Here is an 82,236-nt window from a genome sequence, read left to right on the forward strand (position 1 = left end):
CGCCGTGGGAGGGCCAGCGGAGGCGGGGCGGGTAGGGGGAGGGGGGGCGAAAAAAGAGAAAAAAAGGGGAGCGGGCTACCCCCCCCAGCGCCACCCACCCCCCACCTCTTTCCGGCCCGTGTCAGGCGCTCCGCGTCAGCGCGCGTATCCGGCCCAGCAGCGCCTGTACGGAGCTGTCGGCGACCGCCGCGACCTCGTCGTAGCCGAACCAGCGCAGATCCAGCGACTCGTCGCTGATCGCCTCGACGGCGCCCTCGGGGGCGACGACCGCGTACTGCACGTCCAGATGCCACGCGCAGGGCGTACGGTGCCGGTCCAGAGCCACCGGCTCGGGCCGCAGCAGGCCGAGACCGGCGATCCCGGACTCCTCCGCGCTCTCCCGCAGCGCCGCCCCGGCCAGGGTGGTGTCCTGCGGCTCGCAGTGGCCGCCGGTCTGGAGCCACATGCGCAGCTTGGCGTGCAGCGTCAGCAGGGCGCGCTCGCGCGGCGGGTCGACCACCAGCGCGCTCGCCGTGATGTGCCCGTCGGCGCACGCCTTCCACATGCCGTCGGGATACGCCGCCAGGTGTGCCAGATACTCCTCGCGCAGCCGCTCCTGCCCCTCGTCGGGCGCACTCCACCGCTCCAGGACGCCGACCGCGTCCGCGTGCAGAAGGCTCACTTGCCGGAGTCGCCGTCCTCGTCGGGGTTCTCGCCCTTGTCGGCCGCGTCGCCGGGCGCCTCGGGCTTGCGGTCGCCGCCGCTCGCGGCCTCGCCGAGCATCTTGTCCAGCTCGGAGAAGTCGACGCCCTCGCTGTGTACGAAGCCGTCCGGGTCGTCCAGGTCGGCGGCGGTCGGCAGCATGTCGGGGTGCGCCCACAGGCCGTCGCGGCCGTCGACACCGCGGGCGTCGGTCAGCGAGGCCCACAGCCGGGAGGCGTCCCGCAGCCTGCGGGGCCGCAGCTCAAGACCGATCAGGGTGGCGAAGGTCTGCTCGGCGGGACCGCCGGTGGCGCGGCGGCGGCGCAGCGTCTCGCGCAGCGCGCCCGCGGACGGCAGGTGCGGGGCGGCGGCCTCGTGCACGACCGCGTCCACCCAGCCCTCGACGAGCGCGAGGGCCGTCTCCAGGCGGGCCAGCGCCGCCTTCTGCGCCGGGGTGTCCTCGGGCTGGAACATGCCCTGCTGAAGCGCTTCCTGAAGCTGCTCGGGCTGCGAGGGGTCGAGCTGCCCCACCGCCTCCTCCAGCCGCGCGGTGTCGACCTTGATCCCGCGCGCGTAACCCTCCACGGCGCCGAACAGATGCGCGCGCAGCCACGGCACGTGCGCGAAGAGCCGCTGGTGGGCGCTCTCGCGCAGCGCCAGGTAGAGCCGCACCTCCTCCTGCGGGACGCCCAGGCCCTCGCCGAAGGCGGTCACATTCGCGGGGAGCAGCGCGGCCTTGCCCGCCGGGCCCAGGGGAAGGCCGACATCGGTGGAGCCGACGACCTCACCGGCCAGGGTGCCGAGCGCCTGCCCGATCTGGGAGCCGAACATCGCGCCGCCCATCGAGCGCATCATCCCGATCAGCGGGCCGGACATGGCCTGCATCTCCTCGGGCAGCACATCGCCCATCGCCCCGGCGACGCGCTCGGCGACCGGGTCGACCAGTTCCTTCCACACCGGAAGCGTCGCCTCGACCCACTCCGCGCGGCTCCAGGCCACCGCGGAGCCGGACCCGGACGGCAGCGAGGTGGCGCTGTCCAGCCACAGATCCGCCAGCCGTACGGCCTCCTCGACCCACGAGCGGTCGGCGCGGCCGACGGTCGCGTCCTTGACGCCGTCCTGGGTGCCCTGGGCGACCGTCTGGCGGGCGATGTCCTTGGCCATGTCCCAGTTCACCGGGCCGCCGTCGTAGGACAGCATCTGGCCGAGCTGCTGGAAGGCGGCCCCCAGGTCGTTGGGGTTGAGCGAGCCGAACATCGCCGCGAACGGGTTGTCGCCGGCGGCGCCGCCGCCGACGCCACCGAAGCCGAACGGGTTCGGCGCTCCGCCCTGGCCCCCTTCGCCCTTGTTCTTCCGGCCGTCGTCCCCGTCCTCGGGCTCCTCGGGAGGGACGCCGAATCCGAATGGGTTGTCACTCACGGGATTCCTCGGCTCTGTGTTGTGATGGGCTGGGGTTGTGTCGGGCTCGGTGTACGGGCAGTACCTCCAGCCTAGACACGTGTCAGGCAGGATGGCTGCGTACCGACGTCACGCCGATGGCGTGCGCCAGCCGCACCCGTACTTGAAACAACCGTGGGAGACACCCGGTGAGTTCCCCAGAAGGACACGTTCGCCCAGAGCGGAGCGCGGGCAGGGCCGCGTCGGGACCGGTGGTCGCGATCACCGGCGCCGCGTCCGGCGTGGGCCGCCAGCTGGCGCTCAGGCTCGTGGAATCCGACCAGGTCAAGAAGGTCGTGGCGATCGACGAACGGCGCGGTGACGTGCCCGGTGCGACCTGGCGGGTGCTCGACGTGCGGGACCCGGTCATCGCCGACAAATTGCGCGGCGCGGACGTCGTCGTCCACCTCGCGCTCGACCTGGACCTGGAATCCGACGCCAAGGCGCGGTCCGCGTTCAATGTGCGCGGTACGCAGACCGTACTGACCGCCGCCGCTGCCGCGGGCGTGCACCGTGTGGTGCTGTGCACCTCGGCGATGGTCTACGGCGCCCAGGCCGACAACGACGTGCCGCTCGCCGAGGACGCCCCGCTGCGGGCCACCTCGGAGGCCAGCTTCGTGGACGACCTGCTGGAGATCGAACGGCTCGGCCGCCGCGCCCCGCGCGCCCACCCCGGCCTCAATGTGACGGTTCTGCGCCCGGCCGTCCTGGTCGGCGGCACGGACACCGCGCTGACCCGCTACTTCGAGTCGCCGCGGCTGCTGGTGGTGGCGGGCAGCAGGCCGTGCTGGCAGTTCTGCCACGTCGAGGACCTGGTGTCGGCGCTGGAGTACGCCGTCCTGGAGAAGGTCGACGGCGAGATGGCGGTGGGCTGCGACGGCTGGCTGGAGCAGGAGGAGATCGAGGAGCTGACCGGGATCCGGCGCATGGAACTGCCCGCGGCCATCGCCTTCGGCGCCGCCGCCCGGCTGCACCGCCTCGGCCTGACCCCGTCGCCCGCGGGGGACCTCGCGTACACGATGCACCCGTGGGTGGTCAGCGGCAGCCGCCTGCACGAGGCGGGCTGGCGCCCGCAGTGGTCCAACGAGGAGGTGCTGGCCGAGCTGCTCGCCGAGGTCGAGGGCCGCAATTCGCTCGCGGGCCGCAGGCTCGGCCGCAAGGACGCCACGACGCTGGGCGCGGCGGGCGCCACGGTCGCGCTGGTCGGTACGGCGGCGCTGGTGCGCAGGGCCCGCAAGCGGCGCGGCCTCTAGATCCGAAGGCGCGTCCGTCGCCCCGCGGCGGTGGAAGCCGCTTTCCGTATCGCGGGCATATGAGGCAGCATGTGCCGCATGGCATCCACGCACGACGAACACGCCGCCCCCGCCGACCGCGCCCGGGCCGCCGACGGTCCGATCCGGCTGCTCGCGATCCGCGACACCCCGCTGTCGCTGGACGAGGTCTTCGCCTCGGTCGGCGACGACGCGGCCGGCGGCACGGCGCTGTTCGTCGGGACGGTACGCGACCACGACGGCGGTTCGGCCGCCGAGGTCACCGGTCTGGCGTACTCGGCGCACCCCAGCGCGGAGGCCGAACTGCGCGGGATCGCCGAGAAGATCGCCGCCGACTACCCGGTACGCGCGCTGGCCGCCGTCCACCGGGTGGGTGAACTGCGGGTCGGCGACATCGCGGTGATCGTCGCCGTCTCCTGCCCGCACCGCGGCGAGGCGTTCGAGGCCAGCCGCCGCTTCATCGACGACCTCAAGAGCGAGGTCCCGATCTGGAAGCACCAGACATTCACCGACGGCACCGAGGAATGGGTCGGCGTCTAGGGCCTGTCCGGCGGATCGTGAGCGACGCGCGGGGGCGTAACCCCGTACCCCACCGGGCCGTTGGTGCACAGAGCGGTTAATCTGCTCATACGTCCGTTTTGGTGTACATGGGGTCGGGAGTTCGACGTGGCAGCACTCGCTTGGTTGCTCATTCCGTTGGTCGCCGCGGTGTTCGCCGCGGTCTGGGCACGCTGGGCGTCGCACACCCGCACCACCGGGGACGGCGCGTCGCTCGCCGGGTACGAGCGGTTCCGGCAGGCCATGCAGGCCGAGTCGGCGGAGAAGCCGGACACCGAGACGGTCTGAGGACCGGGCACCGGGACGGCAGAACAGGCGCCGCACGGCCGCGTACCCGTCCGGACTCACCCCGCGGGCCGGTTGTCCGGCGGTTCCCGTAGGGTCGTGCCATGCCACGCCGCACCGCGACGCTGCTCGCCTCGACACTGACGCTGATAGCGCTGCTGTGCATCGCGCTGCTGGCTCCCGCACCGTACTCGGAGATGTCGCCGGGACCGACGGTGAACACGCTCGGGAGCTACGACGGCGAAATGGTCATCCAGATCGGCGGCCACAAGACGTACGCGACCTCGGGTCACCTCAACATGACCACCGTGCGGGTCACCGGCGCCGACTACTCCATGAACCTGGTGGAGTCGCTGCTCGGCTGGGCGCGGCGGGACGACAAGGTCGTGGAGCACGACACGCTGTACCCGAAGGGGCAGACGGCCCAGGAGGCCGACCAGCAGAACGCCGAGGAGTTCAGCCAGTCACAGGACAGCGCCAAGTACGCGGCGCTGACCTCGCTGAAGATCCCCGTTCCCTCGCGGGTGATCGTGGCGGCCGTCGTCAGCGGCGGGGCGTCCGAAGGCGAACTGCACGCGGGCGATGTGATCAAGGCCGTCGACGGCACCGCGATCACCAAGGCCGACCAGGTCGCGGGCCTGGTCACCAAGCACAAGCCGGGCGAGAAGGTGGTCTTCACGATCATCCCGGCCGCCGACGCGAAGAAGAAGCTGGACACCACGCAGAAGGTGACCATCACCACCCGCGCCTCGGACGACGGCGGCCCGTCGCGCGCCGTGGTCGGCATCCAGGCGGGCGTCGAGCACCTGTACCCGTTCACCATCGACATCAAGCTCGCCGACGTCGGCGGACCCAGCGCGGGCATGATGTTCGCGCTCGGCATCATCGACAAGCTGACGCCCGACGACCTGACCGGCGGCAAATTCGTCGCGGGCACCGGCACCATCGACGACAACGGCAAGGTCGGACCGATCGGCGGCATCAGCCTGAAGACGATCGGCGCGCGCGACAAGGGCGCGCAGTTCTTCCTCACCCCGGCCGACAACTGCGAAGAGGCCGCCAAGAGCATCCCCTCGGGCCTCACCCTGGTGAAGGTGAAGACCCTCGACGACGCCTTGGCGGCGCTGAAGGACATCAAGTCGGGCAACGACGCGGCGCTGCCGAGCTGCAAGAGCTGAGACCGGCGCAGTCCCGGTCCGCTCAGTCCCGGTCAGCTCAGGTCGGTTCAGCCCGGCGGCGCCACACCGGGCGCTCAGACCTCGAAGGTCGCCGACAGCGCCTCCGCCAGACCCGGCACCAGATCGGAACCGGTCAGCACCTCGGTCGGCGTGTCCTTGGCCCGCAGCCGTACGGCCGACTCCCGCGCGCCGTCCCGCAGCACCGCGACCGTCATCCGCACCTCCTGGCGCTGCGGGTGCGCCGCCACCCACGTGGCCAGCGAGGCGTCGTCCAGGCCCTCGGGGATGGCCGCCTCGGCGGCGGGCGGCAGCATCAGCCGCTCCACGGTCAGCGCGCAGCCCGCGATCACCTCGGGCCACGCGATCGTCGCCAGGAACTCGTCGAGCGCCGTGCCGGACGGCAGCTCGTCCTGCTCGATCGGGGTCAGCGACCCCGTCTCGTTCGTCTCGGTCAGGCCGAGTTGATCGGCGAGGCCGGGTTCCTGCGTACGGAGCTGCGCGGTGTCGACAAGGGCGAACAGCCGTGCGGGCCGGTCCCAGCCGAGGCCGGACGCGTACTCGTCGATTTCCAGTACGGCACGGGTCAGCGGGCTCGCCGCGAGCGGTGCACCATCGGTCGCATTGTTGGACATGGTCAGTATCCTGCCTCTTCCCTTGCCGGAATCGGGAACCGGCCAAAGCGTAGGTAAGTTGCACCAGTGGGAGTCCGACCCGGGACACCCCAGAAATACGGACAATTCGAGGTGCGCACCTTGGTATTCGAGATGCCGGACCGCGGCGGAGGATCGTCGGGGCCACGGATCAGAGTCGGCCGCCCATCCCGGCGGACCCGGACGTTGCTCATCACGATCGGCGTGCTCGCCGGTCTGATGATCGCGTTCGTGATCTTCGCGGGATTCTGGACCGACTGGCTCTGGTACCGATCGGTTCACTACTCGTCGGTCTTCACCACCACGCTCTGGACCAAGGTCGGTCTGTTCTTCGTCTTCGGCCTGCTGATGGCCGGAGCGGTCGGCGTGAACATCTATCTGGCACACCGGCTCCGCCCGCCGCTCAGCGCGATGTCGCTGGAGCAGCAGAGCCTCGACCGCTACCGGATGGGTCTCGCGCCGTACAAGAAGTGGGTGCTCCTCGGGGTCTGCGCGGTGGTCGGGCTCATCGCCGGCGGATCGGCCTCGGGGCAGTGGCGGCTGTGGCTGCTGTGGACGAACGCCACGAAGTTCAACGTCAAGGACCCGCAGTTCCACAAGGACGTGTCCTTCTACGCCTTCGACCTGCCCTGGTACCGCTTCCTGCTGAGCTTCGGCTTCGCGGCCGTGGTGCTCTCGCTGGTCGCCGCCGCCCTGGTGCACTACCTGTACGGCGGGCTGCGGATCACCTCGCCCGGCGGCCGGGCCACGGCCGCCGCCACCGGGCATCTGTCGGTCCTGCTGGGCATCTTCATCTCGCTCAAGGCGGTCGCCTACTGGCTGGACCGCTACGGCCTCGCGGTGAAGTCCAGCGGCTTCAAGGCCACCGACAACTGGACCGGTCTGCGGTACGTGGACGCGAACGCGTATCTGCCCGCCAAAACGATCCTGTTCTGCATCGCGGTGATCTGCGCGCTGCTGTTCTTCGCGACGCTCTGGCGCCGCACCTGGTCGCTGCCGATGATCGGCTTCGGCCTGATGGTGCTCTCGGCGATCCTGATCGGCGGCCTCTACCCGGCCATCGTGCAGAAGTTCCAGGTGCAGCCGAACGAGGCGGCCAAGGAAGCGCCGTACATCCAGAAGAACATCGATGCCACGCGGGCCGCGTACGGCATCAAGGACAGCCAGGTGAAGCCGTACAGCGGCACCAGCGAGTCCAGTACGGAAAAGCTGCGGGCCGACGCGGACACCACGGCGAGCGTGCGCGTGCTGGACCCGAACGTGGTCTCGCCCACGTACCAGCAGTTGCAGCAGACGCGCGGCTACTACGCCTTCCCCTCCACGCTCGACGTCGACCGCTACAGCGACGCCAAGGGCAAGGAGCAGGACACGGTCGTCGGCCTGCGCGAGCTGAACATCAACGGCATCCCCGAGAACAACTGGATCAACGACCACTTCAAGTACACCCACGGCTACGGCATCGTCGCCGCCAAGGGCACCGATGTGTCCAGTGACGGCTCACCGGCCTTCACCGAGAAGGACCTGCCGACCACCGGCCAGCTCGGCACGTACGAGCAGCGGGTCTACTACGGCGAGCGGACGACGCAGTACTCGATCGTCGGCGGTCCGACCCAGGAGATCGACTACACCGACGCGGGCGGCGAGAAGCCGTTCACGTACACCGGCAAGAGCGGCGTGGACCTGTCCAACCCGCTGACGCGGGCGGCGTACGCGGTGCAGTTCGGCGAGCCGCAGATCCTGTACTCGGGGGCGATCGGCAAGGGCTCGAAGATCCTCTACAACCGCACTCCCAAGGAGCGGGTGGAGTCGGTCGCGCCCTGGCTGACCATCGACGGCGACCCGTACCCGGCCGTGGTCAACGGCCAGGTGGAGTGGATCGTCGACGCCTACACCACCACCAACGGCTATCCGTACGCGTCGCGCACCACGCTCGGCGACACCACGACCGACTCGCTCACCGACGACCAGCGGTCCGTCATCGCGCAGCAGAATCAGGTCAACTACATCCGCAACTCGGTCAAGGCGACCGTGAACGCGTACACCGGTGAGGTCACGCTCTACCAGTGGGACACCCAGGACCCGGTGCTCAAGACGTGGATGAAGGCGTTCCCGCACACGGTGCAGCCGAAGGACAAGATCAGCGCCGAGCTGATGGACCACCTGCGCTACCCGCAGGACCTGTTCAAGGTGCAGCGGCAACTGCTCACCAAGTACCACGTCACCAAGGCGTCCACCTTCTACACCGGCAGTGAGGTGTGGGAGGTCCCGGACGACCCGGCCGCCCAGACGGGCAAGGCGGTGCCGCCGTACTACCTGAGTCTGAAGATGCCCGACCAGTCGGAGCAGGCGTTCTCGCTGACGTCCACCTTCACGCCGAACGACCGCTCCAACCTGAGCGCGTTCATGGCGGTGAACGCCGACGCGTCCAGCAAGGACTACGGCACGATCAGAGTGCTGCAACTGCCGCCGAACACCACGGTCGACGGGCCCAAACAGGTGCAGGCCAAGCTCAACTCCGACAACAAGGTCGCGCCGCAGATCAACCAGCTCAAACGGGCGGGCGCGGACACCACCGTGGAGTACGGCAATCTGCTCACCGTGCCGATGGACGGCGGGCTGATGTACGTGGAGCCGGTGTACGTACGCGGCGCGGGCAACAACTACCCGCTGATGAAGAGCGTGGTGGTGCTCTTCGGCGACCGGATCGGCTTCCAGCCCACGCTGAAGGCCGCGCTGGACGAGGTGTTCGGCCCCGACGGCGAGTCGACGACGAAGCCGCCGCCGGACGACACCACGCAGCCGCCGCCGACGACCAGCCCGCCGACCACCAGCCCACCGGGCGACGCGACGCTGGAGCAGGCCCTGACGGACGCTCAGAAGGCGTACGACGACGGTCAGGCGGCGCTGAAGAAGGGCGACTGGCAGGCGTACGGCGAGGCGCAGAAGAAGCTCTCCGAGGCGCTGAAGCAGGCGCGGGAGGCGGAGAAGGCGGCCAAGGGGACATAAGACGGGGCCGATCGACCTGATGGGTCGACAAGCGGGCTGATCGGGTGACACTCCGCGTCGTGGTACGGTGAGGACACAACGACGCGGGGTGGAGCAGCTCGGTAGCTCGCTGGGCTCATAACCCAGAGGTCGCAGGTTCAAATCCTGTCCCCGCTACTGTACGAAGAGGGCCAAAGTCAACTGACTTTGGCCCTCTTCACTTATATGGGGGATGTTCGGTGAACGGGGTTTCGCAAGCCGCCTTGTCGGGAAGTCGACAAACCGCTGAAGTGACCAATCGGGTTGCGGTATACCAGGTGTACGGCGGTAGTGGACGGTGCGACGATGGACCTCATGGGGGATGGTGCAAGACTGCTGAACACTCGTCAGATCCACGAACGGCGTGGTTCTACGGGCGATGTCGACATGTCGACCGAAAGGTTGGCCCAGGAGTCGGCTTCGACGCCCGTGACCGCGTCCGCGACCGTGCCCGTCACCGCGACCGCGCTGCTGCCCGCACCGCGCCCGTCGGCTGAGCAGCCCGCGTTCGCCGAACTCACCGCGTCCACCGGGACGGTGGCCACCCGGTCCCTGGGGCCCGTCGCCGCCCCGGCCGCCGGGCTCAACGACCTGCCCGGGCTTCCCGAACCGACCGACGAGGACGGCCTCGCGCTCCGCGAGGAGGCCGAGATCGAGGCGCGCCACCGGCACGCCGCCGACCTCGGCGACCCGTACGCCATGAGCGCGCTCGGCACGCTGCTGCTGCGCCGCGGCGACCTCGACGGCGCGGAGCCGTACCTGCGCGCCGCCGTCACGCACGGGGACCGCGCCGCCGCCAACAACCTGGCCCTGCTGCTGCACCAGCGCGGTTACGCCGACGAGGCGGCCGACTGGTGGCGGACCGCCGCCGTGGCGGGCTCCGCGCCCGCCGCGCACGCGCTGGGCCGGCACTACCGCGAGCGCGGCGACGAGCCCGCGGCCGAGTACTGGCTGCGGCAGGCCGCCGAGTCCGGCCACACGCTGGGCGCGTACGCGCTGGCCGACCTGCTCGACCACCGGCGCGAGAGCGGCGCCGAGCGCTGGTTCCGCGCCGCGGCCGAGCACGGCCACCGCGAGGCCGCGTACCGCCTCGCCCGGATATGCGCCGCGCGCGGCCAGAACCACGAGGCCGAGCAGTGGTACCGGCAGGCCGCCGCGCGCCGCCACCGGCGGGCCGCGCTGCGCCTGGGCACGCTCCTGGAGGAGCGCGGCGAGCAGGCGGAGGCGGGCCGCTGGTATCTGACGGCCGCCAGGGACGGCGAGGCGCGGGCCGCCTGCGCGCTGGCGTTCCTGCTGCGCGACGCGGGCGACATCGACCAGGCCGCCACCTGGTGGCGGCGCGCCGCCCAGGCGGGCGACGGCCAGGCCGCCAACGCGCTCGGCGCGCTGCACGCCCAGGAGGGCGAGACGCAGACCGCCGAGCGCTGGTACCGCACGGCCCTGGACGCGGGCGACATCAACGGCGCCTACAACCTCGGCCTGCTCTGCGCGGGCCAGAGCCGCAACGCGCAGGCCGAGCAGTGGTACCGCAAGGCCGCGTATGCCGGGCACCGCGAGGCCGCCAACGCGCTGGCCGTGCTGCTGCTCCAGCGCGGCGACGCGATGGGCGCCGAGCCGTGGTTCTCCAAGGCCGCGGAGGCGGGCAGCATCGACGCCGCCTTCAACCTCGGCATCCTGCACGCCGGGCGCGAGGAAGCCGACACCGCGCGCGCCTGGTACGAGCGGGCCGCCGCCGCCGGGCACGCCGAGGCCGCCCTCCAGGTGGCCATCGCGCTCCAGCGCGACGGCGACCACCACGCCGCCGAGCGGCACCTGCGGTGCGCCGCGGGCGGCGGCAGCCCGGAGGCCGCCTTCCGGCTCGGCGCGCTCCTGGAGCGCAGGCAGCGCGAGCGGGACGAGGGCGACGCGGGGGCGGAGGCCACGGGCAGCGTCGAGGCGGAGGAGTGGTACGAGCGGGCCGCCCGGCAGGGGCACCGCCGCGCCCAGGTACGGCTCGGCATGTGCGCCGCCAAGCGCGGGGACGTGGTGGACGCGGCGCACTGGTACCGGCAGGCCGCCGATGCCGGTTCGCGCAACGGGGCCTTCAACCTCGGGCTGCTGCTGGCCCGCGAGGGCGCCGAGCCCGAGGCCGCCCTGTGGTGGACGCGGGCCGCGGACGCCGGGCACGGCCGCGCCGCCCTGCGGATGGCGCTGCTCTCCGCCCGGCGCGGCGAGCTGGCCGAGGCGCAGCACTGGTGCTCCCGCGCGGTCACCTACGGGCCCGCCGAGGTCGCCGAGCGCGCGGCCCGGCTGACCGCCGCGGTCAAGCACGAGCTGACCGCGTGAGCCGACGGTCGTCAGCGGCGGTTGACCAGGTCATCCGTACGGTTCCTGACCGTTTCCGGCTGAGGGGCGCCCCGCCCGGGGCACCCCTCAGCCGGAATGGCCACCCGCTCCGACGGCCGCCCGCCTATGGATTTGCGCTGGTCAGGAACGCTGGTCTACAGTGAGGGCACAACGACGCGGGGTGGAGCAGCTCGGTAGCTCGCTGGGCTCATAACCCAGAGGTCGCAGGTTCAAATCCTGTCCCCGCTACGGAAAGAGAAGGCCCGGAAGCCAATGGCTTCCGGGCCTTCTTCCTGTGCGACACCGGTCGTCGGCCGGACTGCGGGGCCGGGTCGCTGGGCGCTGCGCGCGCGGCGGCACCGCGCGCTTTCTCTTAGTCTCCTTGTGCGGGCTTCTTATTCGGGCAAAGACCCGCCGAACCGTCTTGGGCGCGGCACCTTCGCGCGCGATCCTGGTCGGGTACGACGGGCGAGGAGGCGGGATTGCTGCGCAGGCGGCGAGGGCGATCCGAGGCGGGTGTCACCGTGGTGGACACGGGACGCTGGCAGCGCTGGTGCGAGGCCGCGCTCGGCGGGCGTCGCGAGGACGCGGTGACCTTGCTCGCGGGCCTGCGCGCCGTCGTCGAGGACGGACCGCCGTACGACAGGGCCGCGGCGCTCGCCGCGCTCGGCGACGCTCCCGCCGACCTCCTGCTGCTGCTCGACCGGCACGCCAGGCCCTGGCACGGCGGCGGCGCCCACCGCTGGGCCGCCGGCGGCCACGCCGGTGTCGATCCGCTGCGTCTGCTGCTGGCCTCGCTCGACGAGGACGGCCGGGTGCGGGCCGGGGCCGTCGAGAGCCTGGCCGGGTGCGGCGGGCCGCTGGCCGTGGCCGCGCTCGCCCTGCGGACGGTCGACTGGGTGCCGGAGGTGAGCGAGCGCGCCACCGCCGCCCTGGTGGCCCGCAACGCGCCGGACGAGGTGGCCGCTGCCGTCCGCGTGCTGCTCAGGCTCGGCGGCAGGCGCCGGGCGGGCGGGCTGCTCGCCTCGTACCGCGCGGTGCTGAGCGAGCCTCCGCACCGCCGCGCCGTGCGGGCGCTGGCCGCCGACTCCGACCCGCTGGCCCGCCGCTTCGGCGTCGAACTCGCCCTGGACCTCGGCAGTTACGTCCGCGGCGACCTGCTGCGGACCGCGCTGCACGACCGCGACCAGGTCTGCCGCAGGCTCTGCGCGCAGCGGCTGCTGGAGCTCGACCCCGACCAGGCGGGCCGGTTGATGTGGGCGCGCGGCGCGGGCGTACGGGAGCTGGCGGTGGCCGCGCTGCCCGGCGACGTGCCCGCCACGCGGCTGGTCGCGCCGCTGGCCGACCGGGCCAGGATGGTACGGGCGCAGGCCCGTTGGCAGTTGTACCGGCGCGGGGAGCCGCCCGCCGACGTCTACCGCAGGCAGCTCCGCAAGGTCGGCAGGGCGACCGCGCCCCGGCTCGTCGCGGGACTGGCGGCCGGTCTCGGGGAGTGCGGGGACGCCTCCGACGCGGCGCTGCTGACGCGGCTGCTCGGACCCCGCGAGCGCGATCATGCCGAGAACTGGCCGCCGATGGTGCGCAGGGCCGCCGCCCGCGCGATCGGGCGGCTGGCCAAGCCCGCCGAACTGGTCGGCCTGCTCGGCCCGTTGGCGACCGATCCCGATCCGGGCGTGGCGCGCGAGGTGTTCGAGGCGCTGGCCCGGGTGCCGGCCGATGTCCCGGTGGAGACCTTGTGGGTCGGCAGGACCCGTACGGAACCGGCCGTACGCAGGGCCGCCGAGCGGATCGGCGGCAGGGCCTGCGAGCGGACCGTGCCTACGAGCAGTCCGGGCACAGTCCCCGGTAGGTGACCTCGGCCGCCTGGACCGCGAAGCCGAAGCGTTCGGTCGGGGGGAGGGCCGCGAGCGGGTCGCCGTGCGGGTGGACGTCGCGGATGGTGCCGCAGCGGGAGCAGACCAGGTGCTGGTGCGGCCGGTGCGCGTTGGGGTCGTAGCGCTTGGCGCGGCCGTCGGTGGCGACCTCGATGATCTCGCCGATGCTCACCATCTCGCCCAGCGTGTTGTACACCGTGGCGCGGGAGATCTCCGGCAGCCGTGCGATGGCACGCGCGTGCACCTCGTCGGCGGTGAGATGGACATGGTCGCCGTCGAGGACCTCCGCCACCACGCGCCGCTGGGCGGTCAGCCGCCAGCCGCGTTCGCGCAGTCGTTCCAGCAGGTCGCTCATGCGAGCCAGGGTAACAGCGGGGCAACCTGGATCGAAAGGGTCTGTTCCTGACTCCCATCCTCTATTGGCTCTCTTCTTGACTTAGACATTGTCCAGAGTAGGATCGGCTCCGGCGCGAGCCGATGGGCATGCCGGGGGACCGGACGATCTGGAGGAGAAGCACGTGACGGTTCAGGAGACGGGTCCGCTGACCACGAGTGCGCTGACCACGGAGGCCGGGGCGCCGGTCGCGGACAACCAGAACAGCGAGACGGCGGGCCTCGGCGGCCCGGTGCTCGTCCAGAGCCAGCACCTGCTGGAGAAGCTCGCGCACTTCAACCGCGAGCGCATCCCGGAGCGGGTCGTGCACGCGCGCGGCGCCGGTGCGTACGGCACCTTCACGCTGACCCGTGACGTCTCGCGCTGGACGCGGGCGAAGTTCCTGTCCGAGGTCGGCAAGCGGACCGAGACGTTCCTGCGCTTCTCCACCGTCGCGGGCAACCTCGGCTCGGCCGACGCCGTCCGCGACCCGCGCGGCTTCGCGCTGAAGTTCTACACCGAGGAGGGCAACTACGACCTCGTCGGCAACAACACCCCGGTGTTCTTCATCAAGGACGCCCTGAAGTTCCCCGACTTCATCCACACCCAGAAGCGCGACCCGTACACCGGCTCCCAGGAGGCGGACAACGTCTGGGACTTCTGGGGGCTCAGCCCGGAGTCCACACACCAGGTGACCTGGCTCTTCGGCGACCGCGGCATCCCGGCCAGCTACCGGCACATGAACGGCTACGGCTCGCACACCTACCAGTGGAACAACGAGGCCGGAGAGGTCTTCTGGGTCAAGTACCACTTCAAGACCGACCAGGGGATCAGGAACCTCGCCACCGGGGAGGCCGTGCGCGTCTCGGGCATGGACCCCGACTCCCACCAGCGCGACCTGCGCGAGGCGATCGAGCGCGGCGCGTTCCCGTCCTGGACCGTGCAGGTGCAGATCATGCCCGCGGCGGACGCGGCCACGTACCGCTTCAACCCGTTCGACCTCACCAAGGTGTGGCCGCACGCGGACTACCCGCCGGTCGAGATCGGCAGGCTGGAGCTGAACCGCAACCCGGAGAACGTCTTCGCCGAGGTCGAGCAGTCGGTCTTCAGCCCCGCGCACTTCGTGCCCGGCATCGGCCCGTCCCCGGACAAGATGCTCCAGGGCCGCCTGTTCGCGTACGGCGACGCGCACCGCTACCGGGTCGGCGTCAACGCCGACCACCTGCCGGTCAACCGCCCGCACGCCACCGAGGCGCGGACGCACAGCAGGGACGGCGCCCTCTACGACGGCCGCCACCAGGGTGCCAAGAACTACGAGCCGAACAGCTTCGGCGGTCCGGCCGAGACCGGCCGCCCGCTGTGGGAGTCCGTCGAGGTGTCCGGCGCGACCCGGTACTCCGCCGCGCCCGCGCACGCCGAGGACGACGACTTCGGGCAGGCGGGCACCCTGTACCGGCTCATGTCCGAGGACGAGAAGACCCGGCTGATCGACAACCTGGCGGGCTTCATCGCCAAGGTCTCCCGCGAGGACGTCGTCGAGCGCGCCGTCGACAACTTCCGCCGCGCGGACCCCGACTACGGCAAGCGACTGGAGGCAGCGGTCCAGGCCCTCCGCACCTGACCCGTCGCTCGCCGTTGGCCGAAGAGGCCGGACGCCAAAGGGCTCCGGCCTCTTCTGCGCGTCCGCGTGCGGAACCGAAGGCGCGTGCGTGCCGTTCCGAAGCCGAGCGTGCCGGCCGTTCCGAAAAGCGGTTACGCGCTGGTCAGGGCGGTCGCGGTCGGTGTCGTGGCCGGTGACGCGGACGGCGTCGTGGCCGGTGTCGCGGGCCGCTGCGCGGACCAGCAGCGGATGATGTCGCGGACGGAGACCACGCCGATCGGATCGCGGCCCTCAAGGACGACCAGGTGACGGAAACCGCCGTGCAGCATGGCGGCGGCGGCCTCGTCGAGGGTCCACTGCGGGGCGGCGAAGACGACATCGGTCGTGGTGTGGGCGTGGGCGAGTTCGCGGTCGGGGCTGAGGCCGTCCCCGATCGCGTCGAGGACGTCGCGCTCGGTGAGGATGCCGAGACCGCAGGTGTCGGTGTCGAGGACTATGGCCGCGCCGACTCGGCGGGCGGACATCAACTGGGCGGCCTGGCGGAGGGTGTGGGCGGGGCCGATGGTGAGTACCACCGTGCTCATCGCGTCGCGGACCAGCATGGGACGGGCACCTCCTTGTGTGAAGCCCTCACACGGGACCGCCGTCCGGCGAGCCGGGAGACGCTCGCGTGAACGGTTTCACAAGTTCACAAGCGGGGGCACCTTCATAGTCACACGCCCCCGGAGGACCGGCAAGGGGGCGCGCGAAGCTCCCGCCGCGAGGTGACCCGCCGCCGCGCGCGGCTCGCGCCGCGCCGCTCCGACCTGCTAGGCGACGCCGTCCGAACCGCCCACGTACCCCAGCAGCTCCTCGTGCAGCAGGCCGTTGGAGGCCGCCGCGTTCCCGCCGAAGGGGCCCGGCTCGCCGTCGAGCGAGGTGAAGCGGCCACCGGCCTCGCGCACGATCACGTCGTTGGCCGCCATGTCCCACATGCTCAGCTCGGGCTCCGCGCAGATGTCCACCGAACCCTCGGCGACCATCATGTACGGCCAGAAGTCGCCGTAGCCGCGGGTGCGCCAGACGTCGCGCGACAGGCGCAGGAAGCCGTCGAGCCGCCCCCGCTCCTCCCAGCCGCTCAGCGAGGAGTACGCGAACGACGCGTCCTCCAGCCGGCTCACGCCCGAGACGTGCAGCCGGGTCGCCGACGACAGGCTGCGGCCGGTGTACGCGCCGTCGCCCTTCGCCGCCCACCAGCGGCGGCCGAGCGCGGGCGCGGAGACCACGCCGACCACGCTCTCGTCGCCCTGCTCGCCGCGGACCATCAGCGCGATCAGGGTCGCCCACACCGGAACGCCGCGCACATAGTTCTTGGTGCCGTCGATCGGGTCGATCACCCAGCGGCGCGGCCCCGCGCCCTGGCTGCCGTACTCCTCGCCGAGCACCGCGTCCCGCGGGCGCGCCCGCGCCAACTGACCCCGGATCAGCTCCTCGGCCGCCTTGTCCGCCTCGCTCACCGGCGTCAGGTCGGGCTTGGTCTCGACCTTGAGGTCGAGCGCCTTGAAGCGGGCCATGGTCGCGGCGTCGGCGGCATCGGCCAGCACGTGGGCCAGGCGCAGATCGTCGTTGAATTCGGGCATAAGCCGAACAGTAGCGATCTCGCCTGGTCCCGGTCATCTCCGACCTGCGCGCAACCTTGACAGACCAGGACAGCGCGTCAATTCTTTCCGCACGGCCGCTGTCCGCGCCATCGCGCGGACACCTCGTGGCGCCTTGGAGGCAATGATGCCTACAGCGCGGGAATCGCTCCTGGACGCGGCGTTCGCCGCGCTCGGCGACCGGCCCTGGGAAGCCGTACGGATGGTCGAGGTCGCGGCGGCGGCCGGGGTGTCGCGGCAGACCCTCTACAACGAGTTCAGCAGCAAGGAAGGGCTCGCGCGCGCCCTCGCCCGGCGCGAGACCGAGGGCTATCTGGGCGGTGTCGACCGCGAGTTGGCCGCCGCGGGCCGGGTCGGCGCCGACGCGGGGGAGTGCTTCGCGGGCGCCGCGGGCTGGACCCTGCGGTCCGCCCGGCGCAGTCCGGTGGTCGCCGCCGCCCTCACCGGCGCCGACGGCGGCCTGGTCGAATCCCTCAAGGCCCGTACGGTCGACGCGCTCGTCCGCGGCTACCCGCGGCTGCGGCCCCAGGACATCGGATGGGCCTGCGAGGCGGCGATCCGGCTCACCCTGTCGTACGTGATCGCGCCCGCCGCCAGTGACGAGGAGGCGTGTCTGCGGGTGGCGCAGCTCGTCCGCAGCCTGCTGTCGTGGCCCGCGACGGGGGAGGAGCCGTAGCGGGCCACGGTCCGCGCGGGCGCCGCCCGTGAACCGTCAGTGCGCCGAGCCGGAGATCTGGAGGCCGATGACGCCCGCGATCACCAAGGAGATGGACACGATCTTCAGCGTGGAGACGACGTCGCCGAGGAAGATCATGCCGTAGATCGCGGTGCCCGCCGCGCCGATGCCGGTCCAGACGGCGTACGCCGGGCCGACGTCCAGCTTCTTCAGCGACAGCGTCAGCAGACCGAAGGAGCCCAGCGCGAACAGGGCGAAGGCGATGGTCGGCCAGATACGGGTGAAGCCGTGCGACAGCTTGAGGCAGACCGCGAACCCCGTCTCAAGGATGCCTGCGACCACCACGAGCAGCCAGGCCATCGGGTGCCTCCCGTTCCCACTCCGTCTCCGAAACCTGTGTGCGCTGTCGATCATCACACAGCCTGCCCGGAAACCGCCCCTCCGGTCGCCGAAAGGACGTCAGTCTCCCTCGCGCCGCTCGCGGGTGGCCAGCAGCCGCCGCAGCGAGTCCAGCCGGGCGGGCTCGGCGTGCCCCGCCGCGACCCACGCGTCCAGCGCGCACTCCGGCTCGTCGTGCGAGCAGCCGCGCGGGCACTCCTCGGTGCCCGGCTCCAGGTCGGGGAAGGCGTGGATGACCCGCGACGGATCGATGTGGTGCAGGCCGAACGACCGTACGCCCGGGGTGTCGATCACCCATCCCGTGTCGCCCGGCAGCGGCAGTGCGAGCGCCGAGGTGGTGGTGTGCCGGCCGCGCCCGGTCACCGCGTTCACCGAGCCGGTGGTGCGCTGACGCTCCACCAGCGCGTTGACCAGCGTGGTCTTTCCGACGCCGCTGTGGCCGACGAAGGCCGTCACATGCCCGGCCAGCCGCTCGCGGATCTGGTCGACCCCGCCGGTCAGGAAGTCGTCCCTGTTGGTCACCACATACGCCAGATCCAGCGCGCCGTACGTCTCCAACAGCGGCGCGGCCGGGGCCAGATCGGACTTGGTGAGCACCAGCAGCGGCTTCAGACCCGCGTCGAAGGCCGCGACCAGGCAGCGGTCGATCATCCGGGGACGCGGCTCGGGGTCGGCCAGCGCCGTGACGATCGCGAGCTGGTCGGCGTTGGCGACCACCACCCGCTCGAACGGGTCGTCGTCGTCGGCCGTCCGCCGCAGCACCGACTTGCGCGGCTCGATCCGTACGATCCGGGCCAGGGTGTCCTTCGCGCCCGACAGGTCGCCGACGACCGCGACCCGGTCGCCGACCACCATCGACTTGCGGCCCAGTTCGCGGGCCTTCATCGCGACCACCTCGCGGTCGTCGACCAGCACGGTCAGCCGCCCGCGGTCCACGGTCAGCACCATGCCCTCGGCGGCGTCCTCGTGCTTGGGCCTGATCGTGCTGCGCGGCCGGTTGCCCTTGGCGTTGGGGCGGACTCTGACGTCGTCCTCGTCGGGGTTCTTTCCGTAGCGGCGCACGGCGGTCCTCAGCCCCGGCCCGGCGCGGTGGTGTCCGCTGTGTCTGCCGTGTCCGTCGCGTCCGCCGTATCCGTCGGGTCCGCTGTGCCGGTTGTCTCCGCTGTCTCGGTCGTCTCCGGTGCGGCGGCGCCCGGGGTGACGGCGCCCGGCGTGGAGATCCCCGGCGCGGGCGCGCGGCCCGCGAGCATCGCCGTCCACAGCTCGGGGAATTCGGGCAGGGTCTTCGCGGTCGTCGCCACGTTCTCCACCTGGACGCCGTCCACGGTCAGGCCCAGGACGGCCGCGGCGGTCGCCAGCCGGTGGTCCTCGTAGGTGTGGAAGACCCCGCCGTGCAGGGTGGTCGGCCGGATGCGCAGGCCGTCCTCGGTCTCGGTGACGTCACCGCCCAGCTCGTTGATCTCCTTGGCCAGCGCGGCCAGCCGGTCGGTCTCGTGCAGCCGCAGATGCGCGATGCCGGTCAGCACACTCTCGCCCTCGGCCAGCGCCGCGACCGCCGCGATCACCGGGGTCAGCTCGCCGACCTCGTGCAGATCGGCGGTGATGCCGAGCACCCGGCCGGTGCCGCTGAGGGTCAGCCCCTGCTCGGTCAGCTCGTACGAGCCGCCCATCGCGGTGAACAGCGTGCGCAGCGCGTCACCCGGCTGGGTGGTGCGGCGCGGCCAGTCCGGGATGGTCACCCGGCCGCCGGTGATCAGCGCGGCGGCCAGGAACGGCGCCGCGTTGGACAGGTCGGGCTCCACCGTCAGGTCCCGGCCGAGCAGCGCGCTCGGCGCCACCCGCCACACATTGCGCGCGCCGCCGTCCTGCGGGGCGTCCACCTTGGCGCCGGCCTTCCGCAGCATGTCCACGGTCATCCGGATGTGCGGCTGGGACGGCAGGCTGCGGCCGGTGTGCCGCAGTTCGAGGCCCCGGTTGAACCGCGGCGCGGACAGCAGCAGCGCGCTGACGAACTGCGAGGACGACGACGCGTCCACGGACACGCTCCCGCCGGACAGCGAGCCCGCGCCGTTCACGGTCAGCGGCAGGGAGCCGCGGCCCTCGTCGTCGATCCTGGCCCCCAGCGCGCGCAGCGCGTCGATCACGCCGTGCAGCGGACGCTCGTACGCCCGCGCGTCGCCCTCGAAGCGGACCGGGCCGTCGGCGAGCGCGGCGACCGGCGGCAGGAAGCGCATCACGGTGCCCGCGTTGCCGACGTCGATCCGGGCGGGGCCGTGCAGCCCGGCCGGGATGATCCGCCACGCCTCGCCGCCGGACGGGTTGACCGTCTCGTCGATCTGCACGCCCATGGCGCGCAGCGCGTCGGCCATCAGGACCGTGTCGCGGCTGCGCAGCGGACGGCGCACCCATCCGGGTTCGGTGGAGTGCGCGGCGAGCACCAGAGCGCGGTTGGTCACCGACTTCGAGCCGGGCACCGTGACGGTCGCGTCCACGGCGCGGGGCGCGGTCGGGGCCGGCCAGAGGGCGGTCTGCGCGGTGCTGTCGCTCATGGGGCCCAAGCGTAGTGGCTCAGGCACAGGGAGATAGGACGGCGAATGCGGCGAAATCTGCCGGAAACAGGTGCTGTCACTCTCGGCCACATGCGCCGGGGTCGTGCGCCGGGCTCATGCGCGGGGCCAGTGCCGTGGGTCTGTGCGCCGGTCTGCCCCCGTTGCCCCGGCCGTTCTCTCCGCCGGGGCCGCCACGGCCGTCACGGTGGGTGTTCCCCGTCACTCCCGTCACCGCGGTCACCGCGTTATTGGAGGAGCAGCCACCGGGCGCCGCCCACCAGCGAGCAGATCGCGACCGCGTAGAACAGGAGCAGCCACAGGGCCGCCGGAGTGTGCGTGAGCCGGGCGAGCTGGTCCGCGTCCGAGGTGCCGGAGCGCTCACGGCGCCGCGTACGTTGCAGCTCGGCGACCGGCCGCGCGCCGCCGACCAGCAGGAACCACACCACCAGATACGCGAACGCCGCCTGTACCTGCGCCTTGGTCAGCCAGGACACCAACAGGAAGATCGCCCCGGTGACCACCACGGTCAGCGCCCCGTACGCGTTGCGGATCATCACGAGCATGACCAGCAGCAGCGCCGTCGCGCCCCACAGCAGCGCGGTGATGTGGCCGGATGCCAGCAGCCCCGCGCCCGCAAGGCCCAGCAGCGGCGGCGCGGTGTACCCGGCGGCGGCCGTCAGCACCATGCCCACGCCGTGCGGCTTGCCGCGCGAGACGGTCAGGCCCGAGGTGTCCGAGTGCAGGCGTATGCCCTCCAGGCGCCGCCCGGTCAGCAGCGCGAGCAGCCCGTGACCGCCCTCGTGCGCGATCGTCACCGCGTTGCGCGTGACCTGCCACACCCGCCGCAGCAGTACGGCCGCCAGCGCGAGCAGCGCCGTCGCGCCGATCAGCCAGCGCGAGGGATCGGGCTGTGTCCCCGTCAGCCGGTCCCACATCTCGGTGACGCTCGCGACGTTCATGACGTGGCCAGTCCTTGCTACTAGGGGGCTGCGGAGGGGGGTGCCGGGGGCTTGCGAAAGGGCGGACCGTGGGCCGTTCGGGTCCACGGTCGTGGCAGTCTGGCACCTATGTGCGGTCGATATGCGGCGAGCCGGAAACCAGAGGATCTCGCAGGACTCTTCGAAGTCCGTAAGTGGGACCCCACCGAGACCATCGCCCCCGATTGGAACGTCGCGCCGACGAAGGACGTCTACGCGGTGCTTGACCGTCCCGTGCGCGACTCCGGTTCCCCGGAACCGGTCAGACAGTTGCGCGTGCTGCGCTGGGGCCTGGTCCCGTCGTGGGCCAAGTCGCCGGAAGGAGCGGCCAAGCTGATCAACGCGCGGGCCGAGACGGTGCACGAGAAGCCGTCCTTCCGCCGCGCGCTCACCGCCCGGCGCTGCCTGATACCCGCCGACGGCTATTACGAGTGGGTGACGGCGCCCGAGGAGCGCGCGCTGGAGGAGCAGGGCAGGAAGAAGCGGTCCCGCAAACAGCCGTATTTCGTGACGCCCGCCGACGGCTCGGTGATGGCGATGGCCGGGCTGTACGAGTTCTGGCGCGACCGGACGCTGCCCGACGACCACCCGATGGCCTGGTGGGCCACCTGCACGGTGATCACCACGGCGGCCGAGACCGACACCCTGGCCGGATACGCGGGCGAGGGTCCGCGCTCGCTCACCGACATCCACCCCCGGATGCCGCTGATGATGACCCCCGACCGCTGGAACGCCTGGCTCGACCCGGCCACCACCGACCCCGACACGCTCGGCGCTCTGCTCGCCCCGCCGCCCGGCGGCCTGATGCGCGCCTATCCGGTCGGCACCGGTGTGAGCAGTGTGAAGAACAACGGACCGGAGCTGCTGACGGAGCTGGAGGCACCCGAGGAGGAGACGCTGTTCTGATGACAGCACGCGCAGCACACACAGCGTCCCCGTCCCCCGAGCGGTCGGTGGAAACGGTCGGCACCCCCGCGGGCGAGGCCCGCGTCACCTGGCACCGCGCCCGCGCCGCCCGCGCGGTCCTCGCGCTCGGCCACGGCGCGGGCGGCGGCATCGAGGCCCGCGACCTGGCCGCGCTCGCGGCGGCGCTGCCCGCGCACGGCGTGACCGTGGCACTGGTCGAGCAGCCCTGGCGGGTGGCGGGCAAGAAGCTGGCGCCCGCGCCCAAGACGCTGGACACCGGGTGGACGGCGGTGTGGCCCGCGCTGGCGGAGCCGGGGCTGCCGGTGGTCGCGGGCGGACGCAGCGCCGGCGCCCGGGTGGCCTGCCGTACGGCGAAGGAGCTGGGCGCCGCGGCCGTCCTCGCGCTGTCCTTCCCGCTGCACCCGCCGGGGAAGCCGGAGAAGTCCCGCGCGGCCGAGCTGGACCTGGGCGCCGCGGCCGGGCCGCTGCTGATCGTGCAGGGCGGCAACGACACCTTCGGGCGGCCCGCGGAGTTCCCCGCCGGGTACGAACCGGTCGAGGTGCCGTACGGCGATCACTCGTTCGCCGTACCCAAGCGCGCGGAGTTGACGCAGGACGCGGCGCTGGCCGTGCTGACCGGGGCCGTCAGCGACTGGCTGGCCGGGCTCGGACATGCATCCGCTCGCCCTGGCGGCCGAAAAGACTGAGCACCTCGACGGTCTCGTGCCCCGCGGGCCCGAACCAGTGCGGCAGCCGGGTGTCGAACTCGGCTGCCTCGCCCGCCCGCAGCTCCAGATCCTTGTCGGCGAGCAGCAGCCGCAGCCGCCCGGAGAGCACGTAGATCCACTCGTAGCCCTCGTGGGTGCGCTGCTCACAGGGCTTGTTCGGCTCGATGATCATCTTGTACGCCTGAAGCGCGCCGGGGTGCCGGGTCAGCGGCAGCACCGTCATGTGGTCCATCTTGCGCGGCACCGTGCGCACCCGCGGGTCGCCGACCTCGGGCGCGCCCACCAGTTCGTCCAGCGGCATCTGGTGCGCGCGGGCCAGCGGCAGCAGCAGTTCGAGGGTGGCGCGCCGCTGCCCCGACTCCAGCCGCGACAAGGTGCTCACCGAGATCCCGGTCGCCTCCGCCAGCGCGGCCAGCGTCACCCCGCGCTCCAGCCGCGCCGCCCGCAACCGCGGCCCGACCTCGGCCAGAGTGCGCTCGACGCCGTCGTCCGTGCCCTTGGGTGCTTTCTCCGCCATGCGCCGATTTTGCCATACCGGCAAGCACGTTTGCCGTACGACCCCGGCGCGAACTCCGGACCACCGCCGTGCGACTTCCGCGCGATCCGCCCGCGCGCCCCCTGTGCCACCGGGAATGAGCCGCGCGATACCGGTGTTGTGCGAATCGGCAGAACGATTCGATCCCGCATTGACGAAGCAATCCGTGAGATCTGTGAGAGAGGCAGCCGCATGGTTTCAGCCGCTTGCCGGTCCCGCGCAGAGGCCGCACAGGCCACCGCGCGACCGGACGCAGCCGCGCCCTACCTGAACTGGGCCGAATGGCCGGTCAAGGACGACGGCAAGGGCGCATCCGGCACGTCGATCTCCAGCGGGATATCCTCCGGAACAGGCGTGGCCGCTTTTGGGCGCGCTGACGTTTCTGAGGAGGTGGGTGCGGTCACCGGCACCGACGACAGCACGGCGGAAAACGCGAGTGCGTCCGGTGAGGCAGCACAGGAGAGCAGCGCGGAGCGCACCGAGCGCTTCGAGCGGGACGCCCTTGGCTTCCTCGACCAGATGTACTCGGCCGCGCTGCGGATGACCCGCAATCCGGCCGACGCGGAAGACCTCGTCCAGGAGACGTACGCGAAGGCGTACGCCTCCTTCCACCAGTTCCGTGAGGGCACCAACCTCAAGGCGTGGCTCTACCGCATTCTCACCAACAGCTTCATCAACTCCTACCGCAAGAAGCAGCGCGAACCGCTGCGCAGCGGCTCGGAGGAGATCGAGGACTGGCAGCTCGCACGAGCCGAATCCCATATGTCGACCGGCCTGCGCTCCGCGGAGTCCCAGGCGCTCGACCACCTGCCCGACTCCGACGTGAAGGCGGCGTTGCAGACGATCCCCGAGGAGTTCCGCATCGCGGTCTACCTCGCGGACGTCGAGGGCTTTGCCTACAAGGAGATCGCGGACATCATGGGAACACCCATCGGCACAGTGATGTCCCGGCTGCACCGCGGGCGTCGCCAGTTGCGTGAGCTGCTGGAGGACTATGCGCGGGACCGCGGTCTTGTACCCGCGGGCGCGGCGGATGAGAAGGGCGCGGATTCATGAGTTGCGGCGACGCACATGAGACGGACTGCTCGGAGGTGCTCGGCCACCTCTACGAGTACCTCGACAACGAGATGCCCGACGAGAGCTGCGCCAAGTTCAAGGAGCACTTCGACGAGTGCCACCCGTGCCTGGAGAAGTACGGCCTCGAACAGGCCGTCAAGAAGCTCGTCAAGCGGTGCTGCGGCTCCGACGACGTGCCGACCGACCTCCGTTCGAAGGTCATGATGCGGATCGAGCTGATCCGCTCCGGTGAGGTCGCCCCGGTCCCGGACCAGGCGCCCGACATCCTCGCCACCCCGACCGAGGCCGAGGCCCGCTAGCTCCTGTCTCCACCGCCGGGCGCGCCAGGGCTTCCCCGCCGCCGTCGGCCACCGCCGGGACACCCCCCGGCACCCCTTCATCCCGGCTCGTACCCCGTTGCGCTTGTGGACGGGGTTCGGGCGTTCGGACGAGGGCGCATACGCCTCACGTCACCCGTGCGGGTGAGCGTCGGGTCCCACGGACGGCCCAACGCCGGCAAACGCCTCTTCCACGACGGGCGCGGCCCTATCCTCCTGACTCTCAACGGGCCGGGAGCCGATCGGGCCGCGCCCGCCGCGCGTTCGCGCACGTTCGCGTACGGAGGAGGCCGCCTCTCGTGTCCGCCATGCCGACACCCGCACGGGTCACCGTGGCCGCCGTGTGCGCCGCCGGGACGCTGTGCGCCGCGCCCGCCCTGCGGCCCGCCACCGCGTGGGGGACCGTCGCCGTACTTGCCGCCCTGTACGCGCTGTGCGAGCCCGGCGTGCTCCCCGACCGCGCCGCGGGCCGCCACCCGCCCGCCGCCGTCGGCCCGTTCCTGCCCGTCCTGCTGGCCGCCGCCCTGCTGCTGCCCCCGGCCGCCGCCGCGCTGGTGGCCGTCCCCGGCTCGCTCGCGGGGCGCGTGGAGCAGGAGCCGCGCCGCGTACGGCGGCTGTGGCGCGCCGCCCACCTGGCCGTCGCCGTCTGGGCCGCCGCGCTCGCCGCCCGGCTGCTCGACGGCCCCCGCGCGCTGGCCGCCGCCGACCTGCCGTACGCGCTGCTGCCCGCGACCGCCGCCGCGCTCGTCCTCTGCGTCACCGCCACCGCGCTCACCGGCGCCGTCCTGGTCACCGCCGAGGGCCGCACACCGCGCGCGGCCTGGGGCGCCCCGCTGCTCGGCGGCCTCGCCCCGCACCTGACCTACGGCCTCGTCGCCCTCATGACCGCCGTCCTGTGGCAGGCCCGCTACGGCGCCTTCGCCGCGGTGCTCGTACCGCTGCCGATGTACGCGGCCTGCTGGGGATTCGCCCGCGCCCGCCGGGAACGCGACGCCCACCGGGCGACCGTGCGCGCGCTCGTCCAGGCCGTCGAGATCAAGGACCACTACACGCGCGGGCACAGTGAACGCGTGGGCCGCGCCTCGGTGTTCATCGCCCGCGAACTGGGCATGCCCGAACCCCGCGTCGACGCCCTGCGGTTCGCCGGAATCCTGCACGACATCGGCAAACTCGGCGTCCCCACCCGCCTGTTGCGCAAGAACGGGCCGCTGACCCCGGCCGAGCGGCGGGTGGTCGAGCTGCACCCGGAGTACGGGCACGAGATGGTCCGCGGCATCGCCTTCCTCGGCGAGGCGCGGGACGCGATCCTGCACCACCACGAACGCCTCGACGGCAGCGGCTACCCGCACGGGCTCGCGGGCGACCAGATCCCGGAATTCGCCCGCGTGGTCGCCGTCGCGGACGCCTTCGACGCCATGACGTCCACCCGCTCCTACCGGCGCGCCCGGCCGGTTCGCGCCGCGCTCGACGAACTCCACGCCTGCGCCGGTACGCACTTCGACCCGGCGATGGTCGCCGCTCTGACGCGTGCGCTGGCGCACCACTCCTGGCCGGTGGCCGCCTCGGGGCCGGTCGGCGCCACCACCGCCGGGCGGGGCCCGCTGCTTCTTCCGGCCGCCGTCTCCACGCCGGTGCCGCGATGAGGGCCCGGCTCGTCCGGGGCGTGTACGGCGCCGCCCTCACCCTGACGGCCGCCGCCGTCGCGCGTACCGCCCTCACCGGCCTCTCCGCGCCCGGCACCGCCCTCGCCTTCGCCGCCGTCATCGCCGTGGGCGTCACCTTCCGCCTTCCCGCCCCCCTCGCCCCTCTCGCCTTCGGGGTCGACCGCGACACCGCGCCTCTCGCCACGGCGACGGCTCTCGCCTACGCCCTCCTGGCGCCGGGCCGCCACGGCCTCGCCCAAACCGTGGCCGTCTCCGCCCTCGCGGCCGCCGTCCCGCTGACCCTGAGCCGCCCCCGCCACGCAGCCGCCCCCGCCCCGCCCCCCTCACCCAGGTGGGCGCCCCCCAGGGCCGCGGCGGCCGCGGGCCCCTTGCGCAGGTGGCTGCCCCCCAGGGCCGCGGCGGGCGCGGGTCCCTTGCGCAGGTGGCTGCCCCCCAGGGCCGCGGCGGGCGCGGGTCCCTTGCGCAGGTGGCTGCCCCGTAGGGGCGCGGGGAACTGCGCGCTCAGCCACGATGCTCCCGCAGGTCACCACCCGCCCCGGCGGGGCAGTTCGGTTGTCCCCGGACCACCGGCCGGTGGGGGCGGGCCGCGCAGTTCCCCGCGCCCCTTCGGGGCGCACCCCCCTGGGCAGGCGGACCCTCCTGCGGGGGCGCACCCTCCTGGGCAGGCGCGCCCGCGCGGCGGCAGCCGCACATCAGACGCAGCCCCGCGCCCCTTCGGGGCGGACCCTCCTGGGCAGGCGGACCCTCCTGCGGGGGCGGACCCTCCTGGGGAGGGGCGCCTGGGTTCGGGGCGGTATGGGGGGCCGGGGGCCAAGGGGGACGGTGAGGTGCGGCGGGTCGCGGCAGCGACCTTCGCCGGGGTGTGCGCCCAACCCTTCGCGGGAGGCGAAGGCCCCGCGTACGCCGCCGCACTCCTGGCGGTCCTCGGCCTGACGGCGCTGTGCGACGCGGCGCTGGCGGCGGCCCTGGGCGCGGCCAGGACCGGCCACCCGTACGCCCCGGCATTGCGCGACGAGGTGCGGGCGCTGGCGGGGATGGCCAGCGCGGTGTGCGCGGGCGGTGTGGTGATGGCGCTGGCGGTCGCGACGGCCGGGCTGTGGGCGCTGCCGATGGCCGCGGCGCCGCTGCTGCTGGCGCAGATGTCGCTGCGGGGCCAGGCGGCGGTGCGGGCCACGTACCGGCAGACGATCGGGTCGCTGGCGCGGGCCACCGAGGTGGCCGGGTACACACCGGAGGGGCACGCGCGGCGGGTGAGCGAGCTGGCGACGGCGGTCGGCAGGGAGCTGGGCCTGCCCGCCCGCCACCTGATGCTGCTGGAGTACGCGGCGCTGATGCACGACATCGGCCAGCTCTCGCTGGTCGACCCAGTGCCGCGCGGGGCGACGGAGCCGCTGGACGGCGAGCGGCAGCGCGCCATCGCCGCGCTCGGCGGCGAGGTGGTGCGGCAGACCGGCGCCCCGGCCGAGGTGGCGCTGATCGTGGAGCGGCAGGCGCACCCGTACCGGGAACAGCCGTTGGCGGGCCGGATCGTCCGGGCCGTCAACGCCTACGAGGACCTGACGGGGGAGCCGGGCGCGGCCCTCGGCCACCGGCTCGCGGCGGTCGAGCGGCTGCGGTTGGCGACCGCACGTGAGTACGATCCGCAGGTGGTGGCGGCACTCACCAGGGTGCTCGCACGGCGCCCCACCTGGGCATGGTTGGATGCCCACGGGAGTGGCAAGGGTGTCGAGTGAGGAAGCGCGCTCACCGGGGCGCCGCGGACCGCACGGACCGGGTCGCCGGCCCCGGGGGACGGGGGCGACGGCCGGGCTGAGACAACGGCCAAAATGTGCAAGGTTGGAGTCGTACGGGGGGACGCGATCGTAGTGGTGCGGGAAGGCGACGTCCTGGCAGTGATCGGCTGAGCGGGCAGGCGGGTAACGACGTTGAACATCTTCGGAAGAGTGCGGCACCGGCCGTCGCCCACGTGGCGGCAGGCCACTGACCGGGCGTTCTCGCTGATCGGCGACGGCCGTTACGAGGACGCCGGAGCGCTGCTGACCCGAGCCGCCGATCTGGAGCCGTGGCTGTCGGAGTCCTGGTACAACCTCGCGCTGCTGCACAAGTTCCGGCACGACTGGGCGCAGGCCCGGATCGCCGGGCTGCGCGCGGTGGCGCTGCTCGACCGCCCGGTCGGCTCCCCCGACTGGTGGAACCTGGGCATCGCCGCCACCGCCGTGCAGGACTGGCCGCTGGCCCGCCGCGCCTGGCAGGCGTACGGCCTGCGGATGCCCGCGGGCACCGCGAGTCACAACGGCGAGGAGTCGGTACGGCTGCCGCTGGGCAGCGCCGCCGTACGGCTGTCGCCCGAGGGCGAGGCCGAGGTCGTGTGGGGCCGCAGGCTCGACCCGGCGCGGGTCGAGGTGCTCTCCATCCCGCTGCCGTCGTCCGGGCGCCGCTGGGGCGAGGTCGTGCTGCACGACGGCGTCCCGCACGGCGAGCGCGCCACCGCCGACACCGCGGGCGGCGCGGTCTACCCCGTCTTCGACGAGATCGAGCTGTGGGCGCCGTCCCCGGTGCCGACCTGGCTGGTTCTCCTTGAAGCGGACACGGCCGCCGACCGCGACGCGCTGGAGCGGCTGGCGGCGGAGGCCGGATACGCGGCCGAGGACTGGTCGTCGTCCGTCCGGCTGCTGTGCCGCACCTGTTCGGAGAGCCGGATGCCCACCGACGACGGCTCGATGGCCACGCGCGACCCGCACGACCACGGTGAGCCCGGTCACCCCGGCCACCTCAGCCACCACAGCGCGGGTGTGCGTTGGTCGCCGGAGCGCGAGTGCGGGATCGCCGCCCCCGCGTCCCTGGTCCGCGGCCTGCTCGACGGCTGGGTCGCCGACAGCCCGGACACCCGGGACTGGCGGGACCTCGAAGAGGTCTGCTGAACCGCACGCCCTGAACCCCGTGCCCCGAACGGCGAGGTGCGACGAACCACGAGGTGTGGGGAACACCGTCGTGCGCGGACCCGTACCCTAGGGGGGTTCGTTTACGGGTTCGCGGAAGGCGTACGGCGCAGATGTCCCAGCAGCACACCGAGCACGGCCACGGTCACCAGCACCACCACGGGCATGACCACGACCACGCGCACAGCCACGACGCGGCCGCCGAAGGCTTCCTCGACGACGTGACCGACGCGCAGGCGCGCGAACTGGCGTACCGCGAGCGCGGCACCGTCCGCCCGATCACCGTGGTCGGCAACCCGGTGCTGCACCGGGAGTGCAAGGACGTCACGTCCTTCGACGACGACCTGGACGCGCTGATCGCCGACATGTTCGCCAGCCAGCGCGCCGCCGAGGGCGTGGGCCTGGCCGCCAACCAGATCGGCGTCGACCTCAAGGTCTTCGTCTACGACTGCCCGGACGACGACGACAACCGGCACGTCGGCGTCGTCTGCAACCCCGTACTGGACGAACTGCCCGCCGACCGGCGCCGCCTGGACGACTCCAACGAGGGCTGCCTGTCCGTCCCCGGCGCCTACATGGAACTGGCCCGCCCCGACTACGCGGTGGTGCGCGGCCAGAACGCCAAGGGCGAGCCGATCGTCGTCCACGGCAGCGGCTACTTCGCCCGCTGCCTCCAGCACGAGACCGACCACCTCTACGGCCGCCTCTACATCGACCGTCTCTCCAAGCGCGACCGCAAAGACGTCATGAAGCAAATGGCCGAGGCCACCCCGAAGTTCGAGACGGTCCCCAACGACTGACCCGCCCCGCCCCGCGCGCCCGCCCGACGGGAAAGGGGCGGCGGAAGGCTCATCGCCTTCCGCCGCCCCTTTCGCCGTTGACCGTTCCGGCCCCGGGTCTAGAAGTCCTCGTCCAGGGCGAAGCTGCCCTCCACCGCGACCTGGTAGGCGGACGGGCGGCGCTCGAAGAAGTTCGTCAGCTCCTGGACGCCCTGCAACTCCATGAAGGAGAAGGGGTTCTCCGAGCCGTAGACCGGGGGGAAGCCGAGGCGGGCGAGGCGCTGGTCGGCGACGCACTCCAGGTAGGCGCGCATGGACTCGGTGTTCATGCCGGGCAGGCCGTCGCCGCACAGGTCGCGGCCGAACTGGAGCTCGGCCTCGACGGCTTCGCGCAGCATGTCGGTGACCTGCTGCCGCAACTGCTCGTCGAAGAGGTCCGGCTCCTCCTTGCGGACGGTGTCGACCACGTCGAAGGCGAAGCTCATGTGCATGGTCTCGTCGCGGAACACCCAGTTGGTGCCGGTCGCGAGCCCGTGCAGCAGGCCGCGCGAGCGGAACCAGTAGACGTACGCGAAGGCGCCGTAGAAGAACAGGCCCTCGATGCACGCGGCGAAGCAGATCAGGTTGAGCAGGAAGCGGCGGCGGTCGGCCTTGGACTCCAGGCGGTCGATCTTCTCGACCGAGTCCATCCAGCGGAAGCAGAACTGCGCCTTCTCGCGGATCGAGGGGATCTCCTCGACCGCGTCGAAGGCCGCCGCGCGGTCCTCGGGATCGGGCAGGTAGGTGTCGAGCAGCGTCAGATAGAACTGGACGTGCACGGCCTCCTCGAAGAGCTGGCGGGACAGGTACAGCCGCGCCTCGGGGGAGTTGATGTGCTTGTAGAGCGTGAGCACCAGGTTGTTGGAGACGATCGAGTCACCGGTCGCGAAGAACGCGACCAGGCGGCCGATCATGTGCTGCTCGGCGGGGCTGAGCTTGGCGAGGTCGGACACGTCGGAGTGGAGGTCGACCTCCTCCACGGTCCAGGTGTTCTTGATCGCGTCGCGGTAGCGCTCGTAGAAGTCCGGGTAGCGCATCGGACGCAGGGTCAGCTCGAAGCCCGGGTCGAGCAGATTCTTGTCGGTGGACGTCATTACTGGCAGGCCTCGCAGGACTCGGGGTTCTCAAGGGAGCAGGCGATCGCGTCGGCGTCGGCGATCACCGGTACGGGGACGGGGGTGGCGGCCGTCTGCTGCTGGGCGCGGGCCGCGCGGGCGATCCGGGTCGCGGGCCGGGACCGCAGGTAGTACGTCGTCTTCAGGCCCTGCTTCCAGGCGTACGCGTACATCGAGCTGAGCTTGCCGATGGTGGGCGTCTCCAGGAACAGGTTCAGCGACTGGCTCTGGTCGAGGAACGGCGTACGCGCCGCCGCCATGTCGATCAGGCCGCGCTGCGGGATCTCCCACGCCGTGCGGTACAGCTCACGGATCTCGGCCGGAATCCAACTGAAGCCGTTCACCGAGCCGTTGGCCTCGCGCAGCGCCTCGCGGGACTGCGCGTCCCACACGCCGAGCCGCTTGAGGTCGGCGACCAGGTACGAGTTGACCTGGAGGAACTCACCCGACAGCGTCTCGCGCTTGAAGAGGTTGGAGACCTGCGGCTCGATGCACTCGTAGACACCGGCGATGGACGCGATGGTCGCGGTCGGCGCGATGGCCAGCAGCAGCGAATTGCGCATGCCGGTGGTCGCGATCCGGGCGCGCAGCGCCGTCCAGCGCTCCGGCCAGTTCAGCTCGGTCGCGTAGTGGTCGGGGTGCAGCACACCGCGGGCGGTACGGGTCTTGTCCCAGGCGGGCAGCGGGCCCTGCCGCTCGGCGAGGTCGCAGGACGCCTCGTACGCGGCGAGCATGATCCGCTCGGCGATCCGGGTGGACAGCTCGCGCGCCGCGGCCGAGTCGAAGGGCAGCCGCAGCTTGAAGAAGACGTCCTGAAGACCCATCACGCCCAGGCCCACCGGGCGCCACTTGGCGTTGGAGCGGCCCGCCTGCTCGGTCGGGTAGAAGTTGATGTCCACGACCCGGTCGAGGAAGGTCACCGCGGTCCTGACGGTCTCGTCGAGCCGCTCCCAGTCCATCTCGCCGCCCGCGCCGCCCCCCGGGGTGGCGAAGGCGCCCAGGTTCACCGAACCCAGGTTGCACACCGCGGTCTCGCCGTCGTCGGTGACCTCAAGGATCTCGGTGCACAGATTCGAGGAGTGCACGGTACGGCCGGGCTCCGCCGTCTGGTTGGCCGTACGGTTCGAGGCGTCCTTGAAGGTGATCCAGCCGTTGCCGGTCTGCGCGAGGGTCCGCATCATCCGGCCGTACAGCTCGCGCGCCGGGATCGTGCGCTGCGCCAGGCCCTTGGTCTCGGCCCTGCGGTACGCGGCGTCGAAGTCGTCGCCCCACAGGTCGACCAGCTCCGGCACGTCGGACGGCGAGAACAGCGACCAGTCGGCGTCGGTCTCCACGCGGCGCATGAACTCGTCCGGGATCCAGTGCGCCAGGTTCAGATTGTGGGTGCGGCGCGCGTCCTCACCGGTGTTGTCGCGCAGTTCGAGGAACTCCTCGATGTCGGAGTGCCAGGTCTCCAGGTAGACCGCCGCGGCGCCCTTGCGACGGCCGCCCTGGTTGACCGCGGCCACCGACGCGTCCAGCGTCTTCAGGAACGGCACGATGCCGTTGGAGTGGCCGTTGGTGCCGCGGATCAGCGAACCGCGCGAGCGGATCCGGGAGTAGGACAGGCCGATCCCGCCCGCGTGCTTCGACAGCCGCGCCACCTGGTGGTAGCGGTCGTAGATCGAGTCCAGCTCGTCCAGCGGCGAGTCCAGCAGGTAGCAGGAGGACATCTGCGGGTGCCGGGTGCCGGAGTTGAACAGGGTGGGGGAGCTGGGCAGGTAGTCCAGCGCGCTCATCAGCCGGTAGAGCGAGGCGACTTCCTCGGCGGCGCGCACCGAGTCGTCCTCGGCGAGACCGCAGGCCACGCGGAGCATGAAGTGCTGCGGGGTCTCGATCACCTGACGGGTGATGGGGTGCCGCAGCAGGTAGCGGCTGTGCAGGGTGCGCAGGCCGAAGTAGCCGAAGCGGTCGTCCGCGCCGGCGGCCAGCGCCTCGTCCACCAGCGCGTCGAGCCGGGGCTTGTGCAGGGCCACGAAGGCGGCCGTGCGGTCGGCGATCAGGCCCTCGCGGTGCCCGACCGAGACGGACGCGGAGAACGACACCGCGCCCTGGCCCGCGGCCTCTTCGGCGATGGTCGAGGTCAGCAGCCGGGCGGCCAGCCGCGAGTACGCCGGGTCCTCGGAGATCAGCCCGGCCGCCGCCTCGGTGGCCAGGCTGTGCATCTCGGCCGCGTCGGAGGCGGCGTTACGGCCGCGCAGCGCGGCGGCGGCGACCCGGCCGGGGTCGGTGTCGGTCAGGTCGGCGGTGAGCCGCACCAGCGTACGCAGCAGGTCCGCGCCCGGGCCCTCGTCGGGACCGGCGGGAGGTCCGGGGAGAGGTCCGGAGGGGGGAGCCGAGGGAATCCGGGGGGCGACGGTGCGGAGTTCGGCTGAAGCGGGGTCTGCGGGCGCGATGGTCACGGTGGTGCTCTCTCCCTCGAACGCGGCGACGGCCAGGCGGGGAGGAGCGGGTACGCGTGCGGAGGCGCACCCCTGCTCAGGCATGGGCGTGCCGCGACGCGTCCGCCGGCCCAATCCGCGAGGCCCGGACACAACTGCGCCCGTCGCTTGTGGGCGCTACGGGCGCGCTGGCGGCAGGTCCTCGGGCTGTGCGGGCGTACGCCCGCTCACCGTTGCGGGGCAGCGCCGGATTCGCACCGGCTTCCCCTGCTCGACAGCGAAGTTGAGCATACATGTAGTGCCGCGGTTCGCGTGGAAGCCCAGATGTTGTGTCGTGAGGGCGGGTCGCCGGGGCCGGCGCGCAAGCGCCGGAGGGGATTTTATTCCCTCCGGCGCCCTCAGATCCGCGGGGCCGCGACCGCTGTGAGGGCCGGTTCGCGGCCTGGTTCGCGGCCTGGTTCGCGGTCCGCGCGCGCGGCGCGTCTCGCGTGCGCCCGGCGTGTCGCCTCGGCCTCGCGGGCGGCGTCGGCCGCGCGGATCTGGCGGGTGATCCTGGCCTCGGCGCGCAGGCCCAGGACGGGGACGAAGGAGAGGATGAGGAGGAGGGCGGAGAGGGCTGCGATGTCCAGGAGAACGGTCATGGGTCAATCGTGCTCGCGCCGCTTACCCGCGAACAGTGGCAGGACCGCCGTACTACCGCGACATCCTGCCACGTGGCATCCTCGGGAGCATGCTGAAGAACGTGGCCGCGGTACTGCTCGACGGTGTCCACCCCTTCGAACTCGGGGTGATCTGCGAGGTGTTCGGCCTCGACCGCAGCGAGGACGGGCTGCCCGTGTACGACTTCGCGGTGATCTCCGGCGAGGGCCCGACGCTGCGCACGCACGCCGGGTTCGAGCTGTCGGCCTCCTGCGACATGGACCGGCTGGACGAGGCGGACCTGATCGCCGTACCGGCCGGGGACTCGTACATCGACCGGGACTTCCCGCCGCAGGTGCTCACGGCGCTCAACCGGGCCGTGGAGCGCGGCGCGACGGTGCTCAGCGTGTGCTCGGGCGTCTTCGTGCTGGCCGCCTCCGGCATGCTCGACGACCGGCGCTGCGCCACGCACTGGCGGCACGCGGAACGCCTCGCGAGCCGGTACCCGCAGATCAAGGTCGAGTCGGACGTGCTGTACGTGGACGACGCGGGGGTGATCACCTCGGCCGGTACGGCCTCCGGCATCGACGCCTGCCTGCACCTGGTGCGCAAGGAGCAGGGCAGCGCCGTCGCCAACGGCATCGCCCGCCGCATGGTGGTGCCGCCGCACCGCGAGGGCGGCCAGGCGCAGTACGTGGACCGGCCGCTGCCGCGCGGGCAGAGCGACACCGTGGCCGGGGTGCTGTCCTGGATGGAACGGCACCTGGACCGCGAGGTGACCGTCGAGGAGCTGGCCGCCCGCGCCCACATGTCGCCGCGCACCTTCGCCCGCCGCTTCCAGCAGGAGACCGGCACCACCCCGTACCGCTGGCTGCTGGGTCAACGGGTGCTGCTGGCGCGGGAGTTGCTGGAGGCCACCGACCACACCATGGACGCCGTCGCGCTCCGCGCGGGGTTCGGGAACGCGGCGACCATGCGGCATCACTTCGCCCGCTGGACGGGGACCACGCCACAGGGGTACCGGCGCACTTTCGCCTCGCGCTGAGGCGCGGGTCCCCGAGGCGCGGGTCCCCAAGGCGCGGGCCGCACACCACAACGCGGCCTCGCGCCCCCGGGACCCGCCCCCTCGCGCTCTACGCCGGTGCGGGAACCGCCTCCTTCGCCGCCTCCTCCGCCTCCACCACGTAGTCGCCCTTCGCCGTCTCGTCCACGCCGTCGGGGGCCTTGAGGGCGCGCAGGACCAGGGTGAGGACGACCGCGACCGCCGCGTTCAGGACGAAGGCGGTGAGGCCGATGTAGCCGAGCTCGCCGATGCCGGGGATCTTCGCGGAGTTGCCGCCGAAGTGCGACTGGCTGGCGCTGGTCTGCTCGTACGCCTTCCACGTGCCGTACGCCATGCCCGCCGCCCAGCCGGCCAGCAGCGCCCAGCGGTGGAACCAGCGGGTGAACAGGCCGCCGACGATGGCCGGGACGGTCTGGAGGATCCAGATGCCGCCCAGGAGCTGGAAGTTGATCGCGACCGTCTTGTCCATCGACAGCACGAAGACGAGCGCGCCGACCTTGACCACCAGGGACGCGGCCTTGGAGACCTTGGTCTCCTGCGCGGGGGTGGCGTCCGGTTTGAACAGGTCCTTGTAGATGTTGCGGGTGAACAGGTTGGCCGCCGCGATCGACATGATCGCCGCCGGGACCAGCGCGCCGATGGCGATGGCGGCGAAGGCCACCCCGGCGAACCAGGAGGGGAACATGTCCTCGAAGAGCTGGGGGATGGCCAGTTGGGCGTTGTACCCCTTGACGCCCTTTCCGACGCCCGCCGCCAGCGCCATGAAGCCGAGCATCGCCAGCAGGCCGAGCATCAGCGAATACAGCGGCAGGATCGTGGTGTTGCGGCGGATGGTGTTGCGGCTCTTGCCGGAGAGCACGGCCGTCACCGAGTGCGGGTACAGGAAGAGCGCCATCGCCGAGCCCATCGCGAGCGTGGCGTACGCCCATTGGGCCTGCGGCGCCGACACCAGTGAGCCGCGCGGCTTGCCGGTGGCGGGGTTGGTCACCTTGTAGGCCGCGTCCGCCTTGTCGAAGATGTCGCCGAACCCGCCCAGTTTGTACGGGATGTAGATGATCGCGACCACGATGACGATGTAGATCAGCGCGTCCTTGACGAAGGCGATCAGCGCGGGCGCGCGCAGCCCCGAGGAGTACGTGTACGCGGCCAGCACACCGAAGGCGATCAGCAGCGGCAGGTCCTTGACGAACCAGTTGGTGGAGTCGCCGCCGCCCACGCCCATCACGTCCAGCACGGCCTGGATGCCGACGAGTTGGAGCGCGATGTACGGCATGGTCGCGACGATCCCGGTGAGCGCCATCGCGACCGACAGGCTCTTCGACCCGAACCGGCCGCGGATGAAGTCCGACGAGGTCACGTACCCGTGCTTGTGCGAGACCGACCACAGCCGCGGCAGGAAGAGGAACACCAGCGGGTAGGTGATGATCGTGTACGGGACCGCGAAGAACCCGGCGGCGCCCGCGGAGTAGATCGCGGCGGGCACGGCGACGAAGGTGTACGCGGTGTAGAGGTCGCCGCCGAGCAGGAACCAGGTCACCCAGGTGCCGAAACTCCGGCCGCCCAGGCCCCATTCGTCCAGGTGCAGGGCGTTCTCCGCGCGTCGCCAGCGGGCGGCGAGGAAGCCCATCACCGTGACCAGGAGGAAGAAGAAGACGCAGACGCCGAGCGCCACGCCGTTCACGTCGTTCGTCACTTGGCCGCACCCCCCTTGCGCGCCCGCTCCTCGCGGCGCACCAGGACGTACGCGGTGTACGTCAGCAGCGCCGCCGCCGGCACCCACGCCATCTGGTACCAGTAGAAGAACGGGATGCCGATGAACCTCGGGGTGAGCCGCGAGTACGAGCTGACCCAGAGCAGCGCCACGAAGGGCGCGACCAGGCATGTCCCGGCGATCACGCGCGACGCGGTGACCACCGGCCGCCGCGGCGGTGCGGGGTGTTCCTCAAGTGATAGGTCGTCGGGCATACGTGCGGCTCCCGTCCCCTAGAGCTACGAGTGTGACTCGCGGGAATCTAGGGGAGGGGAGTAGCGCACGTCACCATGTGTGCGGCGATCTCACTCGTGAGAAGTCAAACCGGCGGTCTCAGTCGGTGGGGCGGCTCAGTCGTGCCACGAACTTGTAGCGGTCGCCGCGGTAGACCGAGCGCACCCACTCGACCGGTTCGCCGACGGTGTCGATCGAGTGCCGGGAGAGCATCAGCATCGGCAGGCCGACGTCGGTGCCGAGCAGCCCGGCCTCGCGCGGGGTGGCCAGCGAGGTCTCGATGGTCTCCTCCGCCTCGGCCAGCCGCACGTCGTAGACCTCGGCCAACGCCGTGTACAGGGACGTGTACTTGGCGAGGCTGCGGCGCAGCGCGGGGAAGCGCTTGGCCGACAGGTGCGTCGTCTCGATCGCCATCGGCTCGCTGTTGGCCAGCCGCAGCCGCTCGATCCGCAGCACCCGGCCGCCGGCCTTCATGTCGAGCAGCCCGGCGAGCCGGTCGTCGGCGGTGATGTAGCCGATGTCCAGGAGCTGGGACGTGGGTTCGAGACCCTGGGCGCGCATGTCCTCGGTGTACGAGGTCAGTTGGAGCGCCTGGGAGACCTTCGGCTTGGCGACGAAGGTGCCTTTGCCCTGGATGCGTTCGAGCCGGCCCTCGACCACGAGTTCCTGGAGCGCCTGGCGGACCGTGGTGCGCGAGGTGTCGAACTCGGTGGCCAGCGTGCGCTCCGGCGGTACGGGCGTGCCGGGGGGCATGGTCTGGGTGATGTCCAGAAGATGCCGCTTGAGCCGGTAGTACTTGGGCACGCGTGCGGTACGGCCCGCGGTGCTCGCGGTCCCCGCCGTACTCTCCGCGCCACTGCCCGCGTCGCTGTCCATGACGTCTACTCCCGACTGCTGTCGTGCTGCCGTCACCGGCTCCTCCGTTATATGCGGCTCACATCGTGGCACGGCCTGACCTGGAGCGGGGAGGCGGTAGTGGTCGCTTCCCGCTCAGGTGTCGGTCCGATAACAGAGCCGACATGGGTTCTTATACACCCTTGACACCCCCAAAGGTCTAGGCCAAGCTCCGGGTACTGGTCTAAACCATTAACGACCAAATCCCAGACCCACGAGCAGGACGCGGCTGCACACGTGTCTCGCGGTAGCCGACATTTCGGGTGGTGGGGGGAGTTTCGGGCATCCTGAGGAGGGTGGCGTGAAGCGCAAGCTCATCGCGGCGATCGGCGTCGCGACCATGATTGCTGGTATTGCGGCCTGTGGGTCGGACAAGAAGGACGACAAGGCCGCTGAGAAGCCGGCCGACCAGACCGGCACGGTGACCGTCTGGCTGATGGCCGAGGCGCAGACCGCCTGGCCCGAGCTGGTACAGAACACCACCGCCCAGTTCAAGGCGAAGTACCCGAAGGTCAACGTCAAGATCCAGTACCAGCAGTGGAGCGACAAGGTCCAGAAGCTGGACGCCGCGCTCTCCGGTTCCAGCGCCCCCGACGTGGTCGAGCTGGGCAACACCGAGACCCAGACGTACATCCTCAACGGCGCTCTCGCCGAGCTGGACAAGAAGACCTTCCAGAACTCGGACACCTGGATCAAGGGCCTCGAGGACACCTGCACCTACCAGGGCAAGCTCTACTGCGCGCCCTACTACGCCGGTGCCCGCGTCGCGATCTACAACACCGCCGACTTCAAGGCCGGTACGGGCTCCGACGCCTTCCCCGCCACCGAGGACGAGCTGACCGCCGCCCTGGACAAGATCGAGGCGAAGAAGGGCGGCGACAAGACGTACTCGCCGCTCTACCTCCCCGGCCAGTACTGGTACGCGGCCATGTCGTACGTGAAGGCGTACGGCGGCCAGATCGCCAAGACCGACGGCAGCAAGTGGACCGCCGACCTGGAGAGCCCGCAGGCGCAGCAGGGCATCCAGCACTTCATCGACCTGGTGAAGAAGTACAACCACGGCGACCAGACCAAGGACGAGGCGGACCACGCCAACGTCATGGCCCACGAGAAGGCCGGCGTCATCTACGGCAACGGCTGGGAGTCCGGCTCGGTCATCACGCCGCCGAACGGCAACGCCAAGCTCAAGGACGTCATCAAGACGGCCACGATGCCCGGCCCGAACGGCAAGGCGCTGCCCTCCTTCATCGGCGGCTCCGACCTCGCCGTGGTCAACAAGTCCAAGGTGAAGGACCTCGCCAAGGAGTGGATCGCGGACTTCACCGACGAGAAGAACGAAGCCGCGCTGGTCACCAAGGCGACGCTGCCGAACAACACCAAGCAGCTCGAGCCGATGAAGGCCGACCCGGCCACCGCCGCCGCGGCCAACGCCGTGCCGGACGCCTGGTTCACGCCGATCGCACCGGGCTGGGCCGCGATCGAGAAGCAGGGCATCCTCAAGTCGATGCTGCTCGACATCCTCAAGGGCAAGTCCGTCGCCGACGCCACCAAGGCCGCCGACGACAAGATCAACTCGCTGATCAACACCGCCTCCTGACACGGCGGTCGTCACCAGGGGAGGGCGGTCCGCGGTCGCGGGCCGCCCGCCCCGGTATCCCGGCATGGACACCGAAGAAAGGTCAGAGCGGATGAGTGCCGCCGACACGCATGCCACCGAGCCGGTGACGGGGGGCCGCCCGCAGATCCCGCCGCCGCGCTCGACCGGTCCGGCCGCCACGACAGCGGGCCGCGCCGCCGGGCGCAACCGGCAGAGCAGATCGCTGCCGTATCTGCTGATCGCTCCGGCGCTGCTGATCATGATCGGCGTGCTGGGCTACCCGCTCGTCGACACCATCGTGCTGTCCTTCCAGGACGAGCGCCGCAACAACCTCTGGAACGGCGTCGCGGCGCCCTGGGTCGGCTTCGACCAGTACAGCTCGATCCTCGGCGACAGCGAGTTCTGGGCCGTGGTGCTGCGCACCGTGGTCTTCGTCGTCGTCTGCGTCGTCGCCACCATGTCGCTCGGCCTGCTGATCGCGCTGCTGATGCAGCGGGTCTCCAACTGGGTCCGGGTCACCATGAGCAGCGTGATGATCGCCGTGTGGGCGATGCCGCTGCTGGTCGCCACCTCGGTCTTCAAGTTCATGTTCGACTCCGACTACGGCCTGGTGAACCAGCTCCTCACCCGGCTGCCCGGCGTCGACTACACCCGGCACAACTGGTTCCTCAACCCGACCACCGGCATGGCGATCATCGCCGTCCTGGTCGTCTGGGGCGCCATCCCCTTCATCGCCATCAGCCTGCACGCGGCGCTCACCCAGGTCCCCAAGGAACTGGAGGAGGCCGCGCGGATCGACGGCGCCAAGGGCTTCGGCATCTTCCGCTACGTCACCTTCCCGATCATCAAGCCGGTCTTCGTGATGACCAGCACCCTGTCGGTGATCTGGGACTTCGGCGTGCTCGGCCAGATCCTGCTGATGCGCGGCGGCCAGCCCGAGCAGGACTACCAGACGCTCGGCCTGTACGCGTACACCCAGGCGTTCATCTCCAACTCCTTCAGCCGGGGCGCGGCCATCTCCGTGGTCTCCGTCCTGCTGCTGTCGGGTGTCGCCGTCTACTACCTGCGCCAGCTTCTGAAGATCGGAGAGGTCGAGTGAGCACCGCTGTCAAGAGCGGCCCCGCGACCCAGGGCCCCACGGCCGGAGTCGTCTACCGCACTCCGAAGAAGAAGCGCAACGGCTGGAACGTGCTCGGCCTGATCGTCACCGTCATCATGGGCTTCCCGGTGTACTGGATGGTCATCACCGCGCTCCGCCCGAGCCAGGAGATCCTCAGCTACCACCAGAAGCTCTATCCCAGCTCCGTCACGTTCAACCAGTTCAAGCGCGCGATGGACATGCCCAACTTCTGGGACAACGTCAAGAGCAGCGTGATCATCTCGGCGTGCAGCGTCGTGATCGCCATCGGCATCGGCCTGCTCGCGGCGTACGCCATCGGCCGGTTCAAGTTCTGGGGCCGCCGCGGCCTGGTCATCGCGCTGCTGGTGATCCAGCTCATCCCGGCCACCTCGATGCTGATCCCGATCTACATCCAGCTCAACAAGATGGGCGGCCTCAACCAGTACTGGGGCGTCATCGTCGTCTACGCGGCGAGCACCCTGCCCTTCGCCGTATGGATGCTGCGCGGCTTCATCGTCAACATCCCCAAGGAACTCGAGGAGTCGGCGATGGTCGACGGGTGCAGCCAGATGGAGGCGTTCCGCCGCGTCGTCCTCCCGCTGCTCGCGCCCGGCCTGGTCGCCGCGTCGATCTACGCGCTGATGACCGCCTGGAACGAGTACCTGTTCGCCTACGTACTTCTCCAGGACAATGACAAGTACACGTTGAGCATCTGGCTGCTGAAGTTCACCGGACAGCGCGGTACGGACTACGGGGCCCTCATGGCGGGCTCGATCCTGATCGCCCTGCCCGTCGTGATCTTCTTCCTGTTCGTCCAGCGCAAGGTGGCCTCCGGCCTGACCGCAGGCGCGGTGAAGGGATGACCGTCATTACCGTCGACACGCCCGCGGACGTCCTGGCCCGCGACGCCCTCACCGTCCTCCAGCCCGGCTTCCGCGGCACCGAGGCCCCCGACTGGGTGCTGCGGCTGCTCGCCGAAGGGCTCGGCGCGGTCGCGCTGTTCTCCCGCAACATCGAGTCGCCCGAGCAAGTCGCCCGGCTCACCGCCCAGTTGCGCGCGGTACGGGCCGACGTGCTCGTGGCCGCAGACGAGGAGGGCGGCGACGTCACCCGCCTCGAAGCGCGCGGCGGCTCCTCCTTCCCCGGCAACCTCGCGCTCGGCGCCGTCGACGACGTCAAGCTCACCCGGGCCGTCGCCGCCGAACTCGGCCGCAGGCTCGCCGCGTGCGGCGTCAACCTCAACTGGGCGCCGTCCGCCGACGTCAACTCCGACCCCGGCAACCCGGTCATCGGCGTCCGCTCCTTCGGCGCCGAGCCCGAACTGGTCGCGCGCAACACCGCCGCCTACGTGGAGGGAATGCAGTCGGCGGGCGTGGCGACCAGCGTCAAGCACTTCCCCGGCCACGGCGACACCGCCGTCGACTCGCACCACGCGATGCCGCGCATCGACGTCGACCTCGACACCCTGCGCGACCGCGAACTCGTGCCGTTCAAGGCGGCCGTCGCCGCCGGCACCAAGGCCGTGATGAGCGCTCACATCCTCGTCCCGGCCCTCGACCCCGACCTGCCGGGCACGCTCAGCTCCGCCGTCCTCACCGGCCTGCTGCGCGCCCCGCGCGAGCAGGGCGGCCTCGGCTACGACGGCCTCATCGTCACCGACGGCATCGAGATGCAGGCCATCTCCGCCGCGTACGGCATCGAACGCGGCACCGTCATGGCGCTGGCCGCCGGGGCCGACGCGATCTGCGTCGGCGGCGGCCTGTCCGACGAGCAGACCGTGCTCGGCCTCCGCGACGCCATCGTGCGCGCGGTGCGCGAGGGCGACCTCCCCGCCGAGCGGCTGGCCGACGCCGCCGCCCGGGTGCGCGACCTCCAGGTGTGGGCCGCCGAGCGGGCGGCCGCAGCGGAGGGGACCGCGTCCGCCGCCCCGGCAGGGGAGTCCGACATCGGCCTGGAGGCGGCCCGCCGCGCCCTGCGGATCACCCGCCGCGCCGAGTTCACCCCGCTCACCGAGGCGCCCTACGTCGCCGCCCTCACGCCGGTCGCCAACATCGCCGTCGGCGACGTGACCCCCTGGGGCATCGCCGCCGACCTCGCCAGGCTCCTGCCGGGCACGGTCACGGGCACCTACCCCGGCCGCGAGGTGGAGGAGCTGGGCGTCGAGGCGTTCGCCGCCGGACTCCTCGACGAGGCCGGCGACCGTACGATCGTCGTCGTCGTCCGCGACGCCCACCGGCACCGCTGGATGTCCGAGGCGCTCGCGGCGGTCGTCTCCCGCCGCCCAAGCACGGTCGTCGTGGAGATGGGCGTGCCCCAGGCGCCCGCCACCGGCGCCCTCCACATCGCCACCCACGGCGCGGCCCGCGTCTGCGGCACGGCCGCCGCCGAGGCCATCGTGGGCTCCGTCTGACGCGGGCTCCGTCTGACACGACAGAGCGCCGGACGGACTGCGATCAGTCCGTCCGGCGCTCTGTCGCGTTCCGCCGGGCAGGCCCTAGACGCCCTGCCAGGCGGGCTTGGCCGCGAAGGTGGCGCGGAAGTACGGGGCCAGCTTCAGCTTGGAGGCGGCGGCCTCGTCCACGACCACGGTGGCGTGCGGGTGGAGCTGGAGCGCCGAGGCGGGAACGACGGCGGCGACGGGCCCCTCGACGGTCTGCGCGACGGCCTCCGCCTTGCCCTCGCCGGTGGCGAGCAGCACCAGGTGCCGGGCCTCCAGGATGGTGCCGATGCCCTGCGTGATCACGTGGTGCGGCACCTGCTCGATGTCGCCGTCGAAGAAGCGGGCGTTGTCGACCCTGGTCTGCTCGGTGAGCGTCTTGATCCGGGTTCTGGAGGCGAGCGACGAGCAGGGCTCGTTGAAGCCGATGTGCCCGTCGGTGCCGATCCCCAGGAGCTGGAGGTCGACGCCGCCGGCCGCGGCCAGCGCCGCGTCGTACGCCTCGCAGGCGGCCTGCACGTCGTCGGCGGCCCCGTCGGGCCCCATGAAGGACTCCTCCGACAGCCCCAGCGGCTCCACGACCTCCCGCAGCACGACCGAGCGGTACGACTCCGGGTGGCCGGTGGGCAGGCCGACGTACTCGTCGAGCTGGCAGACGCGGGCACGGGCCGCGTCGACGGCGCCCGAGCGGACCTTCGCCGCCAGCGCCTCGTAGATGGGCAGCGGGGTGGATCCGGTGGCCACGCCGAGCAGAGCGTCCGGCTTGCGGCGCAGCAGCGCGGCCATGGCCTCCGCGATCAGCTCGCCGCCTGCCGCGGCGTCCGGGACGATGACAACTTCCACGCTGGGCCTGCCGTTCTGGAGGGGACTTGTGTGGTATAGACCAATCTAGCAGAGCAGGGCCCCGTCGGCGCTGCGCCGGGGCACCTCTGCCCGCCACCAAGACCTCCACCGCGGAGCTGCTGGTCCTCTGCCTCCTCGTGGAGGGCCTGCGCGGTGGGGTTCACCGCTCGGGTGCGGCTGCGCGTGGGGCTGAGCCCCTGGGCCACGTGTGCGCGAGGTGGGTGCACCGGATCTAAGCGCCCGGAGGCGAGAGGGCGGCAATAAAAAGGGAATTACGGCGCCCCCACAAAAGACGGCTCCCACCCCACGGCGCCCCCACAAAAGAGCCCCCCCGCCCACAAAAGAGCCCCCCGAAAAAACCCACGGGCCGCGGTGCGCAGCGGGGACCCTCAACCCCGCCGGCACCGCAGCCCGGAGCAGCCGTCGGCGCCTGGCCGGCGGGGTGTGCGGTTCCCCCCGGCGCGATGGGCCGACCTTGAGGTCAGGGCGTAGTCAGGGCAGAGAACGCCTTGCCTCGGTCCGTCCTCCTGTGCGGGGAGGACGGAGGTCTGATGCCACGCGTGTACGCGACACACGAGGTGTCACGTTCGACGCGCGGTACGCGCCACGCGTGGTGTCACGCTTCATTGTGGACTAGACCATTCGGCCTTGTCTACGGTTCCCGGCGACGCTTCCTCGCCAGGCCCCCGGCGGGTCGATGCACCCTCCAGCGAAATCATCTCCGAAAACGGCTCGTCCCGTACCCCCCTCCCCGGCCGGTACGCTCACAGGCGTGCCCTCCATGAACGACCTCGTACGCGAGCACACGGCCCTCGACGACTCCGACCTCGAATGGCTTCATCTGCTCGTCTCGGAGTGGCAGCTGCTCTCCGACCTGTCCTTCGCCGATCTCGTGCTGTGGGTCCCCACCCGCGACGGCACCCGGTATGTGTCCGTCGCGCAGATGCGGCCGAACACCGGGCCGACCTCGTACCAGGACGACATGGTCGGCCACCTGGTGCCGCGCGGGCGGCGTCCGCTGCTGGACATGGCGCTCGACGAGGGCCGTATCGTCCGCGAGGGCGACCCGGAGTGGCGCGAGGAGGTGCCGGTACGGGTCGAGTCGATCCCGGTCCGCCGCGACGGCCGGGTCCTCGGGGTGATCGCGCGCAACACCAACCTGCTGACCGTACGCACCCCCAGCCGCCTCGAACTCACCTACTTGCAGAGCGCCAGCGACCTGGCCCAGATGATCGCCCAGGGCGCCTTCCCGTTCCCGGCCGAGCAGGTCGACATGGACGCCTCACCGCGCGCCGGTGACGGCCTGATCAGGCTGGACGCGGACGGGCTCGTGCAGTACGCCAGCCCCAACGCCCTGTCGGCGTACCACCGGCTGGGCCTGGCGGCCGATCTGGTCGGCCACCACCTGGGCAAGGCCACCGCGGAACTGGCCCCGGCCCGCGGCCCGGTGGACGAGGCGCTGGTGAAGCTCGCCAGCGGCTGGGCGCCGCGCGAATTCGAGGTCGAGGGCGGCGACGGCGTCATCCAGCTGCGCGCGATCCCGCTCAAGCCCAAGGGCGTCCACACCGGTTCGCTGGTGCTGCTGCGGGACGTGACGGAACTGCGCCGCCGCGAGCGCGAGTTGATGACCAAGGACGCCACCATCCGGGAGATCCACCACCGGGTGAAGAACAACCTCCAGACGGTCGCCGCGCTGCTGCGCCTCCAGGCCCGCCGGATGGACTCCGACAACGCCCGTGAGGCGCTGGAGGAGGCGGTCCGCCGGGTCGGGTCGATCGCCATCGTGCACGAGACGCTCTCCCAGACCCTGGACGAGCGGGTCGAGTTCGACGAGATCGCCGACCGCGTGCTGTCGATGGTCGCGGAGATCTCACCCGGCCGGGTCACCCCGCGCCGCACCGGCCGGTTCGGCATCCTGACCGCCGAGATCGCCACTCCGCTGTCCATGGTCCTGACCGAACTGCTCCAGAACGCGCTCGAACACGGCTTCGGGCCGGGGGAGTCGGGCACGGTGGACGTCACCGCCACCCGCGGCCGGGAGCGGATCACCATCTCGGTGCAGGACGACGGCCGGGGCCTGCCCGACGGCTTCGACGCCCAGGAAGCGGGCAACCTCGGCCTCCAGATCGTCCGCACCCTCGTGGTCGGCGAACTGGGCGGCACCTTCGACATGGTCCCCGCCGAGCCGCGCGGCACCCGCGTCGTCCTCGAACTGCCCCTGGAGAGCTGAGAGTTCGCCCTTCCTGCGCGAGGGCACAGCAAAGGACCCCGACCTGGAAGGTCGGGGTCCTTCATGATGCTGTGTGCTGCGCGTGTTGGTGGGTGCTGCGCGCTGCGGCTCGGGGGGAAGCGGTAAGTGCGCGTCAGGCGCTGGCGTTGCGGGCCCGGTTGCGAGCGGCGCGGCGCTTCATCGCGCGGCGCTCGTCCTCGCTGAGGCCACCCCAGACACCGGCGTCCTGGCCACTCTCCAGCGCCCACTGCAGGCACTGCTCCATGACGGGGCAGCGGCGGCAGACGGCCTTGGCTTCCTCGATCTGCAGCAGCGCAGGACCGGTGTTGCCGATGGGGAAGAAGAGCTCGGGGTCTTCCTCGCGGCAAACGGCGCGGTGACGCCAGTCCATGGCTGCTCCAACTCCTTGTGTGACAAGCACGTTGCTTGTGAATGTGAACGCTTTCACGAATCCCTACGCAGGCAACGGGACGCCGCCCAGTCTTCACTGGTGCTGGTCCCGCTGAGTGAGGTAGAAGATTCGGGCTCTCAAGGGGGTCGTTGTCAGACCGTCCCGAGCGCCACCTAGAGACTCGCAAACCTCGGCTGGAGATACAACCCCTTCAGAGAAGTTTTTTTGGATTCCTCGGTGTCGCCTCGGTCACAGCCGTACTTCCATGGGGTGCAGGGCAGTCTAAACGTTCGAGTAAAAGGACTTTAGGCTCTTCGACTTACACAATCACACGCAGTGCACGGCGTACGCCTGTGAAGGTCGCGCTCGTTCGCAGCCCCAGGTGGTCACCGTCCACCTGGAAGGGCAGTGCCGCCTGCGATTGCAAGGTGAAGTCGGTCAGGTCGTGGAGTGCCAGCGCGTTCTTCCCGCGCGGTCCTCGCTCCGGAGTGGAACGGAGCAATTGCGCCGAGTAACGCGTGGCAGAGGCCATGGACATCTTTGTCACGCCCAGCAGATCGAGGGCGGTGTCGAAGGACGCGCCGGGGGAGGCGTACACCGGTCTGTTCCCGAGATAGGTCCACGGCGAGGTGTTGCAGATTATCGCCATCGCGAGCCCCGACACCGGTTCGCCGTCCGGGCGTTGCAACGAGATCGTGCCGTGCCTGCGGTGCGGATCGGCCAGAAACTGACGTGCGACCTGGCGCAAATACAGCGCGTGCGTGGAGCGCTTGCCCAACTCCCGCTGCTGTTCGACCCGTCCGACCACCCCGGCGTCGAACCCCAGACCCGCGCAGAAGGTGAACCAGCGCGGCGGCACCCCTTCGTCCTCGGTGCCCGGCGTCCCGCTCACCAGACCGAGCCCCACCGTCCGCGAGGACCCCTCGCGCATCGCGTCCAGCAGCGCGCCGGTCGCCTCCACCGCGTCGTTGGGCAGCCCGAGCGCCCGCGCGAAGACATTGGTGGACCCGCCGGGCACCACCGCGAGCTGCGGCAGCGCCTCCGGGTCGGGGCCGTGGTGCAGCAGCCCGTTCACCACCTCGTTGACCGTGCCGTCGCCGCCGAGGGCGACCACCAGGCCCACCTCGCCGCCTTCCGCGGCCCGCCGCGCGAGGTCCCGCGCGTGCCCGCGGTACTCGGTCGTCGCGACGTCCAGCTTGAGGTCGCTCGCCAGTGCGGTACTGATCACATCACGCACCCGCGCGCTGGTGGTGGTGGCGGCAGGATTGACCACGAGGAGAGCGCGCATGGTCGACAGCGTACCTACCGTCTGGTACAGCGGGCTACGCTGGCCGGTGTGAGCCAGCCCTCGAAGAAGACGCGGAAGCCGCCTCAGCGGGTGGCGGAGAAGATGCAGAAGTTCGTGCCGCCGATGCGCGAACAGCCCACCGAGCGCGAGCGGGAGGCAGCCGCCGCCGCGAAGGCCGCCGCCGACGCGGGACCGCCGCCGCTGCGGCTGACCGCCGCTGCCGCCGTCGCCGCCGTGGAGGGCCTGGCCGTGGTCGCCTGGGGCGTCACGATGTTCTTCGGCGGCTCGGGCAAGGCCGTGCTCGCCGGGCTGCTCGTCCTCGTCCTCGCGGGCTTTCCGCTCGGCGCCGCGTACGGGCTGCGCAAGGCCCGCCGGTGGAGCCGCGGGCCCGCGCTGATCATCCAGCTCCTGTCGCTGCCGATCGCCTGGACGCTGCTGCACAGCGACGGCGGCGGCTTCGTCGCGGGCGGCGCGGTCCTGGGCGCCCTCGCCCTGACCTGCCTCGTCCTCCTGGCCCACCCGGCCACCACGGACGCCCTGGGAATGAGCCGGACGTCGTCCTGACAGCCTGGACGTCGTCCTGACAGCCGGAGACGTCGTCCTGACGGACCGCGCGTCCTGACGGACCGCGCGCCCCGGCGGTCCGCGGCCGGTCTCTCGCGGGCGTGCGGGTCCCGGTCGCCCGGGCGGGCCTGGTCGTCGGCCGCCCGCCCGGCGAGGGCTACTCCTCGATCAGCAGCTTGTCCCGGAGCTGGGCCAGCGTGCGGGCCAGCAGACGCGAGACGTGCATCTGCGAGATGCCGACCTCCTGGGCGATCTGCGACTGGGTCATGTTGCCGAAGAAGCGCAGCAGCAGAATCGTCTTCTCACGCGGCGGGAGCTGTTCCAGCAGCGGCTTGAGGGACTCGCGGTACTCCACGCCCTCCAGCGCCTCGTCCTCGGAGCCGAGGGTGTCGGCGACGGCCGGCGACTCGTCGTCGGTGTCCGGGACGTCCAGCGAGAGCGTGCTGTAGGCGTTGGCGGACTCCAGGCCCTCCAGCACCTCCTCCTCGGAGATCTTCAGGTGCTCGGCCAGCTCGTGCACCGTCGGCGCCCGCCCGTGCCGCTGGGACAGCTCACCGGTCGCGGTCGTCAGCGCCAGTCGCAGTTCCTGGAGGCGGCGCGGCACCCGTACCGCCCAGCCCTTGTCCCTGAAGTGACGTTTGATCTCGCCGACCACGGTGGGGGTCGCGTACGTCGAGAACTCCACGCCGCGGTCCACGTCGAACCGGTCGACGGACTTGATCAGCCCGATCGTGGCCACCTGCGTCAGGTCGTCCAGCGGCTCACCGCGGTTGCGGAACCGCCGGGCCAGGTGCTCGACGAGCGGCAGGTGCATCCGTACGAGCTGATTGCGCAGCTCCGCGCGCTCGTTGGAGCCCTCGGGCAGCTTGCTCAGCTCGACGAAGAGGGCGCGGGCGCCCGCCCGGTCGTGCGGGTCGTGCGCCTCCCGCTGCTCCTCGCGGTCGGACTCCCGGTCGGGCTCCTGGTCGGCTTCCCCGTCGGACCGGGGCTCCGCCTCCTGGCGCGCGGAGGGGGGCCCGGCCGGCTCCGCCTGCTGCTCCGGCGGCGCGTCCCGTCGCTCGGGCGGCTCGGGCTGTCCGGGCCGCTCCGGCTGCTCGCGCTGGTCCTGCTGCTCCATGGGGTCCGCCTGCTCCGCCTGCTGCGCCGCGTCCATTCCGTCCATACGGTCGTCCGTGCGGGTCTCCCCGCCGGGTTCGGGGTGCTGCCTGGCCGTGTGCCGCCGCCCGGCCGGCCCCGCGGGATCGGGTTGGGCCGGTACGGAGGCGCGGCCGTGCACCGCGGGCGACTGACGCGCGTCGTGCGCGTCGTCGTGGCCCGCGGGCGTGCCGGGGTCTTCACCCCGGGATAGCTCAGCGCTCATGGCGATTCCCCGTCTTCCCGCACGCGAGAGTCACGACAGCCCTGGACCGGCGCCGCGCTTCTTGTGGAGGCTGATGCTGACGGTCTTGTCCTCGGCGACGGTGGAGTCCACCTCGCCGGCCAGTGCCGACAGCACCGTCCACGCGAAGGTGTCCCGCTCCGGCGCCCTGCCGTCGGTGGTGGGCGCGGAGACGGTCACCCACAACGAGTCCCCGACGAGCCGGAAGACACAGCTCAGCACGGACCCGGGGACGGCTTGCTGCAACAGGATCGCGCACGCCTCGTCCACGGCGATCCGCAGATCCTCGATCTCGTCGAGGGTGAAGTCCAGCCGTGCCGCGAGTCCGGCCGTGGCCGTGCGCAGCACTGACAGATAGGCTCCCGCCGCGGGCAGCCGGACCTCGACGAAGTCCTTCGACCCGGGCTCGCCTGCGATCTGGGACACCCTCACCTCCACGGTGGCACACAGTGATTGCTCTGGTTCGCAGCGACGCTATCGCGATCCGTACCCCGCTGTCGCCCGGACGGCGCACGGTAGGGGAACGGTACGGTATCCGTATCTCTGTCACCCATGGTAAGCGCACGAGCACGGACCGTGGGTAGTGGTCTGCCGACTCAATTCGCATGAGAATCCGCCCGGTTCACCGAGCGTGCGCCAGCGCGGCCAGTTCGGCCAGCGCCGGGCCGGAAAGCCGCTGTACGGTCCACTCGTCCTGCGGGCGGGCGCCGATGGAGCGGTAGACGCCCAGCGCCTTCTCGTTCCAGTCGAGGACCGCCCACTCGAAGCGCTCGTAGCCGCGCTCCACGCAGACCGCCGCGAGCGCGGCCAGCAGCGCCTTGCCGTGCCCGCCGCCGCGCGCCTGCGGGCGTACGTACAGATCCTCCAGGTAGAGGCCGGGGGTGCCGGTCCAGGTGGAGAAGTTCCGGAACCACAGCGCGAAGCCGACCACGGTGCCCGCGCCCGCGTCCGCGCCCTCGCCCTCGCTTGAGCCGTCGCCCGCACCGTCCGCCACGGGCTTCGCAGGCTCCTCGGCGATCAGCGCGTTCGCCACCGCGTCGGGGCCGAACAGGGCCGCGTGCAACTGCTCCTGCGTGGCCCGCGCCTCCTCCAGCGCCCGCTCGTACTCGGCGAGTTCGCGGATCAGCGCGTGGATCACGGGGACGTCGTCCGGGGTCGCGGTGCGGATCATGCCACCAGGTTACGGCTCGATGATGTGACGCAGGTAAGCGCGGGGGTCGGCCAGATAGCGACGCCAGTGGTCGACGATCGCCAGGTCCTCCCAGGCCGTCTCGCGCACACCGCGCTCGCCCACCTCCAGGATGGCCGCGTCGGGGGTCGCGGTGAGCAGCGGGGAGTGGGTGGCGCAGATGATCTGCGCGCCGGAGCGGCCCAGCTCGTGCATGAGGCCCACCAGGTGCAGACAGGCCGTGAACGACAGCGCGGACTCCGGCTCGTCCAGCACGTACAGGCCCACCGGGTGGCTGAAGCGCTCCCGGAAGGCGAGCAGGAAGCCCTCGCCGTGGCTCATGGACTCCACCGGCAGGAATTCGCGGCCGAGCGCGTCCATCGCGGTCTCGGCGCGCAGGAAGAAGCCGCGGCGGCCGGTACGCGGCCCGCCGAGCATCCGGCCGCCCGCCGCCGTGGTGTCGAAGCGGATGCGCTGGCCGAGCGGGGAGCGGGGGCGGTCCGAGACGTAGCGGTAGCCCGCCCGGCCGCCGTGCGGGTCCAGGCCGAAGCCCTCGGCGATGGCCTCGACCAGCGTGGACTTGCCCGAGCCGTTCTCACCGACCAGGAAGGTGACGGGCGCGGTGAAGCGCAGCCCGTCGCGCAGCAGCCCGGCGACGGCCGGGACCGACCACGGCCAGCGGTCCCCGCGGAACTCGTCGTCGCCCTCGGCGGCGGGGATGTGCGCGTACGCCCTCTCGATGATCATCCGGTCCCTCCGGGGTCGGTGCCCGTGATCACCGCGGCCACCCGGGTGCCCGGCGGGAAGACGCCCTCCTCGGCCAGGGAGTGGACGCCGTGCAGCATCTTCGCCACGTAGACCGGCTCGGGGCGCAGTCCGTGCCGGGCGGCGAAGTCGGCGGCGAAGGCGTCGAGTTCGGGGGTGGTACGGGCGTAACCGCCGTGGTGGAAGCGGTCGTCGAGGCGCCACCGGCCGCGTCGGCCGCCGAACGCCTCCTCCTGGAGCCGCAGCACCTCCGCGGCCAGGAAGCCGCCGCCGCGCAGGACGGGGAAGCCGATCGCCTCCGCCCGGCCGAGCCCGGCCGCGAGCCCGGCCAGGGTGCCGCCGGTACCGACGGCGACCGCCACCACGTCGGCCTCGCCGTCCAGCTCGCGCCCCAGCTCGGCGGCGCCGACGGCCGCCAGCGCGTTGCTGCCGCCCTCGGGCAGCACATAGGCGGGCCCGAACCGGTCGGTGAGCGCGGCCAGCGTCTCGGGCTCGGCCTTGCGGCGGTACGTGGCCCGGTCGACGAATTCCAGCCGCATCCCGTCGGCCGCGGCCCGTGCCAGCGAGGGGTTGAGCGGCCGGTCGGCCAGTTCGTCGCCGCGCACGACGCCGACGGTGCGGAAACCGAGCAGGCGACCGGCCGCCGCCGTCGCCCGCAGGTGGTTGGAGTAGGCGCCGCCGAAGGTGAGCAGCGTGGTGTGCCCGGCCTCGGCCGCCGCGGCCAGATTCAGCCGCAGCTTGCGGTATTTGTTGCCCGGCAGGTCGGGATGGATCAGGTCGTCCCGCTTGAGCGCGAGCCGCACCCCGCGGGCGGCCAGGCGCTCGTCCGCCACCTCGACGAGCGGCGACGGCAGCCGGGCGTCCAGCGGGTCGGCGGCACCGGAGCCGGCGGATTCCGGGGCGGCGGGCGGCGGTAGGGTCACGCCGACATTGTCACCCGGACGTGTGACATTCGCCGGGGGCGGCCGGGTGCCGCGACGATCCCCTGGCGGCACAAGAGAATCCTCCCGGCAGGTCCCACGCGGAGGATTCACGGTGCATTCTTTCCCCGTGCACGAAAAAGTCCCGGGACGACCGGCCACCAGAGCAGCCAGCGTCACTGCGGCCAGTGACGCCGGTGACGCGCTCACCGCCACGGTGCGGGGGCTGCTGCCCTCGCTCACCCCGGCCGCCGCCAGGATCGCCTCGCTGATCGTGGAGGATCCGGCGCAGGTCGCGCGCAGCACGATCTCCGAGCTGAGCGCCCTGGCGGGCACCAGTGAGTCGTCGATCGTCCGCACCGCGCGGGCGCTGGGCTTCGCCGGGTACCCCGAGCTGCGGCTGGCGCTGGCCGCGTCCGCCGCCCGGCAGGCGCCGCGCTCGACGCTGACCTCCGGGATCACCGAGGACGACTCGCCCGCCGAGGTGATCGCCAAGCTCGTGCACACCGAGTCGCAGGCGGTGCTGGAGACCGCCACGCAGCTCGATCCCGAGCAGCTCGCGGGTGCCGTCAAGGCCGTCTGCGGCGGCGGGCAACTCCACATAGCCGGGGTCGGGGCGTCCGGCCTCGTCGCCCAGGACCTCCAGCAGAAGCTCGCGCGTATCGGGCGGCCCTGTCACGCCCACGGCGACTCCCAGTCGGCGCTCACCAGCGCCGTGCTCCTGGGGGCGGGGGACGTCTTCCTCGCCGTCTCGCACTCCGGCGAGAGCCGTGACGTCCTCGCGCCGCTGCGGCGCGCCGCAGCCGAGGGCGCGACGACCGTGGTGATCACCAACCACCCGCTGTCCACCGCCGCCCGGCTCGCCGATTTCATTCTCGTCTCGGCGGGCCGGGAGACGACGTTCCGTCCCGGCGCCATGGCCAGCCGCATCAGCCAACTGGTCGTTGTCGACTGCTTCTTCGTCTGCGTCGCCCAGCGCACCTTCGACACATCCAGCCGCGCCCTGCGCGTCACACACGCCGCCCTGGAGGGCGACCGCACCGGCTGACGCCGGTGGTGCCACCCGCCCCGCCGGGCCAGTCCGGTTGTCCCCGGACCACCGGCCGGTGGGGGCTGGCCGCGCAGTTCCTCGCGCCCCTGGCGGGGCGCACCGTCTTTCGTCCGGACGGCGAGCCGATCTTTTGAGGGGCGCGGGGAACTGCGCGACAAGCCACGACGCTTCCGCAGGTCACCGCCCGCCCCGGTGGGGCAGTTCGGTGGTGGCCGGGCCACCGGCCGGTGGGGGCGGGTGGCGCAGTTCTCCGCGCGCCGGAAGAAGCCGGCCTGCCCGGGCGGGGAACTGCGCGCTCGGACATGGCGGGCTGCAAGCCAAGCTAGTGGGCCGGGATGACGTCGACGTCGGCCGCGTTCACGAAGGCGACGCGGTGGTTGTAGACGATCTCGTACACCTTGGTCGTGCCGACGAAATCGTGCTGGTCGTACGGGGCGGAGCCGTCGTAGTAGATGGCGAAGTAGGAGTCGGTGTACTCGGCGGGGCCGGCGGAGACGTAGGACTGGCCGGCCGGGATGGTGTATTTGGCGCGGGCGAGCTGGGCGCGGGGGGCGACGCCGCCCTCGAAGGCCACGAAGTCCGCCGGGTAGACGGAGGCTTCGGGGTAGGCCGTGGTGTAGACGGGGATCGAGGTCTTCCCGGCCTTGGGGACGATGCGGGACGCCTTCACCGGGACGGTGGCCGGGTGTTGCGCGGAGTCCTGGAGCCACGCCTCGGTGCCGCCCCACCAGATCGCGGTCCAGCCGGGCCTGCGCTCGGCGACGACGTACTGCTCACCGGCCGGTGCCTTGTCGCCCCAGTCGTTCATCGCGGTGGTGCCCGCGCTGCCGTCCGGGTGCAGATACGGGTCGGCGACCAGCGGCGCGCTCGTGCTGGGCGCGGTGTGGAGCGGTACGAAGCTCGACGGCGTGTCGGTGGACGTCACCGGGCAGTCGAAGGCGCGGTACGGGCCGGGGAACTGCTTGTAGCCCTGCACGTCGTCGCAGTACGTGGTGGTCTGCTTGTTGCGCGCGTAGCCCGGCTTGATGGCGACGACGGCGCTGCCCGGCTTGGCGGTCGCGCGGATCGGCGCGCCGAGCAGGTCGAAGAAGTGCTCCCAGTCCCAGCCGGGTCCGGGGTCCCAGTGCTGGGTGGCGACGCCGCTCTCGGTGCCGCCGGGGATGTTGTCGTGGCCGAGGATGTGCGCGCGGTCCAGCGGGATGTCGTACTTCGCCGCGAGGTAGCGCACGAGCCGGGCGGTGGAGCGGTACAGGTTCTCGCTGTACCAGCTCGCGCCGTGCGTCGCCCAGCCCTCCTGCTCGATGCCGATCGAGTGCTGGTAGAAGGAGCGGTTCGCGCTGTCCCACGCGATGTCCTTGGTGGGGATCATCTGCGTGACGTGGCCGTCCTGCGAGCGGACGACGTAGTGCGCGCCCGCCGCGTAGGTCGGGTCGCGGAAGAGGTCGAGCGTGCCGTCGTACGTCTCGTCGGTGCTGTGCAGCGTGATGTAGCGGACGTCGAGGTTGCCGTGGGGGCGGTCGGCGAGGTCGTGGCTGCCGTAGTCCGCCAGGTCCGACGGGTCGAGCAGGGTGTACGCGCCGGGTATGAAGTCGCAGTTCAGCGACGTGGGGCACTCCGGCTTCCGAGAGCTCTTGGGCGGAGTGACCTCCTTCAGGCCCAGCTTGCGCACGTCGTCGCGGTTCGGGCGCAGGTGCCCGGTCGGCGCGAGGGTGATGTGCTGGCCGTCCTGCGTGGTGCGGGTCGCGCCGCCGCGCATCGTGTCCCACACGCCGTCGGCGAAGGTCTGCGCGACCTTGTTCTCGGTCGACTGGCTGTAGCGGGCGGCGGCGGCGTACCAGCCGTCGATGTCACGCGGCAGCCTGCCGTGGCCGTAGCCCTTGGCGTACGAGGCGAGGAGCGCGGCGCCGCCGCGGATGTTCAGGGTCTCGTCGCTCTGCACGGCGGCGGTGTCGGTGCCGAGGAGTCCGGCCGCGGCGGCGGCGGTGTGCTCGGCCGGGGCCTTCAACAGGTCGGCGTAGCGCGGCGACTGGGTGGTCAGGCCGTCCGCGTCGAGGTCCCCGGCGGTGAGGTTCGTCAGGTTCATCGGGCCGTATCCGGCCTCGGCGTTGGACTGCCCGGCGTGTGCCTCCCACCGGGTCTCGTAGAAGGACACGGCTTCCAGTACGGGCAGCGGTACGCCGAACTCGTGGGCCGCCGCGGTGAATTCCGCCTGCCGGGCGGTCTGCGGGTCGTCCGCCGTGGCGGAGGTCGTGGTGACGGCGGTCACCGAGAGGCCGGCCAGCAGGGAGAGCGCGGCGGCCACGGTGAGGGTTCTGCGGCTGCGCGGTTGTCTGAGCGGGCGGTGCATCCGTGCTCCTCGCGTGTGCGTGGGTCTGCTTGGTGGGGCTGTCGTCCGGGGGTGTTCGGGGGCGTGTGCGGGGGTGTGCGGGGCAAAACTGTCGGGGGTACGTCAAGAAACTGCTCCGCGCAGCCTGTCGAGCCGGACTGGCAGTAAGCAACCACCTGGACGTAAATCTTGGAACTTTTTGCCAGCGCGGCCGGAAATCGTCCTGGCCTTGACGCGTACGTCAAGGTCTAACGTCGTCCGTATGCGCATCGGCGAACTCGCGGAACGGGCGGGCACCACCACCCGGACCCTCCGCTACTACGAGTCCCTGGGCCTGCTGCCGCCGGCCGACCGGTCGGGCAACGGGTACCGGTCGTACGACGAGGAGCATCTGCGGCTGCTGGAGCAGATCCGGGTGCTCCAGGACTTCGGCTTCGGCCTGGAGGAGACCCGGCCGTTCGTGGACTGCCTGCGCGCCGGGCACCCGGCGGGGGACACCTGCGCCGCCTCGCTGGAGGTCTACCGGCGCAAGCTCGCCGAGCTGGACGCGGTCGTCGACCGGCTCCAGGAGGTACGGGCCCAGGTCGCCGCCCAGCTCGCCCGCGCGGAGCTGGAGGCCGGGCCGGGCGGGGTGGGGAACGCCGCCGAGCCGATGTGCGAACTGTCCGTCAGTGAAAGGGATTCACCATGACCAGTACCGCCACATCCGTCCCCGCCGTCACCGACGCGACCTTCGCCGCCGAGGTGCTCGGCTCCGACCTGCCCGTCCTGGTCGACTTCACCGCCGACTGGTGCCCGCCGTGCCGGATGATCGCCCCGGTGCTGGCCGAGATCGCCGCCGAGGAGTCGCACCGGCTGCGGATCGTCCAGCTCGACGTCGACACCAACCCGGCGACCCAGGCCGCGTACGGCGTGATGTCGATGCCCACGCTGCTGCTGTTCCGCGCGGGCGAGCCGGTCAAGGTGCTGGTCGGCGCGCGCCCCAAGCGGCGGCTGCTCCAGGAGCTGGCCGACGTCCTGTGAGCGGGCGCCCCGAGACAAAAAGCCCCCGTCCGCCGGTACGGGGGACCTGACGGACGGGGACGTTCTGTGATCGTGCCGGTTTCCTCCGGCGCTACATAAGAGTGCGCCGGACGGCACGATGTGACAGCCCATCGCTGTGGCGCACGCCACATTCTTGAATGATGACGGGGACTAGAAAAACGCCCGCGCTCGGCCGTATGGGTGACGGCCGGGCGCGGGCGGTTGACGCTCCGGGGTGAACCGGGGGGTCAGGCCTGCTTGGTCTCCCAGAAGATCTTGTCGATCTGGGCGATGTAGTCCAGGGCCTTCTGCCCGGTCGCCGGGTCGTTCGACGCCTTCGCCGCGCTGAGCGCCTTGAGGGTGTCGTTGACGAGCTGGTGCAGCTCCGGGTACTTCTCGAAGTGCGGGGGCTTGAAGTAGTCGCTCCAGAGCACCGAGACGTGGTGCTTGGCCAGCTCCGCGCGCTGCTCCTTGATCAGAACGGCACGGGTGCGGAAGTCCGCGTCCTCGTTGGCCTGGTACTTCTCCTGGACCGCCTTGACGGACTCGGCCTCGATGCGGGCCTGGGCAGGGTCGTATACGCCGCAGGGCAGGTCGCAGTGGGCGCTGACCTTGACCTTGGGCGCGAACAGGCGAGTGAACATGGCTGTCCTTCCTCGTGATCGTCTTTCCACGTGGGAGATTACTCCCTGGGAGAGTCGTTTTCTCGGGTGCCCCAGGTGGCTTAGGACAAAAGTCTGGTGCCACTCTGGGGTCGGTGGAGGAACGAACCAGGAGGCGCAGGATGCGGGAGCAGGGGGCCAGGCTGTCGTGGCAGTTGGTCGAGGTCACTGGTCCGTCGATGGCACCCACGCTGCTGCACGGGGACTGGCTGCTGATCCAGCGGATCGCCAGTGGCGCCGAGCAGGTGCGTGAGGGCGACGTGGTGGTGCTGCGGCACCCGTTGCAGCAGGACCTGCTGATCGTCAAGCGTGCCGTGGAGCGGCGCGAGGGCGGCTGGTGGGTGCTGGGCGACAACACGTTCGTCGAGAACGACAGCCGGGAGTTCGGCGCGGTGCCCGACGAGCTGGTCATGGCGCGTGCGCGGGGCCGGTTCCGGCCACCGGGCGAGGTTCAGCGGTCGGTGGCGGGGGCGGCCTCCTGGGCGGCGTCCTGCGTGCGGCTGCTGCGGCCCGACCGGTCGTTCTCCAGGCGCTTGCGGGCCCGGTAGGCCGCGACGTTGGCGCGGGTGGCGCACCGGTCGGAGCAGTAGCGCCGGGAGCGGTTGGTCGACGTGTCCACGTACGCGTTGCGGCACGGCGCGGCCTCGCAGATGCCGAGCCGGTCGACGCCGAGCGTGGTGAGCTGGACGGCCAGGCCCATGCAGGCGGTGGCCGAGTACGACGCGCCGGCGTTCGCCGCGTGGTCGGCCAGGTGCATGTGCCAGTCGGGGCGTCCCGTGGCGTCGTCCGGATAGTCGTGCCCGGAGATCTGCGGGCTGACCGGGAACTCCAGCATCAGCGCGTTGAGCAGGTCCACCGCCCGGACCTCGTCGCCCTCGTCGGCGGCCTCGAAGATCCCGCGCAGCCGGATACGTACCGCCCGCAGCCGGGCCACATCGGCGTCGACCGCCCGCGCGGCGGCCTGCGTACCGGCGCCGATCAACTCCCGTACGGCCTCGACCGAGGTCAGCGCGTCCGTGCCGCGCTTGGGCTCCTCGGTGTTCACGAGGCGCACGGCGTATTCCGAGTAATAAGCCAGTTCCACTTGTGGTCCTTACTGGGGGCGGTCTAGTCTCGGTAATGGCTGAACGGGCTATCAGGGTATTACGAAACGGAGGCTGGTGTGGCTGTGGCGACGGAGAGTGTCTGGCAGGACTGGCAGCGGAGCTGGGACCGCCAGCAGGAGTGGTACATGCCCGACCGCGAGGAACGCTTTCGGGTGATGCTGGACATGGTCGAGGCACTGGTCGGCACCGCGCCCAGGGTGCTGGACCTCGCGTGCGGTACCGGAAGTATCACCGACCGGCTGCTCCGGAGGTTCCCGGCGGCCAGGAGCACCGGCGTCGACCTGGACCCCGCGCTGCTCGCCATCGCGGCCGGTTCCTTCGCCGGGGACGACAGGGTCACCCTCGTGACCGCCGACCTCAAGGACCCGCGCTGGACCGAGAAGCTGCCGCACGACTCGTACGACGCCGTGCTCACCGCGACCGCGCTGCACTGGCTGCACAGCGACGCGCTCCGGACGCTGTACGGGCAGCTCGCCGGACTCGTGCGCGAGGGCGGGGTCTTCCTCAACGCCGACCACATGCCGGACCCGGCGACCCCCGTCCTCAACGCGGCCGACCGCGCGCAGCGGCACGCCCGGATGGACCGGGCCAAGGCCGAGGGCGCCCTGGACTGGAGCCAGTGGTGGCAGCTCGCCGCCGCCGACCCGGTGCTCGCCGAGCCCACCGCCAGGCGGTTCGAGATCTACGGCGAGCACGCCGACGGCGACACCCCGCCGCTCGAATGGCACGCGCGCACACTGCGCGAGGCGGGCTTCTCCGAGGCCCGGGGCGTGTGGAGTTCGCCCAGCGACGCCCTCGTGCTCGGCCTCAAGTAGCCCTGATCGCGCGGGAGTTGACGCCGGGCGTACGACGGAGGGGGTACGGGCCCGAGGCCCGTACCCCCTTGTGGTCCCGCGTCGCGTCACAGTACCTTTGATAGAAAGGCCCTCGTGCGCTCGTGCTGCGGATTGCCCAGCACCTCCCGGGGATGACCCGACTCGACGACGACACCGTCGTCCATGAAGACCAGAGCGTCGCCCACCTCACGGGCGAACCCCATCTCGTGCGTGACCACGATCATCGTCATGCCGTCCTCGGCCAGCCCCCGCATCACGTCGAGGACGTCGCCGACCAGCTCCGGGTCGAGCGCCGACGTCGGCTCGTCGAACAGCATCAGCTTCGGCTCCATGGCCAGCGCCCGCGCGATGGCCACCCGCTGCTGCTGCCCGCCGGAGAGCTGCGACGGGTAGTTCGCCGCCTTGTCGCCGAGGCCGACCCGGTCGAGCAGCCGTACGGCGCGCTCCCGCGCCACCGCCTTGGGCTCCCGCTTGACCTGGACCGGACCCTCCATGACGTTCTCGATCGCCGTCATGTGCGGGAAGAGATTGAACCGCTGGAAGACCATCCCGATGTCCCGGCGCTTGGCCGCGACCTCGCGGTCCCGCAACTCGTGCAGCCGGTCGCCCTGCTGCCGGTAGCCGACCAGTTCGCCGTCGACCCACAGCCGCCCGGCGTTGATCTGTTCCAGGTGGTTGATGCACCGCAGGAAGGTGGACTTGCCGGAACCGGAGGGACCGATCAGACAGAACACCTCGCGGGGCGCGACCTCCAGGTCGATGCCCTTGAGAATGTGCGCGGCGCCGAACGACTTGTGGACGGCCTCCGACTTCACCATCGGCTGGACGCTCATCAGGCCACCTTCGGTCGGCGCAGGGTGGACAGGTTGGACATGACCTTCTGCCACGGCGTGAGCGGCAGACTCCGCAGCGAGCCACGCGCGTAACGCCGTTCCAGATAGAACTGGCCGACGCTGAACACGCTGGTCAGCACCAGGTACCAGACGGAGGCCACGAACAGCATCTCCATCACGGCGCCGGAGTCGGACCCGATGTCGGAGGTGGCGCGCAGCACTTCGGTGTACTGCACCACCGACACCAGCGAGGAGGTCTTCAGCATGTTGATGAACTCGTTGCCGGTCGGCGGGATGATCACGCGCATCGCCTGCGGCAGCACGATCCGCCGCATGGTCCTGCCGCCGGTCATGCCGAGCGCGTGCGCCGCCTCGGTCTGGCCCTCGTCCACCGACTGGATGCCGGCCCGCACGATCTCCGCCATGTACGCGCCCTCGTTGAGGCCGAGGCCCAGCAGGGCGGCCACGAAGGGGGTCATGACGGCGACGGTGTCGTTCTTGTAGATCGGCCCGAGGTTGATCACCGGGAAGATCAGCGACAGGTTGAACCACATCAGGAGCTGCACGTACACCGGGGTGCCCCGGAAGAACCAGATGTACAGCCAGGACACCGCCCCCGTCACCGGGTTCTTCGACAGCCGCATGACCGCGAAGAGCACGCCCAGCACCAGGCCGAGCGCCATCGAGCACACACTGATCAGGACGGTGTGCCACAGACCCTTGAGCACCTGCTGGTCGAAGACCTTGTCCCCGACCGTGCCCCAGATGACATCACCCTGCGAGAACGCGTAGACCAGCCACCCCAGCAGCACGACCACCACGACGGCGCTGACCCAGCGCCCGTAGTGCCGTACCGGGACCGCGCGGATGGCCTCGTACGGCGTGGCCGGCCGTGTGTCCTTCCGCAGCGGGTCCCGCGGCGCCCCGTCCCGGGGCGGGGCGTCCTGCGGCGGGGTGTCGCCCGACGGTTTCTCGAAGGGGGTCGGTGTGCCCGATGCCACGTCAGGAACCGCCGTTGATCGCGGCCGACGCGATGGCGCCGCTGCTCGCGTTCCACTTCTGCAGCACCTGCGCGTAGGTGCCGTCCGCGATGATCGCGTCCATGGCCGCCTTCAGCGCGTCCCTGAGCTGCGTGTTGTCCTTGCTGACCGCGATGCCGAACGGACCGGCGTCGGCGGGGGAGCCCGCGACCTCGAAGTCGTTGCCGTTGCCGGACTTCTGCGCGATGTACGCGGCCACCGGCGTGTCGTTGAGGTCGGCGACCGCGCCGCCCGCCTTCACCCGGGTCTGCGCCTCGGAGTCGGTGTCGAACTTCTGGATCGTCAGGCCCTTGGAGCCGCACTCCTTCTTCTGGGCCTCGAACGCGTCGTCGTAGATCGTGCCGCGCTGGACGGCCACGGTCTGCCCGCACACGTCGGCCAGGGACTTGACGCCCTTCGGGTTGCCCTTCTTCACCAGCAGGGAGGAACCGGAGGTGTAGTAGTCGACGAAGTCGACGCCCTTGCCGATCTTCTTGCCCTTGTCGTCCAGACCGCCCTGGCGGGCCTTCGTGTCGCTCATAGCGGACATCACGATGTCCGAGCGGCCGGTGTAGATGGAGGTGATCAGGCCGTCGAACTTGCCGTTGGTGAACGTGAAGGTGACGCCGAGCTGCTTGGCCAGCGCGTCCGCGATGTCCGGGTCGATGCCGACGATCTTGCCGTTCTCGGTCTGCTCCATCGGCGCGTACGAGGCGTCCGTGCCGACCTTGATCGTCTTGGAGTCCTGGTACTTCTGGGGGAGCTTCGAGAAGAGCGGGGCGACCGCCGAGGTCGCCGAGGACCCCGTCCCACTAGGGGTGACGGTGTTCGCGGGCTTGTCCTTCTTGGTCTGGTCGCCGCATCCGGTCAGTACCAGAGTGCCGGCGACCGCTATGGCGGCGACCGCGGTGAGACGAGTGAGAGCGGCCGAACGCCGGGTCGTACATGCGGTCATCGCTGTGTCCTCCTGCGGAAGTGAGGGGGTCGTGCAGTGGACATGGCACACGCCATCGAGTACCGCCACCGTGTGTGATCTGTGCATCTTGCCATCCGGACACCCCCGGGCAGGGTTCCCGTTGTGTCAAAATCGGATAACGGGCGATCCCCGGGCCTCCACCAGGCCGGCACACCAAGGCCGGACCACGCGGAGGCCATGCCGATCAATTCCCACTCGTCGCCGGAACCGACTTCCGGTAGAACGGGTCCTCACCCCTCATCCGGGGCCCATGGCGTGCGTGCGGCGCGCCTGGCGTCGGCCGTCACCTTGCTCACTCGTACCTGGTGACGCGGACGCCGAGCCCACCTCCACCCCCTTCGGGCGGAGTACCCTCATTCATCATTCAGACAAAGGGGTCAAAAAGTGGCAGCGGAGATCGTCAATCCCCGGACCGATGCGGACAGTACGGACAGGGCGGACAGTGCGGACGGCGCCGACCGTGCGGACGGCATGAGCGGTACGGACGACGCGTTCCCCATCGATCCGGTCTTCGCCCTGCACCGCGGCGGCAAGATGGAGGTCACCTCGACCGTGCCGGTCCGCGACGCCGACGACTTGTCGCTCGCGTACACACCCGGTGTCGCCGAGGTCTGCACCGCCATCGCGAACAAGCCGGAGCTGGTGCACGACTACACCTGGAAGTCCCAGGTCGTCGCGGTCGTCACCGACGGCACCGCGGTGCTGGGCCTGGGCGACATCGGCCCCGAGGCGTCCCTGCCGGTCATGGAGGGCAAGGCCATCCTCTTCAAGCAGTTCGGCGGCGTCGACGCCGTGCCGATCGCGCTGGCCTGCACCGACGTGGACGAGATCGTGGAGACCGTGGTCCGGCTCGCCCCGTCCTTCGGCGGCGTCAACCTGGAGGACATCTCCGCCCCCCGCTGCTTCGAGATCGAGCGCAAGCTCCAGGAGCGGCTGGACATCCCCGTCTTCCACGACGACCAGCACGGCACCGCCGTCGTCACCCTCGCCGCGCTGCGCAACTCCTGCACGCTCACCGGCCGTACCCTCGGCGACCTGCGCGCGGTCATCTCCGGCGCGGGCGCGGCCGGGGTCGCCATCGCCAAGATCCTCGTCGAGGCGGGCATCGGCGACGTCGCCGTCACCGACCGCAAGGGCATCGTGCACGCCGGACGCGACGACCTGAACCCGGTCAAGCGCGAGCTGGCCTCGTATACGAACAAGGCGGGTCTCACCGGGCCGTTGGAGGCCGCGCTGGACGGCGCCGACGTCTTCATCGGGGTCTCCGGCGGTACGGTCCCGGAGTCCGCGGTCGCCACGATGGCCCGTGGCGCGTTCGTCTTCGCGATGGCCAACCCCACGCCGGAGATCCACCCGGACGTCGCGCACAAGTACGCGGCGGTCGTGGCGACCGGGCGCAGCGACTTCCCGAACCAGATCAACAATGTGCTCGCCTTCCCCGGGATCTTCGCGGGCGCCCTCCAGGTGCGCGCCTCGGCCATCACCGAGGGGATGAAGATCGCCGCCGCCGAGGCGCTGGCCGCCGTCGTCGCCGACGAACTCTCGCCGCAGTGCGTCATCCCGTCGCCCTTCGACCCGCGGGTCGCCCCCGCCGTGACCGCGGCCGTCGCCGCCGCCGCGCGGGCGGAAGGGGTGGCGCGCCGCTGACCGCCGCCCGGGGTGCGCGGAGCGTCACATGCCGTGGCGGTTCCTCGGGCGCCGGGACCGACCGTAGGGTCGACGGCATGTATGCCGCATACGCCGCACGTATTGACGCCGACAAGCCGTTGAGCGGGTTGGAGTTGGGGGAGCGGCCGGAGCCGTCGGAGCGCCCCGGCTGGACCACCGTCACGGTCAAGGCCGCCTCGCTCAACCACCACGACCTGTGGTCGCTGCGCGGGGTGGGCCTCGGCCGGGAGAGCCTGCCGATGATCCTCGGCTGCGACGCCGCCGGGATCGACGAGGACGGCAACGAGGTGGTGCTGCACTCCGTGATCGGCCAGACCGGTCACGGGGTCGGCCCCACCGAGCGCCGCTCCATCCTCACCGAGCACTACCAGGGCACCTTCGCCGAACGGGTCTCCGTACCGGCCTGGAATGTGCTGCCCAAGCCGAAGGAACTCTCCTTCGAGGAGGCGGCCTGCCTGCCGACCGCGTGGCTGACCGCGTACCGCATGCTCTTCACCAACGCCGGGGTACGGCCGGGCGACGCGGTCCTCGTGCAGGGCGCGGGCGGCGGTGTCGCCACCGCCGCGATCGTGCTGGCCCGCGCCGCCGGGTTGCGGGTGCACGCCACCAGCCGGGACGCGGCCAAGCGGGAACGCGCGCTCGAACTGGGCGCGCACGCGGTGTACGAATCGGGCGCGCGGCTGCCGGAGCGGGTGGACGCCGTCATCGAGACCGTCGGGGCGGCGACCTGGTCGCACTCGGTCAAGTCGCTGCGGCCCGGCGGCACGCTCGTCATCTCCGGCGCCACCAGCGGGCAGAATCCGCCCGCCGCCGAGCTGAACCGGATCTTCTTCCTGGAGCTGAAGGTGGTCGGTTCGACCATGGGCTCCAAGGAGGAGCTGCGGGACCTGCTGGCCTTCTGCGCGGCCAGCGGCGTACGGCCGGTGATCGAATCCGTACTGCCGCTGGACCGCGCCCGCGAGGGCTTCGAACGGCTCGCCGCCGGGGAGCTGTTCGGGAAGGTCGTGCTGACCGTGTAAGCGGTCCGCGTTACGTGGGCGGGAGGTGCAGGGCCGCCGCGATGTGCGCCGCCGCGGCGGACAAGTGGCGCCTCACCTCGCGCAGTTGGGTGTCGTTGACGCCCAGGTCGCGGGCCGAGTCGCGGATGTCGTCGCGGAAGCGGTCCAGCAGGCGTTCGAGGTCGCGGAAGGGGTCGGCGGACGGCGGGGTGTCGTCGTCCGCGGGCTCGGGCGCTTCCGTGTCCGCGTCCGACGTCGCCGACGTGTTCCCTTCCCTCTCCGTCTCCTCCTCCGTCTCCTGGGCGGGCTCGGCCGTGGCGTCGGCCCAGACCGGGGGCGTACCGGGCGCGCCCCAGGGCGTGGTCGGTACGTCCATGCCCTTGCCGAACCGGCCCAGCTCCTTGGTGAGTTCGGCGAGACCGTCGCGCAGCCCCGCCTGCCAGTCGCCGGAGCGTACGTGCGACTGCACCTGCTCCTGGACCTGGCGGGCGATCCGCTCGACCTCCTCGCGCGCGGCCTTGGCCTGGCGGCGGGCGTCGCGCGCCTCCTCCTTGGCCCGGCGGCTCTCCTCCTTGGCGCGCGCGGCCTGCTCGCGCCACTCGTGCTTGGGCGACGGGGGCGTACGCGCCTCCTGCGCGGCGGCGCGCACCTCGCGGCGCAGATCACCGGCGGCGCCCCGGACGTCCTCGCGGATCTCGGCGGCCAGTGTGGAGACGGACTCGCGGATCTCCGCCTCCAGGCCCGCGATCTCGTCGGCGCGGTCGGACAGCTCGCCGCGGCCCGCGTCGGTGAGGGCGTAGACCTTGCGGCCGCCCTCGGTGGAGTGCGTGACCAGGCCCTCCTTCTCCAGTTTCGCCAGCCGCGGGTAGACGGTGCCCGCGGAGGGCGCGTACAGCCCCTGGAAACGTTCTTCCAGCAGCCGGATCACCTCGTAGCCGTGCCGGGGCGACTCGTCCAGCAGCTTGAGCAGGTAGAGCCGGAGTCGGCCGTGGGCGAAGACGGGCGCCATGTCAGATGTCCTTCCGGAACGAGGGCGCGTCCTCCAGCGGCGGCCTGCGCAGCAGGGCGATGGCGCCGGAGACGGTGGTGGCTCTCAGGCGCGCCCCGCCGGAACCGATCCGGCCGGTGATGCGCTTGGCCCCCCACTGCCCGGTGACGCGCAATTCGTCGAAGGCGCAGGAGACATGGCCGCTGGTGGTGTTGGCGTCGACCTCCGCGTCGCCCGGTTCCGGGATACGGATGGCGATCTCGCCGGAGACGCTGGTGAGCCGGACGTCCGCCCCCGCGGACGGATCGAGGTCGAGCACCATGTTGCCGCTCACGGAGTCCGCTTTGACCTCGGCGCCGCTGCCCTCGACCACGGTGAGGTCACCGGAGACGGTGTTGATCCGCAGTTTGCCGGAGACGGACTGGGCCTCGACGCTGCCCGCGACCGTGTTGGCCCGCACCGGGCCGCTGAGGCCGACGAGGGTCGTGTCCCCGTTGACCCCCTGGACGCTGGTCTCCCCGGCGATCCCGGAGATCACGGCGCCGGCGCCGACGACTCCCACTTCGACCTTGGTGTGCTGCGGGACGGCGAGCGTCACGACCGCGTGACGCTGCCAGCCCTTGGGGTCGAGCCACTTCAGGAAGCCCTTCCACGGCAGGTCGTCGTAGGTCACGGTGAGGGTGCCGCCGCGGTGGTACACCTTCAGCGGCGGGCCGTCGATCTCGGTGACCTCGACCCGTGCGGGGCCGTCGTCGGTGCCGACGACGTTCACGGCGCCGTTGACGATGCGCACGCAGAGGGTGTCGACGGGCTCCTCGAACACGAACTTTTCCGGCTCCGCCACGGTCCGGTCCGACGACATGCCGCTCATCGTGCCCCTCCTCGGGTGCGCCTTGGGACGCAACATATCGCGTCTCGTGCATTCACGATATATCGCGTGGCTCACAAGTCAAGTGGTGTCTTTTTTGCCCGCCCGCCCACCCGTGCGGGTGTGTTGTCGTCTGCGGGTGCCGCTTGTGCCTGGTCGGTGCCGGTCCGGGGCACCTCCTCGAAATGCGGCTACCTGGCCTTGCCCATCCGGCACCCTTCTTGTCACCGCATTTCTGCGGGGGCACCCCGGCCCGTCCCCTCCGGGTACGTCGGCGTCCGGCGGTCCGGTGGGGGTGGCCGGGAGGGGGGTGGGTGGGCTTGGGTACGTCGGCGTCCGCCTGCCGGTGGGCGTTGCGGAGGGGGGTGGGTGGGGTCGGGTACGTCGGCGGCTGACGGTCCGCTGTGGTGGTGGTGGAGGGGGTGGGTGGGAGCCCGGGCCCTGCGCTCCCTACCGTCCGGCGGGGTGGGCGAAGGTGGGTGGTGGGTGGGAGTCCGGGCCCTGTGCGCCCCGACCTTCCGGCGGGGTGGGCGAAGGTGGGTGGTGGGTGGGAGCCCGGGCCCTGCGCGCCCCGGCCTTCCGGCGGGGTGGGCAGGGGCTTTGTTGGGCTCTTGGAGGAAGGGCCCGAGCATTCCGACTCACCGGGAGGGGGACCGGCGCAGGGCGGCACGCCGAAAGAACCCCCCTCCCCGACCACCCCCACCGGACCGTCGGACGCCGACGTACCGGGAGGGGACGGGCCGGGGTGCCCCCGCAGAAATGCGGTGACAGGGAGGGTGCCGGATACACAGGTACCAGGTAGCCGCATTTCGAGGAGGTGCCCCGGACCGGCACCGACCCAGGCACAAGCGGCACCCGCAGACGAAAAAGCACCCGCACGGGTGGGCGGGCGGGCAAAGACAAAGACCAAGGACCGAGCCGGAGGCTAGTCCTCGTCGTCGAGCCGCGCCAGCCACGTCGCCAACCGCTCGGTCGGAATCTCGAACTCAGGGTTGAGGTCCACGAATTCGCGCAAGCGCTCGGCCAGCCAGTCGAAAGAGACTTCCTCCTCGCCGCGCCGGGTGGCGAGCTCCTCGATGCCGCGGTCGGTGAAGTACAAGATCTGCTCCGGAACGGGGTGGGACGGTGGTGGACGGGGAAGAACGGGAGGGACGAGACGGGACGTACACCGCAAGGATAGGGAGTATGTCCGAAGGTCCTCGCGCCGGTCCTGGCCGCGGGCTAGCCTTCGGAGACGATCAGTCACTGGGGGTGGGATGGGGGCGCAGACGGCTGCCGCCGCGGCACCGCGATTAGGGCGGGGCGCGCGATGACGGCGTTCGGCGGTCCCGGAGGGCTCGACGAGCCCGCCGACCCCGCCGAGATCCTGACCCCGCTGGTCAGCGAGGCGACCGTACGCGTTCACGGCCGGGAACCCGGCTACCCGCTGCGGGGCAGCGGCTTCTTCGTGGCACCGAACTGGGTGCTCACCTGCGCGCACGTCGCGCTCGCCCAGAGCGGCGAGGGCGGCGGCAATGACGGCGGCGACGGCGGCGGCCCGGCCGGCCGCAAGGTCTCCGTCGGATACGGCGACCGCATGCTCAGCGGCGTCGTGGAGTGGGCGGAACCGGCGGGCCACACCGGCACCGGCCGCTGGCCGTCCCCCGACCTCGCGCTGATCCGGCTGCTGGACAGCGTCGACCACCCCTGCGTCTGGCTCACCGAGCGCACCGCCAAGGGATACACCACCAACCAGGTCGCGTACTTCGGCCACATCCCGATGGACGGCGAGGTCGTCGCGTACAACGGCCGCTGCTCCATCAGCGGCCAGCTCGGCAGCGGCGGACTGCTCAAGCTCGGCAATGAGGACGAGATGCCCAACGGCGTCTCGGGCGGCCCGGTCGTGGACCTCGTGCGCGGCGAGGTGATCGGGGTGCTGAAGGCGCGCCGTACCGGCCAGGACGGCGGACTCGCCATCGGCGTGCAGGAGTTGCGCAGGCTGCCCGCCACCGGCACCGCCGCCGACCTGTACCACCGCGTGATGACGGCGCACGACCTCTACCACGCCGACCGTTACGCCTTCGTCGGCGGCCAGGAGGTCACCTGGACCGACGCGCACGGCGAGATCGGCGCCGCCGCGGGCCGCGCCCTGACCCCGGGCCAGCGCACCGCACTGCTCGGGATGCTCGCCCAACTCCCGCCGCCCGCCAGCGCGAAGAGCCTCCAGGACATCGTCGGAGCGGTCCGCGGCAGCCCCGCGCAGGGCCTGCCGACCGCGCCGCGCGCCTGGCGGGACGGCCTGGGCCTGCTGTACGACCTGCGGCGCGGCACCAGCGAGTTGGAGGCGGTGCTGCGGTTCGCGGTGCAGGCCGCGACCGCCGACAGGACCCGCGCCGCGGACGAGGCGGCCGAACGCGTCCTGTGGCACTGGGCGCAGGACACCGCCGCCGACGCGATCGGTCTGACCCGGCTGTTCCGCAACACCCTGGTCACCGAGCGCAAGGCCCGGCTGCGCGCCCGCGGCACCCTGGTCAGCGGCCTGACCGGCGACCTCGGCGCCGGACTCGGCGCGGACCCGGACGTCGGCCTCGGCACCGGCTTCGGCGGCCCGGGCACGGACCTCGACGATCAGGGAGCGGACAGCGGTACGGCCGCGGCCACCGCGACCGCGGCCGACGCGGGCCCCGGCGGCCGGCCGGACCGCCGTATCCGCCCCGAGGCCCTGCTGGAGATCATCCCGCGCGGCTGGGAGCCGGGCCGCCTCGACTGGCGGGTCTGCGTCGTGCCGGAGAACGGCGAAGTGGAGTGCGTCGAGGAGGACTTCCGCGGCACCGCGCTCGACGACCTGCCGGTCCGGCTGCGCGAGCCGCTGGACGAGGTGTTCCGCCGCTGCGACCAGCCCGGCTACCCGGCGCCGCTGCAACTGGCCGTCCCCGGCGCCCTGGTGGGCTTCCCCGTCGAGACCTGGCCGCTCGGCCCCGGCGGGCGCGCGCTCGGCGCCGTACGCCCGGTCGTGGTGCGCCGCACCGACGCGCCGCCCGACGACGACCCGGCGGTGACCGAGGCCAGGCACGGCCGGTGGCACACCCTGCACCAACAGCGGCCGCGCGCCGACCTGTTCGACTGCGACGACGGTACGCCGGGCCCGCTCCCGGCCGACGACGAGCTGCGCGACCGCGCGCGCGACACGCTGCCGGCGCTCTGCCGCAGCGCCGCGACCGCCCCCGAGGAGCTGCACCGCCTGGTGACCTCCGGCTACCCGGTCGCGGTGTGGCGCAGGGAACCGGTCGCCCCCGAGACGGCCTGCGGCGACTTCCACCGCGGCGTGAACCGTACGGTGCGCGCCGCGCGCACGGCCGCACGGCTGCCCCGCGCCCTCGCCGTCCTGCGCGCGGCGGTGGACGCGGGCGTGCCCGAGGCGTTCTGGTCGGTGGGAATCACCCTGCTCTACGACGATCCGACTCGCCCCCTACCGGGGACCGACGAGCTGTTGGAGACTCCATGAGGACGAGGTATCGAGGTGAGTGAGATGACCGACGCCAGCCCCGCCGGCGAGTGGCTCATCTACCGGGGCACGGGAGAACCGCACACCGGCATCGACGGACTGCCAGAACCGCCGCCCTGGCGGGACTTCGACGGCGGCCCACTGGTCCAGCAGGGTCCTGGGCCCGACAGTTCCTCCGCCCGCAGGCTCGGCGCGTACCGGCACATGGCCGAGATGCACCGGCCCAGCCCGGAGGAGCTGGAAATGGTCAACGCGGCGCTGTACCTGCGCCGTCCGCTGCTGGTCACCGGCAGCCCCGGCACCGGCAAGAGCACCCTCGCGCACGCGGTGGCGTACGAACTGGGCCTCGGCCGCGTGCTGCACTGGCCGATCGTCAGCCGCAGCGCGCTCCAGGACGGGCTGTACCGCTACGACGCGATCGCCCGCCTCCAGGACACCCAGATCGCGGCGAATTCCGGCACCGCCCCGCCCGGCGGCATCGGCAGCTACATCCGGCTCGGCCCGCTGGGCACCGCCCTGCTGCCGACCGCCAAGCCGCGGGTGCTGCTCATCGACGAGCTGGACAAGAGCGACATCGACCTGCCCAACGACCTGCTGAACGTGATGGAGGAGGGCGAGTTCGGCATCCCCGAGCTGGAGCGGCTGGCCGAACGCGAGCCGCAGGTCGAGGTGTTGACCGACGACGGCGCCAAGGTCTCGCTCCGTGAGGGCCGCATCCGCTGCCGGGCCTTCCCGTTCGTGATCCTCACCAGCAACGGCGAGCGCGACTTCCCGCCGCCGCTGCTGCGCCGCTGCATCCACCTGGAGCTGGGCCGCCCCGACCACAAGCGGCTGTCCACCGTGGTCCGCGCCCACCTCGGCGACGAGGCGGCGACCGTCGGCGACGACCTGGTGACCCGCTTCCTGGAACGGTCGCGCAGCGAACTCCTCGCCACCGACCAGCTGTTGAACGCGATCTTCCTCACCCATCACGCCGCGCCCCCCACCCGCAGCCGGTTGGCGGACATGCTCATCCAACGGCTCGACCGGCCCAGGTGAACCGGCCATGGCCACCCGGAGACCCGACCCGCAGGCCCCCGACCCGAGGACGCCCGACCCGAGGACACCACCCTCCGCAGACACCGACACCGACACCGCCACCGAGCGGCCCGATCCGCTCGCGTCCGTCGTCGGCGCCCTGACCGAGGCCGGACTCGACCCGGGACCCACCGAGTTGGCCGACGCGCTGTGGCTGGCCCGCTGGTCCCGCCCGACCTCCCCCGCGAGCGCCGCGGGGGAGGCCCGCGACCCCGGCGGCGCCGGTACGGGCAGCGGCGCGCACCACCCGGGACTGTCCGGCGTCACCGACCCCACCCCGCCCGGCGGCACCGTACTGCCGCGCAGCCTCACCGACCCGGACGACGACCGCCTCGTCCAGCTCTATCCGGGCGTCAGCGCCCCCGGCCGGGCGCGTACGGGACCGGCCGCCGCCGCGCTGTCGGTCGCCGTGCCCGAGGCGGCGACGCTGCCCCGGCTGCTCGAACTCCAGTCGGCGCTGCGGCCGTTGCAGCGCTACCGCAGCCCCGCGCGGCCGTTGCGCGAAGTGCTCGACGAGTCGGCCACCGCGGAGAACAGCGCGCGCGCCGCCGGACTGCTGCTGCCGGTCTTCCGGCCGGTGCTGCGCGGCGACGCCTCGATGCAACTGCTCATGGACGCCTCGTCCTCGATGTACGTGTGGGAGCGGATGCTCCGCGAGCTGAGCCAGGTCTTCGAACGGCTCGGCGCCTTCCACGAGGTGCAGGTCCGCTATCTGCACGCCACCCCGGACGGCGACCCCGCGGTCAGCGGGCGCTTCGACCCCGAGGCGGTCGGGATGCGCTCCGCCGAGCAGTTGAGCGACCCCACGGGCCGCCGGGTGACCCTGCTGGTCAGCGACTGCGCGGGGCCGCTGTGGCGGTCGGGGCAGGCGCACCGGCTGCTGCACCGGCTGGCCAGACACGGCCCGGTCGCCGTACTCCAGCCGCTCCCGGCCCGGTTGTGGGCCCGGACCCGGCTGCCCGTCTCGTACGGCGTGCTGCACCGCGGCGAAGGGCTGCTGCCCGCCTCGCCGCCGCGCTTCTCCTCGGGCACCGGCGGCTCCTCCCACTACGTGCCGGCCGCACCCGCGGGCGACGCGCTGCCGGTGCCCGTACTGCCGCCCACCGCCGAGGCGTTGGGCGCGTGGGCGCGGCTGCTGGCGGGCACCGGCGCGGCCCGCGTGCCCGCCGCCGTCGGCTGGGTGCGCTCCGACCAGCCCGCGACCCCGGCGCCCGTACGGCAGTCCCCGGTGCCGCCGGTCGCCCTGGTCGGCCGGTTCCGCTCGGCCGCCTCGCCCGCCGCCGCCCAGCTCGCCGTCTACCTCGCCGCCGCCCCGCTCTTCCTGCCCGTCATGCAGCTCGTCCAGCGCACGATGCTGCCCGACTCGGGGCCCGCCGAACTGTCGGAGGTGCTGCTCAGCGGCCTGCTCAAGCGGATATCGGGCGACGACGCGCGCGACCACCGCTGGTACGAATTCGCCGACGGCGTACGGGACGTGCTGCTCGGCCCGCTCGGCAGGGACGAGGCGCTGCTGGTGCTCAAGCACTGCTCGGAGTACGTCGAGCAGCGTTTCGGCAAGAGCGGCCCCAACTTCCCCGCGCTGGCCATCACGCAGCTCACCGAGGGGCCGGGGGACCGGCTCGCGGACGCCGCCGTCGCCACCGCGGCCCGCGCCACCGCGCTCGCCGAGCAGGCGTCGACCGTCGTCGCCGAGTCCCCGCAGCCCTTCGCGGAGGTCGCCGCCCGGGTGCTGGAGCGCTTCATGCCGCTGCCGGGGAATACCGGCCACGACCGGCTGGCCGTGGGAGCCGGTACGGGACAGCCGTCGTCCGCGGTGCAGCGGGCGAGGCAGTTGGTGGCGCGCTTCACCGAGGAGGGCATGGTCCAGAATCTGCTGGACGCGGTGCAGTTGCTGCGCCGCGCGGCGGACGAGGAGCGGGTGCGCGGCTCGGACCCCGACCTGTGGAGCGAGCTGGCGCAGAATCTCATCACGCTGTGGCGGCTGCGCGGCGGGGCCGCGCTGCTGCGCGAGGCCCAGGACGCGGCGGCGACGGCCGCGGCGCACCCGGGCTCGGTACCGGCCCGCGCGGTGCGCGCCCGCGTGTTCCAGGCCGCCGCGGACGAGCGGGCGGCGAACGGGGACACGCGGGGCGCGTTGGAGCTTCTGCGGCGCGCGGACCGGGAGTTCAGCGCGGTCTGCGCCGCCCCGGGACTCGACCCGCAGGACGTGCTCGGCGCCACCCTGGAGCGGGTCAGGGTGCTGGAGGACCAGTGGCAGCTCAGCGGCGACGCCGGGCTGCTCCAGGAGACCGTGGGGATGCTGGAGGCGTTCGCGGACTCCTGGCCGCTGTCCGACGGCCGCCCCAGCGCGCTGTCGCTCGCCCACGGCCGCGCCCTGCTGCGGCTGGCGGGCACGGCGGGGGAGCGGGAGCGCGAGCAGGTCTACGCGCTCCAGGCCGCCGAGTACTTCGCCGCGGGACTGGACGCGCTGGAGCGCGAGGAGGCGGCCCTCGAAGCGCGGACCGCCGCGCTGCTGTCGCTGGTCGACGCCCATCTGCTGGTCGGCGGACGGCTGCCGGAGGCGCAGCGGCTGGTCGACCGGGCGCTCGGCGAGACCCGCGACCGGCTGGCGCGGGCCTCGATCCTGCTGCGTGCGGGCCGGATCAGGGTCGCCCGGCACACCGAGGGCGGCCCGGCCGGTGAACTGGAGGCGGCGGCCGGGCGGTTCGCCGAGGCGTGCCGTCTGACCCCGCGCGACCGCCCCGAGTACAGCGAGATCGTCGCCGAATGGGGCGACGCGCTGCTCGGCCGCTCCGCGCTCCCCGGCGGCGAACTCTTCGTCAACCGGGCCGTGCAGGTCCTGCGGGACTGCCGGATGGAGACCCCGGAGAGCGACCCGAGGCTGTCCGGCAGGCTGCTGATGCTCGGCCGGGCCCTGGTGCTGCGCTACCGGGCGGAACAGGACCTGGTGGACCTGCGCGAGGCCGAGCACGTCCTGGGCCTGGCCGTGCAGCCCGCCGTGGACCCGGCGCAAGTGGCGCGGATCTGGTACGAGTTGGGAGAGTCGCACCGGCTGGGCTACGCGCACACCCAGCGCGGTGAGCGCCTCGACCAGGCGGCCGACGCCTACCGCCGCGCCGCGGAGGCCGCGGGCACGGTGGCCGACCGGTCGGCGGAACCCGGCCCCATGGTGCGGCTGTCGGCGCTGGCGCATCATTGGCGTGGCGTGGTCTACGAATTCGCCCGGCGCCCGCGGGCCGCCGCCGACGCCTACCGGGCCGCGCAGGCCGAATGGCGGCGGCTGCCGGACGACGGAGGTGACGGCGCCGCGGACGAGGAGGCACGGCAGCGGACCGCCGAACGGCTGGCGGCGCTGACACGGACGAACTGAGCCCGGGGCGGACGGCCCCGGTCCGGCCGCCTCGGACCGACCGGCCAGGACCCCGCGCGAATCCGGGCCGCGACAACTGCATCCCCCCACGAGCCACCACGGGACGAGAGCTGAGGCCGACGATGGACGACCGAGCGTACGGCGGGGCCGAGCGGCCCCCGGACGAACCCGCTCACCACGACGAGGCGTTACCCGAACGCGCCGTTCACGAAAGGGCTGTTGACGAGAGGGCGGTCCCCGAGCGGCCAGTCCCCGAACGGCCAGCCCCCGAGCGGGCAGTCCCTGAGCGGGCACCATCCGACCGGGCGATCCCCGAACGGGCACCTTCCGACCGGGACCTTCCCGAGGCGGTGTCGCCCGAGCACGCCCCCGCCTACCGGATTCCGGCGGACGCCGACATCGACCTGCTCGGCCTCGACCTGGAATCGCTGCGCACCGTCGAACACCCGGTGCTGTCCGCCCTGGTGAGCGATCTGCGGGCGCGCGCGGCCGGTCCCGGCGGCGAGGCGCTGTGGGGCTTCGAGAGCGACCCCAGCGCGCCGGAGGCCACCGGCTGACGCCGCCCGGCGCACCGGGCACCGGCGCGCGCGACCACCGCCCACGTACCCCCGTATCGCGTGAACTCCTGACGGAACGCCGCTTTTGGCCGTGCTCCAGGGCGAATACGGCCAATTCCTTGCCGAGGTGTTTACTTCCGGCCGCCCAGCGGGAACAACCGCTGGGGCCGACGGGGCGGCCTGAGGTACACGGGGGAGGTGATGTGGTGCGTCATCCGGCCGACGACAGGCCGCGGACCGGCAATACGGCGGCCGAAGGGGCCTTCCCCCTGCGGCAGTTCATCCTCAAGACGCACAGCCGCTGCAATCTGGCCTGCACCTACTGCTACCTCTACGCGGGCCCCGACCACGGCTGGCGGGACCGCCCCCGCGCCGCCCCCGACGCGGTGACCCGGCGCACCGCCGAACGCATCGCGGAACACGCCGCGACCCACCGTCTGCGCGATGTCGCCGTGGTGCTGCACGGCGGCGAACCGCTGCTCAACGGCGCCGACGCGCTCGCCGCCGACGTCGACCTGATCCGCCGCACCGTCCCCGCCGACTGCGCCGTGCACGCCAGCGTGCAGACCAACGGCACCCTGCTCACCGCCGACCGGCTGCGCGTCCTGCGTGACGCGCGTATACGCGTCGGCGTCAGCCTCGACGGCGGCCTGCCCGCCCACAACGCCGCGCGCGTCGACCACGCCGGCCGCCCGTCCTGGGCAGCCGCCTCCGCCGGGGTGCGGCTGCTCGCCGAGACCGCGCCCGAGGCGTACGGCGGACTGCTGTGCGTCGTCGACCTCGCCCACGACCCGGTCGAGGTGTACGAGTCGCTGCTGGCCTTCCGGCCGCCGCGGATGGACCTGCTGCTGCCGCACGGCAACTGGACCGCGCCGCCGCCGGGACTGCCCGCGTCCGCCGACGACCCCGCGCCGTACGGGAGTTGGCTCTCCGCCGTCTTCGACCGCTGGTGGGGCGCGGAGCGGCGGGAGACCAGGATTCGGCTGTTCGAGGAGTGCGTGGCGCTGCTGCTCGGCCTCCGGTCGCCCGTCGAACGGCTCGGGCTCCAGCCCTTCACCGCCGTCGTGATCGAGACCGACGGCAGCATCGAGCAGGTCGACTCGCTCAAGTCCGCGTACGAGGGGGCCGCCGCCACCGGGCTCGACGTCTTCCGCAACAGCTTCGACGACGCGCTCGCCCACCCCGGCGTCGCCGCCCGCCAGGCCGGGCTCGCCGCCCTCGCCGCCACCTGCCGCGCCTGCCCGCTGGTCACCGTCTGCGGCGGCGGCCACTACGTCCACCGCTACCGGGAGGGCTCCGGCTTCCGCAACCCGTCGGTCTACTGCGCCGACATGGCGCTGCTCATCCGGCACATCGCGCGCCGCCTCGCCGAGGCGGCGGCCCCGGCGCCCGCCGCGTCCCGCGCACGGCGGGAGACGCCGTGACCACCGCCGCTGCGCCCGTGCTCGACGCGGTGCTGCCGGTGCTCGGCAGCACCGGCAGCGGGCCGGACTCGCTGGAGCTGCTGGTCAGCCACCAGCGCGGGCGGCGGCTGCTGGTGCTGCGCGCGCTGCTCGACGCCGTGCGGACCGCGCCCGCCGGGTCGCTGCCCGAGGGGACCGCCGAGCGCGTGCTGGGCGACTGGCGGCTGCTGGAGCGGGCCGAGCGCGCGGACCCGGCCGCCGCCCGCCGCGTCGTGCACTACCCGCTGACCGGCGCGTGGGCCGAGCGCAGCCTGCGGGCGCTCACCGTGGCGGGCCAGGCGCCGCGGGCCGCGGAGGCGCTGCCGCACCTGGGCGCGCTCGCCGCGTCCGCCGCCGCCCGCGCGGGCCTGCGCTTCAGCGCCGACGTACCGGTACGCGACGGCCTGTTGACGCTGCCGACGCTCGGCGGCTACCGGCTGCCGGCCGCGGGCCCCCCGCGCAAGCCCGGCGCCGCCGCGCCCCGGATGCGGGTGGACGGCGACGGCAACCGGCTCTGGCTGCGCCCCGAGGAGCGCACCCGCCACGCGGTCGAGGTGCGCAGGGGAACCGACGGCGTGTGGCGCTCGGCCGCCCCCGGCTGGCGCCCGATCCAGGCGCTGTGGCCGCAGGAGGACCGCCCCGACGGTCACCCGGTGCTGATCGACGACGCCGACCCGTACCGCGCGGAGGGCCGCCGCGCCAACCCGTACGGGCTGTCCGCCGCCGACCGGCTCGCCGACGAGGACCGGGCCAGATGGCGTACCGCCTGGCGCGAGGCCCAGCCCTGGCTGCGGCTCGGCGACGGCACCCGGGCCCGCGAAGTGGCCGCGCTGCTCGACTGCTTCGTGCCGCTGGACGGCGCCGCGTCCGCGCAGTACAGCGCCACCTTGGGCGACGCCTTCGGCGCGCTGCTCAGCAGTACGCCGATGGGCGGCCTGAAGATGGCCGCCGCGCTCGTCCACGAGTTGCAGCACACCAAGCTGCTCGCCCTGGCCGGCGTCACCGCGCTGCACACCGCGGACGACACCGCCCGCTACTGGGCCCCCTGGCGGCAGGACCCGCGCCCCTTCGACGGCGTCTTCCAGGGCGCGTACGCCCACCTCGCGCTCGCCGACTTCCACCTCGGCGTCGCGCTGGCCGCCGCGGACCCCGCACAGCGCGACGCCGCGTGGGCCGCGCACTGCCGCTGCCGCCTCCAGGTCGAGGCCGTCCTGCCGCAGCTGCTCGGCTCCAACCGGCTGACCCCGCAGGGCCGCACCCTGGTCAACTCCATGGCGGCGTACCACACTCGGCTGGGACGGCACACGCCGCCTGAAGGCCACCTGGCGCGCGCCACGGCGTACGTCGAGACGGCCCGGGTCATCTGGCGGCGAAAGCGGGTCTGAACGGGCGTCTTTGGGCGCGCGAAACGGCATGACCGTACGTCAACGGGGGAGTAAAGCAGTGTAGTTTCTGGCGAAAGTCACCTGTGCCGTCGGGCGCACCTGGCTCACTGTCGATCCACTGACCCGCCAGAGCACTACGCGCGTATCACGAGGGAGTCGCACGCATGGCCGGAGGGCGTAACGCCGCCTCAGCAGCACGGGGGCCGGGAATCGTCACGATCAGTTACGCGGGCTACAACAGGGCCTGGGCGGCGTGGATCGCGAGCAGACTCGAACGGCACGGCCAGCAGGTGGCGCTGCAACGCTGGGACGCCGACCCCACGGACTCCATCGAGCGGATGTTACGTGACCTGCTGCTGTCCGAGGGCCGCGTGCTGATCGTGCTCAGCGAGTGGTACTTCCGGCTCGGCCCGCGCACCCACGAGGAGTGGAACGTGGCGCTGCGCGCGGTCGTCCCCGACCACAGCGAGCGCTTCGCCGCGGTCTCCGTCACCCCGGCCGCGCTGCCCAGCGCCGTCGCCTCCCTCGGCGCCGCCGACCTGTGGGGCCTGGGCGCGGCCGAGGCCGAGCGGCGACTGCTCGGCAGGCTCGGCATCACCCCCTCCCGCGCCTCCTCCAGCGACACCCTCAGCGGCTCCGGCGGCCCGCGCTTCCCGCTGGAACAGCCCGACGTCTGGGGCGGTGTCCCGCGCCGCAACACCCGCTTCACCGGCCGCGAGGAGCTCCTCGGCGACCTGCACAACCACTTCACCCAGGCCGAGCCCGGCGCGGGCGTCGCCACCCTGCACGGCCTGTCCGGGGTCGGCAAGACCCACATCGCGACCGAGTACGTCTACCGCTTCGGCCCGGAGTACGACGTCGTGTGGTGGGTGCGCGCCAGCGAGCGCGGCACCCTGCGCGAGAAGCTGGCGGGCCTGGCGCCCGCGCTCGGCCTGGTCACCGGCCGCGAGTACGGCGAACGGCTGCGCGCGGTACGCGACGCGCTGCGCCGGGGCGAGCCCTACTTCCGCTGGCTGGTGGTCCTCGACGGCGCCGACCAGCCCGAGGACATCCACGACCTGGTGCCCACCGGGCCCGGCCACGTACTGATCACCTCGCAGAACCGCGAGTGGGCCGAGCACAACAGCGCCCTGATCGAAGTGCCCGTCTACAGCAGGGCGGAGAGCGTCGCCTTCGTACGGCGGCGCGCGCCGCGGCTGGACGACGCCGACGCCGACAAGCTGGCCGACGCCCTCGGCGACCTCGCACTGGCCCTGGACCAGAACGCGGGCGCGCTCAACGACTCGTCCATGCCGGTGGACGACTACATCGAGCTGCTGCGGCACGGCGCGGACGTCGAACCCGGCCTCAAGGTCGCCGCCGACTTCCAGATGACGTACTACACCGCCTTCTCGATACTGCTCAACCGGCTCCGCGAGGACAAGCCGGAGGCCGTCGACCTGCTGCGGCTGTGCGTCTTCTTCGCGCCGGGGCCGATCCCGGTCCGGCTGCTGCGCGACCTGCCCGTGCGCGACCTGCCGGAACAGCTCACCGGGCTGATGGAAGACCCGCTGCTGTGGAACTCGGCGATCAGCAAGCTCGCCCAGTGGGCCGTCGTGCAGTCCGACCCGCCGGAGGCCGAGGACGACGAGGCCGCGGGCAGCGCCGAGGTCGTCCAGATGCACCGGCTGGTCTACCAGGCGGTGCGGGCCGACATGCCCGCCGCCGAGCAGAACCTGTACTCCCAGGTGGTCCGCAAGATCCTGGCCGCCGCCGACCCCGGCCGCCCCACCGACACCCGGCTGTGGCCGCGCTACGCCGAGATCGTCCCGCACCTGGAGGCGTCCGGGGCGCTGCGCAGCACCAACCCCGACATCCAGCTCATGATCGTCAACTGCCTGCGCTACCTGCACCTGTCGGGCGAGTACCGGGCCGGACTGCGGCTCGCCGAGGCCACGGCCAAGCACTGGCCCGAGCTGCTGGAGCCCGGTCACCCGCGGCTGTGGGACCTGGTGAACAACCGGGCCAACATGATGCGCGCCATGGGCGACTACGTCGCCACCGAGGCCCTGGACCGCGACGCCTTCGAGACCCTGCGCGCCGACCGCGGCGAACAGGACCTGCTGACCCTGCGCGCCGCCAACGGTCTCGCCGCGGACCTGCGCAACCTCGGCCGCTACGACGAGGGCCTGGAAACGGCCCGGTTCGTCGAGCGCGGCTACGCCCGACTCGTCGGGGAGCAGGACCCCCGCACCCTGCTCGCCAAGAACAACCTGGCCGTCACCTACCGGCTGCTCGGCCGCTACCAGGAAGCCCTCGACCTCGACGGCGAGATCCTGGAGGCGCGCCGCGAACTGCTGCGCGCCCGCAACATCGTCACGCTCTCCTCGGAGAACTCCTACGCGTACGACCTGCGGCTGCTCGGCCGCTACGACCAGGCCACCTCGGTGCAGGAGCGCAACGCCGAGACCCACCGCACCGTGCTGGGCGCCGACAACCCCCAGACGCTGCGCGCCGAGCACAATCTGGCGCAGTGCTACTACCGGGCGGGCGACCGGCCGCGTGCCGCCCATCTGATGGGCCGGCTGCTGGAGCGCTGCGAGCGGGTGCTGGGCAGCACCGACCCGCTGTCGCTGCGGGTCGCGGTCACGTACTCCAGTTTCGAGCGGGAGCACGGCGACCTCGACCGGGCCAGGGAGCTGTCGGAGTTCGTACTGCGGCACTACCGCTGGCAGTTCAACGCCCGGCACGCGTTCGTCGCCGGCGCGCTCGCCAACCACGGCCTGCTGCTGCGGGCGGCCGGAGAGCGGCAGCAGTCGCAGATCGAGATCGAGGACGCGCTGACCGGCATGTCCCGCGCGGTCGGCGACGACCACCCGTGGACGCTGGGCTGCGCGCTCAACGCCAGCGGCGCCCGCAACTTCGCGGGCGACCCGGAGAGCGCGGCCGAACTCTCCCGCGCCACCGCCGAGCGGGCCACCGCCCGGCTCGGCAAGGACCACCCGCTGACGCTGTCCTGCCGGATCGCGCTCGCCACCGACCTGCGCAACATGCGCAAGCGGCAGGAGGCCGACAAGATCGAGGAGGAGGCGCTGGCCGCGCTCTCGGCCACCCTCGGCCCGCAGCACCCGCACACGGTGACGGCCCGCTCCCGCACCCGCCCCTACTGGGACTTCGAGCCCATCAGCTCCTAGCACGCCCCGGGGGGGGGGGGGGGGGGGGGGGGGGGGGGGGGGGGGGGGGGGGGGGGGGGGGGGGGGGGGGGGGGGGGGGGGGGGGGGGGGGGGGGGGGGG

General features: G+C 72.1%; 71 protein-coding genes, 2 tRNA genes, 1 pseudogene and 1 riboswitch. Of the genes and pseudogenes, 40 read left to right on the forward strand and 34 right to left on the reverse strand.

The window, feature by feature from the left end:
* Positions 1–121: 121 nt before the first annotated feature.
* Positions 122–661, reverse strand: a complete 540-nt coding sequence (locus tag ACZ37P_RS36865) for an NUDIX hydrolase (protein ID WP_391044330.1) — start codon at positions 659–661, stop codon at positions 122–124.
* A complete protein-coding gene (locus ACZ37P_RS36870) occupies positions 658–2,100 on the reverse strand; it encodes a zinc-dependent metalloprotease (protein ID WP_355347395.1) in 1,443 nt (480 codons plus the stop codon). Before ACZ37P_RS36870 ends, ACZ37P_RS36865 begins: the two co-directional genes overlap by 4 nt.
* A gap of 167 nt (positions 2,101–2,267) precedes the next feature.
* On the opposite strand from ACZ37P_RS36870, the gene ACZ37P_RS36875 reads away from it, so the two are divergent.
* The 4 genes from ACZ37P_RS36875 (at position 2,268) to ACZ37P_RS36890 (ending at position 5,410) form a co-directional block, all read left to right on the forward strand.
* A complete protein-coding gene (locus tag ACZ37P_RS36875) occupies positions 2,268–3,371 on the forward strand; it encodes an SDR family oxidoreductase (RefSeq protein WP_355347392.1) in 1,104 nt (367 codons plus the stop codon).
* Positions 3,372–3,449: 78 nt separating this feature from the next.
* On the forward strand, positions 3,450–3,929 hold the full coding sequence (locus ACZ37P_RS36880) for a molybdenum cofactor biosynthesis protein MoaE (RefSeq protein WP_401306525.1): 480 nt from the start codon (positions 3,450–3,452) through the stop codon (positions 3,927–3,929).
* 126 nt (positions 3,930–4,055) lie between these two features.
* A complete protein-coding gene (locus ACZ37P_RS36885; RefSeq protein ID WP_355347386.1) occupies positions 4,056–4,235 on the forward strand; it encodes a hypothetical protein in 180 nt (59 codons plus the stop codon).
* A gap of 101 nt (positions 4,236–4,336) precedes the next feature.
* Entirely contained in the window at positions 4,337–5,410 is a 1,074-nt protein-coding gene (locus ACZ37P_RS36890; protein ID WP_401306521.1) for a YlbL family protein, read from the forward strand.
* 74 nt (positions 5,411–5,484) lie between these two features.
* On the opposite strand, the gene ACZ37P_RS36895 is transcribed toward ACZ37P_RS36890, so the two are convergent.
* On the reverse strand, positions 5,485–6,042 hold the full coding sequence (locus tag ACZ37P_RS36895; protein WP_355347380.1) for a PPA1309 family protein: 558 nt from the start codon (positions 6,040–6,042) through the stop codon (positions 5,485–5,487).
* Positions 6,043–6,174: 132 nt separating this feature from the next.
* Here ACZ37P_RS36895 and ACZ37P_RS36900 point away from each other — a divergent pair, with 132 nt between their 5' ends.
* The 5 genes from ACZ37P_RS36900 (at position 6,175) to ACZ37P_RS36920 (ending at position 13,262) form a co-directional block, all read left to right on the forward strand.
* The gene (locus tag ACZ37P_RS36900; protein ID WP_467350886.1) at positions 6,175–9,066 is read left to right on the forward strand and encodes a UPF0182 family membrane protein; all 2,892 of its coding nucleotides are present in this window, start codon (positions 6,175–6,177) and stop codon (positions 9,064–9,066) included.
* A gap of 82 nt (positions 9,067–9,148) precedes the next feature.
* Positions 9,149–9,222: transfer RNA gene (locus tag ACZ37P_RS36905), tRNA-Met, on the forward strand.
* 249 nt (positions 9,223–9,471) lie between these two features.
* Positions 9,472–11,409 (forward strand): tetratricopeptide repeat protein, encoded by a 1,938-nt coding sequence (locus tag ACZ37P_RS36910; RefSeq protein WP_467350840.1) that lies wholly within the window; start codon positions 9,472–9,474, stop codon positions 11,407–11,409.
* Positions 11,410–11,584: 175 nt separating this feature from the next.
* Positions 11,585–11,658 (forward strand) — tRNA-Met (locus ACZ37P_RS36915).
* A 275-nt stretch (positions 11,659–11,933) separates the two neighbouring features.
* Positions 11,934–13,262, forward strand: a complete 1,329-nt coding sequence (locus ACZ37P_RS36920; protein ID WP_467350841.1) for a HEAT repeat domain-containing protein — start codon at positions 11,934–11,936, stop codon at positions 13,260–13,262.
* On the opposite strand, the gene ACZ37P_RS36925 is transcribed toward ACZ37P_RS36920, so the two are convergent.
* Positions 13,228–13,638, reverse strand: a complete 411-nt coding sequence (locus tag ACZ37P_RS36925; RefSeq protein WP_355347371.1) for a Fur family transcriptional regulator — start codon at positions 13,636–13,638, stop codon at positions 13,228–13,230. The genes ACZ37P_RS36920 and ACZ37P_RS36925 overlap by 35 nt on opposite strands.
* Positions 13,639–13,825: 187 nt before the next feature.
* Here ACZ37P_RS36925 and ACZ37P_RS36930 point away from each other — a divergent pair, with 187 nt between their 5' ends.
* Entirely contained in the window at positions 13,826–15,277 is a 1,452-nt protein-coding gene (locus tag ACZ37P_RS36930) for a catalase (protein WP_355347428.1), read from the forward strand.
* A 131-nt stretch (positions 15,278–15,408) separates the two neighbouring features.
* Here ACZ37P_RS36930 and ACZ37P_RS36935 read toward each other — a convergent pair whose 3' ends face one another.
* Positions 15,409–15,858 carry a CBS domain-containing protein gene (locus ACZ37P_RS36935; protein WP_391161618.1) on the reverse strand — a complete coding sequence of 150 codons (450 nt, stop codon included), beginning with the start codon at positions 15,856–15,858 and terminating at the stop codon, positions 15,409–15,411.
* Between the two features lie 207 nt (positions 15,859–16,065).
* The gene (gene hisN, locus ACZ37P_RS36940; RefSeq protein ID WP_401725533.1) at positions 16,066–16,875 is read right to left on the reverse strand and encodes a histidinol-phosphatase; all 810 of its coding nucleotides are present in this window, start codon (positions 16,873–16,875) and stop codon (positions 16,066–16,068) included.
* A gap of 145 nt (positions 16,876–17,020) precedes the next feature.
* Between hisN and ACZ37P_RS36945 the strand changes: the two genes are divergently transcribed.
* The gene (locus tag ACZ37P_RS36945) at positions 17,021–17,569 is read left to right on the forward strand and encodes a TetR/AcrR family transcriptional regulator (protein ID WP_391161617.1); all 549 of its coding nucleotides are present in this window, start codon (positions 17,021–17,023) and stop codon (positions 17,567–17,569) included.
* A 36-nt stretch (positions 17,570–17,605) separates the two neighbouring features.
* Here ACZ37P_RS36945 and ACZ37P_RS36950 read toward each other — a convergent pair whose 3' ends face one another.
* The 4 genes from ACZ37P_RS36950 to ACZ37P_RS36965 all read right to left on the reverse strand — a co-directional run bounded on the left by ACZ37P_RS36950 (position 17,606) and on the right by ACZ37P_RS36965 (position 21,476).
* Positions 17,606–17,929, reverse strand: a complete 324-nt coding sequence (locus ACZ37P_RS36950) for a DMT family transporter (protein ID WP_355347359.1) — start codon at positions 17,927–17,929, stop codon at positions 17,606–17,608.
* A gap of 99 nt (positions 17,930–18,028) precedes the next feature.
* Positions 18,029–19,030 carry a ribosome small subunit-dependent GTPase A gene (rsgA, locus tag ACZ37P_RS36955; protein WP_355347356.1) on the reverse strand — a complete coding sequence of 334 codons (1,002 nt, stop codon included), beginning with the start codon at positions 19,028–19,030 and terminating at the stop codon, positions 18,029–18,031.
* Between the two features lie 8 nt (positions 19,031–19,038).
* Positions 19,039–20,517 (reverse strand): 3-phosphoshikimate 1-carboxyvinyltransferase, encoded by a 1,479-nt coding sequence (gene aroA / locus ACZ37P_RS36960; RefSeq protein WP_391044350.1) that lies wholly within the window; start codon positions 20,515–20,517, stop codon positions 19,039–19,041.
* A gap of 245 nt (positions 20,518–20,762) precedes the next feature.
* Positions 20,763–21,476, reverse strand: coding sequence for a M50 family metallopeptidase (locus ACZ37P_RS36965; protein WP_467350846.1), 714 nt, complete (start codon positions 21,474–21,476; stop codon positions 20,763–20,765).
* 108 nt (positions 21,477–21,584) lie between these two features.
* Here ACZ37P_RS36965 and ACZ37P_RS36970 point away from each other — a divergent pair, with 108 nt between their 5' ends.
* Positions 21,585–22,400 (forward strand): SOS response-associated peptidase, encoded by an 816-nt coding sequence (locus ACZ37P_RS36970; protein WP_401306498.1) that lies wholly within the window; start codon positions 21,585–21,587, stop codon positions 22,398–22,400.
* Positions 22,400–23,107 carry an alpha/beta hydrolase family protein gene (locus tag ACZ37P_RS36975; RefSeq protein WP_401306495.1) on the forward strand — a complete coding sequence of 236 codons (708 nt, stop codon included), beginning with the start codon at positions 22,400–22,402 and terminating at the stop codon, positions 23,105–23,107. The genes ACZ37P_RS36970 and ACZ37P_RS36975 overlap by 1 nt, the downstream gene beginning before the upstream one ends.
* Here ACZ37P_RS36975 and ACZ37P_RS36980 read toward each other — a convergent pair.
* Complete coding sequence (locus ACZ37P_RS36980; protein ID WP_355347341.1) at positions 23,046–23,645, reverse strand: helix-turn-helix domain-containing protein; 600 nt, start codon at positions 23,643–23,645, stop codon at positions 23,046–23,048. The two genes, ACZ37P_RS36975 and ACZ37P_RS36980, sit on opposite strands and share 62 nt — an antisense overlap.
* A gap of 408 nt (positions 23,646–24,053) precedes the next feature.
* Here ACZ37P_RS36980 and ACZ37P_RS36985 point away from each other — a divergent pair, with 408 nt between their 5' ends.
* The 6 genes and pseudogenes from ACZ37P_RS36985 (at position 24,054) to def (ending at position 30,460) form a co-directional block, all read left to right on the forward strand.
* Positions 24,054–24,719 carry a sigma-70 family RNA polymerase sigma factor gene (locus tag ACZ37P_RS36985; RefSeq protein WP_391044361.1) on the forward strand — a complete coding sequence of 222 codons (666 nt, stop codon included), beginning with the start codon at positions 24,054–24,056 and terminating at the stop codon, positions 24,717–24,719.
* The gene (gene rsrA / locus ACZ37P_RS36990) at positions 24,716–25,039 is read left to right on the forward strand and encodes a mycothiol system anti-sigma-R factor (protein ID WP_355347335.1); all 324 of its coding nucleotides are present in this window, start codon (positions 24,716–24,718) and stop codon (positions 25,037–25,039) included. Before ACZ37P_RS36985 ends, rsrA begins: the two co-directional genes overlap by 4 nt.
* A 317-nt stretch (positions 25,040–25,356) precedes the next feature.
* A complete protein-coding gene (locus ACZ37P_RS36995) occupies positions 25,357–26,700 on the forward strand; it encodes an HD-GYP domain-containing protein (RefSeq protein ID WP_467350850.1) in 1,344 nt (447 codons plus the stop codon).
* An 821-nt stretch (positions 26,701–27,521) separates the two neighbouring features.
* Positions 27,522–28,454, forward strand: a pseudogene (locus ACZ37P_RS37000) (HD-GYP domain-containing protein); the annotation flags it as partial.
* A gap of 192 nt (positions 28,455–28,646) precedes the next feature.
* Positions 28,647–29,642 carry a tetratricopeptide repeat protein gene (locus ACZ37P_RS37005; RefSeq protein ID WP_188283420.1) on the forward strand — a complete coding sequence of 332 codons (996 nt, stop codon included), beginning with the start codon at positions 28,647–28,649 and terminating at the stop codon, positions 29,640–29,642.
* A gap of 131 nt (positions 29,643–29,773) precedes the next feature.
* On the forward strand, positions 29,774–30,460 hold the full coding sequence (def, locus tag ACZ37P_RS37010; RefSeq protein WP_467350852.1) for a peptide deformylase: 687 nt from the start codon (positions 29,774–29,776) through the stop codon (positions 30,458–30,460).
* Positions 30,461–30,558: 98 nt separating this feature from the next.
* Here the strand turns inward: def and ACZ37P_RS37015 are convergent, their stop codons facing one another.
* The 3 genes from ACZ37P_RS37015 to ACZ37P_RS37025 form a co-directional block, all read right to left on the reverse strand.
* A complete protein-coding gene (locus ACZ37P_RS37015; RefSeq protein ID WP_355347326.1) occupies positions 30,559–31,572 on the reverse strand; it encodes a ribonucleotide-diphosphate reductase subunit beta in 1,014 nt (337 codons plus the stop codon).
* Positions 31,572–33,977, reverse strand: coding sequence for a ribonucleoside-diphosphate reductase subunit alpha (locus ACZ37P_RS37020; protein WP_467350888.1), 2,406 nt, complete (start codon positions 33,975–33,977; stop codon positions 31,572–31,574). Before ACZ37P_RS37020 ends, ACZ37P_RS37015 begins: the two co-directional genes overlap by 1 nt.
* A 230-nt stretch (positions 33,978–34,207) precedes the next feature.
* Positions 34,208–34,306, reverse strand: a riboswitch (cobalamin riboswitch).
* Between the two features lie 105 nt (positions 34,307–34,411).
* Complete coding sequence (locus ACZ37P_RS37025) at positions 34,412–34,654, reverse strand: hypothetical protein (RefSeq protein WP_401306488.1); 243 nt, start codon at positions 34,652–34,654, stop codon at positions 34,412–34,414.
* Positions 34,655–34,743: 89 nt separating this feature from the next.
* Here ACZ37P_RS37025 and ACZ37P_RS37030 point away from each other — a divergent pair, with 89 nt between their 5' ends.
* Positions 34,744–35,697 carry a helix-turn-helix domain-containing protein gene (locus tag ACZ37P_RS37030; protein WP_355347320.1) on the forward strand — a complete coding sequence of 318 codons (954 nt, stop codon included), beginning with the start codon at positions 34,744–34,746 and terminating at the stop codon, positions 35,695–35,697.
* Positions 35,698–35,785: 88 nt separating this feature from the next.
* Here ACZ37P_RS37030 and mctP read toward each other — a convergent pair whose 3' ends face one another.
* From mctP to ACZ37P_RS37045, 3 genes are all read right to left on the reverse strand, one after another.
* The gene (gene mctP, locus ACZ37P_RS37035; RefSeq protein WP_355347317.1) at positions 35,786–37,408 is read right to left on the reverse strand and encodes a monocarboxylate uptake permease MctP; all 1,623 of its coding nucleotides are present in this window, start codon (positions 37,406–37,408) and stop codon (positions 35,786–35,788) included.
* Positions 37,405–37,680: a DUF3311 domain-containing protein gene (locus tag ACZ37P_RS37040; protein ID WP_467350854.1), complete on the reverse strand. Its 276-nt coding sequence runs from the start codon at positions 37,678–37,680 to the stop codon at positions 37,405–37,407. The genes mctP and ACZ37P_RS37040 overlap by 4 nt, the downstream gene beginning before the upstream one ends.
* 118 nt (positions 37,681–37,798) lie before the next feature.
* The gene (locus tag ACZ37P_RS37045; protein WP_355347422.1) at positions 37,799–38,575 is read right to left on the reverse strand and encodes a GntR family transcriptional regulator; all 777 of its coding nucleotides are present in this window, start codon (positions 38,573–38,575) and stop codon (positions 37,799–37,801) included.
* A 319-nt stretch (positions 38,576–38,894) separates the two neighbouring features.
* Here ACZ37P_RS37045 and ACZ37P_RS37050 point away from each other — a divergent pair, with 319 nt between their 5' ends.
* The 4 genes from ACZ37P_RS37050 to ACZ37P_RS37065 all read left to right on the forward strand — a co-directional run bounded on the left by ACZ37P_RS37050 (position 38,895) and on the right by ACZ37P_RS37065 (position 43,720).
* Positions 38,895–40,190 carry an extracellular solute-binding protein gene (locus ACZ37P_RS37050; protein ID WP_355347311.1) on the forward strand — a complete coding sequence of 432 codons (1,296 nt, stop codon included), beginning with the start codon at positions 38,895–38,897 and terminating at the stop codon, positions 40,188–40,190.
* A 91-nt stretch (positions 40,191–40,281) separates the two neighbouring features.
* Positions 40,282–41,289 carry a carbohydrate ABC transporter permease gene (locus ACZ37P_RS37055; RefSeq protein ID WP_401306482.1) on the forward strand — a complete coding sequence of 336 codons (1,008 nt, stop codon included), beginning with the start codon at positions 40,282–40,284 and terminating at the stop codon, positions 41,287–41,289.
* The gene (locus ACZ37P_RS37060; protein WP_391044377.1) at positions 41,286–42,173 is read left to right on the forward strand and encodes a carbohydrate ABC transporter permease; all 888 of its coding nucleotides are present in this window, start codon (positions 41,286–41,288) and stop codon (positions 42,171–42,173) included. Before ACZ37P_RS37055 ends, ACZ37P_RS37060 begins: the two co-directional genes overlap by 4 nt.
* Positions 42,170–43,720 carry a glycoside hydrolase family 3 protein gene (locus ACZ37P_RS37065; RefSeq protein ID WP_402711035.1) on the forward strand — a complete coding sequence of 517 codons (1,551 nt, stop codon included), beginning with the start codon at positions 42,170–42,172 and terminating at the stop codon, positions 43,718–43,720. Before ACZ37P_RS37060 ends, ACZ37P_RS37065 begins: the two co-directional genes overlap by 4 nt.
* An 84-nt stretch (positions 43,721–43,804) precedes the next feature.
* On the opposite strand, the gene nagB is transcribed toward ACZ37P_RS37065, so the two are convergent.
* Positions 43,805–44,590 carry a glucosamine-6-phosphate deaminase gene (gene nagB / locus ACZ37P_RS37070; RefSeq protein WP_391161610.1) on the reverse strand — a complete coding sequence of 262 codons (786 nt, stop codon included), beginning with the start codon at positions 44,588–44,590 and terminating at the stop codon, positions 43,805–43,807.
* Positions 44,591–45,371: 781 nt separating this feature from the next.
* Here nagB and ACZ37P_RS37075 point away from each other — a divergent pair.
* The gene (locus tag ACZ37P_RS37075; RefSeq protein ID WP_355347416.1) at positions 45,372–46,820 is read left to right on the forward strand and encodes a sensor histidine kinase; all 1,449 of its coding nucleotides are present in this window, start codon (positions 45,372–45,374) and stop codon (positions 46,818–46,820) included.
* Between the two features lie 133 nt (positions 46,821–46,953).
* Here ACZ37P_RS37075 and ACZ37P_RS37080 read toward each other — a convergent pair whose 3' ends face one another.
* Positions 46,954–47,211, reverse strand: a complete 258-nt coding sequence (locus tag ACZ37P_RS37080) for a WhiB family transcriptional regulator (RefSeq protein ID WP_031520293.1) — start codon at positions 47,209–47,211, stop codon at positions 46,954–46,956.
* Positions 47,212–47,530: 319 nt separating this feature from the next.
* On the reverse strand, positions 47,531–48,499 hold the full coding sequence (locus ACZ37P_RS37085; RefSeq protein WP_355347298.1) for a diacylglycerol/lipid kinase family protein: 969 nt from the start codon (positions 48,497–48,499) through the stop codon (positions 47,531–47,533).
* A gap of 48 nt (positions 48,500–48,547) precedes the next feature.
* On the opposite strand from ACZ37P_RS37085, the gene ACZ37P_RS37090 reads away from it, so the two are divergent.
* Positions 48,548–49,063 (forward strand): hypothetical protein, encoded by a 516-nt coding sequence (locus tag ACZ37P_RS37090; protein WP_391161609.1) that lies wholly within the window; start codon positions 48,548–48,550, stop codon positions 49,061–49,063.
* A 157-nt stretch (positions 49,064–49,220) separates the two neighbouring features.
* On the opposite strand, the gene ACZ37P_RS37095 is transcribed toward ACZ37P_RS37090, so the two are convergent.
* From ACZ37P_RS37095 to ACZ37P_RS37115, 5 genes are all read right to left on the reverse strand, one after another.
* Positions 49,221–50,225: an RNA polymerase sigma factor SigF gene (locus ACZ37P_RS37095; protein ID WP_355347413.1), complete on the reverse strand. Its 1,005-nt coding sequence runs from the start codon at positions 50,223–50,225 to the stop codon at positions 49,221–49,223.
* Between the two features lie 228 nt (positions 50,226–50,453).
* A complete protein-coding gene (locus tag ACZ37P_RS37100) occupies positions 50,454–50,867 on the reverse strand; it encodes an ATP-binding protein (RefSeq protein WP_188283433.1) in 414 nt (137 codons plus the stop codon).
* 196 nt (positions 50,868–51,063) lie between these two features.
* Entirely contained in the window at positions 51,064–51,612 is a 549-nt protein-coding gene (locus ACZ37P_RS37105; protein WP_467350861.1) for a GNAT family N-acetyltransferase, read from the reverse strand.
* 9 nt (positions 51,613–51,621) lie between these two features.
* A complete protein-coding gene (locus ACZ37P_RS37110) occupies positions 51,622–52,356 on the reverse strand; it encodes an AAA family ATPase (RefSeq protein ID WP_401306470.1) in 735 nt (244 codons plus the stop codon).
* The gene (locus ACZ37P_RS37115) at positions 52,353–53,297 is read right to left on the reverse strand and encodes a 1-aminocyclopropane-1-carboxylate deaminase/D-cysteine desulfhydrase (RefSeq protein WP_467350864.1); all 945 of its coding nucleotides are present in this window, start codon (positions 53,295–53,297) and stop codon (positions 52,353–52,355) included. Before ACZ37P_RS37115 ends, ACZ37P_RS37110 begins: the two co-directional genes overlap by 4 nt.
* Before the next feature lie 127 nt (positions 53,298–53,424).
* Here ACZ37P_RS37115 and ACZ37P_RS37120 point away from each other — a divergent pair, with 127 nt between their 5' ends.
* The gene (locus tag ACZ37P_RS37120; protein WP_355347285.1) at positions 53,425–54,342 is read left to right on the forward strand and encodes a MurR/RpiR family transcriptional regulator; all 918 of its coding nucleotides are present in this window, start codon (positions 53,425–53,427) and stop codon (positions 54,340–54,342) included.
* A gap of 325 nt (positions 54,343–54,667) precedes the next feature.
* On the opposite strand, the gene ACZ37P_RS37125 is transcribed toward ACZ37P_RS37120, so the two are convergent.
* Entirely contained in the window at positions 54,668–56,692 is a 2,025-nt protein-coding gene (locus ACZ37P_RS37125; protein ID WP_467350866.1) for an N-acetylmuramoyl-L-alanine amidase, read from the reverse strand.
* Between the two features lie 241 nt (positions 56,693–56,933).
* Here ACZ37P_RS37125 and ACZ37P_RS37130 point away from each other — a divergent pair, with 241 nt between their 5' ends.
* Together ACZ37P_RS37130 and trxA are read left to right on the forward strand one after the other, a co-directional pair.
* Entirely contained in the window at positions 56,934–57,362 is a 429-nt protein-coding gene (locus tag ACZ37P_RS37130) for a MerR family transcriptional regulator (protein WP_391044389.1), read from the forward strand.
* A complete protein-coding gene (gene trxA / locus ACZ37P_RS37135; protein ID WP_355347276.1) occupies positions 57,359–57,694 on the forward strand; it encodes a thioredoxin in 336 nt (111 codons plus the stop codon). Before ACZ37P_RS37130 ends, trxA begins: the two co-directional genes overlap by 4 nt.
* 248 nt (positions 57,695–57,942) lie before the next feature.
* Here the strand turns inward: trxA and sodN are convergent, their stop codons facing one another.
* Complete coding sequence (gene sodN, locus ACZ37P_RS37140; RefSeq protein ID WP_355347273.1) at positions 57,943–58,338, reverse strand: superoxide dismutase, Ni; 396 nt, start codon at positions 58,336–58,338, stop codon at positions 57,943–57,945.
* Positions 58,339–58,478: 140 nt separating this feature from the next.
* Between sodN and sodX the strand changes: the two genes are divergently transcribed.
* Positions 58,479–58,904: a nickel-type superoxide dismutase maturation protease gene (sodX, locus tag ACZ37P_RS37145; protein ID WP_355347270.1), complete on the forward strand. Its 426-nt coding sequence runs from the start codon at positions 58,479–58,481 to the stop codon at positions 58,902–58,904.
* Here the strand turns inward: sodX and ACZ37P_RS37150 are convergent.
* Complete coding sequence (locus ACZ37P_RS37150; protein ID WP_401306459.1) at positions 58,808–59,440, reverse strand: CGNR zinc finger domain-containing protein; 633 nt, start codon at positions 59,438–59,440, stop codon at positions 58,808–58,810. The genes sodX and ACZ37P_RS37150 overlap by 97 nt on opposite strands.
* A gap of 78 nt (positions 59,441–59,518) precedes the next feature.
* Here ACZ37P_RS37150 and ACZ37P_RS37155 point away from each other — a divergent pair, with 78 nt between their 5' ends.
* Positions 59,519–60,277 (forward strand): class I SAM-dependent methyltransferase, encoded by a 759-nt coding sequence (locus ACZ37P_RS37155; protein WP_391044393.1) that lies wholly within the window; start codon positions 59,519–59,521, stop codon positions 60,275–60,277.
* Positions 60,278–60,363: 86 nt separating this feature from the next.
* On the opposite strand, the gene ACZ37P_RS37160 is transcribed toward ACZ37P_RS37155, so the two are convergent.
* The 3 genes from ACZ37P_RS37160 to ACZ37P_RS37170 all read right to left on the reverse strand — a co-directional run bounded on the left by ACZ37P_RS37160 (position 60,364) and on the right by ACZ37P_RS37170 (position 63,105).
* Positions 60,364–61,131, reverse strand: coding sequence for an amino acid ABC transporter ATP-binding protein (locus ACZ37P_RS37160; protein WP_355347265.1), 768 nt, complete (start codon positions 61,129–61,131; stop codon positions 60,364–60,366).
* A complete protein-coding gene (locus tag ACZ37P_RS37165; RefSeq protein ID WP_355347404.1) occupies positions 61,131–62,039 on the reverse strand; it encodes an amino acid ABC transporter permease in 909 nt (302 codons plus the stop codon). The genes ACZ37P_RS37160 and ACZ37P_RS37165 overlap by 1 nt, the downstream gene beginning before the upstream one ends.
* 94 nt (positions 62,040–62,133) lie before the next feature.
* Positions 62,134–63,105: an ABC transporter substrate-binding protein gene (locus ACZ37P_RS37170; protein WP_355347262.1), complete on the reverse strand. Its 972-nt coding sequence runs from the start codon at positions 63,103–63,105 to the stop codon at positions 62,134–62,136.
* A 405-nt stretch (positions 63,106–63,510) separates the two neighbouring features.
* On the opposite strand from ACZ37P_RS37170, the gene ACZ37P_RS37175 reads away from it, so the two are divergent.
* Positions 63,511–64,773, forward strand: coding sequence for an NAD(P)-dependent malic enzyme (locus tag ACZ37P_RS37175; RefSeq protein ID WP_467350871.1), 1,263 nt, complete (start codon positions 63,511–63,513; stop codon positions 64,771–64,773).
* 77 nt (positions 64,774–64,850) lie between these two features.
* The gene (locus ACZ37P_RS37180) at positions 64,851–65,813 is read left to right on the forward strand and encodes a zinc-binding dehydrogenase (protein WP_467350873.1); all 963 of its coding nucleotides are present in this window, start codon (positions 64,851–64,853) and stop codon (positions 65,811–65,813) included.
* Positions 65,814–65,823: 10 nt separating this feature from the next.
* Here the strand turns inward: ACZ37P_RS37180 and ACZ37P_RS37185 are convergent, their stop codons facing one another.
* The 3 genes from ACZ37P_RS37185 to ACZ37P_RS37195 all read right to left on the reverse strand — a co-directional run bounded on the left by ACZ37P_RS37185 (position 65,824) and on the right by ACZ37P_RS37195 (position 68,747).
* The gene (locus ACZ37P_RS37185) at positions 65,824–66,801 is read right to left on the reverse strand and encodes a PadR family transcriptional regulator (RefSeq protein WP_467350875.1); all 978 of its coding nucleotides are present in this window, start codon (positions 66,799–66,801) and stop codon (positions 65,824–65,826) included.
* 1 nt (position 66,802) lies between these two features.
* The gene (locus tag ACZ37P_RS37190; RefSeq protein ID WP_467350876.1) at positions 66,803–67,651 is read right to left on the reverse strand and encodes a DUF4097 family beta strand repeat-containing protein; all 849 of its coding nucleotides are present in this window, start codon (positions 67,649–67,651) and stop codon (positions 66,803–66,805) included.
* Between the two features lie 922 nt (positions 67,652–68,573).
* A complete protein-coding gene (locus tag ACZ37P_RS37195; protein WP_355347247.1) occupies positions 68,574–68,747 on the reverse strand; it encodes a DUF6104 family protein in 174 nt (57 codons plus the stop codon).
* A gap of 210 nt (positions 68,748–68,957) precedes the next feature.
* On the opposite strand from ACZ37P_RS37195, the gene ACZ37P_RS37200 reads away from it, so the two are divergent.
* From ACZ37P_RS37200 to fxsT, 7 genes are all read left to right on the forward strand, one after another.
* The gene (locus ACZ37P_RS37200; protein ID WP_467350878.1) at positions 68,958–71,132 is read left to right on the forward strand and encodes a VMAP-C domain-containing protein; all 2,175 of its coding nucleotides are present in this window, start codon (positions 68,958–68,960) and stop codon (positions 71,130–71,132) included.
* Positions 71,133–71,156: 24 nt separating this feature from the next.
* Positions 71,157–72,170 (forward strand): AAA family ATPase, encoded by a 1,014-nt coding sequence (locus ACZ37P_RS37205; protein WP_188283451.1) that lies wholly within the window; start codon positions 71,157–71,159, stop codon positions 72,168–72,170.
* Positions 72,171–72,177: 7 nt separating this feature from the next.
* The gene (locus tag ACZ37P_RS37210; protein ID WP_467350880.1) at positions 72,178–75,579 is read left to right on the forward strand and encodes an SAV_2336 N-terminal domain-related protein; all 3,402 of its coding nucleotides are present in this window, start codon (positions 72,178–72,180) and stop codon (positions 75,577–75,579) included.
* 350 nt (positions 75,580–75,929) lie between these two features.
* Complete coding sequence (gene fxsA, locus ACZ37P_RS37215; protein WP_401306441.1) at positions 75,930–76,136, forward strand: FxSxx-COOH cyclophane-containing RiPP peptide; 207 nt, start codon at positions 75,930–75,932, stop codon at positions 76,134–76,136.
* Between the two features lie 206 nt (positions 76,137–76,342).
* Positions 76,343–77,560: an FxsB family cyclophane-forming radical SAM/SPASM peptide maturase gene (locus ACZ37P_RS37220; protein ID WP_467350891.1), complete on the forward strand. Its 1,218-nt coding sequence runs from the start codon at positions 76,343–76,345 to the stop codon at positions 77,558–77,560.
* Positions 77,557–78,963 (forward strand): aKG-HExxH-type peptide beta-hydroxylase, encoded by a 1,407-nt coding sequence (locus tag ACZ37P_RS37225; RefSeq protein WP_355347235.1) that lies wholly within the window; start codon positions 77,557–77,559, stop codon positions 78,961–78,963. Before ACZ37P_RS37220 ends, ACZ37P_RS37225 begins: the two co-directional genes overlap by 4 nt.
* A gap of 164 nt (positions 78,964–79,127) precedes the next feature.
* Entirely contained in the window at positions 79,128–82,136 is a 3,009-nt protein-coding gene (fxsT, locus tag ACZ37P_RS37230) for an FxSxx-COOH system tetratricopeptide repeat protein (RefSeq protein ID WP_355347232.1), read from the forward strand.
* Positions 82,137–82,236 lie beyond the last annotated feature (100 nt).

This window comes from Streptomyces sp. NPDC024632 (genome assembly GCF_055559175.1).

Coding starts and splice junctions, on each gene's coding strand:
- ACZ37P_RS36880 (WP_401306525.1), top strand. CDS start 3,450: ATGGCATCCACGCACGACGAACACGCCGCCCCCGCCGACCGCGCCCGG.
- ACZ37P_RS36890 (WP_401306521.1), top strand. CDS start 4,337: ATGCCACGCCGCACCGCGACGCTGCTCGCCTCGACACTGACGCTGATA.
- ACZ37P_RS36895 (WP_355347380.1), bottom strand. CDS start 6,042: ATGTCCAACAATGCGACCGATGGTGCACCGCTCGCGGCGAGCCCGCTG.
- ACZ37P_RS36900 (WP_467350886.1), top strand. CDS start 6,175: ATGCCGGACCGCGGCGGAGGATCGTCGGGGCCACGGATCAGAGTCGGC.
- ACZ37P_RS36910 (WP_467350840.1), top strand. CDS start 9,472: ATGTCGACCGAAAGGTTGGCCCAGGAGTCGGCTTCGACGCCCGTGACC.
- ACZ37P_RS36925 (WP_355347371.1), bottom strand. CDS start 13,638: ATGAGCGACCTGCTGGAACGACTGCGCGAACGCGGCTGGCGGCTGACC.
- ACZ37P_RS36935 (WP_391161618.1), bottom strand. CDS start 15,858: ATGCTGGTCCGCGACGCGATGAGCACGGTGGTACTCACCATCGGCCCC.
- hisN (WP_401725533.1), bottom strand. CDS start 16,875: ATGCCCGAATTCAACGACGATCTGCGCCTGGCCCACGTGCTGGCCGAT.
- ACZ37P_RS36945 (WP_391161617.1), top strand. CDS start 17,021: ATGCCTACAGCGCGGGAATCGCTCCTGGACGCGGCGTTCGCCGCGCTC.
- ACZ37P_RS36950 (WP_355347359.1), bottom strand. CDS start 17,929: ATGGCCTGGCTGCTCGTGGTGGTCGCAGGCATCCTTGAGACGGGGTTC.
- aroA (WP_391044350.1), bottom strand. CDS start 20,517: ATGAGCGACAGCACCGCGCAGACCGCCCTCTGGCCGGCCCCGACCGCG.
- ACZ37P_RS36965 (WP_467350846.1), bottom strand. CDS start 21,476: ATGAACGTCGCGAGCGTCACCGAGATGTGGGACCGGCTGACGGGGACA.
- ACZ37P_RS36970 (WP_401306498.1), top strand. CDS start 21,585: ATGTGCGGTCGATATGCGGCGAGCCGGAAACCAGAGGATCTCGCAGGA.
- ACZ37P_RS36975 (WP_401306495.1), top strand. CDS start 22,400: ATGACAGCACGCGCAGCACACACAGCGTCCCCGTCCCCCGAGCGGTCG.
- ACZ37P_RS36980 (WP_355347341.1), bottom strand. CDS start 23,645: ATGGCGGAGAAAGCACCCAAGGGCACGGACGACGGCGTCGAGCGCACT.
- rsrA (WP_355347335.1), top strand. CDS start 24,716: ATGAGTTGCGGCGACGCACATGAGACGGACTGCTCGGAGGTGCTCGGC.
- def (WP_467350852.1), top strand. CDS start 29,774: ATGTCCCAGCAGCACACCGAGCACGGCCACGGTCACCAGCACCACCAC.
- ACZ37P_RS37015 (WP_355347326.1), bottom strand. CDS start 31,572: ATGACGTCCACCGACAAGAATCTGCTCGACCCGGGCTTCGAGCTGACC.
- ACZ37P_RS37025 (WP_401306488.1), bottom strand. CDS start 34,654: ATGACCGTTCTCCTGGACATCGCAGCCCTCTCCGCCCTCCTCCTCATC.
- ACZ37P_RS37030 (WP_355347320.1), top strand. CDS start 34,744: ATGCTGAAGAACGTGGCCGCGGTACTGCTCGACGGTGTCCACCCCTTC.
- ACZ37P_RS37040 (WP_467350854.1), bottom strand. CDS start 37,680: ATGCCCGACGACCTATCACTTGAGGAACACCCCGCACCGCCGCGGCGG.
- ACZ37P_RS37045 (WP_355347422.1), bottom strand. CDS start 38,575: ATGGACAGCGACGCGGGCAGTGGCGCGGAGAGTACGGCGGGGACCGCG.
- ACZ37P_RS37055 (WP_401306482.1), top strand. CDS start 40,282: ATGAGTGCCGCCGACACGCATGCCACCGAGCCGGTGACGGGGGGCCGC.
- ACZ37P_RS37065 (WP_402711035.1), top strand. CDS start 42,170: ATGACCGTCATTACCGTCGACACGCCCGCGGACGTCCTGGCCCGCGAC.
- ACZ37P_RS37075 (WP_355347416.1), top strand. CDS start 45,372: ATGAACGACCTCGTACGCGAGCACACGGCCCTCGACGACTCCGACCTC.
- ACZ37P_RS37080 (WP_031520293.1), bottom strand. CDS start 47,211: ATGGACTGGCGTCACCGCGCCGTTTGCCGCGAGGAAGACCCCGAGCTC.
- ACZ37P_RS37085 (WP_355347298.1), bottom strand. CDS start 48,499: ATGCGCGCTCTCCTCGTGGTCAATCCTGCCGCCACCACCACCAGCGCG.
- ACZ37P_RS37095 (WP_355347413.1), bottom strand. CDS start 50,225: ATGGACGGAATGGACGCGGCGCAGCAGGCGGAGCAGGCGGACCCCATG.
- ACZ37P_RS37105 (WP_467350861.1), bottom strand. CDS start 51,612: ATGATCCGCACCGCGACCCCGGACGACGTCCCCGTGATCCACGCGCTG.
- ACZ37P_RS37110 (WP_401306470.1), bottom strand. CDS start 52,356: ATGATCATCGAGAGGGCGTACGCGCACATCCCCGCCGCCGAGGGCGAC.
- ACZ37P_RS37125 (WP_467350866.1), bottom strand. CDS start 56,692: ATGCACCGCCCGCTCAGACAACCGCGCAGCCGCAGAACCCTCACCGTG.
- ACZ37P_RS37130 (WP_391044389.1), top strand. CDS start 56,934: ATGCGCATCGGCGAACTCGCGGAACGGGCGGGCACCACCACCCGGACC.
- trxA (WP_355347276.1), top strand. CDS start 57,359: ATGACCAGTACCGCCACATCCGTCCCCGCCGTCACCGACGCGACCTTC.
- sodN (WP_355347273.1), bottom strand. CDS start 58,338: ATGTTCACTCGCCTGTTCGCGCCCAAGGTCAAGGTCAGCGCCCACTGC.
- sodX (WP_355347270.1), top strand. CDS start 58,479: ATGCGGGAGCAGGGGGCCAGGCTGTCGTGGCAGTTGGTCGAGGTCACT.
- ACZ37P_RS37160 (WP_355347265.1), bottom strand. CDS start 61,131: ATGAGCGTCCAGCCGATGGTGAAGTCGGAGGCCGTCCACAAGTCGTTC.
- ACZ37P_RS37170 (WP_355347262.1), bottom strand. CDS start 63,105: ATGACCGCATGTACGACCCGGCGTTCGGCCGCTCTCACTCGTCTCACC.
- ACZ37P_RS37180 (WP_467350873.1), top strand. CDS start 64,851: ATGTATGCCGCATACGCCGCACGTATTGACGCCGACAAGCCGTTGAGC.
- ACZ37P_RS37185 (WP_467350875.1), bottom strand. CDS start 66,801: ATGGCGCCCGTCTTCGCCCACGGCCGACTCCGGCTCTACCTGCTCAAG.
- ACZ37P_RS37190 (WP_467350876.1), bottom strand. CDS start 67,651: ATGAGCGGCATGTCGTCGGACCGGACCGTGGCGGAGCCGGAAAAGTTC.
- ACZ37P_RS37200 (WP_467350878.1), top strand. CDS start 68,958: ATGACGGCGTTCGGCGGTCCCGGAGGGCTCGACGAGCCCGCCGACCCC.
- ACZ37P_RS37205 (WP_188283451.1), top strand. CDS start 71,157: ATGACCGACGCCAGCCCCGCCGGCGAGTGGCTCATCTACCGGGGCACG.
- ACZ37P_RS37210 (WP_467350880.1), top strand. CDS start 72,178: ATGGCCACCCGGAGACCCGACCCGCAGGCCCCCGACCCGAGGACGCCC.
- fxsT (WP_355347232.1), top strand. CDS start 79,128: ATGGCCGGAGGGCGTAACGCCGCCTCAGCAGCACGGGGGCCGGGAATC.